Below are 111,688 nucleotides of genomic sequence, written 5' to 3' on the forward strand. Positions count from 1 at the left end.
GCGATGGCCACGCGCTGCTGCTGGCCGCCGGACATCTCGTCGGGGAACCGGTCGGCGAGGTGGCCGAGGGACATCTCCTCCAGCGCGGCGAGGGCCTCGACGCGTGCCTTGCGGGCGGAGGTCCCGTCCAGCTCGCGGGGCAGGGCCACGTTCTCGGCGGCGGTGAGGGCCGGGATGAGGTTGTAGTCCTGGAAGACGTAGCCGATGCTGCGGCGGCGCAGGGCCGCGAGCTGCTTGATGCCGACCTTGGTGATGTCGGTGTCCTCGACGATCACCTCGCCCGAGGTGGGGGAGTCCAGGCCGCCCGCGATGGTGAGCAGGGTGGACTTGCCGGATCCCGAGGGGCCCATGACGGCGACGAGCTCACCGGGGTACACGGCGAGGTCGATGCCGCGCAGGGCGTGCACCTCGGTGGCGCCCGAGCCGTGGACCCGGGTCAGGTTCTTCAGTTGCAGCACGGGCTGCTGTGCGGACATGGAAGGGTTCCCCCCTTGGGCGTGCCGGGCGGTCGGCCGGGCACGGAGCGTGCGGTGGAAGGTGGTGCGTCAGAGGTTCGGAGGTGGTGCGGAGGTCGTGCGGAAGCGGTGCGGAGGTACGGGAAGGGGCGCGGCCGGTCGGCCTCCGCGCCCCGGTGCCGGGAGCGGTCGGTCTCCCCGCTCCAGCGCCGGAAGCGGACGGCCGGTGCGTCCCGGTGCCGGGAGCGGTCGGCCTCCGCGCACCGGTGTCACGGACGGGCGGCGTCCGCGCCCGACGGCGCGACGGGAGCCGGGGCGTCCCGCACGGCCGGATCGGCCGGGGCGTCCTGTGCGTCCGGGGCCGACCGCGCGGTCGCCGAGAGGCGGATCAGCCGGGACTCGCAGTGGTCCAGCCAGCGCGCCTCGGCCTCCGTCTGGAAGATCAGCTGCTCCAGGACGAGCAGCCAGGCCACGTCGTCCCGCTCCCGCGCCCCGCCGCTCTCGACGGCCAGGAGCGCCTGGGCCTTGAGCCGGGTGTAGTCCTGCATCGCCCGCACGGTGTGCCGGCGCTGGGACTGGATGACGTCGCGGATGTCGACGCTCGGCGCGCCCACCGCCATGGCGAGCTTGATGGCCAGCTCGTCACGGGCGGGGCTGGTGCGGTCCACCGGCTTCTCGAACCAGGCCCTCAGCTCGGCACGACCGTCGTCGGTGATCGTGTAGAGCGTGTGCCCGGCCCCGTCCTCGCCGCCCTGCCGGACCATGCCGTCGCGCTCCAGGCGACCGAGGGTCGTGTAGACCTGGCCGACGTTGAGCGGCCAGGTGGAGCCGGTGCGGGACTCGAACTCCGTACGGAGCTGAGAGCCGTAGCGCGGGCCGCGTTCGAGGAGGGCGAGGAGCCCGTGGCGGATCGACATACTCAGTATGTATACCGGGTATGCATCGGCGGACAACCGACCTGAGGCGGAAGCGGGAGGTCCCACTCAAGGGGGACCCCGGCCCTCCGCGCCGGTTCAGCGGCGGCGCATCCGGAGCCCCAGGAAGCCGATTCCGAGCCCCACCAGGGCGAGGCCCACGCCCAGGGTCAGCACGGGAACCCGCTGGTGGGCGAGGTCGGGAGCGGCCTCGCCGTCCGCCCGGGGCGCGACGGCGGGCAGGCTGGCGGGCGCGGCCTCGGGCGGCAGGGCATCCTCCTCGGGTACGGCTCCGATCCCCTCCTCCTCGTCCTCCCACGGGTCCGTTTCCGTAGCGGTTTCGGTACGGGAGGAGCTTTCCGAGGGGGGCGGGGCGGTCTCGGTGCGGCCGGGCCGGAGCCGGCCCTCGGCGGCGGGCCGGCCCGCGAGGGAGGGGGACGCCTCGGGCGCGGGGGCGCCGGAGGGCCCGGTGGACTGCGCCACCGGGGAGGCCGCGCCGGAACCGGCGGGAGCGGGTGCGGGAGCCGGTGCGGGTGCCGGCGGAACGGCGCCCCCGGTCCGCCCCGGCGCGACGGAGACGGGAGCGGGACCGGACGCGGGATCCGACGCGGAAGCGGAGACCGGGGCGGACGGCGGGGCGGTCGCGGAAGGCGGACCCGAAGGGGGCGCGGAGGACGTGGAAGGAGCCGGGGGCGCCGCCGGGGTGGTGCTGGGGGACGAGGTCACCGGGGCCGTGGCGCTCGCCGTGGCGGCGGGAGGCTCCGCCGCGTGTGCGAGGGGCGCGGCGCACAGGGCACAGGCGCAGAGGAACGCGCAGGTGAGCGCGGGGCGCAGGGCTCGCGCCCGTGCCCTGCGGAGTACTGGAGTCACCGGGTGACCCCCTCCCGTACCGAGCCGCCGAGGTGTTCGACTCAGCGTCACATGCCGGGACGAAACCGGCATCCGGTAGGCCGCCGGTAGACGACCGACAGGCCTCCGGAGGAGGGGGAAGAGGAGGGGGAACTGGAGAGCGCCGGTATCTACTCGCCCACCGCTCTACCGTCCCACCGCTCTACCGCCCACCCCTCTACTGCGGCCTCTACTGCGGCGGATTGCCCGTCGAGACCTGGAGCGTGAACTCCGCGTCCTTGGCGGTGATGTCCGTACCGGACGGCGGGTACTGCTCCAGGACCGTCCCGTCGCCGTACGTGGACTCGTCCACCGGGGTCTGGACCTTGATCTTCCAGCCGGCGGCCTGGACGCAGTCCTTCACCGACTGGATGTTCCGGTACTTGAAGTTGGGCACCTCGAACTTCTCGGGGTCGCTGCTCGACTCCCTCGGCTGGGTGCACTTCTTCGCGTCGATGGTCTTGGACAGGTCGGGGCCCTTGTAGCCCGGCGCCGCCGACTGGGTCTGCTGGGTGCCGGTGCCTCCGGTGCCGCCGGCCTGCGGGTCCTTCGGGTCGTCCTTGTCGAGGTTGAGCGCCACGACCAGGCCGCCGATCGCGAGCACGGCGACCGCGATCGCGCCCACGAGGACCGGGGTGTTCCGCCGGGAGCCGCCGCCCGCCGGGGCGGGCACGTGCTGCGCCTGGGTGTACGGAGCCGGCGTCGGGGCCTGGGCGTACGGCGCGGGCGTCGGGGCCTGCTGCGGGTAGCCGTACGTCGGGGCGGGCGCCGGGGTCACGGGGCCGTACGGGCCCGGCTGCGGCGTCGGCGCCATGTACTGCTGCACGCCGTGCGGCCCGGAGTGCGGACCGGGCGGCGGGGTCTGGCCGACCGGCGGGAAGACGGCGGAGCCGACGCCCGAGCCGCTGCTGACCGGACCGCCCGCGACGATCACGGGGGCGCCGGTCTGCCCGGCCGACAGGACCCGCAGGCACTCGTCGCGCATGGCCGCCGCGCTCGGGAACCGCTCGTTCGGGTTCTTCCGCAGCGCGCGGGCGACGAGCGCGTCCATCGCCGGCGTCACCGAGCGGTTGACGGAGGACGGGGCGACCGGCTCCTCCTGCACGTGCGCGTACGCGATGGCGAGCGGGGAGTCGGCGTCGAAGGGAAGACGGCCGGTGAGGAGCTGGAAGAGCATGATGCCGACCGAGTAGAGGTCGGAGCGGGCGTCCACCGCGCGGCCGAGGGCCTGCTCGGGGGAGAGGTACTGCGGGGTGCCGACGACCATGCCGGTCTGCGTCATCGAGGTGACCCCCGACTGCATGGCCCGCGCGATGCCGAAGTCCATGACCTTGACCACGCCGCGCTTGGTCGTCATCACGTTGCCCGGCTTGATGTCGCGGTGGACCAGGCCCATCTCGTGGCTGACCTCGAGGGCGGCGAGCACGTCGGCCGTGACCTTCAGCGCCTTGTCGGCCGGCATCGCGCCGTACTGCCGCACGTCGGAGGCGAGGACCGCGCCGAGCGGCTGCCCCTCCACGTACTCCATGACGATGTAGGGCATGACGGCGCCGTCGAGGGTGTCCTCGCCGGTGTCGAAGACCGAGACGATGTTGGTGTGGGAGAGCTTCGCGACGGCCTGCGCCTCGCGCCGGAACCGCTCGCGGAAGGACTGCTCCCGGCCCAGCTCCGTGTGCAGCGTCTTGATGGCGACCTGCCGGTCGAGGGCGGTGTCGTACGCCAGGTACACCGACGCCATGCCGCCCTCGCCGAGAAGATCGCGCAGCTGGTACCGGCCGCCCGCGACCGAACCGCCCGCGTAGCGGCCCTGTGCGCCGTCCTGGCTCATCTGTGCTTCCCCCTACGCGCGCGTGGCGGCGTCGTTCCCGGATTTTCCCGGCCAAGTCTGCCCCAGGGCGGTGACACGTCAAGCCGAGTGCCCGTTACGTGACCCTCCGCACAGGAAGCGTTTCCGAACCGGTGCGGTAATGCGTCGAATTTGCACAGGTGTACGTGAACGGGATTGGATGGCCGGTCCATCTCGGACCGTGATGTCGTACGGAGCCTGTAGCGTGACGACTGGACACGGCACGACAGACGACGGCGAGGACTGATGGCACCCGAATCCGGAGCAGGCGGCGGCGTGCCCGACTCGTCGGCGGAGTCCTGGGGCGTCGGCGGAGTCGTCGGCGACGGGCGCTACCGCCTGACGCACCGTCTGGGACGCGGCGGCATGGCCGAGGTGTTCGCGGCGGAGGACGTGCGGCTCGGCCGCACCGTGGCGGTCAAGCTGCTGCGCGCCGACCTCGCCGAGGACCCGGTCTCCAAGGCCCGCTTCACGCGCGAGGCGCAGTCCGTCGCCGGTCTCAACCACCACGCGATCGTCGCCGTGTACGACTCCGGCGAGGACCTGGTGGCCGGCCGCCCCGTGCCGTACATCGTGATGGAGCTGGTCGAGGGCCGCACCATCCGCGACCTGCTGCTGAGCGCCGAGGCGCCCGGTCCCGAGCAGGCCCTGATCATCGTCTCCGGGGTCCTGGAGGCGCTGGCCTACTCGCACCAGCACGGCATCGTGCACCGCGACATCAAGCCGGCGAACGTGATCATCACCCACAGCGGTGCGGTGAAGGTCATGGACTTCGGCATCGCCCGCGCCCTGCACGGCGCGCAGTCGACGATGACCCAGACCGGCATGGTCATGGGCACGCCGCAGTACCTCTCCCCCGAGCAGGCGCTCGGCAAGGCCGTCGACCACCGCTCCGACCTGTACGCGACGGGCTGCCTCCTCTACGAGCTCCTCTCGCTGCGTCCCCCGTTCACCGGCGAGACGCCGCTGTCCGTCGTCTACCAGCACGTCCAGGACGTGCCGGTCCCGCCGTCCGACGTGACCGGGTCCGTGCCCCCGGAGCTGGACGGCCTGGTGATGCGCTCGCTCGCGAAGGACCCGGACGACCGGTTCCAGAGCGCCGAGGAGATGCGCGGGCTCATCCAGTACGCCCTCCAGATGCTCCAGCAGCAGGGCGGCTACACCGGCACGTGGAACACCGGTCCGATCGAGGTGCACGACGGCGGGCGCACCCCGGCCGGCGGCGTGGCCGCGACGACCGCGATGGGCCACCCGATGCACGGCGAGACCGCGCAGGGCCCGATCCTGCCGCCGGTGAACCCCGACGACGGCGGGTTCGGCGGCTACGACGGCGGTACGGGCGGCAGCGGCGGCTACGGCCAGGGCGGCTCGTACGGATCGGGCGGCGGCGGTGGCGGCCGGGGCAAGGTGTGGCTGTTCGCCGCGCTCGCGCTGGTCGCGGTGGTCGCCGGAGTCGCGTTCGCCCTCAGCAAGGCGGGCGGGAACGGCGGCGGCACCACGGAGGACAAGACGCCGACCGTCAGCACCTCGCCCTCGGTGACGGCCTCGGAGGAGCCCCCGCCCTCGGAGCAGCCCACCCAGGACCAGACGCAGGACCCGGGCACGTCCAACGGCGGGTCGACCCAGCAGCCGTGGACCGAGCAGCCGACGCGGCAGCCGGACTGGCCCACGGGCACGCCGACCACCGAGACGCCGACCGAGCCGACCACCACGCCGCCGGTCGAGCCCACGGGCACGCCCACGAAGACGAGCGAGCCGACGACCCGTCCCACGACGCCGCCGGTCACCGAGCCGACCGGCGACCCCTCCGGGGGCGTCGACGGCGGCGGCGACGGCGACCCGGGCACCCAGCCGCCGGCCACCGGCGAGACCGGCTGACACGGGGCTCCACCGACACGGAGACCGCCCTCTGGCACGGAGACCCCCTGACACGGGGGCTCCGCCGGGCGCGCCCCGCGGTCACCCCGCGAAGGCCTCCCGGACCGCCTCGTACTCGCGGGTCCACCAGACCGCCAGGGCCGACACCGCGGGGAACTGCGCGTCGGCCCTCCGGTCGTGCAGCTGGTAGCGCCAGCGCAGGGTCCAGAAGTCGTTGAGCCGCTCCCACCACACCCGGTGCGCCGCCGCCGCCAGCTCGGCGCCGTCGGCGCCCGTCGCCCGCCGGTACGCGCGCGCGTAGGCCCGTACCTTCCCCAGGGCCAGCTCGCCCCCCGGCCGTACGAAGAAGATGGCGGCGGCCCGGACCGCCTCCTCGGCCCTCGGGCGGAGGCCGAGCCGGTCCCAGTCGACGATCGCGGCGGGCTCCGCGCCCCGGTAGAGCAGGTTCAGCGGGTGGAAGTCGCCGTGCACCCAGCCGGCGGCCGAGGCGGCCGGGGGCCGGTGGTGGGCGTGCCGGGCGAGCAGGCCGCGGCGCTCCCTGAGCCGGTGCTCGGCGAGCGCGTCGAAGCTGTCGCGGGGGCGGTGCGCGCGGACGAGGCGGATCAGCTCGTCGATGGCCCGGAAGGTGTCCTGGGGGTCCGCGCTCGCGCACGCGTCCGCGTCCGCCCCGGCGGGACCGCCGAGACCGCCGAGACCGCCGGCCTCCGGGTCGTCCATCACCCGGTCGAGCGCGGTGTGGACCTGCCCGAGGAGGGTGCCGAGGCGGCGGCAGCCGCCGGTGGAGAGCTGGCCGCCGTCCCGGTGCCGGCCCTCGACCCAGGGGTGCAGGGCGTAGCAGTGGCCGCCGACGACGGCGACCGTGCGGCCCCGGGCGTCGGCGAGCGGCGGGGCGACGGGCAGGCCCAGGGCGTGCAGGCGGTGGGTGGCCCGGTGCTGGCGGGCGACGGTGGCCCGGTCGGCGGTGGCGGCGTCCAGGTGCTGCTTGAGGAAGTAGGTGCCGCGGGTGGTGGTGAGCCGGAAGCCGCGGTTGAGCAGCCCCTCGGTGACCGGCACGCAGTCCAGCGCCTCCCCGGCGTGCCGGTGCCGCCGCAGCAGCGCGTCGACGGGCGGGGCGCCGACGGGCGGGGCGCCGACGGGCCGGGCGCCGCCCGGGCGGAGAGCGGCGGGCCGGGGGCGTGCGGGCGGTGCGCCGGTCGGCGGGGTGAGGGTTTCAGATGAGCGCGGCACCCGCCAGATGTTAGATCACGCTACGTGGTGAAGGTGTCGCCGTACGGAACGGGCCGCGGGCCGCGGGCTCCGCGTCTCGCTCGGGTAGTCGAGCGCGTGCACCGTCACGAACTGGGGTTCGATCCGCATGTAGACGGGGACGAAGGGCTCGCCGTCCACCAGCTCCGGCTCGGGACCGAAGGCCGCGCGCTCCTCCCCGGTCGGCTCGACGACCCGTGCGGTGCCGCTGAACTGCACGGACCAGATGCGCTCGGCCCCCGAGTCGAAGTTGTCCGCGCCGTACGCGACGACGCTGCCGTTGCAGGCGCGGTGGTAGCCGAGCCCCTCGTGCATCCGCAGCAGCACCCGGCCGTCGACCACGACGTGGCGGGCCGGAGCGACGAAGGGCATCGCCCTCATGCTCGTCGCCACCCGGCCGTACGACACGCGGTTCAGCAGCTCGATGGCGCGGATCTCGTCGGTGGACATGCCTTCCACTCTCCGTCACCACCGCGCGTCCGAAAAGGGACCCCCGCCCCCTCGCGGGGGGACGTAGGTCCTGTCCGGCGGACCGGGGCCGGGTGGACCCCGGGTCCCGGAGCGGACCGGTCAGCGCTTCTCGGCCTGCATCCGCGCCACGTACGCCGCGGCCTGCGAGCGCCGCTCCATGCCCAGCTTCGACAGCAGACTGGAGACGTAGTTCTTGATGGTCTTCTCCGCGAGGTGGAGCCGCTCGCCGATGGCCCGGTTGGTCAGGCCCTCGCCGATCAGGTCCAGGATCCTGCGCTCCTGATCCGTCAGATGGGCGAGCTTGTCGTCACCCTTGGGGGCGTTCCCGTCGCGCAGCCGCTCCAGGACCCGGGCGGTCGCCACCGGGTCGAGCAGCGACTTGCCGGCCGCCACGTCCCGCACCGCGTTCAGCAGTTCGTTCCCCCGGATGGCCTTGAGGACGTAGCCCGAGGCCCCGGCCATGATCGCGTCGAAGAGGGCCTCGTCGTCCGCGAAGGAGGTCAGCATCAGGCACTTGATGTCCTCGTTCTGCGAGCGGATCTCCCGGCACACCTCGACCCCGCTGCCGTCCGGCAGCCGGACGTCGAGCACCGCGACGTCCGGACGGGTCGCGGGGATCCTGACCAGCGCGTCCGCCGCCGTTCCGGCCTCGCCGACGACCTCGATGTCCGCCTCCACGGAGAGCAGCTCGTGGACGCCGCGCCGGACGACTTCGTGGTCGTCCAGCAGGAATACCGTGATTTTTCCTTCTTCGCGCACGCTGTCAGTCTCACATATTGGCTCTTCCCGCGCCCGGGGTGCGCGGGATAACGTGCCGCTTGTTCCGGCGGCCCTCCAGGCCGTTGCCGACGCGCTGACCAGCCGCTGTTCCCCCTTTTCTCGATTTACTTGGAAATCCAAGCAAAATCGCAGGTCAAGAGGGGTTTCGCGGGAATGCCGCGCTGTGGGTAACGTGCCTATGACAGGGCGCTCGCCGGGGCACTTGTCACGCCCGACCCCGGCCGCGTCGCACCCACCCCGTGCGAAGGGTACGGACAAGGCGGAGAGCCGCACTGGCCTCACCGGCGAACCCGGGGGCCGGACCGACGGAGGAGCACGCACGTGACCGTGGAGAGCACTGCCGCGCGCAAGACGACGCGACGCAGCAGCGGCACCAAGCGCACCGCAAGCGCGAGCCCGAGCACCACCAAGAAGACGAGCACGCGCGCCGCGGCGGGAGCGACGGAGCCCGAGCTCGTCCAGCTCCTGACGCCCGAAGGGGAGCGCGTCCAGCATCCCGACTACGACATCGACCTGAGCGCCGAGGAACTGCGCGGCCTCTACCGGGACATGGTCCTCACCCGTCGCTTCGACTCCGAGGCCACCTCCCTCCAGCGCCAGGGCGAGCTGGGCCTGTGGGCCTCGCTCCTCGGCCAGGAGGCCGCCCAGATCGGTTCGGGCCGCGCCCTGCGCGACGACGACTACGTCTTCCCGACCTACCGCGAGCACGGCGTCGCCTGGTGCCGCGGGGTCGACCCGACGAACCTCCTCGGAATGTTCCGCGGCGTGAACAACGGCGGCTGGGACCCGAACAGCAACAATTTCCACCTGTACACGATCGTCCTCGGCTCGCAGACCCTGCACGCCACCGGTTATGCCATGGGCATCACCAAGGACGGCGCGGACTCCGCCGTGATCGCCTACTTCGGCGACGGCGCCTCCAGCCAGGGCGACGTCAACGAGTCGTTCGTCTTCTCCGCGGTCTACAACGCCCCGGTCGTCTTCTTCTGCCAGAACAACCAGTGGGCCATTTCCGAGCCCATCGAGAAGCAGACCCGCGTCCCGCTCTACCAGCGCGCCCAGGGCTTCGGCTTCCCCGGCGTCCGGGTCGACGGCAACGACGTCCTGGCCTGCCTCGCGGTCACCCGCTCCGCCCTGGAGCGCGCCCGCCGGGGCGAGGGCCCGACGCTCATCGAGGCGTTCACCTACCGGATGGCCGCCCACACCACCTCCGACGACCCGACCCGCTACCGCCGCGACGCGGAGCGCGAGGCGTGGGAGGCCAAGGACCCGATCCTGCGCCTCAAGGCGTACCTGGAGAACGAGGGCCACGCCGACGCGGCCTTCTTCGAGGAGCTGGAGGCGGAGAGCGAGACCCTGGGCAAGCACGTCCGCGAGGTCGTCCGCGCCATGCCCGTACCGGAGCACATGGCGATGTTCGACAACGTGTACGCGGACGGGCACGCGCTCGTCGACGAGGAACGCGCGCAGTTCGCCGCCTACCAGGCGTCCTTCGCGAACGGAGAGGCCGAGTAACCATGGCTGTTCAGAAGCTCCCCCTCGCGAAGGCGCTCAACGAGTCGCTGCGCACGGCCCTGGAGACCGACCCCAAGGTCGTCGTCATGGGCCTGGACGTCGGCAAGCTCGGCGGCGTCTTCCGGATCACCGACGGACTGCAGAAGGACTTCGGCGAGGACCGGGTCGTCGACACCCCGCTCGCCGAGTCCGGCATCGTCGGCACCGCGATCGGCCTCGCCCTGCGCGGCTACCGGCCGGTCGTGGAGATCCAGTTCGACGGCTTCGTCTTCCCCGCGTACGACCAGATCGTCACGCAGCTCGCGAAGATGCGGGCCCGCTCGCTCGGCGCGGTCAAGGTGCCGGTCGTCATCCGCATCCCGTACGGCGGCGGCATCGGCGCCGTCGAGCACCACTCCGAGTCCCCCGAGTCGCTCTTCGCGCACGTCGCGGGCCTCAAGGTCGTCACCCCCGCGACCCCCTCGGACGCCTACTGGATGCTCCAGCAGGCGATCCAGAGCGACGACCCGGTCGTCTTCTTCGAGCCCAAGCGCCGCTACTGGGACAAGGGCGAGGTCGACACCGAGGCCATCCCCGGCGAGCTGCACAAGGCCCGGGTCGCCCGCGAGGGCACGGACCTCACCCTCGTCGCCTACGGCCCGATGGTGAAGACCTGTCTGGAGGCGGCCGCGGCCGCCGCCGAGGAGGGCCGGTCGATCGAGGTCGTGGACCTGCGCTCGATCTCCCCGATCGACTTCGACACCGTCCAGGCCTCGGTCGAGAAGACCCGCCGCCTGGTCGTCGTCCACGAGGCCCCGGTCTTCTTCGGCTCCGGCGCGGAGATCGCCGCCCGGATCACCGAGCGCTGCTTCTACCACCTGGAGGCCCCCGTCCTGCGGGTCGGCGGCTACCACGCGCCGTACCCGCCGGCGCGCCTGGAGGAGGAGTACCTGCCGGGTCTCGACCGCGTGCTCGACGCCGTCGACCGCTCGCTGGCGTACTGAGGAGAGCACCGTGACGATCCGCGAATTCAAGATGCCCGACGTGGGCGAGGGCCTCACCGAGGCCGAGATCCTCAAGTGGTACGTCCAGCCGGGCGACACCGTCACCGACGGACAGGTCGTGTGCGAGGTCGAGACGGCCAAGGCGGCCGTCGAGCTGCCGATCCCGTTCGACGGCACGGTCCACGAGCTGTGCTTCCCCGAGGGGACGACGGTCGACGTCGGCCAGGTCATCATCTCGGTGAACGTCGGCGGCGGCGCGCCCCCCGCCCCGGCGGCCCCGGTCACCGAGTCCGTCGCGGCCCAGGCCGTGCCGGAAGAGCCGGTGGCGGAGGAGGGCGAGCCGCAGGGCCGCCAGCCGGTCCTCGTCGGCTACGGCGTGGCCGCCAGCTCCACCAAGCGCCGCCCCCGCAAGGCGGCCGGAGACGCGGCCCCGGCCGCTCCCGCACCGCAGGCGCCCGTCGTCGTCTCCGTACCGGAGCAGCTCAACGGGCACGCGGCGGGGGCCGGACGGCCGCTGGCCAAGCCGCCGGTCCGGAAGCTCGCCAAGGACCTCGGCGTCGACCTGGCGACGGTCGTCCCGACCGGCCCGGACGGCATCATCACCCGTGAGGACGTCCACGCGGCCGCCGCCCCGGCGCCCGCACCGGCCGTCGAGACCCCGGCTCCGGCCCCGGCGCCCGCCGCGGCCCCGGCCGCCGCGCCCGCGGCGGAGACGTCCGGCGCCCGGGAGACCCGCGTCCCCATCAAGGGCGTACGGAAGGCCACGGCGGCGGCGATGGTCGGTTCGGCCTTCACCGCCCCGCACGTCACCGAGTTCGTGACCTTCGACATCACGCGCACGATGAAGCTGGTCGAGGAGCTGAAGTCCGACAAGGACATGGCGGGCCTGCGGGTCAACCCGCTGCTCCTCATCGCCAAGGCGATCCTGGTCGCGATCCGGCGCAACCCGGAGATCAACGCGGCCTGGGACGAGGCGGCCCAGGAGATCGTCCTCAAGCACTACGTGAACCTGGGCATCGCCGCGGCCACCCCGCGCGGTCTGATCGTGCCGAACATCAAGGACGCGCACGCCCAGACCCTGCCCGAGCTCTCGAAGTCCCTGAGCGAGCTGGTCGCCACGGCCCGCGAGGGGAAGACCACCCCGGCGGCCATGCAGGGCGGCACCTTCACCATCACCAACGTCGGCGTCTTCGGCGTCGACACCGGTACGCCCATCCTGAATCCCGGCGAGTCCGCGATCCTCGCGGTCGGCGCGATCAAGCTCCAGCCGTGGGTCCACAAGGGCAAGGTGAAGCCGCGTCAGGTCACCACCCTGGCCCTCTCCTTCGACCACCGCCTGGTCGACGGCGAACTCGGCTCCAAGTTCCTGGCGGACGTCGCCGCGATCCTGGAGCAGCCGAAGCGGTTGATCACCTGGGCGTGACGCCCGAGTCGCCATGTTTCACGTGAAACGCCCGACCGTGGTCCTTCACGGTCGGGCGTTCTGCGTCCGGTGCGCGAGGACGTGTTCCCGCCCCGCACTCCCACACGTCTTCCAACGCGGAATCCCGGGCGTCCTACGAGGGCTGGATGAGCAGGGACTTTCCGTAGATGCTCGCCACGCGTGAGCCCGGATCTCCCGAGGCGAAGCCCATGCCGATGCTGAACACACCGGGCTTGGAGAGGTCCGGGACGTAGACCCCGAGACCTTCGGGCTCGCGATAGTCCAGCGTGTACGCGGCTGTGGTGTGGAGGGGGTTGACGTTCTTGTCGAAGGGGGACGGCGGGGCGGGGGCGAAGGTGCCCGTGGTGAGGTCCACCGAGGTGAGGAACGTGTTTCCGACGCCGGGCTTGGAGATCACCACGTCCTGGCCGTCGATGTTCTCGACGGAACCGTAGCTGTTGCCGTGGTACAGGTAGAGGTACCGGCCGACGACGACGTAGCCCTGGAGATAGGGGTGGCCGTACGTGGTGAGGGGCCATCCGGGGACCGAGGTGATCTTCGGCTCGCTGATGCTCGCGAGCGGCTGGGTCCAGATGCCGAGGCGTGCCAGGTCGAGGTCGTGCACCTGGAACTTCATCACGCCGTCCGTATCGCGGTAGCGGACGGCGAGCCGGCCGTAGACCGGGTCGACGCTGGCGGTGTTGATCGTGGAACCGGGGACCGGCGTGTACTTGGCGAGCGTGGGCGAGGTGGTGTCGAGCACCTGGCCGTTGACGAAGGGGAAACGGGCCAGGCGGGTGCCGCGGTTGGACGGCTTGCCCGAGACGTCGACCACCTCGACGCCGTCGGCTTCGACCCACAGATAGGCCTTGCCGCCGACCGGCTCGACGCCGATGCTCATGCCGTGCCCGAAGCCGCGCAGGTACATGGAGCCGAGGGTGTTCCCGGACATGTCCCACTTGGTGAGAGTCAGGTCGCCGCGCCGATTGCGGTCGGCGCTGCTCACCGGGGCGCTCTCACCCGTGAGCTTCAGGCCTCCCTGCGTCACCTGCGCCAAGTAGATGTGACCGTTGGCGTTGTCGTAGCCGATCGACTGGATGATGGTGGAATCGCGGGTGGGCTTCTCGCGTATCCAGTTCTCCGAGGGGCTGTTCAGGTCGAGCCGGGGGGAAGGCACCAGCAGCGCGGAGCCCGATGCGGGATAGGTGGCGGCCGAGGCCGTTCCGGTGCCGAGGGACACGGTCGCGGCGGTCAGCGCACCGGCGCCGCTCCACGCGAGCAGGGAGCGGCGACTGGGGCGGGAGGGATCTTCGTGGGTCATGGCCTCAGTGAAGCGAAGGGCGCCACCATGATCAATGCCGTGGCCGGGTCCGTGTGCGCGGAGACGGCCGGAGCGGGCCCGTTCGATTCCGCATCATGGACGGGGATGTCCTTGCACCCTTCTTGTATCTATGCTGTGTCCATGTCTTCAGCTCCCCCCGCCGCCGACCGCGTCTACATGCACGTCAAGCAGGCCGTACTCGAACGGCGCTACGCGGGAGGCACCCTCCTGACCGAGGGGGAACTCGCCACGGCCGTGGGGGTGTCGCGGACTCCCGTCCGCGAGGCGCTGCTCAAGTTGGAGATGGAAGGGCTGCTCAAGCTCTATCCGAAGAAGGGCGCCCTCGTCCTCGCCGTCTCCGCGCAGGAGATCGCCGACGTCGTCGAGACCCGGCTCCTCGTCGAGGAGTTCGCCGTCCGCCGGGCCGTGCCCGCCCCCGCCGCGCTGATCGCCCGCCTCGAAGAGCTCCTGGAGGAGCAGAAGCGGCGGGCCGGGGCCGGGGACCTCGCGGAGGTCGCCGTCACCGACCGCTGCTTCCACGCCGAGATCGTCCAGCACGCCGGCAACCAGATCCTCGCCCGGCTCTACGACCAGCTCCGCGACCGCCAGTTGCGCATGGGCGTCGCCGTGATGCAGTCCCAGCCCGACCGCGTCGCCAAGAACATCACCGAGCACGCCGAGATCCTCGACCGCATCAAGGCCGGCGACGCCGAGGGCGCCGCGCACTGCGTCCGCCAGCACCTCAGCTGGGTCAAGGTCCTGGTCCGGGGGGAGGACCGGTGAGCAACCGCAACGGATACGGCTCCGCCGTCACCCTCCCCGGAGACCCGCCCGGCGGCCGCCGCGCCGCCCTCGTCTGGGGCGTCGGCGTCGCCGTCTACTTCGTCGCCGTCATCTTCCGCACCTCGCTCGGCGTCGCCGGACTCGACGCCGCCGAACGCTTCGACGTCAACGCCTCCGCGCTCTCCACCTTCTCCATCCTGCAACTGCTCGTCTACGCCGGGATGCAGATACCCGTCGGCCTCATGGTCGACCGGCTCGGCACCAAGAAGGTCCTGGTCCTCGGCGTCGTCCTCTTCACCGTCGGCCAGCTCGGCTTCGCGCTCTCCCCGTCGTACGGCACGGCCCTCGCCTCCCGCGCGCTCCTCGGCTGCGGCGACGCCATGACCTTCATCAGCGTCCTGCGGCTCGGCAGCCGCTGGTTCCCCGCCCGGCGCGGCCCGCTCATCGGCCAGGTCGCCGCCCTCTTCGGCATGGCCGGGAACCTGGTCTCCACCGTCTTCATCGCCCGCGCCCTGCACGGCCTCGGCTGGACCGCCACCTTCGTCGGCAGCTCCTTCGCCGGCGTCCTCGTCCTCGTCCTGCTGCTGCTCTTCCTCAAGGACCACCCCGAGGGGTACGAGCCCCAGCCCGCCGCCCACGCGGGCGCCGCCTACGTCCGCCGCCAGATCGCCGAGTCCTGGCGCGAGCCCGGCACCCGGCTCGGCATGTGGGTGCACTTCACCACCCAGTTCCCGGCCATGGTCTTCCTGCTCCTGTGGGGACTGCCCTACCTGGTCGAGGCACAGGGCCTCTCGCGGTCCACCGCCGGGACGCTGCTCACCCTGGTCGTGCTCTCGAACATGGTCGTCGGCCTCGCGTACGGGCAGATCATCGCCCGCCACCACGCGGCCCGCGCCCCGCTCGCCCTCGGCACGGTCGCGGCCACCGCCCTGCTGTGGGCGTCCACCCTCGCGTACCCCGGCGACCGCGCCCCGATGTGGCTGCTCGTCACCCTCTGCCTGGTCCTCGGCGCCTGCGGACCGGCCTCGATGATCGGCTTCGACTTCGCCCGCCCGGCGAACCCGCCGGAGCGTCAGGGAACCGCCTCCGGAATCGTCAACATGGGCGGTTTCGTCGCCTCGATGACGACACTGCTCGCCGTCGGCGTGCTGCTCGACGCGACCGGGGACGACTACCGGATCGCGTTCTCCTCGGTCTTCGTCCTCGAAGCCCTCGGCATCGTGCAGATCCTCCGCCTCAAGGCCCGCACCCACCGCCGGGAACGGGAACGGCTCGTCGCCAGCCGCGTCGAGGCCGTGCACGTACCCGTGTAGCGCGTGGTTACCGCGGCGTCACCGCGAAGTTGTCCAGGATCGCCCACGCCAGCCGCTCGTCGCCCTCCACCTTGATCAGGTCGGCCGCGTCGGCCGCCCGGACCCGGCCGCAGGCCAGCCGCACGTACGTCTCCCAGTCCGTCGCGAGCGTCACCGCCGGGCCGAGCGAGGGCGCGCCGTCGATCGACCCGCGCCCCTCCGCGTCCACCCGCACCGTCCGCAGGAACTCCACCGGACCGGTCACGTCGAACACCACCGCCGAGGACGCCGGCGCGCCCGCGTCCTTGGCGACCACCTTCGGCAGCGCCTCCAGGAGCACGTCCCGGACCACGTGCGCCCCGGGCGAGTCCAGGTTCCCCGGCACCCCGAGCGCCGTCCGCAGGTCCTGCTCGTGCACCCACACGTCGAAGGCCCGCATCCGGTAGGCCACTTCCAGGGTCTGCTCGGCGCCCAGCGGGGCGCGGATCAGGTGGTCGGGGGAGCGGTTCTCGTTGCGGAGCTGACGGGCCCGGCGGATCAGGATGTACTCCAGCTCCGACGTCATCTCCGGTGCCGTGTGGTGCCGCCGCACATCGACCTGGACCTCCATGTAGCGCGCGAAGTCACTGCGCACGTGGTAGAGATCGCGCGGCAGCGAGTGGATCGGCCGGGGGTCGCCGAGCATCTCCGTCTCCATGCCGATGACGTGGGACACGACGTCCCGCACCGACCAGCCCGGGCAGGGGGTCCGCCGGTTCCACTCGCCCTCCACGAGCGGCTGCACCAGCTCGGCTATCGCCTCGATGGAGTGGGTCCAGGCGTCGGCGTGGTTCTGGAGGCTGGGATGGACGGTCACGGGACCCCTCGGCGGTTCTTCGGTGCGCGGGCTGAAAACACGACTGGGTGGGAGGCTCGGACGCTAAGTTACGCTGCCCGAAGGCACCCCGGCAGTGCTTTCGTGTGACGATCGTAGGCCGGTGTTGACGGCTCGAATGCCAGGACGGTGGTAGTGTGCGCGCCTCGCTGATCCAGATCGCGGTAGACCCGGACGAACCGGTCGACGCCCGTCGCGCCCGCGCGGCCCGCCTCGTACGGGCGGAATCCGGCCGCGCCGACCTCGTCGTCCTCCCCGAACTGTGGACCGTCGGCGCCTTCGCGTCCGACCTCTTCGCCGCCGAGTCCGAGCCGCTGAACGGCCCCACGCACCGGGCGATGGCCGAGGCCGCCCGGGACGCCGGGGTCTGGCTGCACGCCGGCTCCTTCGTCGAGGCGTCGGCCGGCGACCTCTACAACACCTCGCTCGTCCTCTCCCCCGACGGCGAACTCGCCGCCTCCTACCGGAAGATCCACCGCTTCGGCTTCGACCAGGGCGAGGCGGTGCTCATGGCCGCCGGGGAGGACCTGGTCACCGTCGACCTGCCGCACCTCACCGTCGGCGTCGGCACCTGCTACGACCTGCGCTTCCCCGAACTGTTCCGCGGTCTGGTCGACGCGGGCGCCCAGGCCTTCGTCGTCCCGGCCGGCTGGCCCGCCCGCCGCCGCGCCCACTGGACCCTCCTGGCCCGGGCCCGCGCGGTCGAGAACCAGGCGTACGTGCTGGCCTGCGGCACCGCGGGCACCCACGCGGGCATCGAGCAGGCCGGGCACTCGATCGTCGTCGACCCCTGGGGCGAGACCCTCGCGGAGGCCGGCCCCGGCGAGGAGGTCCTGCGCGTCGAGCTCGACCCCGGCCGGGTCGCCACGACCCGCGAGGAGTTCCCGGCCCTCAAGGACCGGGTCCTGGGAGTGGCGGCGCCCAAGCGGCGCTAGAGGGTGCCGGACCACCCCCGGGCCTTGGGCGGCTCCCGCCGGTCACAGGGTGATCGCGTGCAGGGCCGCCCGTTCCGGTTCCGGGCCCGGGGTGTACTCGGCCCAGGCCGCCGCCAGTCGCCGCACCGCCTCCGTCAGCACCTCCGGGGCCGCCAGGAAGTGCAGCCGCAGGTGGCGGACGCTGCCGCCGAGGGCGTCGGCGGTGGCGCCGGGGAGGACGGCGACCCCGTGCCGGAGGGCCAGCTGCGCGAAGGAGACGCCGTCGCCGCGGGGGAGCCGCACCCACAGGGTCTGGCCGCCCGCCGCCGGGGCGCAGGACCAGGACGGCAGCAGCCGGGCCAGCTCGGCCCGCAGATGGTCGTGGCCCGCCCGGACGGCCCGCGTCCGGGCCGCGAGGACCGGCCCGAAGCCGTCCAGGAGCCGGACCGCCGCCAGCTGGGCCGGGACGTCGCTGCCCAGGTCGTGCAGGGCCTTCAGACGGGCGAGGCGGGCGATCAGCGGGGCCGGTCCGCGCACCCAGCCGATGCGCAGCCCGCCCCACACCACCTTGCTGAGCGAACCGACCGCGACCACCTCCCCGTACGCCGACAGCGGGGTCCACGGCCCGTCCCCGTCGAAGGCCAGGTCGGCGAGGACCTCGTCGTCGACGAGCGGCACCCCGAGCGCGTTCGCCGCCTCGACGAGCCGGCGCCCGGCGAGCGGCGGGAGCACGGTCCCGGTCGGGTTCTGGAAGCGGGCCACCACATAGGCCAGGGCCGGGCGGTGACGCTCCATCACCCGTACCGCCTCCGCCACGTCGACCCCGTCCGGGCCCACCGCCACCGGCAGCGGCACGGCCGCCGCCTCCCGGAACAGGTCGAGCGCCCCCGGGTACGTCGGCGCCTCCACCAGGACCCCGTCGCCGGGCGCGAGCAGCAGCCGGGCGAGCAGCGCGAGCCCCTGCTGGGCGCCGGTGGTGACCAGGACCTGCTCGGGTCCGGTCGGCACGCCCCGCGCCGCGTACCGCGCGGCGACCGCCTCCCGCAGCGCCCCGAGCCCGGCCGGGTGGTAGCCGAGGTCACCGACGGGCAGTTCGAGGGAGCGGTACGCCTCCGCCAGCGCGTCCGGCGCCCGGTCCGGGGCCGCGCAGCTCAGCAGGATCACGTCGTCCGGGGCCTCCAGGAGGTGCAGGAAGAGCGGGTTCGAGGTCTCCCGCACCCGTGGAGCCCCCGTGCCGGAACCCGTCCCTGAATCCGTACGCGCTCCCGTGCCCGCCGACCGGAGCCGCTTCGCCACGAGCGCGGCCGGAGCCACCCGCGTACCGCTGCCCTGCCTCCGTACGAGCCGCCCCTCCTGCCGCAGCGTGTCGTAGGCGGCGACCACCGTCGTACGGCCCACGGCCAGGGCCGTCGCGAAGCGCCGGTCCGGCGGCAGGAGCGCGCCCGGCGGCAGCGCCCCCTCGTCGATCAGCCGCCGCAGCCGGGCGGCGAGCAGGAGGTACAGCGGCCCGCGCCCGGCGGACCAGCGCCCGAGCCGGGCGACCAGGACGTCGACGGGAGGGGGAGGGGAAAGGGGAAGGGAATCGATTGGCTCCATCGCCGGACCAATCTGCCGGGATTGGACCTGGGAAGGCAAGCGGCTCCTTCCCAGACTGGGTCCATGAGCCACCCCGCGACCCACCCCGACACCCCTGACCTCGCACACGCCAGGCCCACGACCCACCCCGAGTCCCGTCCCGAGCCCGAGTACCACCCCGATACCCGTCCGGGGGTCAGGCCCGCGACCCTCGCCGTCCACCCGCCCCACGTCGAGGTCACCGGCAGCAGGCCCCTCGGCGTCCCCCTCCACCAGGGGCACGTCTTCGCCTTCGAATCGGCCGACGCGCTCGCCGAGGGCTTCACCTCCCCCGACGCCTTCCTCTACGCCCGCCTCGGCAACCCCACCGTCCGCACCCTGGAGGACGCCGTCGCCCGCCTCGAAGGCGGCGCCTCCGGACTCTCCTTCGCCTCCGGCATGGGCGCCGTCAACGCCGTCCTCCTCGCCCTCCTCGGCTCCGGCGCCCACGTCGTCGCCCAGACCTGCCTGTACGGCGGCACGTACGCGGTGCTCACCGACCTCGCCGCCCGCTGGGGCGTCGACGTCACGTACGTCTCCGGCGCGGACCCGGAGGAGGTGCGGGCCGCCCTGCGCCCCGAGACCCGCCTCCTCTACCTGGAGACCATCGCCAACCCCACCACCCGCGTCTCCGACCTGCCCGCCCTCGCCGCCGTCGCCGCCGGGGCCGGGGTCCCGGTCGCCGTCGACAACACCTTCGCCTCCCCGCTGCTCTGCCGCCCCCTCGACCACGGCGCCGACGTCGTGATCCACTCCGCCACCAAGTACCTCGCCGGGCACGCGGACGTCCTCGGCGGGATCGCCGTCTTCAAGGACCGCGAGCTGTACGGGCGGGTCCGCCGCCACGCCGTCGAACAGGGCGCCTCCACCGACCCGTTCGCCGCCTGGCTCACCCTGCGCGGCATCCAGACCCTCCCCCTGCGGATGGAGCGCCAGTGCGCGAGCGCCGCCGAGCTCGCGGCCCGGCTCGCCGCGCACCCGGCGGTCGCCGCCGTCCGCCACCCGTCCCTCGCGGACCACCCGGACCGGGAGGTCGCCGCGCGCCTGCTGCCCGCCGGGGGCGGCGGGGTCGTCTCGGTCGACCTCGCGGGCGGCCGGGACGCGGGCCGCGCCTTCGTCGAGGCGGTCCGGCTCGCCTCGCTCAGCGTCTCCCTGGGCGACGTGAAGACGCTGGTGATGCACCCGGCCTCCACCTCGCACCACCAGCTCGACGCGGCGGCCCTCGCGGCGGCGGGCATCGGCGCCGGCACGGTCCGGATCTCGGTCGGCATCGAGGACGTCGAGGACCTGTGGGCGGATCTGGCCCAGGCCCTGGACCGGGCGCTGGAGGAATCCTCCTGACGCGGGGTCAGTCCTCCCGCTCCGCCATCCGGATCACGCACACCGCCACCGCGACCATCAGGGCGGCGTCGGCGTCCTCCCGGACCACGTTCACCGCGTACGTGTCGCGGACGCGGAACCACTGCCGGGAGACGTGGACCAGCAGCTCGCCCTCGTACTCGACGGTGAACTCCCGGTCCAGGATCCGGCCGCTGACGTCCAGCTCCGTGCCCTCGACCAGCGTCACCCGGTAGTGGTTGCGCAGCAGCGAGAGCCGCTTGCGGCGGACGGTCGCCAGCGGCCGCTCGTCCCGCTCGATCGTCATCGCGTCCCGCAGGCTGAACATCTTCTGCCGCAGGGTGATCAGGACCCGCCCGTCGGGGTCCTTCAGCTCCAGGGTGTCGCGCAGCCGCATGGCCTTGCCGTCGGCGAGGAAGGCGTGGCGGCCGTCCTCGTCCTCGATCCAGTAGTCGTCGCCGATCGCGAAGATCTTGTCCCGTACGAGATATTTCACCCGGTTACTCCTGCCCGGTCGGCGCCGCTTCTCACCCGAAGTACCGGGTGAACGCGTCCGGACTCGCCCCGAGCATCTCCCCGAACGGCGAGTCGAGCTGATGGATCAGCAGCACGGTGAAGGCGATGAACCCGGACAGGCCCATCACCATCACCACGTGGGTCGTGCTCCGCTTGATCCCGAAGAGGAACATGAACGCGAGCGTCAGCACGCCCCCGATCAGCAGCCCCGTCCACAGCACAGGCGAGAGCCGCTCCTGCGCCGCCGCCTCCCGGCCGCGCCGCGCGTCGTCCACGTAACCGAGCTGGGCCAGCACCTCCTGGGCCGCGATCTGCTCGGACACCCGGTCGGAGCGGGTCACCTCGCCCGCCCGCCGCAGCTGGTCGAGCAGCGTCCAGCCCGAGGCGTCGAGCGGCTCGCGGCCGACCATCGCGGGCCACTCGACGTCCACGACGTGGCTCGCGTACGTCCGGGCCGCTTCGCGCACCGGCTGCCGCTGGGCGAGCGGGAGGGCGTCCGCGAGCAGGTACGTCTGGTGCAGGGCGCTGGCCTCGGCCTGGACGTGGTCGGCGGCGGCGGACCGCGTCTCCCAGACGGAGACCAGGCAGAGGCCGAGGACGACGGCGTAGAGGACCGACACCATCATGGCGATGTACTCGGCCACGTCCTCGCGCGGCTCCTCGTCCTCCCCGACCGGGAAGAGCCGGGTCTTGGCGAACACGGAGAGGGCGGCGACGAGCGCGACCCCGAGGACGACGACGAAGGTTTCGAGCAGGGCCACGGTCACTTCCTCCTACTGCCGAGGAGCGCGGCGGCGACGGCCGCCGGGATCAGGAGCAACAGCAACGTCGTGGCCACCCCGAACTCCGCCGCCTCCCGGCCCCGCCGCCGCACCCGCCCGAGGAACCCCTCGTCGTCGACCCCGGCGGCGTGCCGGAGACCGGGGGGAGGGGCGGGGGGCACGGCTCCGGGGGACACGGAGGACGGCGGTACGGCTCCGGGCGGCACGGCCCCCGGGGGTACGGCCCCTGGGAGTACGGCTCCGGGGGCGGCGCCCGCGCCGGGAGCGGCGGGGCCGGTTGGGGCGGCGGGGCCGGCGGGCGGCCCGGCAGCTCCCGCACCTGTACCCGTTCCTGTTCCTGCTCCCGCACCCGCCTCTGCGAGAGCACCCGGAGCCCCTGGAGCCCCCGGGCCCCCGGAAGCCGCCCCGCCTGCCCCCGGAACCCCCGCCCCCGGAGCCCCCGGCACAGACGCCCCCGCAGCAGGAACCCCCGGCGCCGGAGTCCTCGGCGCAGGCGCCACCGGCGCCTCCCGCACCACGAAGACGGCCGAGGCCCCCGCCGTGAGCACCGGGGCCGTGACCCGCTCGCCCCCGGACCCGAGCGTGGTCGCCCGGTCGCTCCCGGAGGCGCGGCCGGTGCTCCGGTAGGTCCCCGGGCGGAGCCGTACGGTCGCCCGGCAGAAGGCGGAGGTGTCCGGGGCGAGGACGGCCACGGTCCCGCCCCGCCCCCCGCAGTCGGGCGCGCCGGGCGCGAGGGCGAGCCCGGGGTCCTCGACCCGCACGGCGTGGAGGGGGAGGTTCCCCCGGTTGGTGACGGTGTACGTCACGGTGGCCGAGGTCCCGCCCCCGCCCGTCCCCGGGGTGGCGACCACCACCTCCTCGGTGAGCCCCAGCGCCCCCGCGACCCCGGTGTACCCGGCGCGGGCGGTCGCGGTGAGCCGGGTGCGCAGGGCGGGGACGTCGCCCTCGGCCCGTACGGGACGCACGTGCGTGCCCGCCGCGGCCCGGAAGCGGGCCGTGCACTCGGCCTCCTCGGCCGCGGGGAGCACCGCCGGGCACCGCACGGACCCGGCGGGGGCGCCGGGGTCGAGGACCCGCACCCGGTGCAGGTCCGCCTCGCTCACGTTCAGCAGCCGGTACCGCTTCACGACCCACGTCCCGACGCGCACCTCGGGCGGCCGGACGTCGCTGTCGGCCCGGCCGTTCACGGTCACGGTCAGCCGCAGGCTCCCGTCGCCGACCCCGCCGGCCCACCCGGAGCCCTCCAGGAGGGCGGACGCGAGCAGCACCGCCACGAGTAACCCGGCACTCACCCGAAAGCCGGAATAGTCAGATGATCTGCCCACGTGCTCCATGTCCGCCATGCTGACCGGCCCCCACCCCGGAACCCGCCCCCGGACACGCCCGCCGCCCCCGCCCGACCCCCACTTTCCACCCGTACGGCACCCTTGGATCCATGAACGATCCCGCGCCCACCCCCGCGCCCCGACGTGCCCGTGTCCGCGCCCCCGAGCTGATCGGCAAGGGCGGCTGGCTGAACACCGGCGGAGAAGAACTCACCCTCGCCGACCTGCGGGGGAAGATCGTCCTCCTCGACTTCTGGACCTTCTGCTGCGTCAACTGCCTGCACGTCCTCGACGAGCTGCGCGACCTGGAGGAGAAGCACCGCGACACCCTGGTGATCGTCGGGGTGCACTCGCCGAAGTTCGTGCACGAGGCCGAGCACCAGGCTGTGGTGGACGCCGTCGAGCGGTACGAGGTGCACCACCCCGTCCTGGACGACCCGGAGCTCGCGACCTGGAAGCAGTACGCCGTGCGCGCCTGGCCGACGCTCGTCGTGATCGACCCCGAGGGGTACGTCGTCGCCCAGCACGCGGGCGAGGGCCACGCCAACGCGATCCGGACCCTGGTCGAGGAGCTGGAGGCCGAGCACGGCGCCAAGGGGACGCTGCGGCGCGGCGACGGGCCGTACGTGCCGCCGGAGCCCGCCGCCACCGACCTGCGCTTCCCCGGCAAGGCCGTCGTGCTCCCGTCCGGGAACTTCCTGGTCTCCGACACCACCCGGCACCAGCTGGTCGAGCTGGCGGCGGACGGCGAGACCGTCGTGCGCCGCATCGGCGAGGGCGTCTTCCGCGAGCCGCAGGGCCTCGCCCGGCTGCCCGACGGCAAGGTCGTCGTCGCCGACACGGTGCACCACGCCCTGCGCACGTACGACCCGGAGAGCGGCGCGATCGAGCGGATCGCCGGCACCGGCAGGCAGTGGTGGCAGGGCTCCCCGACCTCGGGCCCCGCCCTGGAGGTCGACCTGTCCTCGCCGTGGGACGTGGCCTGGTGGCAGGGCAAGGTGTGGATCGCCATGGCCGGCGTCCACCAGCTGTGGACGTACGACCCGGAGACCGGGACCGTGGAGGTCGCGGCCGGCACCACGAACGAGGGCCTGGTCGACGGCCCCGCCGCCGAGGCCTGGTTCGCGCAGCCCTCCGGGCTCGCGGCCGCCGGCGACCGGCTGTGGATCGCGGACTCCGAGACCAGCGCCCTGCGCTGGATCGACGCGGACGGCGTCGTGCGCACCGCCGTCGGCACCGGCCTCTTCGACTTCGGCCACCGCGACGGCGACGCGGGCCAGGCGCTCTTCCAGCACCCGCTGGGCGTGACCGCCCTGCCCGACGGCTCGGTCGCCGTCAGCGACACGTACAACCACGCCCTGCGCCGCTACGACCCCGCCACCGGCGAGGTCACCACCCTCGCCACCGATCTGCGCGAGCCGAGCGACGCGGTCCTGGTCGACGGGGACATCGTGGTCGTCGAGTCCGCCCGGCACCGGCTGACCCGGCTGCGGCTGCCCGAGGAGGCCGTCCGGGTCGAGGCGGTCGCCCACCGCACCCGGCGCGAGGCCACGGAGGTCGCCCCCGGCCGCCTCCGCCTCGATGTCGTCTTCCGCGCCCCGACCGGCCAGAAGCTGGACGAGCGCTACGGCCCCTCGACCCGGCTCCTGGTCTCCTCGACCCCGCCGGAGCTGCTCCTCGGCGGTGAGGGCACGGGCACGGACCTCTTCCGCGAGCTGGACCTGAACCCGGAGGTCACCGAGGGCGTCCTGCACGTCTCCGCGATGGCCGCCTCCTGCGACGACGACCCGGCCAACGAATACCCGGCCTGCCACGTCCACCAGCAGGACTGGGGCGTCCCGGTGAAGGTCACGGACGCGGGCGCCTCCCGCCTGCCGCTGATCCTGGCGGGCATGGACGAGGCCGTTTAGCGAAGGAGCCCCTGGTTCCTGGACGGGCGCCCCGCGGCCCCGTCCAGGCAGCCGTCCACCCAGGCGGCCGGGTCGTGGACGGCCCGGTCGCCGCCCATGCCGTCCCGCTCCATCCGGGCGCACTCCCCGGCGAGCAGCGCCCTCGTCCGCGACCCGTCCACGTCGTACCCGCGGATCCGGGAGGCCAGGACGTACCCGCCCTCGTACGCGATGTCCGTGCCCCACGGCGGCCGGTCGTCGTACGCCCCGATCAGCAGCCCCGCCCCGGTCAGGGCGGCGAGCACGCCGACGACGGCGAACGGGACGAACTTCCGTGGTGGCGGACCCTCATGACGGTGCATGAGGAGGAGCCTGCCGGGCGGGACCTTTCGCGGATGTTTCGCGAACGGCCCCGCCCCGGACTCAGCCCTCCAGGAACGCCACCAGCGCGTTCGCGAGCAGGTACGGGTCCTCCGCGCCGCACAGTTCGCGGGCGCTGTGCATGGAGAGGATCGCGACGCCGATGTCCACGGTGCTGATGCCGTGGCGGGCGGCCGTGATCGGGCCGATCGTGGTGCCGCAGGGCATGTCGTTGTTGGAGACGAAGGACTGCCAGGGCACGCCCGCCTTCTCGCAGGCGGCGGCGAAGACGGCCCGGCCGCTGCCGTCGGTGGCGTAGCGCTGGTTGACGTTCACCTTGAGGATCGGGCCGCCGTTGACGCGCGGGTGGTGCGTCGGGTCGTGCCGCTCCGCGTAGTTGGGGTGGACCGCGTGGCCGGTGTCGGAGGAGAGGCAGACCGTGCCGGCGAAGGCGCGCGCCCGGTCCTCGTAGGCGCCGCCCCGGGCGTACACCGAGCGCTCCAGGACGTTGCCGAGCAGGGGGCCCTGGGCGCCGGTGTCGGCCTCGGAGCCGTTCTCCTCGTGGTCGAAGGCGGCGAGGACCGGGATGTACGGCAGGTCGTCGCGGCCCGCGAGGGAGGCGAGCGCGGCGGCGCCCGCGTGCACCGACAGCAGGTTGTCCATGCGCGGCCCGGCCAGCAGCTCGCGGTCGCGGCCCAGGTAGGCGGGGGCCTCCACGGCGTGGACCATCAGGTCCCAGCCGGTGACGTCCTCGGCGTCGACGCCGGCCTCGGCGGCGACGAAGGAGATCAGGTCGCCCTCGTGGACGTCCCCGATGCCCCAGACGGGCTGCATGTGGCGCTGGCGGTCGAGCTTCAGGCCGTCGTTGGCCTGCCGGTCCAGGTGGATGGCGAGCTGCGGGACGCGCAGCAGCGGCCGGTCCACGTTCACCAGGCGGTGGCTGCCGTCGCGGAGGGTGAGGCGGCCCGCGAGGCCGAGGTCGCGGTCGAGCCAGGTGTTGAGGAGGGTGCCGCCGTAGATCTCGACGGCGACCTGCCGCCAGCCCTGCGACCCCAGGTCGGGGCGCGGCTTCACGCGCAGGTTGGGGGAGTCGGTGTGCGCGCCGACGATCCGGTACGGGGTGTGGGCGGCGGCGCCCTCCGGCACGTACCAGGCGATGATCGCGCCGCCGCGCACCACGTACTTCCCGCCGCTCGTCGCGTCCCAGGCGGCGGTCTCCTCGACCCGGCGGAAACCGGCCTTCTCCAGCCGCTCCGCCGCGTTCGCCACCGCGTGGTACGGCGAGGGGGAGGCCGACAGGAAGGCCATCAGGTCGTCGGTGTGCCCGCGGTCGAAGGGACCGGCGGCGGGACGGGAGGCTGCGCTGCTCATGGGTTCACCTTACGCAGGGTCCGGAATGCGGTGACGGGCCCCCGGAGGAGCACCGGGGGGCAACGGGGGTGGGCCGGAAGGGCAGGGACGGCGGGACAACGCGCACCAAGCGCGAATCACCTGTGGGAGCCCGTTTTCGGGCAGGAGGAGAGGGAACGGTCCGGCCCTGCCCGGTCCCGGGCAAAGGGAACGGCCCGCCCCCCTCCCCGGGGACGAGCCGTTCCTTGTATGGACGAGAAGTGCTCTCGAACGCCCTGGGGCGTCCTAGAACGCGGCCTCGTCCAGGTCCATCAGCGAGCCGTCGACCGACTCGGCGAGCGCGCGCTCGGCGGAGACGCCCGGCAGGACGTTCGCGGCGAAGAACTTCGCGGCCGCGATCTTGCCCTGGTAGAAGGAGACGTCCTTGCCGGAGGCCCCGGCGGCCAGCTTCTCGGCGGCCACGGCCGCGCTCTTGAGGAGCAGGTAGCCGACGACCACGTCGCCGGAGGCGAGCAGCAGGCGGGTGGTGTTCAGGCCGACCTTGTAGATGTTCTTGACGTCCTCGCCGGTGGCGGTGAGGTCGGTGATCATCGTGCCGACGATCGCCTCCAGGTCGACGGCCGCCTTGGCGAGCGCGTCGCGGGCGCCGGCCAGCTCCTCGCCGCCGGTGCCGACCGCGAGGAACTTCTTGATCTCCTCGGACAGCGTGTTCAGGGCCGCGCCCTGGTCGCGCACGATCTTCCGGAAGAAGAAGTCCTGGCCCTGGATGGCCGTGGTGCCCTCGTAGAGGGTGTCGATCTTGGCGTCCCGGATGTACTGCTCGATCGGGTACTCCTGCAGGAAGCCGGAGCCGCCGAAGGTCTGGAGCGACTGCGCGAGCTGCTCGTAGCCCTTCTCGGAGCCGTAGCCCTTCACGATCGGGAGCAGCAGGTCGTTCAGGCCGTGCAGCGCCTTGGCGTCCTCGCCGGCCGCCTCCTTGATCGCGATCTCGTCCTGCACGGAGGCCGTGTAGAGGACGAGGGAGCGCATTCCCTCGGCGTACGCCTTCTGCGTCATCAGCGAGCGGCGGACGTCGGGGTGGTGCGTGATGGTGACCTTGGGCGCGGCCTTGTCCATGAAGTTCGCCAGGTCGGTGCCCTGGACGCGCTCCTTGGCGTACTCCAGGGCGTTGAGGTAGCCCGTGGAGAGGGTGGAGATCGCCTTCGTGCCGACCATCATGCGGGCGAACTCGATGATGAGGAACATCTGGCGGATGCCGTCGTGCTTGTCGCCGATCAGCCAGCCCTTGGCGGGGTGCTGGTCGCCGAAGGTCATCTCGCACGTGTTGGAGGCCTTGAGGCCCATCTTGTGCTCGACGTTGGTCGCGTACACGCCGTTGCGGGCGCCCAGCTCGCCGGTCTCCCAGTCGAACTCGTACTTCGGCACGAGGAAGAGCGAGAGGCCCTTGGTGCCGGGGCCGGCGCCCTCGGGGCGGGCGAGGACGTAGTGGAGGATGTTCTCCTCCATGTCGTGCTCGCCGGAGGTGATGAAGCGCTTGACGCCCTCGATGTGCCAGGTGCCGTCGTCCTGCTGGACGGCCTTGGTGCGGCCGGCGCCGACGTCCGAGCCCGCGTCGGGCTCGGTGAGGACCATGGTGGAGCCCCAGCGCTTCTCGACGGCGATCCGCGCGACCTTCTTCTGCGCCTCGTTGCCCTCGTTGTAGAGGATGCCGGCGAAGGCCGGGCCGGAGGAGTACATCCAGATGGCCGGGTTCGAGCCGAGGAGCAGCTCCGCGTACGCCCAGATCAGGGAGCGCGGGGAGACGGTGCCGCCGATCTCCTCCGGGATGCCCAGGCGCCAGTACTCGGACTCCATGAAGGCGTCGTACGACTTCTTGAAGGTGGCCGGGACCGGGGCGGTGTTGGTCGCGGGGTCGAAGACCGGCGGGTTGCGGTCGGCGTCGGCGAAGGACTCCGCGAGCTCGTTCTCGGCGAGGCGGCGGATCTCGTCGAGGATGCTCTTGGCGGTCTCGACGTCCATCTCCTCGAACGGACCGGTGCCGTACACCTTGTCGCGGCCGAGGACCTCGAAGAGGTTGAACTCGATGTCGCGGAGATTCGACTTGTAGTGCCCCATGGCGACGGCTCCGTAAGGCTCGGGGAGGGAGGTTCCTCGTACACGTACCAGTGAGTAGCAAAACGCTCTCCACCATGATGCTACCCACCAGTAATAAGGGCAACCCCTGGCGGCCGTCTGTGACGTGACTCGCCCTCCTCAGGCGTCCCGGGAGCCCCCGGCGCCCCGTGCGCCCCTCGCGTCCCGCAGCCGGAGGACCCCCGCGGTCCCGGCCCCCGCGCCCGCGAGCAGCAGTGCGGCGCCGGTGCCGGCCACCCCGGCCCCGTGGGCGATCCACCGGGAGCCGAACCGGGTCGCGGTCACCTCGGCCGGGTCCTTCCGCCCGTCGTGGTCCACGAAAGACAGCCGGGTGCGCCGGTCGGGCGGGGAGGGACGGTAGGGCCACGTGGGGTCGTGGGCGTGCAGCGCGTCCTCCAGGGCCCGCCGCCGGTCCTCCTCGGCCGCCGCGATCTGCCCGGCGGTCATGCCGGAGCAGTGCCACACGGTCCCGCCCTTGGCCGTCCGCTGCTCGTGGCAGGCGATCCGGGTGAAGGTCCGCGTCTCCAGGCCGGGCGCCCCGGTCCCGACCGCGACCACCCCGCCGCCCGCGACCGCGAGCAGCGCCCCCGCCGCGAGCCACGCGGCCCCGGCCCTCCTCGGCCCGCCCATCCCCGACCCCCCGTCGTCGAACGTACGGACAGGGTACGGACCGTGGCCCCCCGGCGGGCCCCCGCCGCTCGATAGGCTGGGGGCATGTACGGATACGGCCAGCACACGGACGGTAGTGCCGCCCAGCAGCAGTACATCCCGCCCCAGCAGGGCGGGATGCAGGGGGGCGTGCAGGGCGGTTACGGGCAGCAGGCCCCGCTCTACCCGGAGCCCTCGCCGCCCTCCCTCGCGGACGCCGTGCGCGCCTTCACCACCGGCACCCTGGCCGCCGAGGACTTCCAGCAGGTCTTCGCGACCTCCAAGGTCTACTGCCCGCGCGGCGACAACCCCGGCTTCCTGGCCCTGCACAACACCCAGCAGCCGGTCATCCCCATGTTCACCTCGCTCAAGGAGCTGCGGCGGTACGCGGGCAAGGAGTCGAAGTACTTCGTGATCACCGGCGCCGAGGTGATCGACCTGCTGCCGACCGGCTACGGCTTCGTCCTCGACATGGAGGGCGACCACCGCATGGTCTTCGACGCGAAGGCCGTGGAGCAGATGGTCGACTTCGCGATGCGGCGGATGTACGGCTGACGCGCGGTCCGCGCGTGGCCGGGACGCCCGGGGGAATTCCTCCCGGGCGTTCCGCGTTCCGGGTGGCAGAAAGTTCAGCGTTCAACTAAAGTGGACGTGCAAGGTCACCCAAGGAGGTCCCGCCATGCCCGCCGTGACTGTCGAGAACCCGCTCGCCCTGCCGCGCGTCGCCGCCCCCGCCGACGCCCCGGCCCGCCCCGTGCTCGCCGTGACCACGGCCCCCTCCGGCTTCGAGGGAGAGGGCTTCCCGGTCCGCCGGGCCTTCGCGGGGATCAATTACCAGTACCTCGACCCGTTCATCATGATGGACCAGATGGGCGAGGTGGAGTACGCGCCCGGAGAGCCCAAGGGCACACCCTGGCACCCCCACCGGGGCTTCGAGACCGTCACCTACATCATCGACGGCACCTTCGACCACCAGGACTCCCAGGGCGGCGGCGGCACCATCACCAACGGCGACACCCAGTGGATGACCGCCGGAGCCGGCCTCCTCCACATCGAGGCCCCGCCGGAGTCCCTCGTCGTCAGCGGCGGCCTCTTCCACGGCCTCCAGCTGTGGGTGAACCTGCCGGCCGCCGACAAGATGATGGCCCCCCGCTACCAGGACATCCGCGGCGGCCAGGTCCAGCTGCTCACCTCCCCCGACGGCGGCGCGCTGCTCCGCGTCATCGCGGGCGAGCTCGACGGCCACGAGGGCCCCGGCATCACCCACACCCCGATCACGATGATCCACGCCACCCTGCGCCCCGGTGCCGAGATCAGCCTCCCCTGGCAGGAGGACTTCAACGGCCTCGCGTACGTGCTCGCGGGCCGCGGCACCGTCGGCACCGAGCGGCGCCCGGTCCACACCGGCCAGACCGCCGTCTTCGGCAAGGGCGGCGCCCTGACCGTCCGCGCCGACGAGAAGCAGGACGGCAACACCCCGGACCTGGAGGTCGTCCTCCTCGGCGGGCGCCCGATCCGCGAGCCCATGGCCCACTACGGCCCGTTCGTCATGAACACCCAGGCCGAACTGCGCCAGGCCTTCGAGGACTTCCAGGCGGGCCGTCTCGGCACGATCCCGGCGGTCCACGGGATGGGCGAGTAGCCAGTACGGAGGGGTGCGGTGCCGGTCCCCGCACCCCTCCGCTGACGAGCCGTCACCCGTACGGACCGTCAGCGCGCGACGGCGCGCCCGGCGGCGTGGTCCGGTGGTCGGGTGCAGACGCCCACCGCCGGACCGCTCCTTCCCGAACCCGCCCGCCGGGTCGCCGCCTGGTGCGCCGTCCTGCTGCTCGTCGCCGGTGTCGCCGCCGTCGGCATCTGGCTGTGCGTCGTCTTCAAGACGGCCGTCACGCCCGTCCTGCTCGCGATCCTCGGCACCGCCCTGCTCGGCCCCCTCTACCGGCGCCTGCTGCGGATGAAGGTCCAGAAGTCGCTCGCCGCCGGGCTCACCGTCGTCGCCGTCCTCGCGGTCGTCGGCGGCGCCACGTACATCGTCGTCGCCGCCCTCATCGACACCGGCGACCAGATCGTCGCCTCGCTCCGGCAGGCCGCCGAGGACATCGCCAAGCACTTCGGCGCGGCCGGGACCTCCCTCGACGACCTCAGCAGGAACGCCGAGAGCCTGCTCAAACGGTTCGGCGGCACCGCCGCCTCCGGGGTGATCTCCGGCATCAGCGTCGTCGGCCAGCTCATCGCCACCGCCGTCCTCGCGCTGCTCCTCATCTTCTTCTTCCTGCGCGACTCCGACCGGGCCGCCGGGGCCCTGCGCTCCCTCGTCCCCCGCACGACCGGGGACACCGTCGAGGCCATGGCGCGCCGCGCCTTCGAGGCCGTCGAGGGCTTCATGCGCGGCACGACCTTCATCGCCCTGGTCGACGCGACCCTCATCGGCATCGGGCTGCTCGTGCTGCGCGTGCCCGGGGCGGTCGGGCTCGCGGCGCTCGTCTTCGTCACCGCGTACATCCCCTACCTCGGCGCCTTCCTCTCCGGCGCGATCGCGGTCCTCGTCGCCCTCGCGGACCGGGGCTTCGTCATCGCCCTGTGGGCGCTCGGCGTCGTCCTCGCCGTCCAGGCCATCGAGGGGCACCTGCTCCAGCCCATGGTGCAGAGCAGGACCGTCCACATGCACCCGGCCGCCGTCATGCTCGCGATCACGGCCGGCGCCTCCGTCGCGGGCATCCTCGGAATGCTCCTGGCCGTCCCCCTGACGGCCGCCGCGACGGGGGTACTGGGGGAGCTGCGGGGACGGTACGGGACGGGGGACGGGCCGGGCGGGCCTTAGTCCGGTGGGTCCTGGCCGGGCAGGTCCTGGTCCGGCGGGGCCTGCCCGCAGTGGTCCCCCGCCGTCGCCCCCGCCTCGTCCAGTTCGAACCAGATCGCCTTGCCCTCGCCGCGCGGGTCGACGCCCCACGCGTGCGCCAGCATCTCCATCAGGACCAGGCCGCGCCCGCTGGACGCCATCTCGCCCGGCTGGCGCCGGTGCGGCAGCTCGTCGCTGGTGTCGGAGACCTCCACGCGCAGCCGGCGGGACCTCTCGCCGCAGACGACCTCCGCGACCAGGAGCGCGTCGCCGTCCGTGTGGACGAGGACGTTGGTGAGCATCTCCGAGACCATCAGGACCGCCGAGTCGAGCTGGTCCCCGTCCGACCAGTCGTGCAGCAGCTGCCGCACCTGCTCCCGGGCCTCCGCGATCCGCTCCGGCTCCGCCTGGGCGATCGTCATCAGGGTGCGGCGCGGGCTCTCCCGTACGGCCCCGGCGGGGCGGCGGGAGAGCAGCAGGACGGCGATGTCGTCCTCGCGCCGGTCCGCGAGCGGACCCGTGGTGTGGTGCGAGCCGGGGCCGTGGACGGCCTCCACGAGGGTGTCGGCGAGCTCCTCCAGGTCCTCGCCGTCGTGGGCCTCCAGGAGCTTCCTCACCCGCTCCCAGCCGGTGTCCAGGTCGTGCCCGCCGGTCTCCAGGAGGCCGTCGGTGCAGATCATCAGGGTCTCGCCGGGGTCGAGGGCGATCCGGGTGGTGGGGTAGTCGGTGTCGGGGACGATGCCGAGGGGCAGCCCGCCGGCCGTGGGCCGCAGCAGGACCGTTCCGTCGTTCATCCGCACCGCCGGGTCGGGATGCCCCGCCCGCGCGATGTCCACCGCCCCCGTCTCCAGGTCGACCTCCAGGTACAGACAGGTCGCGAAGCGCGGGCCGCCGTCGCCGTCCCCGTCCTCGCCGTCCGTGATCCCGTACAGGAAGCGCGAGGCCCGGGAGAGGACCGCGTCCGGCCGGTGCCCCTCGGAGGCGTACGCGCGCAGGGCGATCCGCAGCTGCCCCATCAGGCCGGCCGCCCGCACGTCGTGCCCCTGCACGTCCCCGATGACCAGGGCGATCCGGCCCGCGCCGCCCCCGTCGGGGCGCGAGGCGCCGCCGGGCAGCCGGATCATGTCGTACCAGTCGCCGCCGACCTGGAGCCCGCCGCCGGTCGGCACGTACCGGGCGGCGACCCGGATCCCCGGGATCCCCGGCCCCAGGACCGGCATCATCGTCCGCTGGAGGCCGAGCGACAGCTCGCGCTCCGACTCGGCCACGCCCGCGCGTGCGAGGGCCTGCGCCAGCATCCGCGCCACCGTCGTGAGCACCGAGCGCTCGTCGGGCGTGAAGACCACCGGGTGCTTGAAGGCCGCCATCCAGGCGCCCAGCGTGCGCCCGGCGACGACCAGCGGCACGAAGGCCCAGGAGCGGCGCCCGAAGCGCCGGGCGAGCGGCCAGGTGACGGGGAAGCGGCGCAGGTACTCCTCGGGCGACGGCAGGTAGATCGCCCGGCCCGTGCGGACCACCTCGGCCGCCGGGTAGTCGGTGTCCAGCGACATCGACGCGAAGGGCCCCTCGTCGTCATGGCTCTGCCCGTGGTGCCCGATGATCGTCAGCCGGTCGCCCGCGACCCCGAAGACCGCGAGGCCGTCCGGCGAGAAGCCCGGCATGGACAGGGAGGCGGCCACCCGCAGCACCTCGGCCGTCGACCGGGCCTCGGCGAGCGCCCGGCCCGCGTCGAGCAGGAAGGCCTCGCGGGAGCGGCGCCAGTCGCCGGTGACCGGGGTGCGGACGGCGGTGCCGGGCGGCTGCTCGGCGACCTCCTGGAGGGTGCCGACCAGCTGGTAGTCGTTCCCCGCGACCAGCGGCTTGGACCGGCTCCGTACCGTACGGATCACCCGGCCGTGCTCGTCCATGATCCGCAGCCGGGACTCGGCGAGGGTCTCCTCGGCGACGGCGAGGTTCACCACCCCGTCGATCTCGTTCCAGTCGACCGGGTGGAAGCGGGAGCGCACGGCCGCCTCGCTGAGCCGTACGGGCTCGGCGGGCAGCCCGAGCAGCCGGGCCGCCTCGGCGTCGAGCGAAACGGTCCCGGACGCGTTGTCCCAGCGCCACAGGCCGGTCGCGATCGCGGCCAGGACGTCCTCGGTGCGCATTGCCCCACTTTATGAATATCGGACTGCGGGCCGCCACCGACGGTGTCCGAAGAGCGATCACGGCCCGGCCGGTAGGCTGGGAAACCTTGACACCGTCAAGCCCTTCACCATCGATCCCGAAGACTGGACGAACGACGATGCATCGGTACAGGTCCCACACCTGCGGCGAGCTCCGCGCCTCTGACGTCGGCACCGACGTCCGGCTGAGCGGCTGGCTGCACAATCGGCGCGACCTGGGCGGCATCCTCTTCATCGATCTGCGCGACCACTACGGCATCACGCAGCTCGTCGCCCGGCCCGGCACCGCCGCGTACGAGGCGCTCGACAAGCTGACCAAGGAGTCCGTCGTCCGCGTCGACGGCAAGGTCGTCTCGCGGGGCGCCGAGAACGTCAACGCCGAGCTGCCCACCGGCGAGGTCGAGGTCGAGGTCGCCGAGGTCGAGATCCTGGGCGCCGCCCAGCAGATCCCCTTCACCATCAACGCCGACGACGGCGTCAACGAGGAGCGGCGCCTGGAGTACCGCTTCCTCGACCTGCGCCGCGAGCGGATGCACCGCAACATCATGCTGCGCTCGGCCGTCATCGCCGCCATCCGCTCCAAGATGGTGGCCCTCGGCTTCAACGAGATGGCGACCCCGATCCTCACCGCGACCTCCCCCGAGGGCGCCCGCGACTTCGTCGTCCCGTCCCGGCTGAACCCGGGCAAGTTCTACGCGCTGCCGCAGGCCCCGCAGCAGTTCAAGCAGCTGCTCATGATCTCGGGCTTCGACCGGTACTTCCAGATCGCGCCCTGCTTCCGCGACGAGGACGCCCGCGCGGACCGCTCGCCGGGCGAGTTCTACCAGCTCGACGTCGAGATGAGCTTCGTCGAGCAGGAGGACGTCTTCCAGCCGATCGAGAAGCTCATGACGGAGCTCTTCGAGGAGTTCGGCGGCGGCCGCCACGTCACCTCGCCGTTCCCGCGGATCCCGTTCCGCGAGTCGATGCTGAAGTACGGCAACGACAAGCCGGACCTGCGCACCTCGCTCGAACTGGTCGACCTCACCGACGTGTTCGCGCACTCCGAGTTCAAGGCGTTCGCCGGCAAGCACGTCCGCGCGCTCGCCGTCCCGGACACCGGCGACCAGCCGCGCAAGTTCTTCGACGGCCTCGGCGACTACGCGATCTCGCTCGGCGCGAAGGGCCTGGCCTGGATCCGCGTCGGCGAGGGCGGCGCCCTCACCGGCCCCATCGCCAAGTTCCTCACCGAGGAGAACGTCAAGGTCCTCACCGAGCGCCTGGGCCTGGAGCCCGGCCACGCGGTCTTCTTCGGCGCGGGCGAGTTCGACGAGGTCTCCAAGATCATGGGCCCGGTCCGGGTCGAGGCCGCCAAGCGCGCCGGCCAGTTCGAGGAGAACGTCTTCCGCTTCGCGTGGATCGTGGACTTCCCGATGTACGAGCGGGACGAGGAGACCGGCAAGATCGACTTCTCGCACAACCCGTTCTCGATGCCGCAGGGCGGTCTGGAGGCCCTGGAGACCCAGGACCCGCTGGACGTCCTCGGCTGGCAGTACGACATCGTCTGCAACGGCATCGAGCTCTCCTCCGGCGCGATCCGGAACCACGAGCCCGACATCATGTTCAAGGCCTTCGAGATCGCGGGCTACTCCCGCGAGACCGTCGAGACCGAGTTCGCCGGAATGCTCCGCGCCTTCCAGTTCGGCGCCCCGCCGCACGGCGGCATCGCCCCGGGCGTGGACCGCATCGTCATGCTCCTCGCGGACGAGCCCAACATCCGCGAGACCATCGCCTTCCCCCTCAACGGCAACGCCCAGGACCTCATGATGGGCGCCCCCACGGAACTGGAGGAGTCCCGCCTCCGCGAGCTCAACATCCAGCTCCGCAAGCCGGCGGAGCCGAAGGTGACGGAGGGCCGCCCGGTGACGGAGGCTGTGCATCCGGATGCGGCGCGGTAAGCGGTAGGTCGTACTAAGGAGGGCCCGGAACCGTGGGTACGGCTCCGGGCCCTTTCCCTTGCCACAGGAGCTTCACGCGAGCGACGCGCGGAACCGCTCCAAGGAGGAGAAGTAGTCACTGCGTGCGCCGTCCCCCGAGGGAAGGCCGGACAGGTCCTTCTCCGCGAGTTCCAGGGTGGGACGGAGCACCGCGTCCGCGAGTTCTTCAAGACCGCACTTCCCCAGCACGGTCCCTTTTGCCGAAACCGTGACGACTCCCTTGCGATCGCGCCGGAAGTCGAGCCGGAACGACGTATCGGTACCCACGAACGACGCCGTCTTCCGCTCGCCAGTGAAAAGGGGCCGAAGCGAGTCGAGCAGGAGGGGAACCGACAGGTAGATCATCATCGCCTGATCGGGAACGTGCCCCGTCGACGCAACTGCTCCGCACTCCCCCTCGCAGGTGATGTCTCCGAGGTCGAAACCACTGGGTTCGCCCTGCTCGGGGCGTACTGTAAAGGTCATCCTGATCACGGGGTGTAGCTCTTTCCTATGGGGAAGAAGGTGACGATGCGGTTTCCGTCGGTGGAGTCCACAACCAGGCGGTAATTGGCCCGCATACCGTTGACCATCATCCGCTTCTCGAATGTCTGGTACTGGTTGTTCGGATCGGACACGCGATTTCCCTTCTCCACCATTTTCTCCGCCGCGGCCTCCACCTGCGCGCGCGTGGTGGTGGGAGGCATGAGATCGCCGTGCCCGTTCTTTGCCGTACCGGTGATGTGGCGCTCCTCGATGTGTCGCCATCCCTGCTTCGCGTTGCCGTCCTCCATCCTCGGTGTCGCCCGGCACAGCGCCAGACCGAACGGGTCTATCCATACGTGTGGGTTGGGGCCGTACCACCGCGGATTCGGGCCGCCCTCCAGCCCGATCGGATCCGGGCTCAGATACCGTGCCGACTCCGGGTCGTAATACCGGAAGTAGTTGTAGTGCAGCCCCGACTCCGGGTCGAAGTACTGGCCCGGGAAGCGGAGCGGGGTGTATGTCGTGGCGTCTCGGGTCCAGGTCGTCGTGCCCCAGAGGGTGGAGCGGGTGCGCCAGGCCAACTCTCCCGACTCGTCGACGAGTTCGGTCGGGGTGCCGATCAGGTCGGTGACGACGGCGAAGAAGCGCTCGTCGTCCGTGTCCGTGCGGCGCTCGGTCTGGGAGAGGGGCCGCAGACCCGCGTGGTCCCAGGTCAGGACCACGTTCGCGGTGGTCTGCTCGCAGAGGGTCGTGCCGTCCCACGTGAAGTGGACCGTCTCGGAAGGGGATTGTTTGGATATGCGGCGGCCCAGCGGGTCGTACGCGTAGCTCCACACCGTGCCGTCCGGCGTCGTCACCGACGTCAGCCGGTCCTCCGCGTCCCACGCGTACCGCCAGGTGTCCGGCTTCCGCGACAGGCGGGTCTTCCGGCGCAGGACGATCCGGCCCTGGTCGTCGTGCTCGTAGCGGACCGCCCCCGCGCGGGTGATCCGCGTCCCCTCGTACGCGCGCGGCCCCGTCGCCGCGTGCGACGGATGCGTCGACGGCCACTCCGCCTCCGTCTGGTTGCCGGCCTCGTCGTACGCGTACCGCTCCGTCCACCGCTCCGCCCGCACCGCCGTGACCCGCCCCGCCCCGTCCAGGTCGAAGCGGCGCGTCCCCGAGAACCCGTCCGTGACGGCGACGAGCCCGCCGTCCGGGCGGTAGTCGTAGGAGCGGTGCTGGAGGCGGCCGCCGCCCCGGGCCGACGTGACCTCCTGCGCCGTCAGCCGGCTCATCACGTCGTACGACGACGTCAGCGACACGAAGTCCCCGACCGAGCGCTCCACCTCGCGGCCCAGCGCGTCGAAGGAGAAGGCCAGTTCGCGCCCGGACGCGGTGAGCCCCGTCCTGCGCCCCGCCGCGTCGTACGCCCACGTGCTGACCGAACCGCCCGGCGTCGTCCGGCCCACCCGGCGGCCCACCTCGTCGTACGCGTACGACAGCGTCCGGCCGTTGACCGTCTCGGACACCAGCCGGCCGTAGCGGTCCCGCAGGCGTTCGAGCCGCGCGTCCGGGTTCGTCGCCACCGCCAGCTCGTCGAAGACGTCGTACTCGTACGTGCTGACCGTCCCCCCGGCGTCCTTGCGGACGATCCGGCCGAGCGCGTCGCGCTCGAACCGCACCGCCTGCCCGAGCCCGTTCGTACGGGAGACCAGCCGGCCCGCCGCGTCGTACGCGTACCCCAGCGTCCGGCCGTCGAAGTCCGTCTCGGACAGGGTCCGGCCCGCCGGGTCGTAGGTGTACTCCCAGGTCAGCCCCTGCGGGTTCGTCACCCGCGTCAGCCGCAGGTCCGTGTCGTGCGCGAACGCGTACCGCACCCCGTCCGGGTCCGTGCGGGAGGTCGGCAGGTCGAAGTCGGTGTACGTGAAGCGGGTCGTGCCGCCCGTCGCGTCCGTGTGGCTCAGGCAGTTGCCCTCGCCGTCGTACGTCCAGGACTCCACCGTCCCGTCGGGCGCCACGCGCCGGGACGGCAGGCCCTCCACCGTCCACTCCAGGCGCGTGACCGCGCCGAGGGGGTCGGTGATCCGGACCGTACGGCCGAAGGCGTCGTGCGCGTACCGGGTCGTGGCCCCCAGCGGGTCGGTGACCTCGACGGGCAGGCCCCGGGCGTCCTGGACGAGCCGGGTGGTGGCGCCGAGCGGGTCCGTCACCGAGGTGAGCCGCCCCGCCCCGTCGTAAGCGAACTCCGTCCGGGCGCCCGAAGGCGCCGTCACCGAGGTGCGGTTGCCGCGCCCGTCGAAGGTCTGGCGCACGGCGTTGCCGTCGGCGCCGACGATCCGCACCGGGAAGCCGTCCTCGTCGTACTCGGCCCGCGCCCGCCGCCCGTCCGGACGCTCCACCGTCGTCGGGCGGCCCCGCTCGTCGTAGGCGGTGCGGCTGACGTGCCCCAGCGGATCCGTCCGGGACAGCGGGCGGCCCAGGTGGTCGTACGTGAAGCGGGTGACCGCGCCCAGGGCGTCGATCTCGGCGACGACCTTCGCACGCCCGTCGACGACGAACCTCTTCGTGTGCCCCCGGCCGTTGGTGATGGACGTCGTCCTGAGGCCCGTCTCCGGGTCGGTGTCGTCCCAGGTGAAGCGGGACTCGACGTGTCCGTTGGCGCCGGTCTGGTAGGTGCAGCGGTCCCGGTCGTCGTAGACGTAGTCGAAGCGGCTGCCGTTGGTGTCGGTCCACGAGGTGATGCGGCCGTGCTCGTCGCAGCCGAAGCGCAGCGGGCGCCCGGAGGAGTTGACGACCTCGGTCAGGTGCCCGTCGGTGTAGCCGTAGCGCAGGATCTCCTGGTCGGAGCCGTCCGGGGCCGCGCCCGCGAGGTGGAGGGCGGTCACCCGGCCCTCGTCCGTGGTCAGCTTCAGGTGGTAGCCGCCGTGGTGGACGACCGACGTCGGGGCGCCGTCCTCGTCGTACTCGAAGGCGATCCGGTTCCCGTTGCGGTCGTCGACCTGGACCAGGAGCGCGAGCCCGTCGCCGTGGTCGGCGAAGTGCCGGACCGTGCGGGTCTCGGGATCGGTGACCGTGTAGCCGTCCTCGACCCGGTCCAGCGGCCACCGCCGTCCGTGCGTGGGCATGACCGGGACCCCGGGCGCCGGATGCGGGTAGGCGAGGAGGCTGCCCTCGTCGCAGCTGAGGACGACGCCCTCCGCGTCGATCTCCAGGCGCTGGTCCACCGTCGACGACCACGTCGGGCCGAACCAGCGGCCGGAGCGGTGCGAGGAGTCGAAGGAGCGCCGGAAGACCAGCGGCAGCGAGCCGGGCAGGACGATGTCCGTCTGCGGCAGCAGGACGCGGCCGGACGCCATGTCCACCGGGTCGCCGTCGCACACGTTCTCGCGGCACTTGTTGCTCTGGTTGTCCGGATCCTTCTCGTGGTCGCCCCGGCTGCCGCCCGGCTTCTCCGGTCCGCCGGGCTTCTTCCCGTCCGGCAGGTGCTTCGCGCCGTTCAGACCGAGCCGCAGGCCGCCGCGCGCGAGCCCCGCGCCCTTGGTGCCGATCAGCTCCGGCACCAGCCGGCCGAGGAACTCCGACGGGTCGCCCTTCGCCGCGTCCCAGGCGTTCTTCAGGACCCGGTCCGGGTTCGCCGCCGAGGACGCCAGACCGGCGAGCGTCATGTTGACGCCCTTGTAGTACTCCGCCGGGTGGGTCAGGTTGTACGTGTCCATCGGGTTCACCGAGCGGACGAAGTTGAGCAGACCGGCCGTGCCCTTGACGACGCCGCCGCCGAAGTGGGCCAGCTCCACGCCCTGGGCCAGACCCCGGTCCCACAGCTCCAGCTTGGCCCGCTCGCGGCCCGTCGGCTCCTTCGGCGCGTGGGCGAGCGCGGCGGTGACCGCCGCCTTCGCCGTCTCCCCGGCCTCGTTGCGGGCCGTGCGCGCGTCGTTCAGGACCTCCTGGGCGCGCCGCCGCTTGGCCGCGCCGGGGTCGGAGTACGCCCCGGGGTGGGGCAGCGGACTGTCCCCGTCACGGGCCGCCTCGTAGGCCGCGGTCTTCTTCTTGTGGTTCTCCTCGGCCTCCTTGGAGTCCTGCTCGCCCTCCTTGTACAGGGCGATCGCCTCGCGCGCCTTGCCCTGCGCGCTCACGATCGCCCTGGAGTACGTCTCCAGGGCCTTGGCCGCGCTCTCCATCGCGTCCGCCGCGCGGAGCCAGTCGGTCGGCAGCGTCTGGAACTTCTTCCGGAACGCGTTGGCCGCCTCGCCCTTCCAGTGGTCGGCGTCCAGCTTCTTCATCCCGCCGCCGACCAGGTCGAACGCACGCTGGAAGTCCCGGAGGTTCTTCACCGTCGCGGCGATCTTCTCCGGCTTGCCGTGGACCAGCTCGTCCGCGTCCTCGGTCTGCCCGAGCTGCTTCTCCCCGACCCGCGCGCCGAGCGAGGAGGCGGTCTCGTCGCCCCAGTCCTCGACCGAGTCCGCCCAGTCGTGCGCCCCCGCCTTGTCCAGCAGCCGACCGGTCTGGTCGGTCGCGAAGTCGACGCCCTCGCCGACGAGTTCCTTGCCCTTGTCGACGCCCTCACCGAACTTGTCGATGCCCTTGTCGACCAGGCCGCCCCAGTCCACCATCAGCGGTTGTCCCCCCACCGGGGCTGCTCGGCCTGCTCGATCGTCGCCTCGTCGGGATCGAGCGTCTCCTTCAGCTCCTCGTCCATCCGGTCCCGCAGCTTCGGGTCGAGCGCGCCCGAGCGCTCCATCGAGTCGAGCAGCGAGTCCTCGACGTCGTACGCGGTGTTCCGCCAGGTCTGCTTCACCTCCTGGTGGGCGCCGGTGAACGACTCCGGGCTCCAGTCGGCGCCGTCCCACGCGTGCTGGTCGCGGACGGTCTCCCAGCTCATCTTCTTGACCTCGTCCTCGGAGAGGTGGGGGTTGCCGTTGAGCGAGTTCACCCCGATCTTGAACGAGTCCTTGATGTACTGCTCCTGCTCCGCGAACGCGCCGGCCGACAGACCGACGCCCTGGGCGAAGCCGTTCCCCCGCATGGTCAGGGCGCGTACGCCCCACTCCCACCGGTCGCAGAAGGTCCCGAACTCCGACGTCAGCCCGTCGTGTCCCAACTCAAGCCCTGACAGGGCGAGTTCGGAGAACCCGCGGCCCGCCGACGCCTGACCCGTCATGCCGAGCTCCTTCAGCTCGGCGTGCGCCAGGTCGATGCCCTTCGCGATCGCCGCCAGCGCCTCCCCCGACGCCGCGAGCTCGGGCTCGTTCCCGCCCATTACGCCCCCGCCTCCCCGTCCGTCTCCCCGAGGTCCACCGCGACCCCGTCCGGCACGATCCCCGCCACCGGCGGGAACAGCGCCCCGTCCGCACTGCCCGCGTCCAGCGCGACCCCGCCCGGACCGGGCAGCATCGGCACCATCACGTCGAGGAGCCGCGCGCCGAGGACCGTCCGGTACGTCCACGCGCGCCCCGCCTCCCCGCGCGCGACCGCGAACCGCGCCAGCGCCTCCTCGTCCGAGAACGCGCAGATCCACCGCACCCCGTTGAAGTCCGCGGTCCACAGACTCTCCCGGTCGTCGAACGGCACCAGGACGGCGGTCCGCCGGAACTCCCCCAGCAAACGCGCAAATTCACGCCGCGCCGCCGCGATCGCGTCGTCGGACGTGCTCTGCTCCGAAGCGGCGGGAGGGGGCGCGGGCGCGGGCACCGGTGCCGGCGCGGGTGGCGCGGGCGGAACCGCCGTGTCGGCCGCCCCCACCGCCTCCCCCGAATCCGCCGGCTCCTCCGCCCCCACCAACTCCGTCAGCCTCGAAACCCGCAGAGGCTCCGGTATGCCGTCCCCGTGGTCGTCCCCGTTGTCCTTCACGTCCGCATGTTGCCATGGGCTCATTCACGCGAGCAACGAACAAAGGAGCTATCTCGTCACGTCGGTCGGGTCGTTCCGGAACGATCAGGCCCGCGTGCTCGTAGTGACGCAACGACCTCGGACTCACCCCGCTGACCCTGGAAGTCTTACCGATCTTCATACGGGGCAACGCCCGGCGTGCCACGGCCTTCCCGGCCCGTTCAGGGCAGCCTCGGGACGAGCTCCAGCCAGGCGCGGAGGTCGCCCAGGGAGAAGTCCCCGTCCTCCAGGAGCGGCAGGACGGGAAGCAATGCGGACAGCGTGTTCTTGACGAGCCGCAGCCGGAGCATCTGCTCCCGGGACAGGCCCCGCCACTCACCGGCCAGCCGAGCGGCCGTCTCCCTCGACATGCCCAGGTTCCGCGTGGCGTCCGCGAGGAGCGCGGAGAGGTCCCTGGCCGGGTCGGCGTCGTCGGCCCCGAACTCCCGGAGCAGATAAGCGCGTACGCGGACCGACTCGATCACCATCTCCTGCGACGGCCCCTCCGGGTACTTCCCCGGAAGCGCGGCGAGCGCGAGCCGACCCCACCGGATCCGGGTCCCGTCGGGAAGGTCGCGGTGCTGCATACGGCCGACGGCGAGGACCCGCAGCTGGTTCCACCGCTCAGGAGACCAGGCCTCCGCCTCGCGCGCGGACACCAACCGCTCCAGGCCCTCCAGCGGGGTGCGGAGAGGCCCGCCGTGGTCGTGGCTCACGCCTCCGCCGCCCGGAACTTCCGTACGGCCGTGGAGTAGTCGATCCGCACCCCGTCCCCCTCCGGGAGGCTCGAAAGCCCTTGCTCGGCGAGCTCCTCGGCAGCGCGGAGGAACACCCGCGCGAGGTCTTCGACACGGGCCCTGCCCACCGGGACCCCTCGCGACGAGACCGAGACGAGCCCCTTCCCGACGCGCTCGAAGTCGATCCGCACCGACATGTCGACGCCGCCGAACGAGACGTTCTGCCGCTTGCCGAAGAGCAGGGGGCGGAGGTCGTCGAGCAGGAGGGCCACCGACAGGTAGACCATCAACCCGCGATCGGCCGACCGCACCGACCCGCTCTCCCCCTCACAGACGATGTCCCCCAGGTCGAACCCACTGGGCTCCCCCTGCCCCGGCCGCACCGAGAACCGCACCGCGATCACGCCCGGTGGCTCCTTCCGCCCCGTTGGCGGGGTGTGTCCGGGACCGGGAAGGCTTTGTGGAGGCGCGGGAGACCGAGGGCCCGGCCAGCAAATTGGAAGCGGCTCGTCATGACTTTCCCTACCCCCGGGCCTACCGGGCGGTCTCGAGGGAGTGCGTGATGATCCAGTCGTCGTACTCCTCGACCGAGACGGCGCACATGCGCCTTCCGTCCAGGGAGGCCGCGATGAACTCCCGGTTTCCGGTCGCGGCGGCGATGCGGGAGGGGAGGCGGGTGCCGATCGGGTCCCTGACCCTGAGCCATCCGCCGGTCGGGTTCCCCGGGATCCAGAAGAAGAGGAGGAACTCTCCGTCCTCGCCGAAGAGCCCCGCCCGGTCCGCCTCTTCGTGCCAGACGAGGTCCACCCGGTCCCGTACGTCCGGGTCCTTCCGGGGGGCCGTCCTGGTCGGTTTCACCTCGTACCCCACCATGGCGTAGAAGGCGCTCTTGGGATCCGGCGCGGTTTCCGGTACCCCTCCGGCCGCCTCCACCACGCCCTGCCGCCCGAGGGCCTCAAGCCGGTCGAGGACCCGTCGGTCCCTGTCCGCGTCCCGCTCCGTCATGTCCGCCCCCGTGCATCCGTATGACCGTCAACCGCTCCTCGTGGTCGAGGGGTACCAGAGGTCGTCGATCGACGTGATCAGTCGCGCCGCCGTCATTCTTGTCGCGATCCCGTCGGCGGGCCACGCGGTTTTCACCACCCCGTCCCTGGAGGGGAGTTGAGACGCCAGGGGGCGGCAACCCCGGTCACTGACCCCCGAGGTGCCCCTGTCCCGTCGGTGTGCAGGCCCCGCACGTCCCCGGCTCCGGGCCGCGGAAGGCGCGGTCGCAGGTGTCGCAGTTCTGGAGGGGGTGTCGGGGGGTCGCCGGGTCCCCCGTGCCGAGGGGCGGCAGGGGCGGGAGTTGGGCGGACAGGCGGTGGGCCAGGAGGGCGGCCGGGCGGCGCAGGGGCTCCTGGGGCAGGGCGCAGGTCAGGATCCGGTGGACGGCCTCCGGCGTCAGGTCGCGCTCCAGCCAGGCGGCGACCCCCGGCGCCAGGTGCTCGGTCTCGGTGGCCGACAGGTACAGGCGGGGGTCCTCGCGCCGCAGGCCGGCGAGGACGCCGAGGGCGGACCTGAGGAGGTCCGCGGCCGGGAACGCGGGCTTCGGCACGGCGGGCAGGGCCCGGCGCGGGGCCTCCGTACGCGGGGCCTCCGTACGGCGGGCCGGGGCCCGGCGCTCCGCCGTCTCGCCCTCCTCACCGGTCAGGCCCGGGTGGTTGCAGGAGATCGTGAGCGTGACGATCCTCCCGGTGTCGTCGCGGTCGAGCACGCGGCGCAGATAGCCGTAGGCCTCCAGCTGGCGCAGCCCGGCGGCGATCCGGGCCGCCCCCTCGGGGAAGCGCGCGGCGAGGCTCTTGATGTCGATGCGGGCGCCGCTGGGCAGCGACTGGATGTGCACGGCCAGGCCGATGCCGAGCAGCGACAGCCCGGGGTGCTGGGCGAGGTGGTTGCCGACCACCGTGAAGCGGGTGGTGTGGCGGATGTTGTCGTGGATGACGCCACCCGCGCGCACGGACCTCATGCCCATCCGCACGGGGCGGTTTTGCCCGCCGTTGCGGGACGGGACGAGGGGGCGCGCGCTAATGTGCTGGGTACCCATCAGGAAGGCCTTTTCCTTGGTGGTCAGGCCCCCGCCCATGGAATGCCAGTTCCGGCGGGGGCCGACGCATGTCTGCGGTCATATGCCAATCGCGCTGAGGATAGATCCGACAACCCGCCCCGCATCCAGCCCTTTTGACACTTTTCACTCCTGAGAGTGAGTGTCCGACGGGGCGGGAAAGGGTGGGGCTTGGTACGGGTTCTTTCTCTCCCCGTTCCTTTGGAAGGCAGCCCGACCGACCGGAGCACGGGTTTCCGTGCTCCGGTGATCCGGTCGGGGACCCGGCACGTCGCGCTCAGCCGAGGCGGTGTTCCCAGCGCAGTTCCGGGTGACCTTCGATCCCGTACACGTGCGACTCCCGGGTGACGGTGAGCCGTACGGAGTCGATGGCGGGACTTCCCGCCGTGCGCCAGGCGACCAGCGCCTCCTCGACGCGATCCCAGAGGGCGACCGGCCCGCCCTGGCGCACCGCCCAGGACCCGCCGTCGGCGGTGAACTCCGCGAACGACTCGCGGTCGGGGTCGAACAAGTACAGCAGCGGTCGGCCGTCGCTCGTGGCAGCCCGTACGAGATGGGCATCGGGCGCCGCGAGTTGGGCGAGGAACGCGGGCATCCATTCGTCCAGGAGGAGCGGGCTCACCTCCGTCCTCCGCTCACCGTCCGCGTAGGCCGTCCGGGCGGACAGGTCGCCGGACACGGGGACCACCGCCTGTGCCCGGGCCTGCATGAACGAGGACTCTCCGATGATCCGCCCGTGGGCATTGCCGTCCTCGTTCACGGTGACCTGGGCGAGGCCGGTGCCCCAGGGCCAGGAGCCGACCGTGCCGAGGACGATGCCGCCGGGGCGGGTCTGCCGGATCCAGGCGTACGGGATGCGGCGTACGGCGCACGTGGCGATCACGCGGTCGTACGGCGCGTTCCTCGGGAAGCCGAGGAGTCCGTCACCGGTCACGGTCCAGGTCGAGAAGCCGACGGCCTCCAGCGCCTCGTCCGCCCGCCGGGCCACCCCGGGATCCACCTCGACGGTCGCCACGTTGTCCTCGCCGAGGTGGTGGCACATCAGGGCCGTGGAGTACCCCGTACCCGTGCCGATCTCCAGGACGCGGTGTCCCGCCGCGAGGTCCAGGGCCTCGATCATGCCGACGACGGTGGTCGGGTCGGTCGAGGACGACGTGGGCACGCCCGTGACGAGGTCGTCGGCACGGTCGGCGGTCAGACGGCCGTCGAGCTGGGTGGTGAGGGTGTCGAGGCCGTACGCGATCCTCAGCCACTCGTCCGGTTCCGTACCGGCGGTGGTGACGGGACGCCAGGCCCGGCCCTCGTCGAGGAAGACTCCGGGGTGGAGGAACCGCTCGCGGGGGACGGCCTCGACGGCCCGGCGCAGCCAGGGGGACTTCAGGACGCCCTTGTCCGCGAGCGCGTCCGCCATGCGACGACGTTCGGATGCCGGGTCGGTCATCGGTGGTCTCCTTGCACGGATGGGTCGGATCGCACGGGTGGGTCGGCCTGCGAGAGCGGTTCGCCCCGTACACGCGGGGCGGCTTGTGCGAGCGGTTCGGTTCGCGCGAGCAGGTCGGCGAAGGCGGCGGACATCGGCAGGCCGGTCTCCTGCTCCAGCCATCCCCACTGACCGTTGGGATTCAGCTCCAGCCACCAGTAGGCCCCCGCCCGGTCCACCGCGAGGTCGAAGCTCCCCGACACCAGCTCCAGGCGGTCCAGGTAGGTGCGCAGAGCCTCTTCCACGCCGGTGGAGAGACGTTCGACGGTGTACGTCAGCGCGCTGTAGTCCTTGCGCCAGTCGAGGAGTTCGGAGTCGATGCGCACGGCGAAGGTGTGCCGGCCCGCGATCAGGACGCGGAGGTCGGCGACCTTGTCGACCCGGGCCTGGAACAGGTGCGGGGTGACACGGACACTGTCGTCGATCTCGTCGGCGGTGACGGGGTCGGCCCAGCCGGTCACCGGCACGCCGTCACGGGTGTATGGGGTCCACCGCAGAGTCTTGGAGATCGCCTCTCCTTGAGCGCGGACGAAATCCCGTGCCTCACAGGGGTCGTTGGTGACGAGGGTGGGGGGTACGGCGAAGCCGAGTCGTTGGGCGAGGGCGAGCTGGGCGGGTTTGTGGTCGGCCGCGGCGACGCGTAACGGATGGTTGACCCAGAGCGGGCCGTTCATGGCGTAGAGCGTGCCCCCGAGCCCGTGGCGGACCTGCGCCGCCGCGAAACGGGAGTCGTCCGGCGACAGGCGGGGGAACGACGGCCACTCCGGGCGGCGCCAGTACACCGACCGGACGCTGCTCAGGTCGGCGGTTCTCGACGGGGTGCGGACCTGCCCGGCCACGGGGGCCGGACAGGTGCCGAACCGGGCCGAGACCGTGAGACTCTCGCCGATGTCGGCGGGGTTGAACCGCACCACCGGCACGTCACGCCGGTTGAGCTCGGTGATCACCATGTCGGCGGTGACGTCGTCCGCCTCGGTGGCCACCAGCACTGGGCTCTCCTCGGTCACGGTCATCAGTCCTGGCTGCTGTCCTGGTCGTGACCCTGGTCGTTCTTGGAGTCCGAGTTCGTCGTCGTGGAGGTCTCGGTCCCGGAACTGGTGCCGTGCTTGCCCATCTCGACCACCTGTCCGGCGCGGTCGCGGAACACCCCGAGCTGCGTCACGGGGTCGACGGCGACGGTGGCGTGGGGGCGGCGGACGGTGGTCGGGTAGGGCGCGAGGCGGCCGGCGCCCCAGGGACGGACGGTGCCGGTCCGCTCGGTGTCGATCGTGGTCACGAATGCTCCTTGGAATGAGAAGGGTTGTCGACCGGTGGTGCTGCCGCGCTTCCGCCCCGGGCGGTTCGGCGGCGGCCGGGAAGAGGGCCGGTGGGGACGGTGATCACGGGCGAGGGGTCGCCTCGCTCCGGGCGGGTGGCTCGGGGCCGCTCACAAGCCCCAGCGCCTCGTCACCTCGTTGCGTGCGGCATTGCGGGCGCTCAGCTCCTCGCGCGCCGTCAAGGGGTGCACCTCGAAGGCGTCCCACTCCCTGCCGCCCATGATCGGACGGAGCTGGACGCGGTCTCCGCCGTGATGTCCCATCACGACGCCGATCGTGTCCCTGGCGATGTCCCTCACCAGAGCGCCGGGCTCGCAGTCCTCGGGAGGCACGCCCGGCCGGTCTCTCTCCGTTGTGGCCATGCGACGACGCTATGACCGGTGATCGCGCCGCGTCGATGACACTTTGACGCAGGGTCAGGTGAAAGTGCCATCGGCTGTCACATGGGCAGACCGACGACATCCGCGAGCATCCGCATCTCGGGCGTCAGCGTGCGCCGTCGGCTCACGACGCGGCCCAGGACGTCGCGGGCGTACCGCTGGTTCGGCAGCCACTGGGGGGAGCCGGCCAGGATCTTCTGGAAGGTGTCCACGGCTTCCGCGTACTGGCGGAGCTGCGCCTGGGCGCTCGCGACGTCGAGCAGGTGCCGGTTCCGGTTGTTCGAGGTCGGCTTCAAGGTGTCCAGGGGGATCGCGGCGGCCAGGGAGAGCACCCGGTCGGGTCGGCCGGCCACCATCGCGTTCTCCGTGCGCTTCAGGTCCACCGTGACCGGTCCGAAGGCGCGCAGGAAGTCGTTCTCGGGCGTGCACTCGCGCCCCAGGGCCACGGCGGCCGACTTGGCGAGCCGCAGGGCGTCCTCGGCCTCACCGGGGCGGTTGTCCCGGACCGCCGCGGCCGACAGACGGAGCAGGAGCCAGCCCCAGGTGCTCAGTTCGGCCGGGGTGGCGCGGGACATGCGCGGCTCGACCTCGTCGGCCCAGTGCGCGGCCAGTGCGCGGGCCTCCGCGAGCCTTCCGCGACGGAGGAGGAGCCAGCACCGGGTGATGACGATCGCGGCGGCCTGTGCGCGGTCCGTGGCATCGTCCATGGCCCGCTCCAAGGCCGTCTCGGCGGCGTCGAACTGCCGGGTCTGGGTCATCAGCCAGCCGGTGAGCTCCAGGAGCCGCGCGCGGAGCCGTCGGCCGCGCGGATCGGCCTCGGTGAGCACTTCCGCGTCGCGCAGGAGAGGCGGCAGGGCCGTTCCGAGCTCGGTGAAACGGTCGCCCGCGAACAGGGGCACGGCGGCCCGGAGGGCGTCCCGTACGCCGTCGTAGGTGGGCTCCTCCGCGAGCCCGTCGGGGCTCGGAGAGGCCGTGAGCGTGGCGTGCACGGGAGCCCAGCGGTTCACCTCGTCCCGACCGGCCGCCTCCTCGGCGTGCTCGACGACGAGCCTCGTGGTGGGGACCTTCAGCGCCTGGGCGAGACGGCGGGCGGTCTCCAGGCGCGTGTCGTCGCGCTCGCCCTGCTCCAGCTTCCGGATCAGGGACAGGGAGACGCCCGAGAGCCCGGAGAGCTCCCGCTGGCTCAGGCCCCGACGCTTTCGGATCTCCCGCAGGCGGTCACCGAGGTTGGCGCTCATGCCTTGGAGCGTACGGCGTGCGGCAACGGGCCGTCAGGGCGTTCACCGAGGCCCGTCACACTTCCCCTCCCCGCTCCGTCGACGGGGTGTCCGGCCCCGTCGGGTCGGGTGTCGGGAGCGTCGAAGGAGACCGTCATGTCCGCCACCGTCATCGTCGTCACCGCCGTCGCCGCGTTCATGGCCGGGTTCTCCGGGGTCGCGGTCCTCGTGCGGGCCGGGTTCGTCGTCGGGCCGCTGGCCGCGTACGGGGTGCCCCGGGGCTGGTGGGACCTGCTCGGGGCGGCGAAGGTCGCCGGGGCCGTCGGGCTGCTCGTCGGGTACGTCGTGCCCGTCGTCGGCGTCCTGGCCGCCGGCGGGCTCGTCCTGTACTTCGCCGGGGCCGTGGTCACGGTCCTGCGGGCCCGCGCGTACGGGCACGTGCCCTTCCCGCTGGTCTACCTGGCGCCCGCCGCGGCCGTGCTCATCCTCGGGTGAGGGTCTTCACCGCGGTGAGGAGTTCCTCGTCCGACAGGTCGCCCTCCTCCCGGAGGGACGGGTCGTGGGTGTAGTCCTCCAGGAGCATGAAGACCCGGTCGAAGAGGTCGGACAGGGGGCCGTGGAGGCGTTCCCCGTTCGCCGTCGACGCCCGGCGGGCCGGGTACCAGCCGAGGGCGAAGTCCGCCGCCGTGATCCTTCCGGACGTGAAGCCGTCGAGGAGGCGGAGCTGATTCGCCGTCGCGCTGTCCGGGGCGACGTCGGCGGGGGCCGACCAGGAGCGGCGCCGGGGTGGGTGGGGTGATCCGTTCATGAGGTCAGGAGAACAGGAGCTCGTCGTCGACCGAGACCTCCGGGAAGACCCCGATCCGCAGGGTCCCCGTCATCGGGCCCGTCTCGAAGTCGACGTACAGGCCCGTCCTGCCGGGGGACTCCACGATCCGCAGGCGCGTCGCGCCCTCCCGGTAGAGGTCGACGCGGCCCCACCGCAGGCGGACCGACCGCTCCACGGAGTGGAAACTGAACTTCAGGGGCTCGCCGACGACCTCCGTCAGGTCGAGCTCCTGCGCCTCGACCTCGACCTCCACCGGCTCGACGCCCAGCGCTTCCAGGAAGTCGCGCGGTTCGGGGGTCAGCATGAACGGTTCTCCCGGCACGGCGGGCCTCCTGTGCGGTCGCGGGGGTAACGGGTGCGGCGAAGGCCGCCGTCCCCGTGCGTACGGGAACGGCGGCCTTCGTTCACGATCGTGGGACCGTCAGTCCTTCTTCGGCTCCTCCAGGCGCGGGAACAGCACCGCGCCCTTCGTCACCGTCGCGCCCGCCGGGAGCTGCCCCCACGTGGCGGAGGACTGGACCGGCTGCGCGGCCAGGGCGCCGAGCGACGCCTCGGCGCCCAGGGAGTCCCAGAGGGCCTGCGAGGTCTCCGGCATGATCGGGTTGAGCAGGACGGCGACCGCGCGGAGGGACTCGGCGGCCGTGTAGAGGATCGTCGCCAGGCGGGCGCGGCCCTCCTCGGACTCGTCCTTGGCGACCTTCCACGGCTCCTGCTCCGTGATGTAGCCGTTGACCTGCTTCACGAAGTCGAAGATCGCCAGGATGCCGGCCTGGAAGTCCAGCTCCTCGCCGATCTTCGCGTCGGCGACCGCCACGGCCTTCGCCAAGCCCTCGTGGACCGCCTTCTCCGCGTCGCCGTCCGCCGCCGACGCGGGCAGCTCGCCGCCGAAGTACTTGCCGACCATCGCCGCCACGCGCGAGGCGAGGTTGCCGTAGTCGTTCGCCAGCTCGCTCGTGTAGCGGGCGGTGAAGTCCTCCCACGAGAACGAGCCGTCCTGGCCGAAGGCGATCGCCCGCAGGAAGTACCAGCGGTACGCGTCCACGCCGAAGTGCGAGGTCAGGTCCTGCGGCTTGATGCCGGTCAGGTTCGACTTCGACATCTTCTCGCCGCCGACCATCAGCCAGCCGTTGGCCGCGACCCGGCCCGGGACCGGCAGGCCCTGCGCCATCAGCATCGCCGGCCAGATCACCGCGTGGAACCGCAGGATGTCCTTGCCGATCAGGTGCACATTCGCCGGGAACGTCTCCTCGAACTTCGCCGGGTTCTCGTTGTAGCCGACGGCCGTCGCGTAGTTCAGGAGCGCGTCGATCCACACGTAGATGACGTGCTTCTCGTCCCACGGCACCGGGATGCCCCAGTCGAACGTCGAGCGCGAGATGGAGAGGTCCTCCAGGCCCTGCTTGACGAAGTTCACGACCTCGTTGCGGGCCGACTCCGGCTGGATGAAGCCCGGGTTCGCCTCGTAGAACTCCAGGAGCTTCGGGCCGTACGCGCTCAGCTTGAAGAAGTAGTTCTCCTCCTTGAGGATCTCCACCGGCTTCTTGTGGACGGGGCACAGCTTCGTGCCGTCCTCCGCCTCGATGAGGTCGCCGGGGAGCTTGAACTCCTCACAGCCCACGCAGTACGGGCCCTCGTACCCGCCCTTGTAGATCTCGTCCTTGTCGTACAGGTCCTGCACGAACTCCTGCACGCGGTCGGTGTGACGCTTCTGCGTGGTGCGGATGAAGTCGTCGTTCGCGATGTTCAGGTGCTCCCAGAGGGGCTTCCACGCCTCCTCCACGAGCTTGTCGCACCAGGCCTGGGGCGTGACGTCGTTCGCCTCGGCCGTGCGCATGATCTTCTGACCGTGCTCGTCCGTGCCGGTGAGGTACCACACCTTCTCGCCGCGCTGACGGTGCCAGCGCGTGAGCACGTCGCCTGCGACGGTCGTGTAGGCGTGGCCCAGGTGAGGAGCGTCGTTGACGTAGTAAATGGGGGTCGTGACGTAGAACGCCTTCGTCCCCTGCTTCTCGGATCCAGTGGCCGCCATGGTCGAAATCCTAACGGCCCCGCGAAGATCCCCTCACATCCATGAACCCGGGGGAGGGGGAGGGCGAGGACGGGGGCTTCGGGAGGATGGGGGGATGCGTGTACTGGTAGCCGAGGACGAGCGCGTCCTCGCCGGGTTCGTCGCCACCGGCCTGCGGCGGGCCGGATTCGCCGTCGACACCGTCCACGACGGCGAGGACGCCCTGGAGCGGCTCGGCCTGTACGCGTACGACGTCCTCGTCCTCGACCGCGACCTGCCCCGCGTCCACGGCGACGACGTCGCCCGGCGGCTCGTCGCCGGGGGCTCCCGCACCCGGATCCTGATGCTGACCGCCGCCGCGGCCGTCGAGGAGCGGGTCGAGGGGCTCGACCTCGGCGCCGACGACTACCTCGGCAAGCCCTTCGAGTTCCCCGAGCTGGTCTCCCGGGTCCGCGCCCTGCGCCGCCGCTCCGCCCCGCCCCTGCCGCCGCTCCTCGAACGGCACGGGCTGCGGATGGACACCGTCCGGCGGACCGCCGAACGCGACGGGCGCGACCTCGGCCTCTCCCCGAAGGAGTTCTCCGTCCTCCAGATCCTCCTGGAGGCCGACGGGGCCGCCGTCTCCGCCGAGGAACTGCTCGAACGCGCCTGGGACGCCCACGCCGACCCCTTCACCGGCGCCGTGCGCGTCTGCATGAGCAAGCTGCGGGCCAAGCTGGGGGAGCCGGGGCCGATCCGGACCGTGCAGGGCGTGGGGTACGTGCTGTGAGCCCTTCCGGTACCGGATACCTCGGGGCCGGGTCGACCGTCCGGACCCGGATCGCCCTCGTGTACGGAGGGGTCTTCCTGGTCCTCGGCGCCCTGCTGCTGCTCGTGGTGAACCTGCTGGTCAGGGCCGGTACGGACGGGCAGGCGGAGGCGATCGTGGCGCGGGCCGACGAGGTCGCCGTCGTGGAGGCGTACCGGATCGGGGACGACGTCGGCCGGGCCGCGCACCAGCAGATGCTCGTGTGGTCCTGCCTGTCCCTGCTCGTGATCGCCTGCGGCGCCGTGGTCGTCGGCTGGTGGACGGCGGGGCGCGTGCTGCGGCCCGTCCACGAGATGACCGCCCGCGCCCGGCGGCTCTCCGAGCGGGACCTCGGCGGGCGGCTCGCGGTGCGCGGGCCCGACGACGAGCTGAAGGAGCTCGGCGACACGATCGACGCGCTGCTCGGGCGGCTGGAAACCGCCTTCGACAGCCAGCGGCGGTTCATCGCCAACGCCTCGCACGAGCTGCGCACCCCGCTCGCCACCCAGCGCGCGGCCCTCCAGGTCGGGCTCGACGAGGACTGCGAGGTCCGGCAGGTCCTCCTCGACACCAACCGGCACAGCGAACGCCTCCTCGACGGCCTGCTCCTCCTCGCCCGCGGCGAACGGGGGCTCGCGGAGCGCGAGGACGTGCCCTTCGCCGAGGTCGTGACGGAGGAGTACGAGGACGCGGCCGTCGCGGAGCACGGCGTCGTACGGGGGAGCCGGGTGCTGCTCCGGCAGCTCGTGCGGAACCTCGTCGCGAACGCGGTCGCGTACAACGTGCCCGGGGGCTCCGTCGGCGTACGGGTCGACGGGGGCGTCCTGACCGTCGTCAACACCGGGCCCGTCGTTCCGCCGGACGACGTCGAGGGACTCTTCGAGCCCTTCCGGCGCGGCGAGGGGCGCGACCGGACGGGGCCCGGCGCCGGGCTCGGGCTCTCCATCGTCCGGTCGATCGCCACCGCCCACGGAGGGACCGCGACGGCGGCGGCGCGCGGCGCGGACGAGGGCGGCGGGCTTGTGGTGACGGTGACCCTGCCGGTCACCGCCACCCGGCCGTAGGGCCCGTCCGGCTCCTACAGCTCCAGGCCTTCCAGCAGGCCGCGGTAGAAGGCGGCGTGCGCCGTCTCGACCGGGGCCGCGCCCGGGAAGTACGCGGCGGTACGGGGGGTCCCGCCGAGCTTCCTGAGGTAGTCGAAGGCCTTGTTGTCCTGCTCGCCCCAGGCCACGAACCGCCAGTGCAGCGGACGGTCCGCCGCCCCGGCGAGCGCCTGCGTGGCGGCCGTCTTCGCGTCCGGCGCGCCGTCCGTCTGGAAGACGACGAGCGCCGGGCGGGCGGGGTCGGTCTTCTCGTGGTGGGCGAGGACCTCCTCCACCGCGCGGTGGTAGTGGGTGCGGCCCAGGCGGCCGAGACCGGCGTTGATCTCCTCGATCCCGGTGGGGGAGAGCGTGGCCGGGGTCAGCTCGGCGGTGCCGTCGATGTCCGTGGAGAAGAACACGGCCGTGACGGCGGCGTTCTCGTCGAGGTGCGCCGCGAGCGCCACCGTCTGCTCGGCGAGCCGCTGCACGGAGCCGTCCTTGAAGTACCCGCGCATCGAACCGGACCGGTCGACGACCAGGTACACGGCGGCCCGCGCCCCGGTGAGCCCCTGCTTCTTGAGCACGGTCCCGGCCGCCCTGTACGCGTCGGCGAGGTGCGGGGCGGCGGCCTTGACCTTGGCGAGGGAGAGCGCGGGGCCCGCGGCGGCCGGGGCGGCGACCTCGGTGGCCTCCGTGTCCTCCGTGCCCTCCGGAGCCTCGGGCTCCAGGGCCGTGATCACGGGGGACTCCGGCGTCGGTACGGGGGCGGTGACCACGACGGGCTCCGGCTCGGCGGCGGCCTCCGGCTCGGCCGGGGTGTCCGCGACGGCGGTCTCGGGCGCGGGGGCGGCGACCACGACGGGCTCGGACTCCGGCTCCGGCTCCGTGACGGTGACGGTCTCCGGTTCGGTCGAGGTCTCCGCGACGGCGGTCTCGGCCTCGGGGGCCTCCGCCACGGCGGGCTCGGACTCCTGGGCGACGGCTTCCGGTTCGGTGACGGTCTCCGGCTCGGCCGGGGTCGCGGTTTCGGTCTTCGGCTCGGCCGCAGGCTCGGGGTAGGAGATCTCGACGGCCTCCACCTCCGTGGACGGCCCGGTCTCGTCGGTCCGCTCCTCCGGGAGGGAGACCTCCACGGACTCCGCCTCGGCAACGGCCGCCGCGTCCCGCTCCGCCGCCTCCGCCGCGGCGGAGAGGACGGGGGTCTCCTCCTCCACCACCACCGACTCCGTGGACCCCGGGGTCTCCACGGGCTCCACGGGCTCCACGGTGCTCGTCTCCGGCTCGGCCGGCTCCAGCCGCGTAACCGTCTCAGCAGGAGCACCCACCTCAGCAGGAGCACTCGCCTCCGCAGGAACACCCGTCTCCGCAGGAGCACCCGTCTCCGCAGGAGCAGCCACCTCCGCAGCCGCAGCCGCAGGCGCCCCCGTCTCCGCCGACCGCGCCTTCGGTACCTGCGGGTTGTCGAAGGACGCCGCCACCAGGTCGTCCGCCGCGCGGCGGACCTCCTCGGGCGCATCCGGAGAGGTCACCGGCTCCGCGGCCGGCACGGCCTCCCCCGTCTCCGCCGTCTCACGCGACTGGGGCGGGACGGAGGTTGCCGGGGAGTCCTCGCGGTCCCGGCCGAACACCTTGCGCAGCATGTTCCGAATACCCATGAGCGAACCCTTTCGCATGAGTGGGGGTGCGGTGTGAATGTCCGTACTGGGTGCTTCAGGACTTTCATCCCTGGCCAGGGCGGATACGTAAGGTTAGCGGCCACTTCCCGCCACCTCCGTGCCCCGGTCGCCCTCGGACGCCCCGCATTCATCCGGCGTTCATTCCGCCGCCGCCCCCGTGCAGGGACCCGCACCTAGCGTCACCGCCGAAGACATCCCGACACCATGTCGGCGCAGTGCTGCGCCGGAGGAGGACGAAGTGCGCAAACTGCTGCCGCTCCTGAGCACGAACCCGCACGGAGGCGGCCGTTCCGCTCTCACCTGCCGCTACCGCTGTGGTGACGCCTGCTTCCACGAGGTGCCCAACACCAGCGACAACGAGTACGCCGGCGACCTCATAGCCGGTGTCCTCTCCCGCCGTTCCGCCCTGCGCGCCGCCGCCGTCGTCACCGTCGCCTCCGCCGTCGGCGGGGCCGCCGTGCTCGGCGAGGCCCCCGAGGCCGTCGCCCACGGCGGTCACGGCGGCGGTCACGGCCACGGCCACCCGCCCGTCAAGGCCGACGGCGCCCGCGGCCTCCGCTTCGCCCCCGTCGCGCCCAACACCGCCGACAAGGTCACCGTCCCCTCCGGCTACGCGCAGAACGTGGTCATCCGCTGGGGCGAGCCCATCCTGCGCGGTGCCCCGGCCTTCCATGCCGAGAGGCAGACCGCGAAGGCCCAGGCCGGCCAGTTCGGCTACAACAACGACTTCCTCTCCCTGCTGCCGCTGTCCGGGGAGCGCGACCGCCAGGTCCTCGTCGCCAACCACGAGTACACCGACGAAGTCCTGATGTTCCGCGGCTACGACCCCGAGAACCCGACCCGCGAGCAGGTCGAGATCGCCTGGGCCGCGCACGGCCTGTCCGTCGTCGTGGTCGAGGAGGAGCGCCGTACGGGCAGGCTGACGCCGGTCTCCCGCCACCACCTCAACCGGCGCCTGCACACCACCAGCGAGTTCCGGGTCACCGGCCCCGCCGCCGGATCCCCGCTGCTGCGCACCTCCGCCGACCCGGCCGGCCGCACGGTCCTCGGCACGCTCAACAACTGCGCCGGCGGCACCACCCCGTGGGGCACCACCCTCCACGGCGAGGAGAACTTCAACCAGTACTTCGCCAACGGCTCCAGCGCCACCGACAAGCGCTACGGCGTCGGCTCCGGCGCCACCGAGCGCAAGTGGGAGCGGTTCGACAGGCGCTTCGACCTCAAGCAGGAGCCCAACGAGGTCCACCGCTTCGGCTGGGTCGTCGAGCTCGACCCGTACGACCCCGACTCCACGCCCCGCAAGCGCACCGCCCTCGGCCGCTTCAAGCACGAGGCCGCGCAGCCCCGCCTCACCGCCGACGGCCGCCCGGTCGTCTACATGGGCGACGACGAGCGCTTCGACTACTTCTACAAGTTCGTCTCCAGCAAGCGGATGAAGAAGGGGAGTTCGCGGGCCGCCCGCGAGCACAACCTCACCCTCCTCGACGAGGGCACGCTGTACGTCGCCAAGCTGACCGGCGACTCCCCGGCCGCCGAGGTCGACGGCACCGGAAAGCTCCCGAACGACGGCGAGTTCGACGGCTCCGGCACGTGGATCCCGCTCGCCACCGGGAACGTCTCGCACGTCCCCGGCATGACCGCCGAGGAGGTGTACGTCTTCACCCGCCTCGCCGGGGACAAGGTCGGGGCCACGAAGATGGACCGCCCCGAGGACGTCGAGCCCAGCCCCCGCACCGGCCGCGTGTACGTCGCGCTCACCAACAACACCGACCGCGGCAAGGCCGGCAAGGCGGGCGCGGACGAGGCCAACCCGCGCAACCTCAACAAGCACGGGCAGATCCTGGAGCTGGCCGAGCACTGGGACGACCCGGCCTCGGACGGCTTCGCCTGGCGCCTCTTCCTCGTCGCGGGCGACCCGAACGACCCGGCGACCTACTTCGCGGGCTTCCCCAAGGAGAAGGTCTCCCCGATCTCCTGCCCGGACAACGTCGCCTTCGACCCGCACGGCAACCTGTGGATCTCCACCGACGGCTCCCAGCTCGGCTCGCACGACGGCCTGTTCGGCGTCGCCGTGCAGGGCGAGCGGCGCGGTGAGCTGAAGCAGTTCCTGACCGTGCCCAAGGGCGCCGAGACCTGCGGTCCGATCATCCAGGACCGGCGCGTGCTCGTCGCCGTGCAGCACCCGGGCGAGGTCGACGGGGCGTCCGTCGAGAAGCCCGCGTCGACCTGGCCCGACGGGCCCGGGAAGATCGTCCGTCCGTCGGTCGTCGCCGTCTGGCGCACGGACGGCCGCGACATCGGCGTCTGACCGGAGCCGTACGGCGGAACCGGTCTCAGTCGCGGGCCTGGGGGCACTCCACCCCCAGGCCCTCCCTGAACCGGACGAACTGCTCCTCCGGGTCCCCCGTGTACGCCCACGGCACCCACGCCGCCCGCCGCCCCAGCATCCCGAGCAGCTCCCTGGCGATATCCACCTGGCCCGCGTAACAGGCCGCGTGCGCCAGGAAGTTGAGGTCTCCAACCTCTTCGGGCGCCACCGGGCCGCCCGGCTCCCGGCCGCCGATCCAGCGGGCGTGCGTGCGGCGCAGCTCGGTCACCGCCAGCTCGTGCTTCCAGTGCTGGTCGAAGCCGCGCACCGGGCCCCGGCCCAGGGCCCCGTCCGCGATGTAGCGGTACTCCTCGACCCGGGCCACCTGCACCAGGACCGGCAGCGGGGAGCCGGGCGGCGCCACGCCGGCCGCGTCGCGGGCGAAGTCGTACATGCTGCCGTGCGTCCCGTGCCACCGGGCCGACCAGTACCGCAGCACCTGGATGTGCCCCTCGGTGTTGTACGGGTCGCGGCGCCGCAGCTCGTCGAACCAGTGGCGCAGTTCGCGGCGCGGCACCCCGCCCTCGTACAGCCGGGCCACCGACAGGAGCGACACCCACGGCATCGGGTCGGCGGGCGCCACCTCGGCGGCGCCCCGGCAGGCGTCCACGGCCGCGTCGATCCGGCCCCGGTCGACGGCCGCGCCCCGGCCGGCCGCGATGGCCGCGTCGAAGACCCGCACCACCTCGGTCGCGGCCCGCAGCACGGCGGCGTCCGGGTTGCCCGGCTCGGCGCCCCGCCAGGTCTCGACGGTGGAGCTGCCCGCGGCGGCGTGCGAGAGGAGCCGGACGCGGTGGGTGCGGCGCGCCCAGTCGTCGCCGGTGGCGGCCAGGAGGTCCCGGACGCCCTGCCAGCGGCCGATGACGATGTCGTGGCGCGCCTCGGTCAGCGCCCGGTCCCCGAAGTCCGGGTCGAAGTCGGGCACGAAGCGCTCCGGACGCGAAGGGCGCGAGGAGCGCGAGGAGCGGCGGCGTACGGCCATCGGGGCCTCCTTCTGGTTCGGCTGCCGTCAGAAGTCCGTCGCGTAGCTCTTGTCCCGGCCGCCCGTGCGGGCGCCCGGGGTGGCCGCCCCCGCGTCGGCCGAGGCCGCGAGGGCGCGGACGGCGTCGAGGCGGGCCGGCCGGCGGTAGTAGTCGCTGCCCCTCCGGCCGTACACGGCCAGCGGGACCACGCCGAGGAGCAGGCCGCCGAGGCCGATGGCGAGGGCGGTGGTGGAGAGTTCGCCGAGCGACTCGACGAAGGCCCACAGCATGAACGCCGAGCCGAGCAGCGGCCAGAGGCCGCCGACGACCAGGTTCTTCACGGAGCGCAGGAGCAGGCCCTTGTAGGCGACGACGGCGGCGATGCCCGCCAGGCCGTAGTAGAAGGCGATCTGGAGGCCGATCGCGGAGACGGCGTCCCGGAGGATCTGCTGCACGGAGCCGGCCGCCGCGGCGGCGGCGAACAGCAGCAGCGCCGCCCCGCCGACCGCGGCGATCGCGACCCACGGGGTGTTCCAGCGCGGGTGGACGGTGCCGAGCGCGGCCGGCAGGGTCCGGTCGCGGCCCATCGCGAAGAGCGAGCGGGTGACCTGGATGAGGGTGGTCTCCAGGGTGGCGACGGTCGACAGGAGGACGGCCACGACGAGGAGCTTGCCGCCGACGCCGGGCCAGACCTCCTGGCCGACGACGGCGAGCACGTTCGGTCCGGCGCGGCGGATCTCCTCGGAGCTCAGCAGCACGTTGACGGCGACGGTGATGGCCTCGAAGAGGACGAAGACGAAGCCGACGCCGACGAGCGCGGCGACCCCGGCGGTCCTGCGGCTGTTCCGGGTCTCCTCGCTGAGGTTGCTGGTGACGTCCCAGCCCCAGTAGTAGAACGCGGCGATCAGCGCCCCGGCGGCGAACCCCTCGGGGCCGTCGAACTGGGCGAGGCCGAACCAGGACCAGTCGAAGGCGGTCGCGTGGCCCCGGTGGGCCACGGCGGCGAGGACGAAGCCGAGCAGGATCAGCATCTCGACCCCGGACATGATCAGCTGCGCCCGTACGGTGAGCCGGGCGCCGCCCAGGACGACGAGCAGCATCACCAGGAACCAGCAGGCGCCGACGGCCGCCGCGAGCGCGGTGTGGTCGGCGAGGCCCGGGGCGACCAGGGAGAGCGTGAGGGACCCGGCGGGCAGCGAACCGGCCACCATGAAGACGGTGGTGGAGAAGACGAGGGCCCAGCCGGAGAGGAAGCCGAGGAAGGGGTGGAGGGTGCGGCCCACCCAGGAGTACGCGGCGCCGGCGTTGACGTCGATCCGGCCGAGCCGGGCGTACGCCAGGACGATGCCGAGCATGGGTATCGCGCAGTACAGCAGGGCGGCCGGGCCGCCGAGGCCGACCGCGCCGAAGAGGACGGCGGTGGTCGCGGCGAGCGAGTAGGCGGGGGCGCTGCCGGCGACGGCCATCACGACGGTGTCGAAGGTGCCGAGGACATTGGGCTGGAGCCCTCTGCTGCTGGGGGTGGTGCGCATGGCGGATCCTCGGGGCGCGGGGGGTGAGGCAGGGCGAAGTGGCCCGTCCGCCGGGCCGGTTGCCGACGGCGGCGGGCGCGGATCACGGTGAATCGAGCGCATCGTAGTCGCCGGGACGGCTTCGGGTAACGGCGGCGGGGAGGGTTCCGTTCCGTGACCGCCGGTAAGTTCTCCCGTGCGCCCCCCGGAGGGGGTTTACCGCAGGTCGGGACCGGCGATGGCACGGGCCGCGCGGACCTCCTGACGGAGCGGTTCCAGGACTCCGTTCTCGTCTCCGGGGAGCTCGGTGCGGACCTCCGTGAGGGTGTCGTCCGTCCGCAGCCCGTCGGCGAGTTCGCGCAGCTCCCGCTCCACTTCGGCGGCCTCGTCGGGCGCGGGGGCGGGGGCGCCGTGGTCGATCCGGACGCGGGCGGCGGTGGTGGCGTCCACGATCCGTTCGACGGCGACGACCAGCGGCCACCAGGCGGCGGCCCGGGGGCCGGTCGGCGGGGGCTCGGTCAGGGCCCGCTGGAACTCGGAGCGGACGGCCGACAGGTCCCGGTAGAGCGCCCGGCGGGCCCGCAGCCGGACGCTCCGGTCGGGCCGCTCCCCGCCCGCGAACGCGAGGGCCACGTAGTCGGCGGTGTCGGAGACGGCGTCCGCGAGCCGGTCCCCGATCCGGGTGTGCCAGGACTCCGGCCAGAGCAGGTAGCCGGCGACGAGGGCGATCCCGCAGCCGATGAGCGAGTCGTAGAGGCGGGGCAGGACGAGGCCGAAGCCCTGGTGGTTGAGGGTGTCGGAGAGCAGCAGGATCACCGGGGTGATGGCCGCCGTCTGGAAGGCGTACCCCTTCGCGGAGAACGCCGGGATCAGGGCCGCGAGCACCATCATCACGGGCACGTCCCACCAGCCCCGGGGCACCTCGGCGAGCACGAGGGCGGCGAGCAGGATGCCGAGGACGGTGCCGAAGGCGCGGAGCACGGCCCGGGAGAAGACCGAGCCGAAGTCGGGCTTCATGACGAAGGTGACGGTGAGGGCGACCCAGTACGAGCGGGGCACGGCGATCAGCGACACCAGGGCCTGCGCGAGGCCGATGCAGAGCGCGAGCCGCAGGCCGTAGCGCCAGGAGGCCCCGGAGAGGAGGACGGCGCGGGTGTTCCGGCGGATCCGGACGCGCAGCGCGGCGGGGCGGCCGAGCCGGTCGTCCACGTTGTGGGGGTCGGGGTCCGCCTCGTGGACGACGTTCGCCGCGTGCCGCAGCGCGTGGTCGACGGCCTTCTCCGAGGGCCGCTCGGGGACGGGCAGGTCGAGGGCGGGGTCGCCGGCGCGGCCCTCCTCGACGGCGTCGGCGAGCTTCCGCACGGCGGCGGGGACCTCGGCGGGCAGCGGGCCGACGAGCCGGGCCCGCAGGTGGGCGGCGGGCGCGGCCTCGACGAGCGGGACGACGACGTTGAGCCGGGCGAGCAGCCGGACCGGGGCGGGCGCGCGGCCGTGCTGCCGGGCCCGGCGGGCCAGGACCAGGTCGTACGCGTGGTTCAGGGCGGCGGTGACGGCCTGCCGCCGCTCGTCGTACGCGGAGGTCCCCGCCGCCTCGTAGAGGTCGGCGACCGCCCGGTAGGTGGCGGCGACGGCGCCCCGCTCGGGCGCGGCGCGGCGCAGCGGCCAGCCGAGCAGGGTGAGGACGAGGACGACGAGCCCGCCCAGGGTGAGCAGGAGCGGCGCCGTCCACCACGGGTCGGGCATGGGCAGGCCCGCGCCGACGACCGCGTTGAGCAGCAGGAGCAGGCCGGAGACGGAGGCGACCGCGCCGATCGAGGAGATCATCCCGGAGACGAGCGCGACGCAGGTGAGGACGGCGACGGCGGCCCAGCCGTACCCGAAGACGAGGGTGCCGAGGGTGACGCCGACGGCCCCGAAGAGCTGTGGCACGGCGATGTTGAGGACCCGCATCCGGTAGGCGTCGGCGGTGTCCCCGATGACCCCGGACAGGGCCCCCATGGACACCAGCGCCCCGTACGCGGGCCGGTCGGCGGCCAGGCCGACGGCGAGCGGCGCGGACAGGGCGACGGAGGCGCGCAGGACGGCGGCCCACGGGACCGGCGCGGGGGCGGGCCGCATTCCGGCGGTCAGCCAGGCGGGCGGGGTGAGCCGTCCGGCTCCTTCGGGTCGCGCCATGCCCTCCAACGTACTGGCGGGGCGTCCGCGCGGCCCGGCGAGGTCACACGGTCTCGACGTAGGGCGCCCGCCAGGCGGGGCTCGGGTCCGAGCCGGGGCTCGTCCAGTACTCCGTGCCCCGGACGATCCGGCCGTCGCGGACGGTCCAGAACGACACCGCGCGGAACGTCCCGACGCCCTCGTGCGGGACCTCGACCTCGGAGACGGCCTCGCCGTCCCCGGCCACGATCCGCAGCACCCGGATCGACCAGCCCTCGGGGTACGCGCGGTTCACCGCGACGTAGTTGTCCCGGCCCACGATCCGCTCACCGCTGACCGGCCACTCGACCACGGCGTCCTGCGCGAACAGGGCGGCCAGGCCGTCCCAGTCCCGCGCCTGCATCCGCTCCCACAGCGCCTCGACCACGCTCGACGATTCCATGCGGGCACTCTGCCAGAGGGGTCCGACAACCGGCCTTCCGCCGGGGCTCAGTTGCGGTACGACTCCACCTCGGCGGCCGGGCGGAGGGTGGCCGTGTCGGGGTCCTCGCCGAACTCCGCCTTGGCGCGGCGCTGGCGCAGCAGGTCCCAGCACTGGTCGAGGCGCACCTCCAGTTCGGTCAGGCGGGCGCGTTCCTCGGGCAGGAGGCCGCCGGTGCGCTGCCGCAGGGCGCGCTCCTCCTCGACGAGGGCGCCGATGTCGTCCAGGATCTCCTCGTTGTCCATGCCTTCCAGCGTGGCCGATCAGCGGTCTCCCCGCAGGTCGAGATCGGCGAGGACGGCCCGGTGGTCGGTGCCGTCGAGGTCGAGGAAGCGGACGTCGTCCACGCCGAACTCGTCGCTGACCAGGACGTGGTCGATCTGCACGTACGGCGGGACGGGGCCCTCCGCGGGCCAGGTGGCGGCGCGGCTCTTGCGCACCGCCCAGGCCGCGTCGCGGAGGCGGCCCTCCCTGAGGATCGCGCGGAAGGCCGCGTGGTCCTGGGAGGCGTTGAAGTCCCCGGCGATCAGCGTCGGACCGGTGCGCCGGGCGGCGAAGTCCTCGATCCGGCCCAGCTCCCGCTTCCACACGTCCACCTGGCCCGGCACCGGCGGCATCGGGTGGGCGAGCTGGACGCGCACGGAACGCCCGGCGATCTCGGCCGTGGCGCCCGGCATCCCCATGGTCGCCGGGATCATCCGCCAGTCGCGCAGCGGATGGGCGCTGAGCAGCACGGAACCCGCCGATCCGTCGGCCTCCACGGAGGCGTAGTGGGGGAGTTCGGCGGCGAAGGCCGTGGTGAGGGCGCGTCCGCAGGCGCGGTCGCACTCGGAGACGTAGACGAGCCCGGGGCGTTCGCGCCGGATCGTGGCGATCAGCGCGTCCGTGGCCTGGCCGAACTCGACGTTGGCGGCGAGGACGCGGACCCGGGCGACGGGGAGGCCGTGGCCGATGGTGGTCCACGTCGTGTACGGCAGGGAACTCCAGGCGGTGGCGGCCAGGACGACGACGGCGGTGAGGGCGAGGCCCCGGCGGCGGGCGACGGCGGCGAGGAGCAGCCCGAGCCCGGCGGGGACGGTCAGCCAGGGCAGGAAGGAGAGGAGCTGCGGGACGGGGGTGATCCCGTCCGTGTCGAGCAGACGGCAGGCGGTGACCAGGGCGGGCACGACGAGCAGCAGCCCGGCGAGGAGGGCGGCGGGGCGGCCGGGGCGTGCGGACGGCGGGTCCGGGTCCATGAGGGGGCCCGTCACACCGGGCGCGGGCTTCGGCGCGGCGGGCTCGGGCTCGGGCGCGGCGGGCTCGGGTGCCGGGTCCTGGTCCGGGTGCGGTTTCTGCGCGGCGGCGAGGGCGGGGTCGGAGTCCACGCCGTTCAGTGTCGCAGGACCCGCCCCGGCGCCGCCGGGCCCGGCTCAGTGCCGCAGGGCCTGGCCGATCTCCGCCTTCGTCACGTCCGACAGCTGTCGATTGCTGCGCGCCGTACCGGACTTGGAGGCGCCCGGTGCGACGGCGTCGATGTTCAGGACGACGGTGTCGAGCAGTTTCCCGTCGGCGTCGCGGAAGTCGACCTTGACCGTGTAGTCGGCGTTCTGGTCCTTCGGGTTGGTCGCGGTGATCTCCGCGACCGTCCGGTCTCCGTCGGCGCGGGGCTCCCCGGCCTTCACGTCGGCCTTCGCGTCCACCCCGTCCCTGACCTCGTCCATCTTCCGCTCGGCGGCCGAGGCGACCGCGGCCGTCGCGGAGGCGACGGCACCACCGGCCGCGTCCTTGGCGGCGTCGCAGCCGGTGGTGAGGGCGAGCGCCCCGGCGAGGGCCAGGGCGGCTCCGGCGGTGCGTCGCACGTCCCTCAGTACCTCTCGTCCGGGCCGTACGCGTCGTCCGTGGCCAGCGCCCAGATCACGAAGATCGAGACCGCCATGGAGAAGAGCGACCACCAGGGCTGGTAGGGCAGGGAGAGGAAGTGGAAGAGGACGTTGAGGGAGGCGAGCGTGATGCCCACGACCCGGCCCCACTCGGCGCCCTTGAGGATGCCGGAGCCGGCGACGACCAGGATCACGCCGAGGATCAGGTGGATCCAGCCCCAGGTGGTGAGGTCGAACTTGAAGACGTAGTCGCCGACCCGGGTGTAGACGTCGTCCTCGGCGATCCCCGCGATGCCCTGGAAGATGTCCATGAAGCCGGTGACCAGCATGAGGACACCGGCGAAGAGGGTGCCGCCGGAGGCCCAGGCACCGGCGGTGCTCTGCTTGCGGGGCGGCGCTGCGTTGGGGTTGCGGGGCGGCGCGGCGTGCTGGCCCTGGCTCTGACCCTGGCCCGGACGCGCGGTCCCGTCGTCGTTCTGGCTCATGGCCCCATCGTGGGAGAGCCCGCCCGCCGGCGAACCTTTAACTGGGCCGTCCGAGTGAGCGCAGGAACGCGTCGAGGGCCGCGTCGAACTCCTCCGGCCGCTCCAGGTTGGGCAGGTGCGCGGCCCGGTCGACCACCACGAGCGTGGAGCCGGGGATCAGCGCGTGCGTCTCCTCCGCGTCGGCGACCGGGGTGTACGTGTCGTCCCGGCCGACCACGACGAGCGCGGGCACGGTGGCGGCGGCGAGCGACGCCCGGTAGTCGGGCCGCTCGGCCCGGCCGCGCAGGGCGGCCGCCGCCGCGACGGGGTCGGTGGCCCGCATCATGCGGTGGACGTGCGGCGCGGCGTGCGCGTTGTACGGGGCGACCATCCGGTCGAGGACCTCGTCGGCGTACCCCGCCATGCCCTCGGCGAGGAGCCGGTCCGCCATGGCGTTCCGGTCGGCCCTGCCCTCCTCGGTCTCGGCGGCGGGGAAGGTGTCCGCGAGGACCAGGCCCCGGACGCGGCCGGGGTGGCGGCGGTGGAACTCCATGACGACCTGGCCGCCCATGGAGAGCCCGGCGAGGACGCAGTCCTCGACGCCGAGGCCGTCGAGGAGGGCGGCCAGGTCCCCGGCGAAGACGTCGAGGCCGACGGCCTTCGCGTCCGTCGCGAGCGGGGTGGCGCCGTAGCCGCGCAGGTCGGGGGCGATCACCCGGTGCGTGCGGGAGAAGCGGTCGAGCTGGGGCCGCCACATGGTGTGGTCGAAGGGGTGGCCGTGGACGAGCAGGAGGACGGGCCCGGAGCCCCGGTCCTCGTAGAAGGTCTCGGTACCGGCTGTTCGGGAGACGGGCATGACGGCAGGCTAGGCAGCGCCGACTCATCGGTGCAATGAAAACTTTGCCCTCGGTGCAATGGGAGAGGGGTGCCCCGTGGAGGAGTACCGGAGGATCGCGGACCGCGTCGAGGCGGCCGTGCGGGACGGGCGGCTCAGACCCGGCGACCGGCTGCCGCCACAGCGCGTCTTCGCCCGGCGGCACGGGATCGCGAACTCGACGGCGATCCGGGTGTACGGGGAGCTGGCCCGCCGGGGCCTGGTCGTCGGGGAGGTCGGGCGCGGCACCTTCGTCCGGGCGGCGCCCCCGCTCCCGGGGCCCGCGCTCGTCGAGGCGAGCGGGGCCGCGCCCGTCGACCTCCAGCTCAACTACCCGGTCGTGGACGGCCAGGAGGAGCGGATGGCCCGCGCGCTGACGGCCCTGGCCCGGCCCGGCGTCCTCGCCGGGGCCCTGGCCCGCCCGGCCGCCGCCGACGGCACCCCGGAGGCCCGCGACGCGGCCGTGTCGGTGCTCGCCGGGCCCGGCTGGGCCCCGGACCCCGGGAGCGTCCTCTTCGCCGGGAGCGGCCGCCGGGCCGTCGCCGCCGCGCTCTCCGCGCTGGTGCCGCCCGGCGGGCGCCTGGGCGTCGAGGAGCTCACGTACCCCCCGCTCAGGGCCGTCGCCGAACGGCTCGGGATCCGGCTCGTGCCCCTCGCCCTCGACGCGGAGGGGGTGCGGCCCGAGGCGCTCGCGGCGGCCCACCGGGTGGCGCCGCTCGCCGCCGTCTACCTCCAGCCGACCCTGCACAACCCGCTCGCGGCGACCGCCGGGGAGGAGCGGCGGGCCGCGCTCGCCGAGCTGCTGCGGCGGCTGGACCTGACCGCCGTCGAGGACGCCACCTGGGCCTTCCTCGACCCCGGGGCGCCCGCCCCGCTCGCCGCCCGCGCGCCCGAGCGGGTGGTCCTGGTGGACAGCCTCTCCAAGCGGCTCGCGCCCGGCCTGACCGTCGGTTACCTCGTCGTGCCCGGCCGGCTGCGGGCGGCGGTCGCGGAGGCGCTGCGCTCCGGCGCCTGGACGGCGGACGGGTTCGCCCTCGCGGCCGCCACCCGCTGGGCCGGGGACGGGACGGTCGCGGAGACCGTCGCCGCCAAGCGGGCGGACGCGGCGGCCCGGCACGCCCTGGTGCTGCGGCGGCTCGCCGGACAGGCGCTCCGGACCTCCCCGCACGCCTACTTCTGCTGGTGGGAGCTGCCCGCGCCCTGGCGCGCCGAGACCTTCGCGGCGGCGGCCGCCGCACGCGCGGGCGTGGCGGTCACCCCGGGGAGCGCCTTCGCGGCGGGCCCGGGGGCGGCGCCCGGCGCGGTCCGGGTGGGCCTGGCCTCGCCGCCGCACGCCGTCCTCGACGCGGCCCTGGCCCGGCTCGCGGCCCTCGTGGCGGCCGGTCCGGGCTGATCCACTTGCGGCGCACCGGCCGCGGGTGTGCCCTGGAGGGTGCGGGAACCAGGGGGCGAGCGGCGCCGCGCGCGCCACAGACGAAGGAGCTCCTGCCATGGCCGCACACGCAGCGGTGCCCACCCGGCGGCGCCACGTCAGCACGCACGGCTGGGCCGTGCCGATCACGATCGGCGTCCTGTACGGCTTCTACGCCGAGACGAACGCCCGCCACGGCGGTCCCCTCGCCCTGAGCCAGCTCTGGATCGGCCTCGTCTCCGCCGTCGTGCTCTCCGTGGCGATCCACGCCCTCCACCGTTACGGCCGGGCCCTGCCCCGCGTGGCGCGCGCCGCCGCGTGGGGCGCCCTGGTGGGCATCGCGGTCGGCTACGCCTACAGCCTCACCGACGCCACCGTGCTCTCGTCGAGCGGGCTCGGCCTGGCGTCCGCCCTGGCCACCACGGTCGCCGCCCACTACTTCTTCTACACCCACGAGGGCGCGGCGGGCCGCCCCGCGACCCGCTGACCGGAACCCGGATGCCGGGGACGACGGAGGAACCGCATGACCGACCTCGCCATCGAGACCGAGGGCCTGGTCAAGGTCTTCGGCACCAACCGTGCCGTGGACGGCGTCGACCTGCGCGTCCCCGCCGGAACGGTCTACGGGGTCCTCGGCCCCAACGGCGCCGGCAAGACGACCGTCGTCAAGGTGCTCGCCACCCTGCTCCGCCCGGACGGCGGCCGGGCCGGCGTCTTCGGCAAGGACGTCGTCGAGGACGCCGACGCGGTCCGCGGGCGGGTGAGCCTCACCGGCCAGTACGCCTCCGTGGACGAGGACCTGACCGGCACGGAGAACCTGGTCCTCCTGGCCCGGCTGCTCGGCCACACCCGGCCCGCCGCCCGCGAGCGCTCCGCGCAGCTGCTCGCCGCGTTCGGCCTGGAGGAGGCCGCCGACAAGCAGATCAAGCACTACTCGGGCGGCATGAGGCGCCGCATCGACATCGCCGCGTCCATCCTCAACACCCCCGACCTGCTCTTCCTCGACGAACCGACGACCGGCCTCGACCCGCGCAGCCGCAACCAGGTCTGGGACATCGTCCGCGCGGTGGTCTCCCAGGGCACCACCGTCCTGCTGACCACCCAGTACCTGGACGAGGCGGACCAGCTGGCCTCCCGGGTCGCCGTCATCGACCACGGCAAGGTGATCGCGGAGGGCACGAAGGGCGAGCTGAAGGCCTCGGTCGGCTCGGGCTCGGTGCACGTGCGCCTCCGGGACCCCGGGCGGCGGGAGGAGGCCGAGCGGGTGCTGCGCGGCGTGCTGCGGGCCACCGTGCAGCTCGACCCGGACCCGGTCGCGCTCACCGCCACCGTCGACGGCCACGGGACGGACCTCGGGGCCGCCGAGCAGGCGGCGCGGGCGCTCGCGGAGCTGGCGCGGGCCGGGATCACGGTCGACAGCTTCGCGCTGGGACAGCCCAGCCTCGACGAGGTGTTCCTGGCGCTGACGGACAGGAAGGGAACGGCGGCATGACCACCGTCACCACCGGCAAGGACACGAAGGGCGCCGACACCGCCGAGTTCACCGCCCCCAGGGCCGAGGAGCTCGCGGAACTGCTCGTGGGACGGTCGCGGCCGCCCCGCCCCGGCGCGCTCTCCGCCTCGATGACGTTCGGCTGGCGGGCCATGCTGAAGATCAAGCACGTGCCGGAGCAGCTGTTCGACGTGACGGCGTTCCCGATCATGATGGTGCTGATGTACACGTACCTCTTCGGGGGCGCGCTGGCCGGTTCGGTCTCCTCGTACGTCCAGTTCCTGCTGCCGGGCATCCTGGTGATGAGCGTCGTGATGATCACGATGTACACCGGGATCTCGGTCAACACCGACATCGAGAAGGGCGTCTTCGACCGCTTCCGCACGCTGCCGATCTGGCGCCCGGCGCCGATGGTCGGCTACCTCCTCGGCGACGTCGTGCGCTATCTGATCGCCTCGGCCGTGATGCTGACGGTCGGCGTGGTCATCGGCTACCGCCCGGCGGGCGGGTTCCCGGGGGTGCTCCTCGGGATCGCGCTGCTCATGGTGTTCTCGTTCTCCTTCTCGTGGATCTGGACCATGTTCGGCCTGCTGCTGCGCAGCGAGAAGTCCGTGATGGGCGTCTCGATGATGGTGATCTTCCCGCTGACCTTCCTGTCGAACGTCTTCGTCGACCCGAAGACCATGCCGGGCTGGCTCCAGGCCTTCGTGAACAACAACCCGGTCACCCACGTGGCGAGCGCGGTCCGCGAGCTGATGGCGGGCGGCTGGCCGGGCGTCGACATCGCCTGGTCCCTGGGCTGGTCGGCGCTGTTCGTCCTGGTCTTCGGCTGGGTCACGATGCGGCTGTACAACCGCAAGTAGCGGGGGACGGTTGACCTTCCCCCGCGGGGAAGGCCGAGCATCGGTGGGGCCGGGCGCCACGGGGGCGGCCGGCACGGGGAGGTGGCACGCCGGTGGAACGGCACGGGACGCACGGGGCGGACGAACGGTACGGGACGGCCGGAGCGGCCGGAGTACGGGAACCGCTCATGACGATCGGGGAGTTCGCCCGCGCGTCCCGGCTCTCCGCCAAGGCGCTGCGCCGCTACGGCGAACTCGGCCTGCTCCCGCCCGCCCGCGTCGACGCGTACACCGGCTACCGGTACTACGCCGGGGCGCAGGTGGAGCGGGCGCGCCTGGTGGCCTGGCTGCGGCGGATCGGGATGCCGCTCGCCGGGGTCCGGGACGTGTGCGCGCTGCACGGCACGGACCCGGGGGCGGCCGCCCGCGCGGTCCGCGCCCACTGGGCCCGGGTCGAGACCGAGACGGCGGAACGGCGCGACCTGGCCGCCTCCCTGCTGGACCGACTGGGAGGAACCACCGGCATGACGACGACCGTACGGCCCCACGCCCTGCTCGCCGCCGCGCTCTCGGAGCGCGGACGGGTGCGGGAGACCCAGCAGGACCGGGCGCACGCAGGCCCGCGCCTGCTCGCCGTCGCGGACGGCTACGGCCCGGCGGGGGACCTGGCCGCGGCGGCCGCCCTCGCGGCCGTCGAGGGGCTTCCGGCGCCCGGCGGCCGGGCCGGGGACCTGCTCAACGCCCTGGAGGATGCCGTCCGCCGCGCGGACGCGCAGGTCGGCGCGGCGGCGCCCGGCTCGGGGACGACCCTGACGGCCGGGGTGTGGACGGGGTCCCGGCTCGCGCTCGCGCACGTGGGGGACGGGCGCGCCTACCTGCTGCGGGACGGGGCCCTCGTACGCCTCACCCGCGACCACACGGCCGTCCAGGCGCGGGTGGACGCGGGCGAACTCGCTCCGGCGGAGGCGGCGGCCCACCCGGACCGGGCCCTGCTCCTTCGGGCCCTCGACGGGGCGGGGGACGGGCCCGCGCCCGATCTGAGCCTGCACGAGGGGCGGCCCGGGGACCGCTGGCTGCTGTGCACGGACGGCCTGTCGGCGGTCGTCCCGGAGGCGGAGCTGCACGCCGCCCTGGCGGCCGGGACCGGCCCGGACGGGACCGCCCGGACCCTGCTCGCCCTCGCCGACGGGCGGGGCGGCCCCGACAACGCGTCGTGCGTCGTGGCGGACGTCCTGCCCCCGGGAGAGGCCGGTTGGGACTAGGAGGCCGTGCGGGGGACGGTCTGCTGGACCGACCAGCGGTTGCCGTCGGGGTCGGCGAAGTACACGAAGGAGCCCCAGGGGCGGTCGTCGATGTCGCTGACCTCGATGCCGCGCCCGGCGAGGTCGTCGTGGGCCTCCTGGATGTCGGCGACGACGACCTGGAGGTTGTCGAGGGAGCCGGGCTCCATTCCGGTGATGCCCTTGCCGAGGGCGATCGAGCAGGCCGAGCCGGGCGGGGTGAGCTGGACGAAGCGGACGTCCTCGCTCACGGTGACGTCGTGGTCGGCGTGGAAGCCGGCCTTCTCGTAGAAGGCCTTGGCCCGGTCGACGTCGGTGACGGGGACGCCGATCAGCTCCAGTTTGATGTCCATGGCGGGTTCCTCGCGCTCCTCGCGTTCCTCACGGGCGGGCCGCGCCGCGCGGCCCCACCGGCATCATGCGCCGGGAGGCCGCACGCCGCCGCCCGGCCGTCACTCGCCGCGGACGACCACGACCGGGCAGGGCGCGTGCTGGGCGACCTGGGTGGAGACCGAGCCGAGGACGGCCGCCCGGAAGCCGCTGTGGCCGCGGTCGCCGACGACGAGGAGGCTCGCCCCCTTCGCCGCGTCGACCAGGGCCTGCGAGGCGTTGCCGCCGACCACCGTGCGGGTGGCGTCGGCGGCCTCCTCCGGGGTGAGCGCGTCGGCCAGGGCCTGGTCGAGGATCTGCGCGGCGAGCCGCTCGGGGTCGAACTCCGCCGGTACGCCCGGCATCAGCGTCGCCCACGAGGCCGGGTACTCCCAGCCGATGACCGCCTCCAGGGAGTCCCCGGTCAGGGCGGCCTGCCCGGCCGCCCACTTCAGGGCCTTCAGGGAAGGCTCCGACCCGTCCACGCCCACCACGATCCTGCCGGCCATCGCCGACCTCCGTCCGTCGTACGGCACATCTGTGCGATCCGCCTCCAACGTAACAAATCGGTTGGACCGGTCGGTCAGTCGAGGCGCAGGTCGGCCAGCTGCCGCTCGAACGGGACGACCTCGTCCCCATCCGCCTCCCGGGCCGGGCGGGCCGCGACCGCGTCCGCGAACTCGTACCCGGCCCGGTTGATCCGGGCGGGCAGGCCTTCCGTGTACGCGTCGCCGCCCGAACCCCAGTCCTCCGAGGCCGCGTAGACGGCGGTCGGGACGGTCGGGGCCCGCAGGTGGGCGAAGAGCGGCCGCAGGGCGTGGTCGAGGACGAGCGAGTGGCGGGCGGTGCCGCCGGTCGCCCCGATCAGGACCGGGACGCCGGTCAGCGCCGTCGGGTCGACCAGGTCGAAGAACGACTTGAACAGGCCGCTGTACGAGGCGGAGAAGACCGGGGTCACCGCGATGACGCCGTCCGCGCCGGTCACCGTGTCGATCGCCCCCTGGAGCTTCCCGGAGGGGAAGCCGGTGACGAGGTTGTGGGCGATGTCGACGGCCAGGTCGCGGAGTTCGACCACCTCGACGTCGACCGCGTGCTCCTGCTCGGCCAGCCGGTAGCGGGCGGCTTGGAGGAGCCGGTCGGCGAGGAGCCGGGTGGAGGAGGGGCTGCTGAGTCCGGCCGACACGGCGACCAGCTTGAGCGTGCGCATGGGGTCAGACCTCCTGGGACTTCACGACGGCGGGGTGGAGCGGGGCGGTGGCGGGGACGTCGGCCGGGCGCAGGTTCGCGAACTCCTTGCGCAGCACCGGGACGACCTCCTCGCCGAGGAGGTCGAGCTGCTCCAGGACGGTCTTCAGGGGCAGTCCGGCGTGGTCGACCAGGAACAGCTGGCGCTGGTAGTCGCCCACGTAGTCGCGGAAGGACAGGGTCCGCTCGATGACCTCCTGCGGGGAGCCGACGGTCAGCGGGGTCTCGCGGCCGAACTCCTCCAGGGAGGGGCCGTGGCCGTAGACCGGCGCGTTGTCGAAGTACGGGCGGAACTCCCGTACCGCGTCCTGCGAGTTCTTCCTCATGAAGACCTGGCCGCCGAGGCCGACGATCGCCTGCTCGGGGGTGCCGTGGCCGTAGTGCGCGTACCGCTGCCGGTAGAGCCGGACCATCTTCTCGGTGTGCTGCTTGGGCCAGAAGATGTGGTTCGCGAAGAAGCCGTCGCCGTAGTAGGCGGCCTGTTCGGCGATCTCCGGGGAGCGGATGGAGCCGTGCCAGACGAACGGCGGGACGCCGTCGAGCGGGCGCGGGGTGGAGGTGAAGCCCTGGAGCGCGGTGCGGAACCTGCCCTCCCAGTCGACCACGTCCTCCCTCCACAGCTTGTGGAGCAGCGCGTAGTTCTCGATGGCGAGCGGGATGCCCTGGCGGATGTCCTGGCCGAACCACGGGTAGACCGGGCCGGTGTTGCCGCGGCCCATCATCAGGTCCACGCGGCCGTCGGCGAGGTGCTGGAGGGTCGCGTAGTCCTCGGCGATCTTCACCGGGTCGTTGGTGGTGATCAGGGTCGTGGACGTGGACAGGACCAGGTTCTCCGTGCGGGCGGCGATGTGCCCGAGGAGGGTGGTGGGGGACGACGGGACGAACGGCGGGTTGTGGTGCTCCCCGGTCGCGAAGACGTCGAGTCCGACCTCTTCGGCCTTGAGCGCGATGGCGACGGTGTTCTTGATCCGCTCGTGCTCGGTGGGGGTGCGGCCGGTGGTGGGGTCGGTCGTCACGTCGCCGACGGTGAAGATCCCGAACTGCATCGTGCTCACCTCTCGCGTTCCCGGGTGCCTTTCCCGGCTAGTGGTTGAATCTTAAACCATCACGTCCAACGGTGCGACCCCCCTCCCTATTCCTGGCTCCGCCTCCTCCCGCCGGGCCCCGTACGCTGGAGGGCATGACCGATTCCGGGACCGACACCGAACGCTGGAAAGAGCGCGGCGTGATGCTCCGCGTCTTCGTGTACGTCTTCGCCACGCACGCCTTCGCCGGCTTCGTCTGGATCCTCTTCTACGTGGGGCAGCACGCCCAGAAGTGAGCACGGCCACGCGGAAGGGGAGGCCGGGGCTCCCGTAGAGTTCGGCGGCGTGGACGGTGCGGGTGTGAACGGTGCGACGGGTGGCGCGACAGCGGGTGCGGGCGCGATATCCGTCGTCGGGATCGGCGCGGACGGCTGGGACGGGCTCCCCGAGGCCTCCCGCCGCGTCCTGCGCGCCGCCGGGGTCCTGATCGGCGCCCCCCGCCAGCTCGGCCTGCTGCCCGGCGACTGCCCCGGCGAGCGGATCGCCTGGCCCTCCCCCCTCCGTCCGGCCGTCCCCGGCCTGCTCGCCGCCCACGCGGGCCGCGCGATCGCCGTCCTGGCCAGCGGGGACCCCTCCTTCTACGGCATCGGCCGGACCCTCGCGGAGGCCGTCGGCGCCGACCGGCTCCGGATCCACCCGCACCCGTCCTCCGTCTCGTACGCCTGCGCCCGGCTCGGCTGGCCCCTGGAGGAGACCGAGACGGTGTCCCTGGTGGCCCGGCCGCTCGCCGCCCTCGCCGCCGTCCTGCACCCGGGGCGCCGGATCCTCGTCCTGGGCGAGGGCCCGGAGACCCCCGCCCGGGTGGCGTCCCTGTTGAGCGGCACCGGCTGGGGCGGCACCCGGATCCGGGTCCTGGAACAGCTCGGCGGCCCCCGCGAGCGGGTCCTCGACGCGACCGCCGCCGCCTGGCCGCACGAGCGGACCGACGCGCTGCACGTCCTCGCGCTCGACTGCGTGCGCGACCCGGACGCGCTGCGGCTCGGCGCCGCGCCGGGACTGCCGGACGAGGCGTACGAGCACGACGGGCAGCTCACCAAGCGGTACGTGCGCGCCGCCACCCTCGCCGCGCTCGCCCCCGCCCCCGGCGAACTCCTCTGGGACGTCGGCGGCGGCTCCGGCTCCATCGGCGTCGAATGGATGCGGACCCACCGCTCCTGCCGGGCCGTCGCGATCGAGAGGGACCCCGAGCGGGCCGCCCGGATCGCCCGCAACGCCGACGCGCTGGGCGTCCCGGCCCTGAAGGTCGTCACCGGTCCCGCCCCCGGGGCCCTCGCCGGCCTCCCGGCTCCGGACGCGATCTTCGTCGGCGGCGGTCTGACCGCCCCCGGCCTGCTCGCGGCCTGCTGGGACGCGCTGCCCCCCGGCGGCCGGCTCGTCGCCAACACCGTCACGCTCGAATCCGAGGCCCTGCTCGCCGACGCCCACCGCCGCCACGGCGGGGAACTCGTCCGGCTCGCGGTCGCCACCGCCGTCCCCGTGGGCGGCTTCACCGGCTGGCGGCAGGCGATGCCGGTCACGCAGTGGTCCGTCACGAAGCGGGCCGCCACGGAGCGGGCCGCCACGGAGGGGTCCGTCACCGAGCGGTCCGTCACCCGGCGGCCCGTCACGAAAGGTTCTGAAGAGGGATGACCGTCTACTTCATCGGCGCGGGCCCCGGCGCGGCCGACCTGATCACCGTGCGCGGCGCGCGGACCCTGGCGAGGTGCGGGGTCTGCCTCTACGCGGGCTCCCTCGTCCCCGTCGAGCTGCTCGCCGAGTGCCCGCCGGACGCGCGGCTCGTCGACACGGCCCTCCTCGACCTGGACCGGATCGTCGCGGAGATCGCCGCCGCCCACGAGGCGGGGCAGGACGTGGCCCGGCTGCACTCCGGGGACCCGTCGGTGTTCAGCGCGGTCGCGGAGCAGATGCGCCGCCTGGACGCGCTCGGCATCCCGTACGAGGTCGTGCCCGGGGTCCCGGCCTTCGCGGCGGCGGCGGCCGCGCTGAAGCGGGAGCTGACCGTCCCGACGGTCGGCCAGACCGTCATCCTCACCCGGATCGCGCAGCAGGCCACGCCGATGCCGGAGGGCGAGGACCTGGCGACCCTGGGCCGCAGCGGCGCCCTGCTCGTCCTCCACCTCGCCGCCCGCTACGTCGACCGGATCGTCGCCGAGCTCGTCCCCCACTACGGCGCGGACTGCCCGGCCGCCGTCGTCGCGATGGCCAGCCGCCCCGACGAGGTCGTCCTGCGCGGCACCCTGGACGACATCGCGGAGCAGACGAAGGCGGCCGGGATCACGAAGACCGCCGTCATCATCGTCGGCCGCACCCTCGCGGCCTCGGAGTTCCGCGACAGCCACCTCTACGACCCGGCCCGCGACCGCCACGCCTGCTGACGCCCGCGCACGCGGAGGGGCCCCGGGGATCTCCCCGGGGCCCCTCCGTCACGACCACTCGGCTCAGGTGTTCGGCCGCTTGCCGTGGTTCGCGCCCTTCTTCTTCCGGGCCCGCCGCTTGTTGCCACGCTTCGACATGAGACTCCCTCTCGGTCGCTCGTCGGGTGTTCGCCGCCCAGCCTAGGGGCGGGCCTCCCGGTCCGCACGTCGTGCCGGGTTCACGCCCCCGGCCCCCGCACCGAAGACCGTCCCACCACCGTTCCCGCGCGGTCGATGCAGATCACGTCCACCGCGACCGGGGCGCCGCGCAGGACCGTGAGGGATTCGTCGCGGGCGCGGGTGGCGACCAGGTCGCCGAGGGGGACGGCGGCGGCCTCGCAGAGGCGGAGGGCGGCCAGGCCGGTGTTCGCGGCGGCGATCTCCGCCGCCAGGGACGCGGACGCGCCGCCCGTGCGGGCCAGGTCCGCCAGGAAGGCCTTGTCGACCTGGGAGCGGGCCGAGTGCAGGTCCAGGTGGCCCGCCGCCAGCTTGGAGAGCTTCGCGAAGCCGCCGCAGACCGTCAGGCGGTCCACCGGGTGGCGCCGGACGTACTTGAGGACCGCGCCCGCGAAGTCGCCCATGTCGAGGAGGGCGATCTCCGGCAGGTCGTACAGGCCCGCCACCGTCCGCTCCGAGGTCGAGCCGGTGCAGCCGGCGACGTGCGTGAGGCCGCCCGCGCGGGCCACGTCCACGCCCCGGCGGATCGAGTCGATCCAGGCCGAGCAGGAGTACGGGACGACGATCCCGGTCGTGCCGAGGATCGACAGGCCGCCGAGGATGCCGATCCGGGGGTTCCAGGTGGAGCGGGCGATCTCGGCGCCGTTGTCGACGGAGATCGTGATCTCGACGTCGCCCGTGCCGCCGTGCCGGGCGGCCACCTCCGCCACGTGCTCGCGCATCAGCTGCCGGGGCACCGGGTTGATCGCCGGCTCGCCCACGTCGAGGGGGAGCCCGGGCAGGGTCACCGTGCCGACGCCCTCGCCCGCCCGGAAGACCACCCCGGAGCCCGGCCGCAGGAGCCGTACCGTCGAGCGGACCACGGCCCCGTGGGTGACGTCCGGGTCGTCGCCCGCGTCCTTCACCACCGCCGCCGTCGCCGTGTCCCCGGCGTGCTCCTCGGCCGTGAGCGCGAACGCCGGAGTCTGCCCCTTCGGCAGCGTGATCGTCACCGGATCGGGGAAGTCGCCGGTCAGGAGGGCCGTGTACGCGGCCGTCGTCGCCGCCGTCGCACAGGCGCCGGTCGTCCAGCCCGGGCGCAGACCGGTGTGCTTGAGTTGGGCCTCGCGCCCGCCGCCTGAACTCACGAAGGGGCTCCTGTGCACGTACTCATTCTCGGCGGGACCACCGAGGCCCGCGCCCTGGCGGGACTGCTCCACCCCCGCGTCCGGGTCACCAGCTCGCTCGCGGGACGGGTCGCCCGGCCCCGGCTGCCCGAGGGCGAGGTCCGGATCGGCGGCTTCGGCGGCGCCGACGGGCTCGCGGCCTGGATCGGGGAGCACGCGGTGGACGCGGTCATCGACGCCACGCACCCCTTCGCCGAGCGGATCAGTTTCCACGCGGCCCGGGCGGCCGCCACCGCCCATGTTCCCCTGCTCGCGCTGCGCCGGCCCGGCTGGGTCCCGGAGCGGGGCGACGACTGGCGCGACGTCGGCTCCCTGGCGGAGGCCGCCGCCGCCCTCGACGGCCTCGGGGACCGCGTGTTCCTGACCACCGGCCGCATGGGCCTCGCCGCCTTCGCCGACCGCCCGGAGTGGTTCCTGGTCCGCTCGGTCGACGCCCCCGAGGCCCCGGTGCCGGGCCGCGCCGAGATCCTCCTCGACCGGGGCCCCTTCACCCTCGAAGGGGAGCGGGAACTGCTGCGCCGCCACCGGATCGACGTCCTGGTCACCAAGGACAGCGGCGGCGCGGCGACCGCCCCGAAGCTGACCGCCGCCCGCGAGGCCGGGATCCCGGTCGTGGTGGTCCGCCGCCCGCCGGTCCCGGAGGGCGTACCGGTGGCGACGACCCCCGAGGAGGCCGCCGCCCGGGTGCTGCGTCAGAAGAGCCAGGAGGCCCAGATCCCGTAGGCCTCCGAGCGGACGGTCCGCTCGGCGCCCGAGGCGTCGGTGAGGACCACCCGGTAGTACTGGAGGCTCAGCAGGTCCTCGTGCACCTCCGCGTCGACGTAGGACGTGGGGCCGCTGCCGACGTCGCCCGTGGTGAGGGTGGTGTACGCGCCCGCATCGGGGTCCCAGCGCTCCACGCGGTACCGGGTGGCGGTCCCGCAGGGGACGGAGGACGCGTCGGAGCACCCCACGTAGAGGGACGGGTAGGGGGCGTCGTGGACCTCGGTGCCGGTCCAGCCCGGCGGCCGGGTGTCCGGCAGGGTGACGGCGATCTCCGCCGGGTGGTGCTCCTCGATGCGGTAGTCGGTGTCGTAGCGGTCCGCCGCGGCGACCCGGTAGACGTGCTCGCGGCCGTCGGGGACCGTCGGGCAGAGGATCTCGGTCTTCGTCCAGTCGGTCGTCCAGCAGTTCCTCTTCCAGGAGGTCGCGCCGGTGACGGGGTCGACGACGCCCTGCCACACCAGGTAGCCCTGGACGTCGTCGTCGGCCGGCGGGTTCCAGGTGAGGCGGACGCCGAGCGGGATCCGCTCGGCGGCCAGGTCCGGGACGGGGGCCGGGCGCTCGGTGTCCGGGGTGGTCGCGGTGGCGGCGGGCCCGGGCCGCGACGCGTGGCCGTACCGGTCGACCGTCACGACCCGGTACTCGTACGTCGTCTTCGACTTGCCCCGCACGTCCCAGCAGCGGCCGTCGACCATCTTGCGGCCGGCGTACGGCGGGACGGTGCTGTCCGCCCACGTCAGGCGCACGTCGGGGCCGGTCAGCGGCCGGTCGTCCGAGGTGAACGGCTTGCACCCGTCGACGGTGCCGGTCTCACCGGTCGCGGTGTCGGTGCGGACGATCCGGTACGTGGGGAGGGGACCCTCGTCGAAGGTCCACGGATCGACGCCGCTCCACTCGATCATCACGCCCTCGCCGGACCTGCTCGCCGTCGTCCGGTACGGGGGGACGGCCTCCGCCCGGTCGGCCATCGACAGCGTGGTCTCCACGGGGGCGGCGGCGTTGCCCCGCGCGTCGACGGACCGCACCGCGTACCGGTAGGAGTCGGCGACCGCGGCCGCCTGGAGCGGCAGGACGTCGGTCGCCGTCGTGGTGTCCCCGGTGCGCAGGGCGTTCACGTGCGCGCCGGTCGCGGGGTCGTACTGGAGGACCCGGTAGGAGGCGGCCCCGGCCACGGGGGACCACGTCAGGTGGGGGATGCCCGCCCGGTGGACGACGCGGAGGCCGGTGACGGGCGGCGGGGGCGTCAGGTCCCAGGTGGTGAGGGTGGCGGCGGGCGAGTACGCGGACCAGTTCCCGGCGGCGTCGCGGACCCGGCCCCGGTAGGTGGCCTTGCCGCCGTCGGCGGGCTGCCCGGTGTCGCAGGCGGAACTCCTGGCGCCGGAGTGGACCGTGGTCCAGGCGCCGGTCGCCGGGTTCTGCCGCTGGATCTCGTACCGGGCCACGTCGGCCAGGTTCGCCGCCGTGGTGACGAGCTGGGGCGCCGCGTAGGGCAGTTCGTCCGGGCAGCCGCTCAGCATGACGTGATCGGGGGCGGCGGGCGGGGTCCTGTCGACGGAGGCCACGGCGAGGTCGGGGCCGCCCGGGGACTCGTTGCCGGCCTTGTCGACGGCGCGGAGCTCGTAGAGGTACGTCGCGCCCGTGGCGGGCGGGGAGTCGGTGTACGAGACGCCGGTGACCAGGGCGGCGGGGCCGTTGACCCGGGTCCAGGCGGTGGTGGTGGACGGGCGCCGGTAGACGCGGTGGCCGGCGAGGTCCATCTCCCGCCCGGCCGCCCACTTCAGGGCGACCTTGTTCAGGGCGCGGTCGTACGCGGCGGTGGCGCCGGCCGGCGCGAGGGGGCGGACCTTGTCGACGGAGGCCGACGTGCGCGGGGCGTACGAGAACGTGACGCCGGCGGCGCCGGTCCAGGCCGCGTAGTAGACGCTGATGGTGTGCCTGCCGGCGGGGACGGTGAGGTCGACCGACTTCTTCTGGGTGGTGGAGACGTTCTTCCACAGGTCGATCTTGCGCACGCCGTCGATGTGGACGCGGATGCCGTCCTGGGCCGCGGCGGCGAAGGTGAAGGGGCCGCCGGAGCCGAAGTCCCGGGTGACGGTCCAGCGGACGGAGAAGTTGTCCTTGGGCAGCCTGCCGCCGGCGGGGTCGCCGTTGCCGTAGTTCTCGGCGACGGCGCTGTCGCAGCTGGTGATCCTGGGCGTGCCGCTGAAGGTGGAGTTGGCGAAGTACTCCGCCTTCCACACGGGGGAGGCGCAGGTGACGGCGGCGGAGGCCGGAGCGGCGGTCAGCAGGCCGCCGGATGCGGCGAGCGCGGCCGTGACGGCCAGGGCGCTCAGCCGGGGACGGGTCATCACGAAGGGAAGGGGCCTTTCCGGACCTTGATGAGGGGGAGGGGGAAGTGGGGGCGGCGGGGGTCAGACGATCGCGTTGTAGATGTTCCAGCCCCAGCCGATCTGGACGCGGGCGGCGTTCGGGGAGTCCTTGTAGAGCCAGAGCCGGCCGCCCCGGTCCCGGGCGATGCCGTCGGAGCGGCTCCAGCCGTCGACGTCACCGGTGCCCCGGACGACGTCGTACGCTTTCCAGCCGCCGCCGACGCGCACGCGGGGCTTGTACGGGGCGCGTTCCACTCCCGGCGCGTGCTTCCGGGGCTCGTACGACCAGAGCACGCCCTTCTTGTCGCGGGCGACGACCCTGTCGCCGATCGTGGAGATCAGGTTGTACGCGTTCCAGCCGCCGCCGACCCGCACGCGCGGCTTGAAAAGCTTGGTCGAGCCGTACCCGGCGTCGGGGTGGTTCCAGAGGACGCCGTCGCGGTCGCGGGCGATCAGCCCGTGCTTCCCCGCCGAGATCGCGGTGTAGGCGTTCCAGCCGCCGCCCACGCGCACGCGCGGCTTGAACGGGGCCGCCGGGTTGCCGGAACCCTCGTAGTACCAGAGGACGCCCGCCTTGTCCCGGGCGACGAGGTTCCCCCAGCCGTTCGCGGTCGTGCTGTCCAGCTTGGTGAGGGCGGTGTACGCGCCCCAGCCGCCGCCGACCCGCGTCGGCTTCTTGAAGGGCCGGTCGGCGCGGCCGGTGCCCTCGTACTGCCAGAGCACGCCCTTCTTGTCACGGGCGTGCACGGTCGTGCGCTGCCACGCGGTCGGGGTGCCGCGGACGAAGTGGAGGACGACGGGGCCGGTCGCCACCACGTTCCCGCCCTCGTCCTTCATCTCCAGGACGCCGGCGCGCCTGCCGAGCACCGCGTGGTTGTCGGAGCCGATCCGGACGTCGTAGGTGAGCGTCCGGGCCGCCCGGGTGGGCGTCAGGGACAGGGTGTAGCCGTCGTTGTGGCTGTCGGGCTGCTCGGCGCTCTCGTACTGCCAGCCGCAGCGCTCGTAAGGTCCGCCGTTCACCGAGCAGTCGGCGAGGGGCAGGTTGTCGTTGCCGGCCGAGGGGCCGGGCATGGGCAGGAGCAGTCCCGCGGTCACCCGTCCGGTCACGGAGGCCGGCAGGGTGACGGTGAAGCGGGTCGTCACCGGCGCGTCCTCGCCCACCGGCACGACCAGCGGGCCGCCCTCCTGGACGGCCGTGCCCGTTTCGGCGGCGGCACCGGCACCGGCACCGGCGGCGGCGATCGGGGCCGGGACCGGAGACGGGGCCGCGACGGCGGCGGTGGCGGTCGCCGGGACGATGCCGGAGGCCAGGGCCGTCGCCACGATCAGAGCGGTACGCGTACGGGCCACGGGTCCCCCAGAAGGCTTCGGACGGAGCGGGAGGCGGCATGCCGCCTTTCGGACACCTGTGTGACCGGCGGGGTGCGGTGAGGGTTGCCCCCGACCGCACCCCTTTCTTCCCGCGCCGCGCCCCGCGCCCCCGCCCCGTACCGGCCTACCCGTACCGGACCCGTACCGACCTGCCCGTACCGGACCCGTACCGGCCTACCCGTACCGGCGCGGCGTCCACGCGATCGTCCGGCCGTCCGCCCGCTCGACCGCCCGCGTCTGCGAGGAGCCGATCAGGAGGAGGGTGCGCATGTCGACCTCGGAGGGGTCCAGGGTCTTCAGGGTCAGGACCCGGACCGACTGCTCGGGGCCGCCCACGTCGCGGGCGACGACCACCGGGGTGTCGGGGGAGCGGACCTCCAGGAGGAGGTCGCGGGCGGCCGCCACCTGGTGGGTGCGGGACTTGGAGCCCGGGTTGTACAGGGCGATGACCAGGTCCGCGCCGGCCGCCGCGCGCAGCCGGTCCGCGATCACGTCCCAGGGCTTGAGGCGGTCGGAGAGCGAGATCGTCGCGTAGTCGTGGCCGAGCGGGGCGCCCGCCGCCGCGGCGGCCGCGTTGGCTGCGGTCACCCCCGGGAGGACCCGTACGGGAACGTCCGCGTACTCCGGTTCCGACGCCACCTCCAGGACCGCCGTCGCCATGGCGAAGACGCCCGGGTCGCCGCCCGAGACGACCGCGACCCGGTGCCCGCGCCGGGCCAGGTCCAGGGCGAACTCGGCGCGCTCCGACTCCACCTTGTTGTCGGAGCCGTGCCGCCGCTGCCCGGGGCGCAGGACCGGCACCCGGTCCAGATAGGTGGTGTAGCCGACCAGGACGTCCGCGTTGACGAGCGCCCCGCGCGACTCCGGCGTTAGCCAGGGCGCGCCCGCCGGGCCGGTGCCGACCACGACGACCTCGCCGCGCTCCCGCACCGGCGGCTCCTCGTCGACGCGGGAGGGCAGGACGGCGACCGAGAAGTACGGGACCGACTCGGGGTCCACGTCCGCCAGGCGCTCCGTCCGCTCGCCCGCCATGAACGCCCGCTCCACGTACCGCGCGTCCTCCAGGCGGCCCGCCCGCTCCAGGGCCCGCCGCACGGTGGGGAAGGTGCGGCCGAGCTTCATCACGACCGCCGAGTCCGTGCCCGCGAGCCGGGCCGTCAGCTCGTCCTCCGGCAGCGTGCCCGGGACGATCGTCAGCACCTCCTCCGCCTCGCACAGCGGCTCCCCGAGCCGGGCGGCGGCGGCGCTCACCGAGGTCACGCCGGGGATGACGGTCGTGTCGTAGCGGTGCGCGAGCCGCTTGTGCATGTGCTGGTACGAGCCGTAGAAGAGCGGGTCGCCCTCGGCGAGGACCGCGACCGTGCGGCCCGCGTCCAGGTGGGCGGCGAGCCGGGCCGCCGCCTCCTCGTAGAAGTCGTTCAGGGCGCCCCGGTAGCCGCCGGGGTGGTCCGTGGTCTCCACCGTGAGCGGGTACATCAACCGCTCCTCGACGTGGTCCTCGCGCAGGTGCGGGGCCGCGATCGAGCGGGCGATGGAGCGCCCGTGGCGGGCCGAGTGGTAGGCGATCACGTCGGCGGACGCGATGGCCTTCACGGCGGCGAGGGTGAGGAGGTCGGGGTCGCCGGGCCCGAGCCCCACGCCGTACAGCTTGCCGACGGTGTTTCCGGCCGGGTTCCCGGTCACTGCTGGATCTCCGCTTCGTGCGCGAGGGCGTTGATCGCGGCGGCCGTCATGGCGCTGCCGCCGCGCCGGCCCCGGACGACGAGGTGGTCGAGGCCGAGGGTGTTGGCGGCGAGGGCGTCCTTGGACTCGGCGGCGCCGATGAAGCCGACCGGTATGCCGAGGACGGCGGCGGGCCGCCCCGCGCCCTTCGCGACCATCTCCAGGAGGTGGAAGAGGGCGGTGGGCGCGTTGCCGATGGCGACGACGGAGCCTTCGAGGCGGTCGCGCCAGAGTTCGAGGGCGGCGGCGGAGCGGGTGGTGCCGAGCTCGGCGGCCAGGGCCGGGACGGCCGGGTCGGAGAGCGTGCAGAGCACCTCGTTGTCGGCGGGCAGCCGCTTGCGGGTGACGCCGCTGGCGACCATCCGCGCGTCGCAGAGGATCGGCGCGCCGGCCCGGAGCGCGGCGCGGGCGCTCGCGACGACGCCCGGCGAGTACGCGATGTCCTGCACGAGGTCGGTCATGCCGCAGGCGTGGATCATCCGGACCGCCACCTGGGCGACGTCGGCGGGCAGGCCCGTGAGATCCGCCTCGGCGCGGATCGTGGCAAAGGAACGGCGGTAGATCTCCGTGCCGTCCTTCTCGTAGTCGAACATCCTGTTCTCGCTCATCTCGTTGTGCGGGGCGCGGTACGGGCCGTGGTGACCGCTGGGGCCAGGCCGGTGCGGGGGACGGGGGCGCCGTCGACCAGGTAGCCGCCGCCGGGGGCGGCGAGGACGTCGACCCAGTCGCCGTGCGGGTGGCCGCAGCGGCGCTCGCAGCCGGAGTAGTGGACGGGCAGGCCGGGGCGGCCGGGGACCGCGTCCGCCCGGACGTCCGCGAGGGACTTGGCGCAGCCGGGCCGCCCGGTGCAGGCGCTGACGCCGGCCCAGGGGGAGTCGGGCCGGGTGATCAGGCCGTGCGCCTCCAGGGCGGGCAGCCGGGCGGGGTCCGTCCCGGCGACGACGGCCCCGCGCCAGGGCGTGAGCCGCACCTCGTCGGCGGGCAGCAGGGCCCGCAGCTGGGCGGCGGTGAGGCGGCCGAGAGGGGCGAGGACGTGCAGGGCGGCGGGTCCGAGGGGGCCGGGGGCGGGGGGCGGCCCCTGCGGCGGGGCGGGGTCCGGCACCTCCTCCGCCGCGAGCGCCTCTCGTACGTCCCGTATGTCCCGTACGTCTCGCGCGTCGGCTCCGTGGCCCTCCGGCAGCTCCCGTACGCGCCAGGCGCCGGTGCCGGCCGCGCGGGCGGCGGAGAGGAAGGCGCGGGCGGCGGCCAGGGCGGCGCGGGGGGCGTCGGCGGCGGCGACGCGCACGGCCCGGCCGCCCATGTGCAGGTGTGCGGTGCGGGGGTCCACTGCGACCAAGGTCACATCCCCGCCGAGGCCGGTGACGTCGCCGCGGCCGTCGTCCAGGACGAAGAGGAAGCGGCCCGAGAGCCCGGCGGCCCAGGGCGCGGCGCAGAGCCGTTCGTCCAGCTCGCGGGCCCACAACTGCACGTCGGCCGCGCCGAGTCCGTCGAGCCCCGAGGCCGGGGAGGCCACGATGTTGCGGACGCGCTCGTGGGTGGGGGAGGGCAGCAGGCCCGCCTCCGCGAGGAGCGGCGCGAGCTCCGCGCCGCAGCCGTCGGCCAGACCGCGCAGCTCGGCGTTCCCGCGCGAGGTGACGCTGATCCGCCCGTCCCCGAGGGCCTCGGCGGCGTCCGCCAGGACCTCCACCTGACGGGCCGTCAGACGCCCTGCGGGCAGCCGCAGTCGGGCCAGGTTCCCGTCGTCGGCGGCGTGCAACCGCAGCGCCCCCGGACAGGCGTCACCGCGCTCCCGCACACGGGGTGCGCCGGGGGCGGGCGTCGGTGACGGGACGGGCGGCGGCATGGCGGCGAGCATACCCACGGGAAACCGCCGGTCGACGGGGTGTGACCGGCCTGACTCGGGACACCGTGACGGACGGGCGCGGGGCGGTCGCCCGGGGGGCCGGTGGGGGTGCGGTGGTGGGCTTGCCGGTTCTTCGGCGGGGGCGTGGTGGTGGGCTTGCCGGTTCTTCGGCGGGGGGCGCGCTGACTGGCTGCCCGGGCCTCCGGCGGGGTGCGGCGACGAGCTGCCCGGCCGTTCCGGCGGGGTGCGGCAGCAGACTTCCCGGGCCTCGGCGCGGCTACGGCGACCGGCTGTCCGGTCCTCCGGCGAGAGCGTGCCGGCCGGCTTCCTCGCGGGGGTGCGACAGCAGACTTCCCGGACCCCCGGCGCGGCTACGGCGACCGGCTGTCCGGTTCTCCGGCTCCCCGGTGGGGACGTGCCGGTCGGTCGACCGGGTCCTCGGTGGGGGTGCGGCAGCAGGTTTCCCGGGCCTTCGGCAGGGGGGCCGGTCGGTCGTCCGGGTCCCCGGTGTGGAGGTGCCGTCCCGCCGTACGCCGCGGGAGCCGGTGTGATCCGACCGACCCTCCCGCTCCCTCCAGCCGCCGGAACCCACGATCTAGGATGCAGAGCGGCATGGGGTCCCAGGACCCCGGGGAGGAAGCCCGGTGAGATTCCGGCGCGGTCCCGCCACTGTGAGCCGGCCCGGCACCGTCCGGGCCGGTGAGTCAGGAACTCCCGCCGTCCACACGACCACCCGGGGCGCGGACAACCCCGAGGAAGGCCTGCGCTCGCCATGCTTCTGCTGCTGTCGCACTCCGACACCGACCTGCTCAGCGCCCGCGCGGCCGGCGGCCCGGTGGAGTACCGGTTCGCCAACCCCTCCCGGCTCCCGCTCGCCGATCTCGACGGCCTCCTCGACGGCGCCGACCTCGTCGTCGTCCGGCTCCTCGGCGGGCTCCGCTCCTGGCAGGACGGGCTCGACGCGATCCGCGCCGCCGGAAAGCCGGTGGTCGTGCTCAGCGGCGAGCAGGCGCCCGACGCCCAGCTGATGGAGGCCTCCACCGTGCCCGTCGGCGTCGCCACCGAGGCGCACGCCTACCTGGCGCACGGCGGCCCCGCCAACCTGGAGCAGCTCGCCCGCTTCCTCTCCGACACCGTCCTGCTCACCGGCCACGGCTTCGAGGCCCCGGCCGCCGCCCCGACCTGGGGCCCGCTGGAGCGCACCCCGAAGGCCACCGGGGGCCCGACGATCGCCGTGCTCTACTACCGCGCCCACCACATGAGCGGCAACACCGCCTTCGTCGGCGCCCTGTGCGACGCGATCGAGGACGCCGGAGCGCGCGCCCTCCCGCTGTACGTGGCGTCCCTGCGCGCCCCCGAGCCGGAGCTGCTCGACACCCTCCGCACCGCCGACGCGATCGTCACCACCGTGCTCGCGGCGGGCGGCACCAAGCCCGCCGAGGCGCAGGCCGGCGGCGACGAGGAGGCCTGGGACGCGGGCGCGCTCGCCGCGCTCGACGTGCCGATCCTCCAGGCCCTGTGCCTGACCGGTTCCCGCGCCGCCTGGGAGGAGAACGACGAGGGCCTCTCCCCGCTGGACGCCGCCAGCCAGGTCGCCGTCCCCGAGTTCGACGGGCGCCTGATCACCGTCCCGTTCTCCTTCAAGGAGATCGACGAGGACGGCCTGCCCGCGTACGTGGCGGACGCCGAGCGCGCGGCCCGCGTCGCCGGGATCGCCGTGCGGCACGCCCGCCTGCGGCACATCCCGAACGCCGAGAAGAAGCTGGCGCTCGTCCTCTCCGCGTACCCCACCAAGCACTCCCGCATCGGCAACGCCGTCGGCCTCGACACCCCCGCCTCCGCCGTCTCGCTGCTGCGCCGGCTGATCGAGGAGGGCTACGACTTCGGTCCCGCCGAGGACCTCCCGGGCCTGGTCTCGGGCGACGGCGACGAGCTGATCTACGCCCTCATCGAGGCCGGCGGCCACGACCAGGACTGGCTGACCGAGGAGCAGTTGGCCAAGAACCCGGTCCGCATCCCGGCCGCCGACTACAAGCGCTGGTACGCGACCCTCCCCGAGGAGCTGCGCACCCACGTCGAGGAGCACTGGGGCCCGGCGCCCGGCGAGATGTTCCTCGACCGGTCCCGGAACCCCGAGGGCGACATCGTCCTCGCGGCCCTGCGGCGCGGGAACCTCCTGGTCCTCATCCAGCCGCCGCGCGGCTTCGGCGAGAACCCGATCGCGATCTACCACGACCCCGACCTCCCGCCGTCCCACCACTACCTGGCGGCCTACCGCTGGATCGCGGCCCGCGCCGAGGACGGCGGCTTCGGCGCCGACGCCATGGTGCACCTGGGCAAGCACGGCAACCTGGAGTGGCTGCCCGGCAAGAACGCCGGCCTCTCCGCCGCCTGCGGCCCGGACGCGGCCCTCGGCGACATCCCGCTGGTCTACCCGTTCCTGGTCAACGACCCGGGCGAGGGCACCCAGGCCAAGCGGCGCGTGCACGCCACCCTGGTCGACCACCTGGTGCCGCCGATGGCCCGCGCCGACTCGTACGGCGACATCGCGCGCCTGGAGCAGCTGCTCGACGAGTACGCGCAGATCTCCTCCATGGACCCGGCGAAGCTGCCCGCGATCCGCGCCCAGATCTGGACCCTGATCCAGGCCGCCAAGCTCGACCACGACCTGGGGCTCGAAGAGCGCCCGGAGGACGACGGCTTCGACGACTTCCTGCTGCACGTCGACGGCTGGCTGTGCGAGGTCAAGGACGCCCAGATCCGCGACGGCCTGCACGTCCTCGGCGGCGCCCCGACCGGCGAGGCCCGGGTCAACCTGGTCCTCTCCATCCTGCGCGCCCGCCAGATCTGGGGCGGTACGCAGGCGCTGCCCGGTCTGCGCGAGGCCCTGGGCCTGGACGAGTCGGCCGCGACCCGCACCACCGCCGACGAGGCGGAGGCGAAGGCGCGCGAGCTGGTCGAGGCGATGGAGGCCGCCGACTGGGCGGTGGAGGCGATCGAGTCGGTCGCGGCCGACCACGGCCCCGACGTGCGGGCCGTGCTGCGGTTCGCCGCCGAGCAGGTCGTGCCGCGCCTGGCCGCCACCACCGACGAGCTGGCGCACGCCGTGCACGCCCTGAACGGCGGCTTCGTCCCGGCCGGCCCGTCCGGCTCCCCGCTGCGCGGTCTGGTCAACGTCCTGCCGACCGGCCGCAACTTCTACTCCGTCGACCCCAAGGCCGTCCCCTCCCGTCTCGCCTGGGAGACCGGCCAGGCGCTCGCGGACTCGCTCCTGGAGCGCTACCGCACCGACAACGGCGACTGGCCGACCTCCGTGGGCCTCTCCCTCTGGGGCACGAGCGCGATGCGCACCGCCGGCGACGACGTGGCCGAGGCGCTGGCCCTGCTCGGCGTCCGCCCGCTGTGGGACGAGGCCTCGCGCCGCGTGAACGGCCTGGAACCGATCCCGCTCGCCGAGCTGGGCCGCCCCCGCGTCGACGTCACCCTGCGCATCTCGGGCTTCTTCCGCGACGCGTTCCCGCACGTCATCGGCCTCCTGGACGACGCCGTACGGCTGGTGGCGGGCCTGGAGGACGAGTCCGCCGAGGACAACTACGTACGGGCGCACGCGCAGGCCGACCTGGCCGAGCACGGCGACGAACGGCGCGCCACCACCCGCATCTTCGGCTCCCGGCCGGGGACGTACGGCGCGGGCATCCTCCAGCTGATCGACTCCCGCGACTGGCGCACGGACGCCGACCTCGCCGAGGTGTACACGGTGTGGGGCGGTTACGCGTACGGGCGCGGGCTCGAAGGGCGCCCGGCGCGGGCCGAGATGGAGACCGCGTACAAGCGGATCGCGGTGGCCGCGAAGAACACGGACACGCGCGAGCACGACATCGCGGACTCCGACGACTACTTCCAGTACCACGGCGGCATGGTCGCGACCGTCCGCGCGCTCAAGGGCACGGCCCCCGAGGCGTACATCGGCGACTCGACCCGCCCGGAGACCGTCCGCACCCGCACCCTGGTCGAGGAGACCTCCCGGGTCTTCCGGGCCCGCGTGGTCAACCCGCGCTGGATCGAGGCGATGCGCCGCCACGGCTACAAGGGCGCGTTCGAGCTGGCGGCGACCGTCGACTACCTCTTCGGGTACGACGCCACGACGGGCGTGGTCGCGGACTGGATGTACGACAAGCTGACGCAGGAGTACGTCCTCGACCCGGAGAACCAGGCCTTCCTCAAGGAGGCCAACCCCTGGGCCCTGCACGGCATCGCGGAACGCCTCCTGGAGGCCGAGTCGCGCGGCATGTGGGAGAAGCCGGACCCGGAGACCCTTGCCGCGCTGCGGCAGGTGTTCCTGGAGACGGAGGGCGACCTGGAGGACTCTTCTTCCGACGACTAGGTCAGGACGACCAGGTCACGACGGCTAGGACATCAGGGCGGCCTCCGGGGTCAGTTCGAGCACGCGGCCCCGGAAGCCCGCCCGCAGCCGCCGGTCGTGGCTGACGACGACCAGCGTGCCCCGGTACGCGGCGAGGGCGGCCTCGATCTCCTCCACCAGGCCCGGGGCGAGGTGGTTGGTGGGCTCGTCGAGGAGGAGCAGGTCGGCGGGCGAGGTCACGAGCCGGGCCAGCTCCAGCTTGCGGCGCTGCCCGACGGACAGGTGCCGGACGGGAGTCGTCAGATCGCGGGCGGAGAAGAGCCCGAGGGCGAGGAGCCGGTCCGCGCGGTCCGCCCCGAAGGCCTCGGCCACCGTACGGGGGTCGGTGGGCGGGGCCGTCTCCTGGCGGAGCAGCCCGACCCGGGCGGGGGCGCTCACGACGCCCGCGTCCGGCGCGAGTTCGCCCGCGAGGACCTTCAGGAGGGTGGTCTTCCCGGCGCCGTTCGGACCGGTGACCAGGAGACGTTCGCCCGCGTCGAGGTGGAGGGCGTCGAGCCGGAGCCGTCCGTCCACCCGTAGATCCGCGAGGTCCACGGGTGCCCCCTCCCCCGCGAGGTCCGCGCGGAACGCCAGGGGCTCCGGCGGCGCGGGCACGGGGTGGGCGGCGAGCCGCGCGAGCCGTTCGCGGGCGGCCCGGATGCGGCTCATGGCGCCGTGCGCCCGCGACCGGGCCCGGAAGGCGCCTGCCCCGCTGAACGCGGCCGGGGCCTTGCGGGGGATCGCGGAGAACCGGTCGATGTGGGTGTCCGCGAGCGCCGTGTACCGGGCCAGCTCCTCCTTCCACTCCTCGTGCTCCCGCACCCTGCGCGCCCGTTCGGCGGCGCGCCCGGCCAGGTAGCCGGCGTAGCCGTTGCCGTAGCGGCGGAGGGTGTGGCGGTCCTCGTCGACCTCCAGGACGGCGGTGGCGACCCGGTCGAGGAAGACGCGGTCGTGGGAGACGGCGACGACCGTGCCCCGGTGGGCGCGCAGCCGGTCCTCCAGCCAGGCCACGGCCTCGTCGTCCAGGTCGTTGGTGGGCTCGTCGAGCAGCAGCAGTTCGGGCTCGGCGGCGAGCACGGCCGCGAGGGCGAGCCGGGACCGCTGCCCGCCGGAGAGCGTCCCGAGCGGCCGGTCGCGGTCGAGCGGCCCCCGCTCCCCGAGCCTCCGCAGGGTCGTCTCCACCCGCCGGTCGGCCCCGGCGCCGCCCCGGGCCTCGTAGGCGGCGAGCAGCCGGGCGTACCCGTCGAGGTCGCCGGTCGCGGCGAGGCCCGCCTCGGCGGCCCGGATGGCCCGCTCGAGCTCTCGGACGTCCGCGAGGGCGCGGTCGACGGCGTCCCCGACGGTGGCGGCCGGCGGGAGATCCAGGGTCTGGGCGAGGTGTCCGAGGCCGCCGGGGGCGTGGACGTCCACGCTGCCGTTGTCGGGGGCCTCCAGGCCGGCGAGCAGCCGCAGGAGGGTGGACTTCCCGGAGCCGTTGTCCCCGACGACCCCGAGCCGTTCCCCGGCCCGGACGGAGAGGGAGACGCGGTCGAGCACGGTCCGGGACCGCGCGTCCGTGGCGTCGTAGCGCTTGGTGACGTCGGTGAGTTGGGCACGGAACAAGGGCTGTCTCCTGTACGTCGACGACATGAGCGAGATGCAACGAGACGTCTCGTCTCGTTGTGTCGAAGGTACAGCAGGGGCGCGCTCCCCGCAAGACGTTACGTCTCGTTGGGTTCGCGCTCGGGGGATTCCCGCTCGTCGGGTGCGTGCCCGGCGGGCCGGTGGGCGGGTCAGGCGGAGGCTATGCGCAGGACCAGGGCGGCCGCCGCGAGCAGGGCGAGGACCGCGGCCGGGGCCACCACGTAGTCCTTCGCGCGCAGGTGGGTGATGACGGCGCCGAGGAAGTAGAGGATCACGCCGATCGCCGCCGCCTCGCCGAGCGCGGGCACGGCCAGGCCCACGAGGAGGCCGATCGCGCCGGCCGCCTTCGCGGCCGCGAGCCAGGGGAACCAGGACTCGGGAACGCCGAACCTGGTCATGTTGTCGATGATCTGCGGGTTGCGCGTGAAGGTGAAGAAGGCGGAGGCGGAGAGCGCGAGGGCGAGCAGGGCGGCGACGACGGCGTAGGCGATGAACATGGGGACGCTCCAACGATAAGTCAGCAACAATCGTTGAACTGTATCAACGGTTTCCCTCGCTCCACAATAGGGCCGCTGTTACGGTGGATGACATGGCAGCAGTTCTCCCGAGCGACCGTCTCGGCTTCCTCCTCTCCTTCCGCGGGGAGCTCACCGGCGCGCGGATCCGCGCCGCCCTGGGCGTCGCCGGGCTGCACCCGAGGAGCGTGATGACGCTCATGCAACTCGCCCCCGGGGCCATGAGCCAGCGGGACCTGGCCGCCGCCATGGAGGTCGACCCCAGCCAACTGGTCTCGATCCTCAACGAGTTGGAGGACCAGGGGCTCGCGGAGCGGCGGCGCGACCCCGCCGACCGGCGCCGGCACATCGTGGAGATCACGGAGACGGGCGCGGCCGCCCTGGAGCGGGTCGACACGGCGGTGAGCGCGGCGGAGCGGGAGCTCTTCGGCGGCCTCACCGACACCGAACAGGCGCTGCTGCGGAGCCTGCTGGACCGGGTGGTGGTCGACCGGGCCGGTCACGAGTGCGGGGCCGAGTAGGTACGGCCTGATCGGGCGGCCGGGCAGGCGGACGGGTGGTCGATGAGTTTCGGCGCGGCCGGGAGTCCACCCCCATGACCGTCCCACCACCGAGGAGACCGCCATGGCCGAGACCGACACCAGGACCCTGGACACCGCCGGAGCCGCCCTGCGCTACGACGTGCGCCCCGGCACGGACGCCGGTGAGCCTCCCCTTCTGCTCATCGGGTCCCCCATGGACGCGACCGGCTTCGCCACCCTCGCCTCCCACTTCCCCGACCGGACCGTCGTGACGTACGACCCGCGCGGGGTGTCCCGCAGCGTGCGGACCGACGGGGCGGCGGAGACGCTTCCCGAGGAGCACGCCGACGACCTGGCCCGCCTCGTCGAGGCGCTCGGCGCCGGCCCCGTGGACGTCTTCGCGAGCAGTGGCGGCGCCGTCAACGCCCTCGCCCTGGTCGCCCGGCGCGGCGACCTGGTGCGCACCCTCGTCGCGCACGAGCCCCCGCTGGCCCGGGTCGTCCCGGACCGGGAGGCGGCCCTCGCGGCCTGCGCGGACATCCGCGAGACCTATTTGCGGGAGGGCTGGGGGCCCGGGATGGCCAAGTTCCTCGCGCTGGTGAGCCACCTGGGCCCCGTCCCCGCCGACTGGACCGAGCGGCCCGCCCCCTCCCCGGACGCGTTCGGGCTGCCGACCGAGGACGACGGCACCCGCGAGGACCCGCTGCTCGGCCAGAACATCCGCGGCTGCACCTCCCACCTCCCCGACTTCGCCGCCCTGCGCGCCACGCCGACCCGGATCGTCGTCGCCGCCGGGAAGGAGTCCGAGGGCACGCTCGCCGCGCGCGCCGCGCTCGCCGTCGCGGAGGGGCTCGGGACCCCGCTCACCGTCTTCCCCAGCCACCACGGCGGCTTCCTGGGCGGCGAGTTCGGCCAGCACGGCGCCCCGGAGGAGTTCGCCGCGGCGCTCCGGACGGCCCTGGAGGGCGACGACAGCTGACTCACCCGGCCCGGGGCCCGGCGACGGCGACCGATCCGGGCGACACGAACGCGGCGACGGTCCCCACCGCCGCCGCGTTCGTGTCGCCCGCACCCTTCCCAAGGCTCATTGTTCTAGTAGAGTGCGAACAAGGGAGGTTTTCATGAACCGAGCCACACCCCGTCTCCGCGCGCTCTCCGCGCTCCCCTTCGTCCTCGCGCTCCTCGTGTACTCGCTGGTGTTCGCCCTCTGGTACGACCGGCTGCCCGACCCCCTCGCCACCCACTTCGGCACCGAGGGCGGAGGCCGCGCCGACGGATTCACCGACCGCGCCGCCTACGCGGCCGTCAGCACGGCCCTGCTCCTCGGCCTCGCCGTCGGCTGGCACTTCTTCGTCCGCCGCACCGCCCTGTGGGGCGCGTGGGCCACGGCAGGCTTCACCGGAGCGCTGCTCGTCCTGATCCTGCGGGACAACCTGGACGCCACCGACCCGGCCCAGGTCGTCTCCCCGCTCGCCAACCTCACCGTCGCGGCCGCCGTCGCCGCCGTCCTCGCCCTCGCGGGCCGGGCCCTGACCCGGCTCGTCCCCGAGGAGGAGCCGGTCCCCGGCCCCGGCGCCGCGGACGGCCCCCGGCTCCCGCTCGGCCCGAGCGAGGTCGCCGGCTGGTCCCGCGCCGCCGGTTCCCGGCCGCTCACCGCCCTCGCGGTCCTCGCCCTCGCCGCCGTCCCCGTCACCCTGCTCCTGGTCCCCTGGCCCGAGGCCTGGCCCGCCCTCCTCGGCCTGGTCGTCGGAGTGCCGGGACTCGCCCTCGCCCGCGTCCGGGTCACCGTCGACCGGCGCGGCCTCACCGTCCGGCCCGCCCTCGTCCCCCGGCCCCGCGTCCGCGTCCCGCTCGCCGAGGTCACCGGCGCCACCGTCCGCGACATCGACCCCGTCACCGAGTTCGGCGGCTGGGGCTACCGGGTGTGGCCGCAGCGCACGGGCGTCGTCCTGCGCTCCGGCGAGGCCCTCGTCGTACGGCGCGACAGCGGGCGCGAGTTCGCGGTCACCGTGTCCGACGCGCACACCGCGGCCGCCCTCCTCAACACCCTCGTCGAACGGCGTGGGAGGCTCTGACCGTGCTCTTCCGCGTCGACCCGGCCTCGGCCGTCCCCCTCGGTGACCAGATCGCCGCCTGCGTCCGGGGCGCGCTCGCCGACGGCTCGGCCGCTCCCGGCGAACGCCTCCCGGCCGCCCGGGAACTCGCCGACTCCCTCGGCGTCAACGTCCACACCGTCCTGCGCGGCTACCAGCGGCTCCGGGAGGAGGGCCTGATCGAACTCCGCCGGGGCCGGGGCGCCATCGTCGTCCCCGGCGCCACCGCTCCCGACCGGGCCCGGCTGGTCTCCCGGCTCCGCGAGGCGGCGGCGGAGGCCCGCGAACTGGGCCTCACGGACGAGGAGTTCCTGGACCTGGCGCGCACGAGCCTGGGGTAGGAGGCCCGTACCCCCGACGGGTCCCGCGCCCCGGGCCCGCCCCCGTACGGCACCTCGGTCCCCGTACGGCCCGCCTCCGTACGGCCGGGTCCCGTACGGCCCCTCAGCCCAGCTCGCGCACCGGCTTCCCCGCCAGGAACGCCTCGACGTCTTCCACCGCCTGCCCGAAGTACCGCCCGTAGTTCCCCTCCGTCACGTACCCGAGGTGGGGGAGGGCCAGGACGTTCGGCAGGGTCCGCAGCGGGTCGTCGGCGGGCAGCGGCTCCGTGTCGTAGACGTCGAGGCCCGCCCCCGCGATCCACCCCTCACGCAGCGCCCGCAGCAGCGCCCCGCCGTCGACAAGCCCGGCCCGGGAGGTGTTGACGAGGTACGCGGACGGGCGCATCGCCCGCAGTTCGGGCTCCCCGACCAGGCCCCGGGTGCGGTCGGAGAGCACCATGTGCAGCGACACGAAGTCGCCCTCCGCCATCAGCTCCCGCAGGTCCTTCACGTACCGCGCGCCGTGCTCGGCGGCCCGCTCCTCCGTCAGGTGCGGGCTCCAGGCGGCGACGTCCATGCCGAAGGCGAGGCCGATCCGGGCCATCTTCGCGCCGATCTTGCCGAGGCCGACGAGCCCCAGGGTCCGGCCGGCCAGGTCGGCGCCGACGGTGGACTGCCAGGGCCCGCCCTCCCGCACCGCCCGCGCCTCGGCCGGCACGTGCCGGGCCAGGCCGAGCAGGAGCGCCCAGGTCAGCTCGGTCGGCGGCGTGGAAGAGCTCTCCGTGCCGCAGACGGTGACGCCCCGGGCGCGGGCGGCGGCGACGTCGATCGAGGCGTTCCGCAGGCCGGAGGTGATCAGGAGCCGCAGCCGGGGCAGCCGGTCGAGCAGCGCCGCGTCGACCGGCGTCCGCTCCCGCATGACGACGAGGATCTCGCAGTCCCCGACCGCGTCGACCAGGGCGTCCCGGTCGGTGAGGTGCTCGCGCAGGACGCGCACCTCGACGCGGCCGTCGAGCGGGCTCCAGTCGGCGGAGGACAGGGCGACGCCCTGGTAGTCGTCGAGTACGGCACAGCGCAGCTTCATGGGGTACATGATCGCGTACGCGCTCCGCCGGGGGAACGGGTCAGGAGGCCGCGGGGAACTCCTTCTCCACCCGGGCCGGGACCAGCGCCGCCCCCGCGATCAGCCCGACCGCGATCGTCGTCACGATCGTGACGAAGTCCATCAGGTCGTGGAAGCCGTGCAGGACGTGCCCGCCCGCCAGGGAGGTGAGCGCCCGCAGCCCCAGGGAGCCTGCGGTGAGGGTGAAGAAGCCGCCCAGGAGGAGCACGAGCCGGGGCGGGCGCCCGGCCGGCCGGGAGAGGAGGTCCGCGGCGGCGGCGAGGGCCGTCGCGGCGACGAAGGTGCCCGCGACCTCCCCGACCAGGGCCGTGCCCGCCGCCTGCGCCCCGAGCGCCAGGTACACCAGGCCCGCCGGCCACCCCGCGACCCGCCACGGCACCCCGAAGGCGAGGACCAGGCCCAGCGTGAACACCGCCCAGCTCCCCACGATCACCCACCGGGACAGGTCCGGGTCCCCGACGGTGTCGAAGAGCGCGCCGGTCGGGGTGCCCGTGACGGCCACGCCGAGCAGCACGCCCACGTACAGCTGGAGGAGCAGGACCAGGGCGTACACGAGCCGGACGGCGCCGGTCGTCAGGAACCCGCCGACCAGTTCGGCGGCGGCCGCGCTGAGCAGGTCGCCGGGCACGAAGAAGAACAGCGCCGGAAGCATGATCATCACCGGTCCGCCGTGGCCGCTCTCCGGCCGGAGCAGCCCGAGCGTCACCAGGGAGACCAGGGTGGCGGCGAGCAGCGGCAGGACCCGGGCGAGGCGTGGGTGCCGCTCGGAGAGCACGGTGAGCGCGGCGACCGGGGTCGCGAGGAGGGCGGTGGTGCCGATCTCGTACCAGGTGGCCTGCACGGCGGGCGCGAAGCCGACGGCGAAGAGGACGATGCCGATCAGCCGGGCCCAGGAGGGCACGGGGGAGGGCAGCGCCTCGATCCGCCGCAGCCCGGCGACCGCCTCGGGCAGGGCGGGCCGCTCGGTCCGCAGCCGCTCGACGAACTCCTTCAGGGCGACGGCCCGGTCGAGCCGGGCGACGTCCGGGAAGGCCCTGACGGTCGAGGTGAGGGTGAGGCCCCCGGCGGTCACCGTCAGCACGGCGCCGTCCGCGACGACCACGGTCTCGGCCCGCCCGCCGTACGTCCGGGCGACGCCCCGCACGATCCGGTCGACCCCTTCGGCGCCCTCGCCGCTGAACCGCAGCAGGAAGCGGGCCAGTTCGCGGAGGAAGTCGTGGAGGACGGCGGGGTCGGCGTCGGAGCCGGAAGCCGGGACGCCGTCCGGCGAAGGCGGGCCCGGCTCCCCGCCGCCCACCGGCTCTCCGCCGCCCACCGGCTCTCCGCCGCTCGTCGCCCCTCCGCCGCCCACCGGCTCTCCTCCGCTCACCGGCCCTCTCCGCTCACCGCTCCCCGTCGTCCCTCACCTGCGTACGGTGCCGTCGGTCTTGAGGTCCGCCAGTTGCTCCTCGAACTCGTCGAGCTTGTCGGGGCAGTAGACCTTCAGGACGATCCGCTCGGCCTCGACGGCCCGGTCGTCGGAGATGACGGGCCGCTGGCCGGGCCCGGTGGCGCCGTTGGACTGCTGGATCTTCCACAGCGCCGTCTCCAGGGCGTTGCCCGGTGCCTCGCAGACCTGCCCGCCGTCCGTGCCGAGCAGCCGCTCGACGGTGTCCGTGTCGGGGGACGGGTATCCGGCCCTGACCAGCTCCTCCTGGAGCTGATTGGCCTTGGAGAGCGTCTCGTTGTTCCGCTTCACGGACTCGTAGCGGATCAGGCCGGTGACGACGAGGGCGACCAGGATGACGATCGCGCCCCAGTAGATCCACCGGTGCTCGGAGGCGAAGCGGGTGGGGCTCATGCCTGCCCTCCCTCGGTCGGCTTCGGGCCGGCGGCGGCCGTGCGCCAGTCCGGCTTGCGGAACTTCAGGAAGAGCGCCGGGATCAGCAGGCCCAGGATCACCAGACCGCCGCCGATGACGAGCACGTACGACCAGACGCTGCTGCCGCCGAACTGCGACGGCGGGACGAAGCCGATGGCGAGGGCCGCCAGGGAGGCGAGCAGGCCGACCGAGCACAGCAGGCCCAGGACGGGCGCCCGGTAGCCGCGCGGATGGTCCGGCTGGGTCTTCCGCAGGCGCATCGCGGCCACGAACATCAGCAGGTAGACGATCAGGTACACCTGCGTGGTGATGGTGGAGAAGATCCAGTACACGCTCGACACGTTGGGGATCAGCGCGTAGAGCAGGGCGATGACCGAGGTCACCACGCCCTGCGTGACCAGGATGTTCTGCTGGATGCCGTACTTGTTGAGCTTCTGCAGGAACGGCGGCAGGTAGCCCTCGCCGCGCGAGATCTCCAGGAGGCCCTTGGACGGCCCGGCGAGCCAGGTCAACATGCCGCCGAGGGAGGCGGAGATCAGCATGACGGCGGCGATCGGGGTCATCCACCCGACGTGGAAGTACGAGAAGAAGGCGTTGAAGGCCTGCATCACGCCGGCCGTCAGGCTGAGCTGGTCGGCGGGGACGACCCAGCTGATCGCGAGCGCCGGCAGGATGAAGATCAGCAGGACCAGGCCCACCGCCAGGAACATCGACTTCGGGTACTCCTTCGCCGGGTCCTTGAGCGAGGAGACGTGCACGGCGTTCATCTCCATGCCGGAGTACGACAGGAAGTTGTTGACGATCAGGACGAGGCTGGCGAGGCCCGTCCACTGCGGCAGCAGGTGGTTCGCGTCCATCGGCGCGGCCGACGCGTTGCCCTGGCCGAGGAAGACCATGCCGAGGACGACGAGGACCGTGCCCGGCACCAGGGTCCCGATGATCAGGCCCCAGCTGGAGAGCCCGGCGAGGGCCTTCGTGCCGCGCGAGGAGACCCACACGCCGGTCCAGTACAGGACCATGATGACGATCGCCGTGTAGACGCCGTTCGACGCGAGGGAGGGGTCGATGACGTACGCGATGGTGGAGGCCACGAAGGCGAGCAGGCTCGGGTAATAGAAGATCGTCATCGCGAACTGGCACCAGACCGCGAGGAACCCGAGCGGCTTGGAGAGGCCCTCGGACACCCAGCGGTAGACGCCGCCGCTCCAGCCGGAGGCGAGCTCGGCGGAGACCAGGGCGGTCGGCAGCAGGAACACGACGGCCGGCACGAGGTAGAGGAACACGCAGGCCAGGCCGTAGACGGCCATCGTCGGCGCGGCCCGCAGGCTGGCCACCGACGCGGTCGTCATCAGGGCCAGCGTCACCCAGGTGAGGGTGGTGGGCGCGGGCCGCGTCGCCGCCGCCCGTGGTCGGGGAACGTCGGCCGGGGTGTCGATGCTGCTCATGGGCCCTCCGGGCGTGGAGCGTCGGGCGTCGCGCGTCGGACGATCACCCCACGCTCCGACGGCACCCGGGGCCGGGCAACCGGAGGCGCCCGGACGGGCTAACGGCCCTCGCGCCGCCCGGTGGACTCCTCCGGGGGCTCCTCGGGGGACCGCTCCGCGGCCCGTTCCGCCGACTGCCCCTCCGGCCGTTCCTCCGGCCGTTCCCCTGTCCGTTCTTCCGGCCGTCCGGCCGCCCGTTCCGCCGCCCGCCGGTACTCCGCGTTGATGCGCTGGGCCTCTTCCAGCTGGTCCTCCAGGATGACGATGCGGCAGGCCGCCTCGACCGGGGTGCCCTGGTCGACGAGTTCCCGGGCGCGGGCCGCGATCCGCAGCTGGTAGCGGGAGTAGCGGCGGTGGCCGCCCCCGGAGCGGAGCGGGGTGATCAGACGGGCCTCGCCGAGGGCGCGGAGGAAGCCCGGGGTCGTGCCGAGCATCTCGGCGGCCCGTCCCATGGTGTAGGCCGGGTAGTCGTCGTCGTCGAGTCGCTCGCCGAGCGGATTGTCCGCTGTCATCTGCACCTCTTCCGGGGAACGCTTCGGGGCCCGGGCGCCGTCCGGCACCTGGGCCCCGGGGGAAATTCAACCACCGGAGGGCGCGCCGCCTAGAATCGGCTCTCATGTCGAAGCCTGACGAACTGCTGATTGACATCGCCACCACGGTGGAGTCCGGGCAGAGCAATCAGATGTCCCTGACCGTGGTCGCGGGGGGCGTGGTCATCACCGGGCGCCTGGCCCCCGAGGCCCTCTGGAGAGAGCGGGTGTCGGAGGTCCTGACGGACTCCGCCCGGCTCGGAGAGTTCTCCGGGGTCTTCAAGCCCTCCGAACGGAAGGAAGACCCGCCGACGCACCTCCACTTCCACCTGGCCCGGATCCTCCAGGGCACGGTGGGCATCCCCGAGACGGGCGGGATGTACCGCGTCGCGATCGCCGACGTCAGCGCGTGGACGGTGGGCGACTTCCGCTACTCCGACCACTGAGCCGCCGACGGACGAACGAGGAGGGCCCGACCGGCACGTGCCGGTCGGGCCCTCCTCGTTCCCGGAGCTCCGGGGTTCCCGGAACGGGGTCAGACGGTCTCGGCGGCCGTCGCCACGGGGAACGTGCCGCAGGTGAAGCCGAGACGGGTCATGGCCCGCACGACCTCCCCGGCGCTGAAGTCGCGGCGGTCCTGGCGGGTGACGACCTCGCCGACCTGCTTCGCGGGGTACTGACGGCGGCCGACGGTGACGAACTCGCCGGTGCCCGGCTCGGGCTTGACGCCCTTCATCGAGTCCAGCACGCCGCTCTTCGTCAGGTCGAAGGGGAAACGGGCGATGACACAGCGCATGATGCCTCTCAGGGGGTGGCAGGGAAGTGCGGGAGGGAAGGGACGGGAGGGGAGGACGGCTCAGCGGGCGGCCGCGACGTCGCCGACGACGTCCCGGATCCGGAGCCGGTCCGTGTACGAGGAGGCGGCGCGGGCGGCGGTGAGCTGGGCCCGGGTGACCAGGCCGGCGGGCCGGTCGTCGCCGTCGCGGACGAGCAGCTGTCCGGTGCGCGCGGCGGCCATGACGGACAGGGCCACCTCGACGGTCAGGTGGTCGGGTGCCTGCGTCGCGGCCTCGTCGGGGGAGGTCCTGCGGAGCTGCGTGCGGAGCGGTGTCACGAGGTGCCTCCTGCGGCTGCGGGGAAAGGACGGGGACGCCGTACGGGGTGACGCGACCGGCCGGGGTGCCCGGGTGCGCCGGGTGACCGGGCGGGCCCCCGGCGGTCGCGTCCGGAGGCGTTACGCGGCGGCGGGACGGCGGCCGGTCCCGTGGGGGCGGCGGCTCCGTCGGGAGCGGCCGGGGGCGCCGTCGCGGCGGCGTTCGGCCGCGGGGGCCGTGATGACGACGGGGACGCCGGACGGCGCCTGCGCGCCGGTGATGCGGTGCAGCTCGTCCCCGCCGGAGCGGACCTCGGTGACGCGGGGCCGGATGCCCGCGTCCGCCATGAGGCGGACCATGCCCCGGCGCTGGCCCGGGGTGACCAGGGTGACGACGCTGCCGGACTCGCCCGCGCGGGCGGTGCGGCCGCCGCGGTGCAGGTAGTCCTTGTGGTCGGCGGGCGGATCGACGTTGACGACGAGGTCGAGGTGGTCGACGTGGATGCCGCGGGCGGCGACGTTCGTGGCGACGAGCACGGAGACGTGCCCGGTCTTGAACTGCGCCAGGGTGCGGGTGCGCTGGGCCTGCGACTTCCCGCCGTGCAGCGCGGCGGCCCGCACGCCGCTGAGGAGCAGGTCGCGGGTCAGCCGGTCGACGTCGTGCTTGGTGTCGAGGAACATGATCACGCGCCCGTCGCGGGCGGCGATCTCCGTCGTGGTGGCCTGCTTGTCGGAGCCGTGGACGTGCAGCACGTGGTGCTCCATCGTCGTGACCGCGCCGGCGGACGGGTCGACCGAGTGGACGACCGGGTCGTTCAGGTAGCGGCGCACGAGCAGGTCGACGTTGCGGTCCAGGGTGGCGGAGAACAGCATCCGCTGCCCCTCCGGCCGCACCTGGTCGAGCAGGGCGGTGACCTGCGGCATGAAGCCCATGTCGGCCATCTGGTCGGCCTCGTCGAGGACCGTGGTCTCCACCCGGTCGAGGACGCAGTCGCCGCGGTCGATGAGGTCCTTGAGGCGGCCGGGGGTCGCGACGACGACCTCGGCGCCGGAGCGGAGCGCGCTCGTCTGCCGGCCGATCGACACCCCGCCGACGACGGTGGTCGTCCGGAGCCGGAGCGGACGGGCGTACGGGGCGAGGGCGTCGGTCACCTGCTGGGCCAGCTCGCGGGTGGGCACGAGGACCAGGGCGAGGGGCCGCCGGGGCTCGGCGCGCTTCCCGGCGGTCCGGGCGAGCAGCGCCAGGCCGAAGGCCAGGGTCTTGCCGGAGCCGGTCCGGCCGCGGCCCAGGGCGTCACGGCCCGCGAGGGTGTTCGGCAGGGTCGCGCCCTGGATCGGGAAGGGCACGGTCATGCCCTCGGCGGCGAGGGCGGCGAGCAGCGGGGCGGGCAGGTCGAGCGCGGCGAACGTCTCGACGGGCGGCAGCGCGGGGGTGACCGTCCGGGGGAGCGCGAACTCGGCGGGCGGGCCCGAGGGCGTCCGGCCCCCGCCCGGGGAACGGGTGCGGCCGCGGGGCTGCGAGCGGGCGGAACGGGTGGAATGCGCATGTGTACGCGTGCGGTTCATGGCGAACCTTCCTCGATGCGGCGCATATCAAGGAATTCCCGCGGCAGAAATGCGGCACGGACAATTGCGAGACAAGCCGGACCGAAATGAGAGGGGTCCTTCTATGCAAAGAGCTGGGGCCCGCACCCCAAGGTGCGGGCCCCAGCTCGTGCTGCGCGCGGCGCTTCGTGAGAAGCGCCGCGCGTCAGTGACAGCGTCAGGCGGAGACGATGTTCTCCGCGGTCGGGCCCTTCTGGCCCTGCGCGATGTCGAAGTTCACCTTCTGGCCTTCCTGGAGCTCACGGAAGCCCTGCGCGGCGATGTTCGAGTAGTGGGCGAACACGTCGGGGCCGCCACCGTCCTGCTCGATGAAGCCGAAGCCCTTTTCCGCGTTGAACCACTTGACGGTACCGGAAGCCATGTCTTTTCTCCTTCGGGGCAGTGCTCGGAAATCCACACCGTGCGGATTCCGTGTCGCCGCGATGATCGCCCCGACCGGAAAAGACCGGTCATGCTCATGTGCTGATGACGCTCATGCTTCGGGAACCACAACTGCAACTGATGTCGACGGTAGCACGGTGAATGACGGAACGCAGGGCGAGTAATTATTTCCGCGTGTTCCGGTGAGGAATTCTCACGGCGCGTGGTGCTGAATTCTCACTTCGCGAAATCAGATTTCCTGCACCGGCCCGCCACTCCTGCCACCCCTGCCGCTCCTGTCACCCCTTCACCCCGGAGACGACGAGGAACGGCGGGTGGTCGGCCTCCGCCGGGCGGCTGCCCAGGAGGGACGAGTGCCGGGGGAGTACGGGCTCGTGGACGTCCAGATCGGTGAAGCCGGCCTTGCCCAGGACGTCGAGGTACGTCTGGCACGGCCAGTGGTGGTCGACCAGGTCCAGCGGGGCGGCGCCGCCGGGCCGTTCGAGGCGGGTCCGGCGGCGCTCGCCCTTGGTGTAGACGCGGCCGGGGTCGCCGGTGCGGAAGGTCGAGAAGCGGATGCCGGTGCTGCGCGGGTTGGCGTCGAGGACGGCGTACCGGCCGCCGGGGCGCAGGACGCGGTGGACCTCGGCGGCGATGTCGTGCAGGCCCTCGATCTCCCCGACGGTGACGAAGACGAAGCAGGACATGGCGGCGTCCACGGAGCCCTCGTCGAGGAACGCGAGCCGGCCGTCCTCGATCAGCCGGTGGTCGATCCTCGGGTGCGGGTGCCGTTCGCGGGCGACGGCCAGCATCCCCGGCGAGACGTCGGCGGCCACGACGCGCGCGTCGGAGGCCTCGACGACCCGGGCGGCGACCTTGCCGGGCCCGCAGCCGTGGTCCAGGACCGTGCGGACGGCGGAGGAGCCGATGCCGAGGGCGTGGAAGACGGCCGGGTAGCCGATGAGGCGCTCGGGGAGGTCGTCGTAGGAGTCGTAGCCGTCGGCGTCGATGCCGGTGTTGATGTCGGCGTCGATGTCGGCAGGGGTGTCCGTGCTGGTGCTGGTGCTGGTGCTGGTGTCGCCGGTGTCGTCGGCGTCCTTCCATGCGGTGCTGCTGCTCATACGGGGTCGCCTTCCGGCTGTCGGCCTACAGGGGTACAGAGGTGCTGGGGAACACCCTCGGTGATCCACTTCTCCCGGAACGTACTGCTTGTCCCGTCGTGCCGGTATCCGCCCGATCGGCCCGCGCGCCTTCCTCCCCGGGAGCCATCCGCGCAGGTCGGAGCGGGTACGGCGGGGGCCCGGGGGGCCGGGGGCGCCGCTCCGTCACCCGTCCAACGGGTGAACCCCCGCCCGGCCCTCCGTACGGAACCGCAGGTCAGCGGCGGGGAGCCCGTCAAGGCGGCGGAGAACGGACGGCCCCGGCCCGCCCCTTCCTCACCCGCCCGGGCCAACGGGCTCCCCCGCTGCCGGGCGCCGCCCCCGCCCCCGTGGGTTGATGAGAGGCACGGGGCCGTCCGCAGCGGGCGTGCCGTCGAGCGAAGGGGAAGCCGTGGCGCTCCACGAGATGAAGGCCCCGACGAGGGCCGACGCGCGGACGGACGTGTTCGCCTCGCCGCTCAGCGAGCGGGTCCTGCCGAAGTACCGGATGCCCGAGGAGCCCTCCCTGCCGGAGGCCGTCTACGCGATGCTCCACAACGAGCTGCTGCTCGACGGGAACGCGGCGCAGAACCTGGCGACGTTCTGCACGACCTGGTCGGACGACGAGGTCCGGCGCCTGATGGACGAGTGCCTCGACAAGAACATGATCGACAAGGACGAGTACCCGCAGACCGCCGAGATCGAGGCGCGGTGCGTGAACATCCTGGCCGATCTGTGGAACGCCCCGGAGGTCCCGGGCCGCGGGGCCATGGGCTGCTCCACCACCGGCTCCAGCGAGGCCGCCATGCTGGGCGGCCTGGCCCTGAAGTGGCGGTGGCGGGAACGGCGCAGGGCCGAGGGCAAGCCCGTCGACCGGCCCAACATCGTGGCCGGACCCGTCCAGATCTGCTGGGACAAGTTCGCCCGCTACTTCGACGTCGAACTGCGCCAGGTCCCCCTGGAGGACGGCGCGACCGGCCTGCGGCCGCACCAGCTGCGCGAGTACGTCGACGAGAACACGATCGGCGTCGTCGCGATCCTCGGCGTCACCTTCACCTGCGACTACGAGCCGGTCGCGGAGATCGCCGCCGAACTCGACCGGATCCAGGAGGAGACGGGGCTCGACGTCCCGATCCACGTCGACGCCGCCAGCGGCGGTTTCGTCGCGCCCTTCCTCCACCGGGACCTGGTCTGGGACTTCCGGCTCGAACGGGTCTCCTCCATCAACGCCTCCGGCCACAAGTACGGCCTCGCGCCCCTCGGCGTGGGCTGGGCGGTCTGGCGCACGGCGGACCTGCTGCCGAAGGACCTCGTCTTCGACGTGAACTACCTCGGCGGCGACCTGCCGACCTTCGCCCTCAACTTCTCCCGGCCCGGCGGCGAGATCGTCGCCCAGTACTACAACTTCCTGCGCCTGGGGCGGGCCGGTTACCGGCGCGTCCAGGGGGTCTGCGCGGAGACCGCCCGCTACCTGGCCGGGCAGGTCGAGGAGATGGGCCCGTTCACCCTGCTGTACGACGGGCAGGGGGCGCTGCCGGCCGTCTCGTACACCCTCACCGACCCGGAGGGCGCGGGCTTCAGCCTGTACGACCTCTCCGACCAGCTCCGGATGCGGGGCTGGCAGGTGCCCTCGTACCCGCTGCCGCCCGACCGGCAGGAGACCGTCGTCCAGCGGGTCCTGATCCGGCACGGGGTGGGCCGGGACGAGGTCGACCTGCTCGCCCGGGACATGCGGCACTCCCTGGAGCGCCTCACCCGGGGCAAGCCGGCGGACTCGGAGCGCGCGGGATTCCACCACTGACCCGGGGCCGGGCGGACACCCGTACGAACGCCGGTACGGATACCGGTACGGACACCGGTCAGGATTCGAGAAGCGCGGTCGGGGCGGGCGTGGCTAGCGTGGTCGGCATGGACCTCACCATCCACACCACCGCCCTCCCGCACGACGACCCGGACGCCGCCGTCGCCTTCTACCGCGACGCCCTCGGCTTCGAGGTCCGCAGCGACGTCGGGGAGGGGGCCATGCGCTGGATCACGGTCGGGCCGCCCGGGCAGCCCGGCACCTCGATCCTGCTCGCGCCGCCCGCCGCCGACCCCGGCGTCACCGAGGACGAGCGCCGCGTCGTCGCGGAGATGATGGCCAAGGGCACGTACGGCTGGATCCTCCTCGCCACCCGCGACCTCGGCGCCACCTTCGAGAAGGTCCGGGCCGCCGGCGCCGAGGTCGTCCAGGAGCCGACGGACCAGCCGTACGGCATCCGCGACTGCGCCTTCCGCGACCCGGCGGGCAACCTCGTCCGCGTCCAGGAACTCCGCTGACCCGCCGTACGGGAGAGAGGAGTTCCCCCATGTGCCACCCCGCGTGGGCCCGCGCCCGCGAACGCGCCGCCCGGGAGCGGGCCGCGCCGGATCCGTCCGTTCCGGGTCCGGCCGCCCCGGCCCAGGGCGCCCCGCATCCGGTCGCTCCGGGGCCGGTTGGTCCTGACCGGGCCGTACGGGGTCCGGTCACCCCGGGTCCGGTTGCCCCCGGCCCGGTCGTCCCCGAGCAGGTGGTCCCGGTGCGGGACGCCCCCGCGCCGGTCGCCTCCTAGACAGCCGGTCGCCTCCTAGACGGCCGGCCGACCCGCCCCGTCCCCCGTCTCCGCGTACCCCTGCCGTTCCAAGACCTCCGCGACCCGTGGCGGGCGGTACGACGGGCCCTTGAGGACCTTGCCGTCCTCGCGGAGGACGGGGCGGCCGTCGGGGCCGAGCTTCGACATGTTGGCGCGGTGGACCTCGGCGAGGACGGCGTCGAGGTCCACGCCGTGGACCAGGGCCGTGCCGTACGCGAGGTAGACGACGTCGGCCAGTTCGTGCGCGATGTCCACGAGGCGCCCCGCCTCCGTCGCCTCCGCGACCTCGGCCACCTCCTCCTCCAGGAGCGTCTGGCGGTGCCGGGCCAGCTCCGGGGGGACGGCGGCCGGCCGGCCGGTGCCGGTGCCGAGGCCGAAGGCCCGGTGGAACTCGCGGACCAGGTCCTGAGGGGTGGGGGCGGTCATGCGGTCGTCCTTTCGCGACGCAGGGCGAGCACCGCGTTGTGACCGCCGAAACCGAAGGAGTTGCCGAGGACGACGTCGCCGGAGTCCGGCAGCGGGCGCGGCACGTGCGTGACCACGTCCAGGGCGCAGGCGTCGTCGAGGTCGTCGCAGCCGATCGTAGGCGGGATCCGGCCGTGGTGGAGCGTGAGCGCGGCGGCCACGGCCGCCACCGCCCCGGCGGCTCCCTGGAGGTGGCCGATGTTCCCCTTCACGGCGGTCACCGGCGGGTCCCCGTCCTCCCCGAAGACCCGGCGCAGGGCCGCCGCCTCCGCCAGGTCGCCCTCCACGGTGGCGGTGGCGTGCGCGCTGACGTGGACGACGTCGGCCGGTACGGCGCCGGCGTCGGCGAGCGCCCGGCGCAGGGCGCGCACGATCCCGGAGCCCGTGGGGTCGGGCGCGACGATGTGGTGGGCGTCGGCGGACAGGCCCCAGCCCGCCGCCTCGCAGTAGATCCGCGCGCCCCGGGCCCGCGCGTGCTCCTCGGACTCCAGGACGACCGTGCCGGCGCCCTCGCCGTGGACGAAGCCGTCCCGGTCCTTGGCGAAGGGGCGCGAGGCCCGGCCGGGTTCGTCGTTGCGCGTGGACAGGGCCCGCATCGCGGCGAAGGCGCCCATCACGGCGGGCGTGACGGCCGCCTCCGTCCCGCCCGCCACGACGACGTCGAGGTGTCCGTACCGGATGCGGTCGATCGCCTGCCCGATCGCCTCGGTGCCGGAGGCGCACGCGCTGACGACGGTGCGGGCCTCGCCGGTGATCCGCAGGTCGAGGGAGACCTGGGAGGCCGCCTGGGAGGGGACGGTCATGGCGGCGGTGAGCGGCGGTACGCCCCGGGGCCCCTTGTCGCGCAGCCTCCGGTCCCCGTCGACCAGGACGGGGGCGCCGCCGATGATGGTGCCGAGGGAGACCCCCACCCGGTCCGGGTCGAGGCCGCTCTCCCCGGTCCCCGAGGGGGCGAAGCCCGCGTCCCGCCAGGCCTCGCGGGCGGCGACCACCGCGAACCGGGCGGCGCGGTTCATGCGCCGGGCCACGGCCGGGGGCAGCAGCCCGGCGGGGTCCTCCGGCACGGTCGCGGCGATCCGCACGGGCAGACCGGCGAACTCCTCGCCCTCCAGGGCCCGTACGCCGCCGCGGCCCTCCAGGAGCCCCCGCCACAGCTCCGGGACGCCGACGCCGAGCGGGGTGATCGCGCCGAGTCCGGTGATCACGACCCGGCGCGGTGCCGGCCGGTCCGCTCCGGACCGGCCCCCGGACGGAGACGGAGACGGGGGTGGGGGCGAAGGCGGATACGGGTCCGGGGACGGGTGCTGCATGGGGATCTGCTTTCCTGTCGTCGCAGTCGCTCAACTCCACCGCTTTTGGCGGCAGTTGAAAACCATCAAAGCGATTCCCCGGATCTCCGCGCAAGGTGACGAGGCTCTCGTCACTTTCTTCGCGCGCGGTAGAATCGTGTTCCATCGGGGGAGGGGAACGAAGAGCATGGAACTGCCGCAGCTCCTGCGTGCCTGGAGGGTCGACGCGGGCGCGAAGCTCGGACGGGAAAGGGCACTTCCGCAGAAGGAAGTCGCCGAACTCATGGGCGTGAGCGAGCGCTGGTACCGCAGTCTGGAGGCCGGGGACTCCGTATCGCTTTCCAGTGACGTATTGAGCCGGCTTTCCGCGGCGCTCGTGCTTGGCCCCGACGAACGGATGGTGCTTTACAGCAGCGCCCTCGCCGGCGCCGCCGGCATCGCCCTCGCGGACGAGACGGGCGAGACGGAGAGCCAGCTCGCGCTCCTGCACCTGGTCACGGCGCAGGGCCTTTTCCCGGCCTATCTCACCGACGGTTCCTGGAACATGCTGGGCTACAACACGCTCATGGCCGCCTGGTTCCCCTGGGTCCGCGAGCCGCACGCCAATCTCATGCGCTGGGCGCTGAACGACCCCTCAGCACGTGAGCAGATGATCGACTGGCAGGAGCACGCGGAGGTGTACCTCGCGATGCTCCGGTTCGCCCTGGCCGCGAACTCCTCCCGTGACGCTCCCCGTGACGCCCCCCGCGCCGCCCCGCTCAGGGCGCTGCTCGACGGCATACTGCGGGATCCCGAATGCCGCCGGCTGTGGGAGCGGAAGCCGAAGGTCGTCGCCTTCCGCCAGGGTCACCGGTACCGCCTCGCGCTGCCGCACGTCTCGCCCGAGCCGATCACCGTGACCTCCCAGGTGCTTCTCCCCGCCTATCAACACGGCCTCCGCTGCGTCTTCCTGCTGCCGTAGGCCACACCCTACACACGGAATACCCGGTGTGAACCGGCAAGTTTTTGCCGGTTCCGCCGCCGGCGACCGGCAATTTCCTGCCGGTCGCCTTTCCTTTTGTACCGCTTCGGCGACCGGTAACTCCACGAACCCGTACAACTCCGCCCGGCGGCAAACTTTTGCCGCTTGACGGCCACTTGGCCCGCTGGCAGCATCCTGGTCCCACGAACCATTTTCGGACAATCCCGAAGGTTTAAACGAAGCAATGGCATTGCAATTTGCGAGTACGGCCAACCGGACCGTTCTCGCCCGCAGTCATCAGAAGCGCCTCGACCAGGTGTTCGCCTCGACGGAATACCAGCGGGCCGAATACCACGCGACCGAACACGGCGGAAGCGAATACCACGGAGCCGAGAACCGGCGGGCCGAATACCGCAGCCGTTTCCGCACCTGGGAGCGCGTCGCCACCGTACGGAACAGCCCGATGCGGTCCCTGGAGGCCGACGGCGAGCTCTTCTTCAGCCCCGAGCTCGTCCCCGCCCTCGCCCACCCCGTGCTCCGGCGGGCCGCGCCGCACGTCCGTGAGACCGTGCTGGTCCACCGGCTCTACGAGTACCTCCGGTTCACCATCGACCTGGAGCAGAGCGCGGTCATCCCGGTCACCGGGCACATCAGCCGCGGCATGTCCGGGCTCGACCTGCCCGAGGCGATGCGCGCCGACGCGTTCAAGATCGTCACGGACGAGGCCTGGCACGCCCAGTTCACCTACGAGATCCTCCGGCAGGTCCGCGACCGCACCGGCGTCGCCCCCGCCCTCCCGGACGCGCCCACCTTCACCACCGAACTGGCCCGCATCCACGACTCCCTGCCGCACGAGATCCGCGGCCTGGACGAGCTGCTCTTCGCCATCGTCAGCGAGACGCTCATCTCCTCGATCCTGGAGGACCTGCCGCGCGACGGGCGGCTCCCCGAGGGGGTCCGCGAGATGGTGGCCGACCACGCGGTCGACGAGGCCAAGCACCACACGTACTTCTCGACGCTGCTGCGCCA

General features: G+C 73.5%; 103 protein-coding genes, 2 pseudogenes and 1 riboswitch (2 of these 106 only partly in view). Of the genes and pseudogenes, 36 read left to right on the forward strand and 69 right to left on the reverse strand.

Annotated elements, in window-relative coordinates:
* The 4 genes from ACIQVI_RS23630 to ACIQVI_RS23645 form a co-directional block, all read right to left on the reverse strand.
* Nucleotides 1-476, reverse strand: the 5' portion of a protein-coding gene (locus ACIQVI_RS23630; protein ID WP_351968828.1) for an ABC transporter ATP-binding protein. 259 nt of this gene lie to the left of the window's left edge; 476 of the gene's 735 nt are visible here — the first part of the coding sequence; the start codon lies at nt 474-476; its stop codon lies beyond the left edge, outside the window.
* Nucleotides 477-724: 248 nt separating this feature from the next.
* The gene (locus ACIQVI_RS23635) at nt 725-1,372 is read right to left on the reverse strand and encodes a PadR family transcriptional regulator (protein ID WP_403599058.1); all 648 of its coding nucleotides are present in this window, start codon (nt 1,370-1,372) and stop codon (nt 725-727) included.
* A gap of 96 nt (nt 1,373-1,468) precedes the next feature.
* Nucleotides 1,469-1,852 carry a hypothetical protein gene (locus ACIQVI_RS23640; protein ID WP_403599061.1) on the reverse strand — a complete coding sequence of 128 codons (384 nt, stop codon included), beginning with the start codon at nt 1,850-1,852 and terminating at the stop codon, nt 1,469-1,471.
* Between the two features lie 595 nt (nt 1,853-2,447).
* The gene (locus ACIQVI_RS23645) at nt 2,448-4,085 is read right to left on the reverse strand and encodes a protein kinase (protein ID WP_403599064.1); all 1,638 of its coding nucleotides are present in this window, start codon (nt 4,083-4,085) and stop codon (nt 2,448-2,450) included.
* 264 nt (nt 4,086-4,349) lie between these two features.
* On the opposite strand from ACIQVI_RS23645, the gene ACIQVI_RS23650 reads away from it, so the two are divergent.
* The gene (locus ACIQVI_RS23650; RefSeq protein ID WP_403599067.1) at nt 4,350-5,981 is read left to right on the forward strand and encodes a protein kinase; all 1,632 of its coding nucleotides are present in this window, start codon (nt 4,350-4,352) and stop codon (nt 5,979-5,981) included.
* A gap of 81 nt (nt 5,982-6,062) precedes the next feature.
* Here ACIQVI_RS23650 and ACIQVI_RS23655 read toward each other — a convergent pair whose 3' ends face one another.
* The 3 genes from ACIQVI_RS23655 to ACIQVI_RS23665 form a co-directional block, all read right to left on the reverse strand.
* Nucleotides 6,063-7,076 carry a phosphotransferase gene (locus tag ACIQVI_RS23655; protein ID WP_403599778.1) on the reverse strand — a complete coding sequence of 338 codons (1,014 nt, stop codon included), beginning with the start codon at nt 7,074-7,076 and terminating at the stop codon, nt 6,063-6,065.
* A 147-nt stretch (nt 7,077-7,223) separates the two neighbouring features.
* Nucleotides 7,224-7,676 (reverse strand): pyridoxamine 5'-phosphate oxidase family protein, encoded by a 453-nt coding sequence (locus tag ACIQVI_RS23660; RefSeq protein WP_403599070.1) that lies wholly within the window; start codon nt 7,674-7,676, stop codon nt 7,224-7,226.
* Nucleotides 7,677-7,796: 120 nt separating this feature from the next.
* Complete coding sequence (locus ACIQVI_RS23665; protein WP_351968834.1) at nt 7,797-8,456, reverse strand: response regulator transcription factor; 660 nt, start codon at nt 8,454-8,456, stop codon at nt 7,797-7,799.
* A gap of 342 nt (nt 8,457-8,798) precedes the next feature.
* On the opposite strand from ACIQVI_RS23665, the gene pdhA reads away from it, so the two are divergent.
* The 3 genes from pdhA to ACIQVI_RS23680 are packed head-to-tail and all read left to right on the forward strand — an operon-like array spanning nt 8,799 to nt 12,398.
* The gene (gene pdhA, locus ACIQVI_RS23670) at nt 8,799-9,992 is read left to right on the forward strand and encodes a pyruvate dehydrogenase (acetyl-transferring) E1 component subunit alpha (RefSeq protein ID WP_351968835.1); all 1,194 of its coding nucleotides are present in this window, start codon (nt 8,799-8,801) and stop codon (nt 9,990-9,992) included.
* 2 nt (nt 9,993-9,994) lie between these two features.
* On the forward strand, nt 9,995-10,975 hold the full coding sequence (locus ACIQVI_RS23675) for an alpha-ketoacid dehydrogenase subunit beta (protein WP_403599076.1): 981 nt from the start codon (nt 9,995-9,997) through the stop codon (nt 10,973-10,975).
* Between the two features lie 31 nt (nt 10,976-11,006).
* A complete protein-coding gene (locus tag ACIQVI_RS23680; RefSeq protein WP_403599781.1) occupies nt 11,007-12,398 on the forward strand; it encodes a dihydrolipoamide acetyltransferase family protein in 1,392 nt (463 codons plus the stop codon).
* A 133-nt stretch (nt 12,399-12,531) separates the two neighbouring features.
* On the opposite strand, the gene ACIQVI_RS23685 is transcribed toward ACIQVI_RS23680, so the two are convergent.
* Complete coding sequence (locus ACIQVI_RS23685) at nt 12,532-13,719, reverse strand: teichoic acid biosynthesis protein C (protein ID WP_403599078.1); 1,188 nt, start codon at nt 13,717-13,719, stop codon at nt 12,532-12,534.
* 141 nt (nt 13,720-13,860) lie between these two features.
* On the opposite strand from ACIQVI_RS23685, the gene ACIQVI_RS23690 reads away from it, so the two are divergent.
* Both ACIQVI_RS23690 and ACIQVI_RS23695 read left to right on the forward strand, forming a co-directional pair.
* A complete protein-coding gene (locus ACIQVI_RS23690) occupies nt 13,861-14,502 on the forward strand; it encodes a GntR family transcriptional regulator (RefSeq protein WP_403599081.1) in 642 nt (213 codons plus the stop codon).
* Nucleotides 14,499-15,815, forward strand: coding sequence for a nitrate/nitrite transporter (locus ACIQVI_RS23695; protein WP_403599084.1), 1,317 nt, complete (start codon nt 14,499-14,501; stop codon nt 15,813-15,815). Before ACIQVI_RS23690 ends, ACIQVI_RS23695 begins: the two co-directional genes overlap by 4 nt.
* A 7-nt stretch (nt 15,816-15,822) precedes the next feature.
* Here ACIQVI_RS23695 and ACIQVI_RS23700 read toward each other — a convergent pair whose 3' ends face one another.
* Complete coding sequence (locus ACIQVI_RS23700; protein ID WP_351968840.1) at nt 15,823-16,650, reverse strand: maleylpyruvate isomerase family mycothiol-dependent enzyme; 828 nt, start codon at nt 16,648-16,650, stop codon at nt 15,823-15,825.
* Nucleotides 16,651-16,805: 155 nt separating this feature from the next.
* Between ACIQVI_RS23700 and ACIQVI_RS23705 the strand changes: the two genes are divergently transcribed.
* Nucleotides 16,806-17,603, forward strand: a complete 798-nt coding sequence (locus ACIQVI_RS23705) for a carbon-nitrogen family hydrolase (protein WP_403599087.1) — start codon at nt 16,806-16,808, stop codon at nt 17,601-17,603.
* 42 nt (nt 17,604-17,645) lie between these two features.
* Here the strand turns inward: ACIQVI_RS23705 and ACIQVI_RS23710 are convergent, their stop codons facing one another.
* Nucleotides 17,646-19,178 carry a PLP-dependent aminotransferase family protein gene (locus ACIQVI_RS23710; RefSeq protein WP_403599090.1) on the reverse strand — a complete coding sequence of 511 codons (1,533 nt, stop codon included), beginning with the start codon at nt 19,176-19,178 and terminating at the stop codon, nt 17,646-17,648.
* Nucleotides 19,179-19,241: 63 nt separating this feature from the next.
* Between ACIQVI_RS23710 and ACIQVI_RS23715 the strand changes: the two genes are divergently transcribed.
* A complete protein-coding gene (locus tag ACIQVI_RS23715; protein WP_403599093.1) occupies nt 19,242-20,537 on the forward strand; it encodes a trans-sulfuration enzyme family protein in 1,296 nt (431 codons plus the stop codon).
* Between the two features lie 7 nt (nt 20,538-20,544).
* Here the strand turns inward: ACIQVI_RS23715 and ACIQVI_RS23720 are convergent, their stop codons facing one another.
* Nucleotides 20,545-21,030, reverse strand: coding sequence for an LURP-one-related/scramblase family protein (locus ACIQVI_RS23720; RefSeq protein ID WP_121832264.1), 486 nt, complete (start codon nt 21,028-21,030; stop codon nt 20,545-20,547).
* A gap of 31 nt (nt 21,031-21,061) precedes the next feature.
* Nucleotides 21,062-21,811: a hypothetical protein gene (locus ACIQVI_RS23725; RefSeq protein ID WP_403599096.1), complete on the reverse strand. Its 750-nt coding sequence runs from the start codon at nt 21,809-21,811 to the stop codon at nt 21,062-21,064.
* A gap of 1,456 nt (nt 21,812-23,267) precedes the next feature.
* Between ACIQVI_RS23725 and ACIQVI_RS23730 the strand changes: the two genes are divergently transcribed.
* Nucleotides 23,268-25,067, forward strand: a complete 1,800-nt coding sequence (locus tag ACIQVI_RS23730) for an NHL domain-containing thioredoxin family protein (protein WP_403599099.1) — start codon at nt 23,268-23,270, stop codon at nt 25,065-25,067.
* On the opposite strand, the gene ACIQVI_RS23735 is transcribed toward ACIQVI_RS23730, so the two are convergent.
* From ACIQVI_RS23735 to ACIQVI_RS23750, 4 genes are all read right to left on the reverse strand, one after another.
* Nucleotides 25,064-25,408: a hypothetical protein gene (locus ACIQVI_RS23735; RefSeq protein ID WP_351968848.1), complete on the reverse strand. Its 345-nt coding sequence runs from the start codon at nt 25,406-25,408 to the stop codon at nt 25,064-25,066. The two genes, ACIQVI_RS23730 and ACIQVI_RS23735, sit on opposite strands and share 4 nt — an antisense overlap.
* A gap of 61 nt (nt 25,409-25,469) precedes the next feature.
* The gene (locus tag ACIQVI_RS23740) at nt 25,470-26,777 is read right to left on the reverse strand and encodes a M18 family aminopeptidase (RefSeq protein ID WP_351968849.1); all 1,308 of its coding nucleotides are present in this window, start codon (nt 26,775-26,777) and stop codon (nt 25,470-25,472) included.
* A 264-nt stretch (nt 26,778-27,041) separates the two neighbouring features.
* On the reverse strand, nt 27,042-28,871 hold the full coding sequence (locus tag ACIQVI_RS23745) for an acyl-CoA dehydrogenase (protein WP_403599104.1): 1,830 nt from the start codon (nt 28,869-28,871) through the stop codon (nt 27,042-27,044).
* A 138-nt stretch (nt 28,872-29,009) separates the two neighbouring features.
* A complete protein-coding gene (locus ACIQVI_RS23750) occupies nt 29,010-29,519 on the reverse strand; it encodes a hypothetical protein (RefSeq protein WP_403599107.1) in 510 nt (169 codons plus the stop codon).
* An 84-nt stretch (nt 29,520-29,603) separates the two neighbouring features.
* On the opposite strand from ACIQVI_RS23750, the gene ACIQVI_RS23755 reads away from it, so the two are divergent.
* The 3 genes from ACIQVI_RS23755 (at nt 29,604) to ACIQVI_RS23765 (ending at nt 32,358) form a co-directional block, all read left to right on the forward strand.
* Complete coding sequence (locus ACIQVI_RS23755; protein WP_351968851.1) at nt 29,604-30,092, forward strand: SseB family protein; 489 nt, start codon at nt 29,604-29,606, stop codon at nt 30,090-30,092.
* Nucleotides 30,093-30,216: 124 nt separating this feature from the next.
* On the forward strand, nt 30,217-31,179 hold the full coding sequence (locus tag ACIQVI_RS23760) for a pirin family protein (RefSeq protein WP_403599111.1): 963 nt from the start codon (nt 30,217-30,219) through the stop codon (nt 31,177-31,179).
* Between the two features lie 111 nt (nt 31,180-31,290).
* Nucleotides 31,291-32,358, forward strand: coding sequence for an AI-2E family transporter (locus ACIQVI_RS23765; protein WP_403599114.1), 1,068 nt, complete (start codon nt 31,291-31,293; stop codon nt 32,356-32,358).
* Here ACIQVI_RS23765 and ACIQVI_RS23770 read toward each other — a convergent pair.
* Complete coding sequence (locus ACIQVI_RS23770) at nt 32,355-34,523, reverse strand: SpoIIE family protein phosphatase (protein ID WP_403599117.1); 2,169 nt, start codon at nt 34,521-34,523, stop codon at nt 32,355-32,357. The two genes, ACIQVI_RS23765 and ACIQVI_RS23770, sit on opposite strands and share 4 nt — an antisense overlap.
* A gap of 137 nt (nt 34,524-34,660) precedes the next feature.
* On the opposite strand from ACIQVI_RS23770, the gene aspS reads away from it, so the two are divergent.
* Entirely contained in the window at nt 34,661-36,478 is a 1,818-nt protein-coding gene (aspS, locus tag ACIQVI_RS23775) for an aspartate--tRNA ligase (RefSeq protein ID WP_403599120.1), read from the forward strand.
* Between the two features lie 72 nt (nt 36,479-36,550).
* On the opposite strand, the gene ACIQVI_RS23780 is transcribed toward aspS, so the two are convergent.
* The 14 genes and pseudogenes from ACIQVI_RS23780 to ACIQVI_RS23845 form a co-directional block, all read right to left on the reverse strand.
* Nucleotides 36,551-36,991: a hypothetical protein gene (locus tag ACIQVI_RS23780; protein ID WP_403599123.1), complete on the reverse strand. Its 441-nt coding sequence runs from the start codon at nt 36,989-36,991 to the stop codon at nt 36,551-36,553.
* On the reverse strand, nt 36,988-41,574 hold the full coding sequence (locus ACIQVI_RS23785; RefSeq protein WP_403599784.1) for a putative T7SS-secreted protein: 4,587 nt from the start codon (nt 41,572-41,574) through the stop codon (nt 36,988-36,990). Before ACIQVI_RS23785 ends, ACIQVI_RS23780 begins: the two co-directional genes overlap by 4 nt.
* Nucleotides 41,574-42,221, reverse strand: coding sequence for a hypothetical protein (locus ACIQVI_RS23790; protein WP_403599126.1), 648 nt, complete (start codon nt 42,219-42,221; stop codon nt 41,574-41,576). Before ACIQVI_RS23790 ends, ACIQVI_RS23785 begins: the two co-directional genes overlap by 1 nt.
* A complete protein-coding gene (locus tag ACIQVI_RS23795) occupies nt 42,221-42,835 on the reverse strand; it encodes an SseB family protein (RefSeq protein ID WP_403599128.1) in 615 nt (204 codons plus the stop codon). Before ACIQVI_RS23795 ends, ACIQVI_RS23790 begins: the two co-directional genes overlap by 1 nt.
* A 49-nt stretch (nt 42,836-42,884) precedes the next feature.
* Nucleotides 42,885-42,971: pseudogene (locus ACIQVI_RS23800) on the reverse strand (MerR family DNA-binding transcriptional regulator); the annotation flags it as partial.
* A gap of 40 nt (nt 42,972-43,011) precedes the next feature.
* The gene (locus ACIQVI_RS23805; protein WP_403599131.1) at nt 43,012-43,545 is read right to left on the reverse strand and encodes a hypothetical protein; all 534 of its coding nucleotides are present in this window, start codon (nt 43,543-43,545) and stop codon (nt 43,012-43,014) included.
* Nucleotides 43,542-43,970 (reverse strand): hypothetical protein, encoded by a 429-nt coding sequence (locus ACIQVI_RS23810; protein ID WP_403599134.1) that lies wholly within the window; start codon nt 43,968-43,970, stop codon nt 43,542-43,544. The genes ACIQVI_RS23805 and ACIQVI_RS23810 overlap by 4 nt, the downstream gene beginning before the upstream one ends.
* Nucleotides 43,971-44,100: 130 nt before the next feature.
* Nucleotides 44,101-44,571, reverse strand: a complete 471-nt coding sequence (locus ACIQVI_RS23815) for a hypothetical protein (RefSeq protein WP_403599137.1) — start codon at nt 44,569-44,571, stop codon at nt 44,101-44,103.
* 184 nt (nt 44,572-44,755) lie between these two features.
* A complete protein-coding gene (locus ACIQVI_RS23820) occupies nt 44,756-45,649 on the reverse strand; it encodes a helix-turn-helix domain-containing protein (protein WP_403599787.1) in 894 nt (297 codons plus the stop codon).
* Between the two features lie 295 nt (nt 45,650-45,944).
* Entirely contained in the window at nt 45,945-47,108 is a 1,164-nt protein-coding gene (gene tgmC, locus ACIQVI_RS23825) for an ATP-grasp peptide maturase system methyltransferase (protein WP_403599140.1), read from the reverse strand.
* The gene (tgmB, locus tag ACIQVI_RS23830) at nt 47,105-48,160 is read right to left on the reverse strand and encodes an ATP-grasp ribosomal peptide maturase (RefSeq protein ID WP_403599143.1); all 1,056 of its coding nucleotides are present in this window, start codon (nt 48,158-48,160) and stop codon (nt 47,105-47,107) included. Before tgmB ends, tgmC begins: the two co-directional genes overlap by 4 nt.
* Complete coding sequence (gene tgmA, locus ACIQVI_RS23835; RefSeq protein ID WP_403599790.1) at nt 48,160-48,414, reverse strand: putative ATP-grasp-modified RiPP; 255 nt, start codon at nt 48,412-48,414, stop codon at nt 48,160-48,162. The genes tgmB and tgmA overlap by 1 nt, the downstream gene beginning before the upstream one ends.
* 159 nt (nt 48,415-48,573) lie before the next feature.
* Nucleotides 48,574-48,825: a hypothetical protein gene (locus ACIQVI_RS23840; RefSeq protein ID WP_403599146.1), complete on the reverse strand. Its 252-nt coding sequence runs from the start codon at nt 48,823-48,825 to the stop codon at nt 48,574-48,576.
* Nucleotides 48,826-48,902: 77 nt separating this feature from the next.
* Nucleotides 48,903-50,081 (reverse strand): helix-turn-helix domain-containing protein, encoded by a 1,179-nt coding sequence (locus tag ACIQVI_RS23845; RefSeq protein WP_403599149.1) that lies wholly within the window; start codon nt 50,079-50,081, stop codon nt 48,903-48,905.
* A gap of 135 nt (nt 50,082-50,216) precedes the next feature.
* Between ACIQVI_RS23845 and ACIQVI_RS23850 the strand changes: the two genes are divergently transcribed.
* Nucleotides 50,217-50,555 carry a DoxX family protein gene (locus tag ACIQVI_RS23850; RefSeq protein WP_403599153.1) on the forward strand — a complete coding sequence of 113 codons (339 nt, stop codon included), beginning with the start codon at nt 50,217-50,219 and terminating at the stop codon, nt 50,553-50,555.
* On the opposite strand, the gene ACIQVI_RS23855 is transcribed toward ACIQVI_RS23850, so the two are convergent.
* From ACIQVI_RS23855 to metG, 3 genes are all read right to left on the reverse strand, one after another.
* Nucleotides 50,542-50,868, reverse strand: a complete 327-nt coding sequence (locus tag ACIQVI_RS23855; protein WP_403599156.1) for a hypothetical protein — start codon at nt 50,866-50,868, stop codon at nt 50,542-50,544. The genes ACIQVI_RS23850 and ACIQVI_RS23855 overlap by 14 nt on opposite strands.
* Before the next feature lie 4 nt (nt 50,869-50,872).
* The gene (locus tag ACIQVI_RS23860) at nt 50,873-51,211 is read right to left on the reverse strand and encodes a hypothetical protein (RefSeq protein ID WP_403599159.1); all 339 of its coding nucleotides are present in this window, start codon (nt 51,209-51,211) and stop codon (nt 50,873-50,875) included.
* A gap of 99 nt (nt 51,212-51,310) precedes the next feature.
* Nucleotides 51,311-52,918 (reverse strand): methionine--tRNA ligase, encoded by a 1,608-nt coding sequence (gene metG, locus ACIQVI_RS23865; protein WP_351974017.1) that lies wholly within the window; start codon nt 52,916-52,918, stop codon nt 51,311-51,313.
* 94 nt (nt 52,919-53,012) lie between these two features.
* On the opposite strand from metG, the gene ACIQVI_RS23870 reads away from it, so the two are divergent.
* The gene (locus tag ACIQVI_RS23870) at nt 53,013-53,666 is read left to right on the forward strand and encodes a response regulator transcription factor (protein WP_403599163.1); all 654 of its coding nucleotides are present in this window, start codon (nt 53,013-53,015) and stop codon (nt 53,664-53,666) included.
* Nucleotides 53,663-54,748 (forward strand): sensor histidine kinase, encoded by a 1,086-nt coding sequence (locus ACIQVI_RS23875; protein ID WP_403599166.1) that lies wholly within the window; start codon nt 53,663-53,665, stop codon nt 54,746-54,748. The genes ACIQVI_RS23870 and ACIQVI_RS23875 overlap by 4 nt, the downstream gene beginning before the upstream one ends.
* Before the next feature lie 14 nt (nt 54,749-54,762).
* Here the strand turns inward: ACIQVI_RS23875 and ACIQVI_RS23880 are convergent, their stop codons facing one another.
* Nucleotides 54,763-56,022, reverse strand: coding sequence for a VWA domain-containing protein (locus ACIQVI_RS23880; protein ID WP_403599169.1), 1,260 nt, complete (start codon nt 56,020-56,022; stop codon nt 54,763-54,765).
* 658 nt (nt 56,023-56,680) lie between these two features.
* Here ACIQVI_RS23880 and ACIQVI_RS23885 point away from each other — a divergent pair.
* A complete protein-coding gene (locus tag ACIQVI_RS23885; RefSeq protein ID WP_403599172.1) occupies nt 56,681-58,750 on the forward strand; it encodes a PhoX family protein in 2,070 nt (689 codons plus the stop codon).
* Nucleotides 58,751-58,775: 25 nt separating this feature from the next.
* Here ACIQVI_RS23885 and ACIQVI_RS23890 read toward each other — a convergent pair whose 3' ends face one another.
* From ACIQVI_RS23890 to ACIQVI_RS23930, 9 genes are all read right to left on the reverse strand, one after another.
* Complete coding sequence (locus tag ACIQVI_RS23890) at nt 58,776-59,792, reverse strand: hypothetical protein (RefSeq protein WP_403599175.1); 1,017 nt, start codon at nt 59,790-59,792, stop codon at nt 58,776-58,778.
* Nucleotides 59,793-59,819: 27 nt separating this feature from the next.
* A complete protein-coding gene (locus tag ACIQVI_RS23895; protein WP_351973780.1) occupies nt 59,820-61,304 on the reverse strand; it encodes an APC family permease in 1,485 nt (494 codons plus the stop codon).
* Between the two features lie 195 nt (nt 61,305-61,499).
* Nucleotides 61,500-63,458, reverse strand: a complete 1,959-nt coding sequence (locus ACIQVI_RS23900; protein ID WP_403599179.1) for an FUSC family protein — start codon at nt 63,456-63,458, stop codon at nt 61,500-61,502.
* 43 nt (nt 63,459-63,501) lie between these two features.
* Entirely contained in the window at nt 63,502-63,879 is a 378-nt protein-coding gene (locus tag ACIQVI_RS23905) for a nuclear transport factor 2 family protein (protein ID WP_351973305.1), read from the reverse strand.
* A gap of 47 nt (nt 63,880-63,926) precedes the next feature.
* On the reverse strand, nt 63,927-64,163 hold the full coding sequence (locus ACIQVI_RS23910; protein WP_125663395.1) for a DUF2630 family protein: 237 nt from the start codon (nt 64,161-64,163) through the stop codon (nt 63,927-63,929).
* Nucleotides 64,164-64,181: 18 nt separating this feature from the next.
* Entirely contained in the window at nt 64,182-65,153 is a 972-nt protein-coding gene (locus tag ACIQVI_RS23915; protein ID WP_403599793.1) for an endonuclease/exonuclease/phosphatase family protein, read from the reverse strand.
* 174 nt (nt 65,154-65,327) lie between these two features.
* Complete coding sequence (locus tag ACIQVI_RS23920) at nt 65,328-65,756, reverse strand: FxLYD domain-containing protein (RefSeq protein WP_403599183.1); 429 nt, start codon at nt 65,754-65,756, stop codon at nt 65,328-65,330.
* A gap of 5 nt (nt 65,757-65,761) precedes the next feature.
* Nucleotides 65,762-66,262, reverse strand: a complete 501-nt coding sequence (locus ACIQVI_RS23925; protein WP_351973308.1) for a hypothetical protein — start codon at nt 66,260-66,262, stop codon at nt 65,762-65,764.
* Nucleotides 66,263-66,299: 37 nt separating this feature from the next.
* Nucleotides 66,300-67,097 carry an alpha/beta fold hydrolase gene (locus ACIQVI_RS23930; protein ID WP_351973309.1) on the reverse strand — a complete coding sequence of 266 codons (798 nt, stop codon included), beginning with the start codon at nt 67,095-67,097 and terminating at the stop codon, nt 66,300-66,302.
* A 76-nt stretch (nt 67,098-67,173) separates the two neighbouring features.
* Between ACIQVI_RS23930 and ACIQVI_RS23935 the strand changes: the two genes are divergently transcribed.
* The 5 genes from ACIQVI_RS23935 (at nt 67,174) to ACIQVI_RS23955 (ending at nt 72,122) form a co-directional block, all read left to right on the forward strand.
* A complete protein-coding gene (locus ACIQVI_RS23935; protein ID WP_403599188.1) occupies nt 67,174-68,508 on the forward strand; it encodes a PLP-dependent aminotransferase family protein in 1,335 nt (444 codons plus the stop codon).
* Nucleotides 68,509-68,605: 97 nt separating this feature from the next.
* Nucleotides 68,606-69,013: a hypothetical protein gene (locus ACIQVI_RS23940; protein ID WP_351973311.1), complete on the forward strand. Its 408-nt coding sequence runs from the start codon at nt 68,606-68,608 to the stop codon at nt 69,011-69,013.
* Between the two features lie 36 nt (nt 69,014-69,049).
* Entirely contained in the window at nt 69,050-70,018 is a 969-nt protein-coding gene (locus ACIQVI_RS23945; protein ID WP_403599191.1) for an ATP-binding cassette domain-containing protein, read from the forward strand.
* Entirely contained in the window at nt 70,015-70,881 is an 867-nt protein-coding gene (locus ACIQVI_RS23950) for an ABC transporter permease (protein WP_351973313.1), read from the forward strand. Before ACIQVI_RS23945 ends, ACIQVI_RS23950 begins: the two co-directional genes overlap by 4 nt.
* Nucleotides 70,882-71,048: 167 nt before the next feature.
* Nucleotides 71,049-72,122, forward strand: a complete 1,074-nt coding sequence (locus ACIQVI_RS23955; RefSeq protein WP_403599195.1) for a MerR family transcriptional regulator — start codon at nt 71,049-71,051, stop codon at nt 72,120-72,122.
* Here the strand turns inward: ACIQVI_RS23955 and ACIQVI_RS23960 are convergent.
* The 4 genes from ACIQVI_RS23960 to ACIQVI_RS23975 all read right to left on the reverse strand — a co-directional run bounded on the left by ACIQVI_RS23960 (nt 72,119) and on the right by ACIQVI_RS23975 (nt 74,800).
* Entirely contained in the window at nt 72,119-72,493 is a 375-nt protein-coding gene (locus ACIQVI_RS23960; protein ID WP_403599197.1) for a VOC family protein, read from the reverse strand. The genes ACIQVI_RS23955 and ACIQVI_RS23960 overlap by 4 nt on opposite strands.
* A 99-nt stretch (nt 72,494-72,592) precedes the next feature.
* Nucleotides 72,593-73,018, reverse strand: a complete 426-nt coding sequence (locus ACIQVI_RS23965; RefSeq protein WP_383416962.1) for a universal stress protein — start codon at nt 73,016-73,018, stop codon at nt 72,593-72,595.
* A gap of 74 nt (nt 73,019-73,092) precedes the next feature.
* A complete protein-coding gene (locus tag ACIQVI_RS23970; RefSeq protein WP_351974101.1) occupies nt 73,093-73,716 on the reverse strand; it encodes an FMN reductase in 624 nt (207 codons plus the stop codon).
* Between the two features lie 4 nt (nt 73,717-73,720).
* The gene (locus ACIQVI_RS23975) at nt 73,721-74,800 is read right to left on the reverse strand and encodes an LLM class flavin-dependent oxidoreductase (RefSeq protein ID WP_403599796.1); all 1,080 of its coding nucleotides are present in this window, start codon (nt 74,798-74,800) and stop codon (nt 73,721-73,723) included.
* A gap of 134 nt (nt 74,801-74,934) precedes the next feature.
* Between ACIQVI_RS23975 and ACIQVI_RS23980 the strand changes: the two genes are divergently transcribed.
* The 3 genes from ACIQVI_RS23980 (at nt 74,935) to cobM (ending at nt 77,214) form a co-directional block, all read left to right on the forward strand.
* On the forward strand, nt 74,935-75,075 hold the full coding sequence (locus ACIQVI_RS23980) for a DUF6126 family protein (RefSeq protein ID WP_351974100.1): 141 nt from the start codon (nt 74,935-74,937) through the stop codon (nt 75,073-75,075).
* A gap of 64 nt (nt 75,076-75,139) precedes the next feature.
* Nucleotides 75,140-76,468 (forward strand): precorrin-6y C5,15-methyltransferase (decarboxylating) subunit CbiE, encoded by a 1,329-nt coding sequence (cbiE, locus tag ACIQVI_RS23985; protein ID WP_403599202.1) that lies wholly within the window; start codon nt 75,140-75,142, stop codon nt 76,466-76,468.
* A complete protein-coding gene (gene cobM / locus ACIQVI_RS23990; protein ID WP_403599205.1) occupies nt 76,465-77,214 on the forward strand; it encodes a precorrin-4 C(11)-methyltransferase in 750 nt (249 codons plus the stop codon). Before cbiE ends, cobM begins: the two co-directional genes overlap by 4 nt.
* 63 nt (nt 77,215-77,277) lie before the next feature.
* Here cobM and ACIQVI_RS23995 read toward each other — a convergent pair whose 3' ends face one another.
* A complete protein-coding gene (locus ACIQVI_RS23995) occupies nt 77,278-77,352 on the reverse strand; it encodes a 50S ribosomal protein bL37 (protein WP_372460710.1) in 75 nt (24 codons plus the stop codon).
* Between the two features lie 80 nt (nt 77,353-77,432).
* Nucleotides 77,433-78,557 carry a cobalt-precorrin-5B (C(1))-methyltransferase gene (locus tag ACIQVI_RS24000; RefSeq protein ID WP_403599207.1) on the reverse strand — a complete coding sequence of 375 codons (1,125 nt, stop codon included), beginning with the start codon at nt 78,555-78,557 and terminating at the stop codon, nt 77,433-77,435.
* 12 nt (nt 78,558-78,569) lie between these two features.
* Here ACIQVI_RS24000 and ACIQVI_RS24005 point away from each other — a divergent pair, with 12 nt between their 5' ends.
* Nucleotides 78,570-79,319 carry a cobalt-precorrin-6A reductase gene (locus tag ACIQVI_RS24005; RefSeq protein WP_403599210.1) on the forward strand — a complete coding sequence of 250 codons (750 nt, stop codon included), beginning with the start codon at nt 78,570-78,572 and terminating at the stop codon, nt 79,317-79,319.
* On the opposite strand, the gene ACIQVI_RS24010 is transcribed toward ACIQVI_RS24005, so the two are convergent.
* The 5 genes from ACIQVI_RS24010 to ACIQVI_RS24030 form a co-directional block, all read right to left on the reverse strand.
* Complete coding sequence (locus ACIQVI_RS24010; RefSeq protein ID WP_403599213.1) at nt 79,289-81,706, reverse strand: PA14 domain-containing protein; 2,418 nt, start codon at nt 81,704-81,706, stop codon at nt 79,289-79,291. The two genes, ACIQVI_RS24005 and ACIQVI_RS24010, sit on opposite strands and share 31 nt — an antisense overlap.
* Nucleotides 81,707-81,769: 63 nt before the next feature.
* Nucleotides 81,770-83,077 carry a hypothetical protein gene (locus ACIQVI_RS24015; protein WP_403599216.1) on the reverse strand — a complete coding sequence of 436 codons (1,308 nt, stop codon included), beginning with the start codon at nt 83,075-83,077 and terminating at the stop codon, nt 81,770-81,772.
* Nucleotides 83,078-83,272: 195 nt separating this feature from the next.
* The gene (locus ACIQVI_RS24020; protein ID WP_351971108.1) at nt 83,273-84,781 is read right to left on the reverse strand and encodes a precorrin-2 C(20)-methyltransferase; all 1,509 of its coding nucleotides are present in this window, start codon (nt 84,779-84,781) and stop codon (nt 83,273-83,275) included.
* Entirely contained in the window at nt 84,778-85,428 is a 651-nt protein-coding gene (locus tag ACIQVI_RS24025) for a precorrin-8X methylmutase (RefSeq protein WP_351971109.1), read from the reverse strand. Before ACIQVI_RS24025 ends, ACIQVI_RS24020 begins: the two co-directional genes overlap by 4 nt.
* Nucleotides 85,425-86,663 (reverse strand): cobalamin biosynthesis protein CobG, encoded by a 1,239-nt coding sequence (locus tag ACIQVI_RS24030; RefSeq protein WP_403599221.1) that lies wholly within the window; start codon nt 86,661-86,663, stop codon nt 85,425-85,427. The genes ACIQVI_RS24025 and ACIQVI_RS24030 overlap by 4 nt, the downstream gene beginning before the upstream one ends.
* Before the next feature lie 633 nt (nt 86,664-87,296).
* A riboswitch (cobalamin riboswitch) is annotated at nt 87,297-87,377 on the forward strand.
* A 58-nt stretch (nt 87,378-87,435) separates the two neighbouring features.
* Between ACIQVI_RS24030 and cobN the strand changes: the two genes are divergently transcribed.
* Complete coding sequence (gene cobN / locus ACIQVI_RS24035) at nt 87,436-91,047, forward strand: cobaltochelatase subunit CobN (protein WP_403599224.1); 3,612 nt, start codon at nt 87,436-87,438, stop codon at nt 91,045-91,047.
* Between the two features lie 24 nt (nt 91,048-91,071).
* On the opposite strand, the gene abc-f is transcribed toward cobN, so the two are convergent.
* Both abc-f and ACIQVI_RS24045 read right to left on the reverse strand, forming a co-directional pair.
* Nucleotides 91,072-92,694 (reverse strand): ribosomal protection-like ABC-F family protein, encoded by a 1,623-nt coding sequence (gene abc-f / locus ACIQVI_RS24040; RefSeq protein ID WP_403599227.1) that lies wholly within the window; start codon nt 92,692-92,694, stop codon nt 91,072-91,074.
* A gap of 143 nt (nt 92,695-92,837) precedes the next feature.
* Complete coding sequence (locus tag ACIQVI_RS24045; protein ID WP_403599231.1) at nt 92,838-93,185, reverse strand: DoxX family protein; 348 nt, start codon at nt 93,183-93,185, stop codon at nt 92,838-92,840.
* Nucleotides 93,186-93,277: 92 nt separating this feature from the next.
* On the opposite strand from ACIQVI_RS24045, the gene ACIQVI_RS24050 reads away from it, so the two are divergent.
* The 4 genes from ACIQVI_RS24050 (at nt 93,278) to ACIQVI_RS24065 (ending at nt 96,158) form a co-directional block, all read left to right on the forward strand.
* Nucleotides 93,278-93,724, forward strand: coding sequence for a MarR family transcriptional regulator (locus ACIQVI_RS24050; RefSeq protein WP_351971113.1), 447 nt, complete (start codon nt 93,278-93,280; stop codon nt 93,722-93,724).
* Nucleotides 93,725-93,827: 103 nt separating this feature from the next.
* On the forward strand, nt 93,828-94,703 hold the full coding sequence (locus ACIQVI_RS24055; protein WP_403599234.1) for an alpha/beta fold hydrolase: 876 nt from the start codon (nt 93,828-93,830) through the stop codon (nt 94,701-94,703).
* 142 nt (nt 94,704-94,845) lie between these two features.
* Nucleotides 94,846-95,799, forward strand: a complete 954-nt coding sequence (locus ACIQVI_RS24060; protein ID WP_403599237.1) for a hypothetical protein — start codon at nt 94,846-94,848, stop codon at nt 95,797-95,799.
* A 2-nt stretch (nt 95,800-95,801) separates the two neighbouring features.
* Nucleotides 95,802-96,158: a GntR family transcriptional regulator gene (locus ACIQVI_RS24065; protein WP_351971116.1), complete on the forward strand. Its 357-nt coding sequence runs from the start codon at nt 95,802-95,804 to the stop codon at nt 96,156-96,158.
* A gap of 103 nt (nt 96,159-96,261) precedes the next feature.
* Here the strand turns inward: ACIQVI_RS24065 and ACIQVI_RS24070 are convergent, their stop codons facing one another.
* From ACIQVI_RS24070 to ACIQVI_RS24090, 5 genes and pseudogenes are all read right to left on the reverse strand, one after another.
* Nucleotides 96,262-97,221, reverse strand: coding sequence for a D-2-hydroxyacid dehydrogenase family protein (locus tag ACIQVI_RS24070; RefSeq protein ID WP_403599240.1), 960 nt, complete (start codon nt 97,219-97,221; stop codon nt 96,262-96,264).
* Between the two features lie 40 nt (nt 97,222-97,261).
* Nucleotides 97,262-98,629, reverse strand: coding sequence for a threonine/serine exporter ThrE family protein (locus ACIQVI_RS24075; protein ID WP_403599243.1), 1,368 nt, complete (start codon nt 98,627-98,629; stop codon nt 97,262-97,264).
* A gap of 33 nt (nt 98,630-98,662) precedes the next feature.
* The gene (locus tag ACIQVI_RS24080) at nt 98,663-99,100 is read right to left on the reverse strand and encodes a hypothetical protein (protein ID WP_351971119.1); all 438 of its coding nucleotides are present in this window, start codon (nt 99,098-99,100) and stop codon (nt 98,663-98,665) included.
* Complete coding sequence (locus ACIQVI_RS24085; RefSeq protein ID WP_403599248.1) at nt 99,097-100,566, reverse strand: APC family permease; 1,470 nt, start codon at nt 100,564-100,566, stop codon at nt 99,097-99,099. Before ACIQVI_RS24085 ends, ACIQVI_RS24080 begins: the two co-directional genes overlap by 4 nt.
* 218 nt (nt 100,567-100,784) lie before the next feature.
* Nucleotides 100,785-101,117, reverse strand: a pseudogene (locus tag ACIQVI_RS24090) (MerR family transcriptional regulator); the annotation flags it as partial.
* 104 nt (nt 101,118-101,221) lie between these two features.
* Between ACIQVI_RS24090 and ACIQVI_RS24095 the strand changes: the two are divergent.
* On the forward strand, nt 101,222-101,581 hold the full coding sequence (locus ACIQVI_RS24095; RefSeq protein WP_351971121.1) for a hypothetical protein: 360 nt from the start codon (nt 101,222-101,224) through the stop codon (nt 101,579-101,581).
* 89 nt (nt 101,582-101,670) lie between these two features.
* Here ACIQVI_RS24095 and ACIQVI_RS24100 read toward each other — a convergent pair whose 3' ends face one another.
* The 5 genes from ACIQVI_RS24100 to ACIQVI_RS24120 all read right to left on the reverse strand — a co-directional run bounded on the left by ACIQVI_RS24100 (nt 101,671) and on the right by ACIQVI_RS24120 (nt 105,314).
* The gene (locus tag ACIQVI_RS24100) at nt 101,671-101,931 is read right to left on the reverse strand and encodes an SCO5918 family protein (RefSeq protein ID WP_351973858.1); all 261 of its coding nucleotides are present in this window, start codon (nt 101,929-101,931) and stop codon (nt 101,671-101,673) included.
* Between the two features lie 60 nt (nt 101,932-101,991).
* On the reverse strand, nt 101,992-102,249 hold the full coding sequence (locus ACIQVI_RS24105) for a CBS domain-containing protein (protein ID WP_403599251.1): 258 nt from the start codon (nt 102,247-102,249) through the stop codon (nt 101,992-101,994).
* Between the two features lie 120 nt (nt 102,250-102,369).
* Nucleotides 102,370-103,794 carry a DEAD/DEAH box helicase gene (locus ACIQVI_RS24110; RefSeq protein ID WP_403599254.1) on the reverse strand — a complete coding sequence of 475 codons (1,425 nt, stop codon included), beginning with the start codon at nt 103,792-103,794 and terminating at the stop codon, nt 102,370-102,372.
* 196 nt (nt 103,795-103,990) lie between these two features.
* A complete protein-coding gene (locus ACIQVI_RS24115) occupies nt 103,991-104,194 on the reverse strand; it encodes a cold-shock protein (RefSeq protein WP_345280078.1) in 204 nt (67 codons plus the stop codon).
* A gap of 298 nt (nt 104,195-104,492) precedes the next feature.
* On the reverse strand, nt 104,493-105,314 hold the full coding sequence (locus tag ACIQVI_RS24120; RefSeq protein WP_403599257.1) for a class I SAM-dependent methyltransferase: 822 nt from the start codon (nt 105,312-105,314) through the stop codon (nt 104,493-104,495).
* Between the two features lie 430 nt (nt 105,315-105,744).
* Between ACIQVI_RS24120 and ACIQVI_RS24125 the strand changes: the two genes are divergently transcribed.
* Both ACIQVI_RS24125 and ACIQVI_RS24130 read left to right on the forward strand, forming a co-directional pair.
* On the forward strand, nt 105,745-107,133 hold the full coding sequence (locus ACIQVI_RS24125) for a glutamate decarboxylase (RefSeq protein WP_403599260.1): 1,389 nt from the start codon (nt 105,745-105,747) through the stop codon (nt 107,131-107,133).
* Nucleotides 107,134-107,240: 107 nt separating this feature from the next.
* A complete protein-coding gene (locus ACIQVI_RS24130; protein WP_351973861.1) occupies nt 107,241-107,651 on the forward strand; it encodes a VOC family protein in 411 nt (136 codons plus the stop codon).
* A 287-nt stretch (nt 107,652-107,938) separates the two neighbouring features.
* Here ACIQVI_RS24130 and ACIQVI_RS24135 read toward each other — a convergent pair whose 3' ends face one another.
* A complete protein-coding gene (locus ACIQVI_RS24135; RefSeq protein WP_403599263.1) occupies nt 107,939-108,370 on the reverse strand; it encodes a MazG nucleotide pyrophosphohydrolase domain-containing protein in 432 nt (143 codons plus the stop codon).
* Nucleotides 108,367-109,614, reverse strand: coding sequence for a beta-ketoacyl-[acyl-carrier-protein] synthase family protein (locus tag ACIQVI_RS24140; protein ID WP_403599266.1), 1,248 nt, complete (start codon nt 109,612-109,614; stop codon nt 108,367-108,369). The genes ACIQVI_RS24135 and ACIQVI_RS24140 overlap by 4 nt, the downstream gene beginning before the upstream one ends.
* Before the next feature lie 271 nt (nt 109,615-109,885).
* On the opposite strand from ACIQVI_RS24140, the gene ACIQVI_RS24145 reads away from it, so the two are divergent.
* Nucleotides 109,886-110,659, forward strand: a complete 774-nt coding sequence (locus ACIQVI_RS24145) for an XRE family transcriptional regulator (protein WP_351969372.1) — start codon at nt 109,886-109,888, stop codon at nt 110,657-110,659.
* A 244-nt stretch (nt 110,660-110,903) separates the two neighbouring features.
* A protein-coding gene (locus ACIQVI_RS24150; RefSeq protein ID WP_403599269.1) for a diiron oxygenase crosses the window boundary here: on the forward strand, nt 110,904-111,688 show its 5' portion. The gene runs 292 nt beyond the window's last position; only the first 785 of its 1,077 coding nucleotides appear in the window; its start codon is at nt 110,904-110,906; its stop codon lies off the right edge, out of view.

The organism is Streptomyces sp. NPDC098101, from assembly GCF_044760185.1.
GTDB lineage: Bacteria > Actinomycetota > Actinomycetes > Streptomycetales > Streptomycetaceae > Streptomyces.

Coding starts and splice junctions, on each gene's coding strand:
- aspS (WP_403599120.1), top strand. CDS start 34,661: ATGCATCGGTACAGGTCCCACACCTGCGGCGAGCTCCGCGCCTCTGAC.
- ACIQVI_RS23960 (WP_403599197.1), bottom strand. CDS start 72,493: ATGGACATCAAACTGGAGCTGATCGGCGTCCCCGTCACCGACGTCGAC.
- ACIQVI_RS23645 (WP_403599064.1), bottom strand. CDS start 4,085: ATGAGCCAGGACGGCGCACAGGGCCGCTACGCGGGCGGTTCGGTCGCG.
- ACIQVI_RS23750 (WP_403599107.1), bottom strand. CDS start 29,519: ATGGGCGGGCCGAGGAGGGCCGGGGCCGCGTGGCTCGCGGCGGGGGCG.
- ACIQVI_RS24095 (WP_351971121.1), top strand. CDS start 101,222: ATGTCGAAGCCTGACGAACTGCTGATTGACATCGCCACCACGGTGGAG.
- ACIQVI_RS23660 (WP_403599070.1), bottom strand. CDS start 7,676: ATGTCCACCGACGAGATCCGCGCCATCGAGCTGCTGAACCGCGTGTCG.
- ACIQVI_RS23820 (WP_403599787.1), bottom strand. CDS start 45,649: ATGGGTACCCAGCACATTAGCGCGCGCCCCCTCGTCCCGTCCCGCAAC.
- ACIQVI_RS24050 (WP_351971113.1), top strand. CDS start 93,278: ATGGCAGCAGTTCTCCCGAGCGACCGTCTCGGCTTCCTCCTCTCCTTC.
- ACIQVI_RS24145 (WP_351969372.1), top strand. CDS start 109,886: ATGGAACTGCCGCAGCTCCTGCGTGCCTGGAGGGTCGACGCGGGCGCG.
- metG (WP_351974017.1), bottom strand. CDS start 52,918: ATGGCGGCCACTGGATCCGAGAAGCAGGGGACGAAGGCGTTCTACGTC.
- ACIQVI_RS23650 (WP_403599067.1), top strand. CDS start 4,350: ATGGCACCCGAATCCGGAGCAGGCGGCGGCGTGCCCGACTCGTCGGCG.
- ACIQVI_RS23840 (WP_403599146.1), bottom strand. CDS start 48,825: ATGGCCACAACGGAGAGAGACCGGCCGGGCGTGCCTCCCGAGGACTGC.
- ACIQVI_RS23740 (WP_351968849.1), bottom strand. CDS start 26,777: ATGAGCAGCGCAGCCTCCCGTCCCGCCGCCGGTCCCTTCGACCGCGGG.
- ACIQVI_RS23970 (WP_351974101.1), bottom strand. CDS start 73,716: ATGCGCACGCTCAAGCTGGTCGCCGTGTCGGCCGGACTCAGCAGCCCC.
- ACIQVI_RS23730 (WP_403599099.1), top strand. CDS start 23,268: ATGAACGATCCCGCGCCCACCCCCGCGCCCCGACGTGCCCGTGTCCGC.
- ACIQVI_RS24100 (WP_351973858.1), bottom strand. CDS start 101,931: ATGCGCTGTGTCATCGCCCGTTTCCCCTTCGACCTGACGAAGAGCGGC.
- ACIQVI_RS24110 (WP_403599254.1), bottom strand. CDS start 103,794: ATGAACCGCACGCGTACACATGCGCATTCCACCCGTTCCGCCCGCTCG.
- ACIQVI_RS23795 (WP_403599128.1), bottom strand. CDS start 42,835: ATGAGCCCATGGCAACATGCGGACGTGAAGGACAACGGGGACGACCAC.
- ACIQVI_RS23945 (WP_403599191.1), top strand. CDS start 69,050: ATGACCGACCTCGCCATCGAGACCGAGGGCCTGGTCAAGGTCTTCGGC.
- ACIQVI_RS23955 (WP_403599195.1), top strand. CDS start 71,049: ATGACGATCGGGGAGTTCGCCCGCGCGTCCCGGCTCTCCGCCAAGGCG.
- tgmB (WP_403599143.1), bottom strand. CDS start 48,160: ATGACCGTGACCGAGGAGAGCCCAGTGCTGGTGGCCACCGAGGCGGAC.
- ACIQVI_RS23965 (WP_383416962.1), bottom strand. CDS start 73,018: ATGGCCGGCAGGATCGTGGTGGGCGTGGACGGGTCGGAGCCTTCCCTG.
- ACIQVI_RS23980 (WP_351974100.1), top strand. CDS start 74,935: ATGACCGATTCCGGGACCGACACCGAACGCTGGAAAGAGCGCGGCGTG.
- cobM (WP_403599205.1), top strand. CDS start 76,465: ATGACCGTCTACTTCATCGGCGCGGGCCCCGGCGCGGCCGACCTGATC.
- ACIQVI_RS24085 (WP_403599248.1), bottom strand. CDS start 100,566: ATGAGCAGCATCGACACCCCGGCCGACGTTCCCCGACCACGGGCGGCG.
- ACIQVI_RS23735 (WP_351968848.1), bottom strand. CDS start 25,408: ATGCACCGTCATGAGGGTCCGCCACCACGGAAGTTCGTCCCGTTCGCC.
- ACIQVI_RS23690 (WP_403599081.1), top strand. CDS start 13,861: ATGTCTTCAGCTCCCCCCGCCGCCGACCGCGTCTACATGCACGTCAAG.
- ACIQVI_RS23635 (WP_403599058.1), bottom strand. CDS start 1,372: ATGTCGATCCGCCACGGGCTCCTCGCCCTCCTCGAACGCGGCCCGCGC.
- ACIQVI_RS23785 (WP_403599784.1), bottom strand. CDS start 41,574: ATGGTGGACTGGGGCGGCCTGGTCGACAAGGGCATCGACAAGTTCGGT.
- ACIQVI_RS24135 (WP_403599263.1), bottom strand. CDS start 108,370: ATGACCGCCCCCACCCCTCAGGACCTGGTCCGCGAGTTCCACCGGGCC.
- ACIQVI_RS24070 (WP_403599240.1), bottom strand. CDS start 97,221: ATGAAGCTGCGCTGTGCCGTACTCGACGACTACCAGGGCGTCGCCCTG.
- ACIQVI_RS23815 (WP_403599137.1), bottom strand. CDS start 44,571: ATGACGGAGCGGGACGCGGACAGGGACCGACGGGTCCTCGACCGGCTT.
- ACIQVI_RS23975 (WP_403599796.1), bottom strand. CDS start 74,800: ATGCAGTTCGGGATCTTCACCGTCGGCGACGTGACGACCGACCCCACC.
- ACIQVI_RS24130 (WP_351973861.1), top strand. CDS start 107,241: ATGGACCTCACCATCCACACCACCGCCCTCCCGCACGACGACCCGGAC.
- ACIQVI_RS24120 (WP_403599257.1), bottom strand. CDS start 105,314: ATGAGCAGCAGCACCGCATGGAAGGACGCCGACGACACCGGCGACACC.
- ACIQVI_RS23950 (WP_351973313.1), top strand. CDS start 70,015: ATGACCACCGTCACCACCGGCAAGGACACGAAGGGCGCCGACACCGCC.
- ACIQVI_RS24060 (WP_403599237.1), top strand. CDS start 94,846: ATGAACCGAGCCACACCCCGTCTCCGCGCGCTCTCCGCGCTCCCCTTC.
- ACIQVI_RS24010 (WP_403599213.1), bottom strand. CDS start 81,706: ATGACCCGTCCCCGGCTGAGCGCCCTGGCCGTCACGGCCGCGCTCGCC.
- ACIQVI_RS23760 (WP_403599111.1), top strand. CDS start 30,217: ATGCCCGCCGTGACTGTCGAGAACCCGCTCGCCCTGCCGCGCGTCGCC.
- ACIQVI_RS23745 (WP_403599104.1), bottom strand. CDS start 28,871: ATGGGGCACTACAAGTCGAATCTCCGCGACATCGAGTTCAACCTCTTC.
- ACIQVI_RS23715 (WP_403599093.1), top strand. CDS start 19,242: ATGAGCCACCCCGCGACCCACCCCGACACCCCTGACCTCGCACACGCC.
- ACIQVI_RS23905 (WP_351973305.1), bottom strand. CDS start 63,879: ATGGAATCGTCGAGCGTGGTCGAGGCGCTGTGGGAGCGGATGCAGGCG.
- cobN (WP_403599224.1), top strand. CDS start 87,436: ATGCTTCTGCTGCTGTCGCACTCCGACACCGACCTGCTCAGCGCCCGC.
- ACIQVI_RS23915 (WP_403599793.1), bottom strand. CDS start 65,153: ATGGACCCGGACCCGCCGTCCGCACGCCCCGGCCGCCCCGCCGCCCTC.
- ACIQVI_RS23895 (WP_351973780.1), bottom strand. CDS start 61,304: ATGCGCACCACCCCCAGCAGCAGAGGGCTCCAGCCCAATGTCCTCGGC.
- ACIQVI_RS23675 (WP_403599076.1), top strand. CDS start 9,995: ATGGCTGTTCAGAAGCTCCCCCTCGCGAAGGCGCTCAACGAGTCGCTG.
- ACIQVI_RS23855 (WP_403599156.1), bottom strand. CDS start 50,868: ATGAACGGATCACCCCACCCACCCCGGCGCCGCTCCTGGTCGGCCCCC.
- ACIQVI_RS23925 (WP_351973308.1), bottom strand. CDS start 66,262: ATGAGCCAGAACGACGACGGGACCGCGCGTCCGGGCCAGGGTCAGAGC.
- ACIQVI_RS24025 (WP_351971109.1), bottom strand. CDS start 85,428: ATGAGCGAGAACAGGATGTTCGACTACGAGAAGGACGGCACGGAGATC.
- ACIQVI_RS23685 (WP_403599078.1), bottom strand. CDS start 13,719: ATGACCCACGAAGATCCCTCCCGCCCCAGTCGCCGCTCCCTGCTCGCG.
- ACIQVI_RS23845 (WP_403599149.1), bottom strand. CDS start 50,081: ATGAGCGCCAACCTCGGTGACCGCCTGCGGGAGATCCGAAAGCGTCGG.
- ACIQVI_RS23755 (WP_351968851.1), top strand. CDS start 29,604: ATGTACGGATACGGCCAGCACACGGACGGTAGTGCCGCCCAGCAGCAG.
- abc-f (WP_403599227.1), bottom strand. CDS start 92,694: ATGTCGTCGACGTACAGGAGACAGCCCTTGTTCCGTGCCCAACTCACC.
- ACIQVI_RS24115 (WP_345280078.1), bottom strand. CDS start 104,194: ATGGCTTCCGGTACCGTCAAGTGGTTCAACGCGGAAAAGGGCTTCGGC.
- ACIQVI_RS23710 (WP_403599090.1), bottom strand. CDS start 19,178: ATGGAGCCAATCGATTCCCTTCCCCTTTCCCCTCCCCCTCCCGTCGAC.
- ACIQVI_RS23910 (WP_125663395.1), bottom strand. CDS start 64,163: ATGGACAACGAGGAGATCCTGGACGACATCGGCGCCCTCGTCGAGGAG.
- ACIQVI_RS23940 (WP_351973311.1), top strand. CDS start 68,606: ATGGCCGCACACGCAGCGGTGCCCACCCGGCGGCGCCACGTCAGCACG.
- tgmC (WP_403599140.1), bottom strand. CDS start 47,108: ATGACCGACCCGGCATCCGAACGTCGTCGCATGGCGGACGCGCTCGCG.
- ACIQVI_RS23930 (WP_351973309.1), bottom strand. CDS start 67,097: ATGCCCGTCTCCCGAACAGCCGGTACCGAGACCTTCTACGAGGACCGG.
- ACIQVI_RS23850 (WP_403599153.1), top strand. CDS start 50,217: ATGTCCGCCACCGTCATCGTCGTCACCGCCGTCGCCGCGTTCATGGCC.
- ACIQVI_RS24030 (WP_403599221.1), bottom strand. CDS start 86,663: ATGCCGCCGCCCGTCCCGTCACCGACGCCCGCCCCCGGCGCACCCCGT.
- ACIQVI_RS23870 (WP_403599163.1), top strand. CDS start 53,013: ATGCGTGTACTGGTAGCCGAGGACGAGCGCGTCCTCGCCGGGTTCGTC.
- ACIQVI_RS23900 (WP_403599179.1), bottom strand. CDS start 63,458: ATGGCGCGACCCGAAGGAGCCGGACGGCTCACCCCGCCCGCCTGGCTG.
- ACIQVI_RS24045 (WP_403599231.1), bottom strand. CDS start 93,185: ATGTTCATCGCCTACGCCGTCGTCGCCGCCCTGCTCGCCCTCGCGCTC.
- ACIQVI_RS24080 (WP_351971119.1), bottom strand. CDS start 99,100: ATGAGCCCCACCCGCTTCGCCTCCGAGCACCGGTGGATCTACTGGGGC.
- ACIQVI_RS23890 (WP_403599175.1), bottom strand. CDS start 59,792: ATGGCCGTACGCCGCCGCTCCTCGCGCTCCTCGCGCCCTTCGCGTCCG.
- ACIQVI_RS23790 (WP_403599126.1), bottom strand. CDS start 42,221: ATGGGCGGGAACGAGCCCGAGCTCGCGGCGTCGGGGGAGGCGCTGGCG.
- ACIQVI_RS23770 (WP_403599117.1), bottom strand. CDS start 34,523: ATGCGCACCGAGGACGTCCTGGCCGCGATCGCGACCGGCCTGTGGCGC.
- ACIQVI_RS23680 (WP_403599781.1), top strand. CDS start 11,007: ATGCCCGACGTGGGCGAGGGCCTCACCGAGGCCGAGATCCTCAAGTGG.
- ACIQVI_RS24055 (WP_403599234.1), top strand. CDS start 93,828: ATGGCCGAGACCGACACCAGGACCCTGGACACCGCCGGAGCCGCCCTG.